Genomic DNA, 113963 nt, shown 5'->3' on the forward strand with positions numbered 1-113963 from the left:
GCGCTGGTCGACGGCCTGGGCTTCCCGCTCGACCGTTTCCAACGAGATGCAGCCGACGCCATCGACGGCGGTCGCTCGGTCCTCGTCGCGGCTCCCACCGGAGCCGGCAAGACCGTCGTCGCCGAGTACGCCGTCGCCGATGCGCTCGACCATGGCCAACGCGCCTTCTACACGACGCCGATCAAGGCGCTGTCGAACCAGAAGTTCGGTGAGCTCCGAGATCGCTACGGCACCGGCCGCGCCGGACTGCTGACCGGAGACAACTCGATCGACGGCGACGCCCCCGTGGTCGTGATGACCACCGAGGTCCTCCGCAACATGATCTACAGCGGGCGACCGCTCGACGATCTCGGCGTGGTGGTGCTCGACGAGGTGCACTATCTCCAGAACTCCTTCCGCGGTCCGGTGTGGGAGGAGGTCATCGTGCACCTCCCCGAACACGTCCGGCTGGTCTGTCTGTCGGCCACCGTCTCCAACGTCGACGACATCGGCGACTGGCTCACGACGGTTCGTGGACCGACCGACGTCGTGGTCGAGCACGAGCGGCCGGTCAGCCTCACCAACACGTACCTCGTCGGCGACAAGTCCGGTGGGCGACTCCGACTGGTCGACACGCTGGTCGACGGGCGCCCCAACCCCGAGGGCGCTCGCTTCGACGTCGACCGAGACCAGAGTTCGGGTCGTGACCGAAGCCGGGGACGGTCGCGCGGCGGGAACAACCGTCGCCGCTGGTTCACTCCCAACCGACTGGAGGTCCTCCAGGTCCTCGAGGACACCGACCTCCTCCCGGCGATCGCCTTCATCTTCAGCCGGGCAGCGTGCGACGACGCCGTCAAGGCCTGCCTCGACGCGGGGGTGCGACTCACCACCCGCGAGGATCGCCGGCGGATCCGCGAGATCGCCGACCGTCACCTCGCCGTGCTCGAGGACGCCGACTTCCGCGCCCTGGGCGGCGAACGATGGCTCCGTGGTCTCGAGGCCGGCGTGGCCTCCCATCACGCCGGCCACGTTCCGCCATTCAAGGAGGCGGTCGAGGCCTGCTTCGCCGAAGGCCTCGTCAAGCTCGTCTTCGCGACCGAGACGCTGGCGCTGGGCATCAACATGCCGGCGCGATCGGTCGTCATCGAGCGGATGACGAAGTTCAACGGTGAGTCCCGGGCGTTCCTGACGCCGGCCGAGTACACACAGCTGACCGGTCGAGCCGGACGTCGAGGCATCGACACCCACGGCACCGCCGTCGTGCTGTGGTCGCCCTTCGTCGCGTTCGCACAGATCGCCGGACTGGCGAGCAGCCGGAGCTTCGTCCTCCGCTCCGCGTTCCGGCCGACGTACAACATGGCGGTCAACCTGATCCGGCGTCACGACCGCGAGAGCGCTCGGCGACTGCTGAACCAGTCGCTCGCGCAGTACCAGGCCGACCGAGCCGTGGTCGTGACCGAACGACGGCTGGTCAAGCGGCGGGCCGCTCTCGACCAGTTGCTCGGGGAAGCGTCGTGCGAGCTCGGCGACGTGGCCGAGTACCGAGAACTGGCGCAGACCGATCTTCCCCGCCGCGAGCGGCGCCGCCGGCTCGAGGCACGCCTCGACGACCTCAGTCCAGGCGACGTCATCGCGCTCGACGATCAGCCGCGGGTCGCGGTCCTGTCGGTCGCGCATCGGTCGGGAGAGCGCATCAAGGTGAAGGTCGTCTCGCCCGACGGCGACGTGTTCACGGTGGGGATGCCGGACTTCGACCATCCTCCCGAGGTGTTGGCGACGCTGACGCTGCCGGAACCCTTCCAGCCCGCCGATCCCCGGTTCCAGGCGTCGGTCGCCGAAGACCTCCACGGTGCGACCGTGGCGACGCCGGCGAGGCGGGGGAGTGCCGTCGACCACCCCGTCGCCAGCTGTCCCGATGCCGACGAGCACCTCCGAGCGCTCGAACGCGCCGAGCGCGTCCGCCGGGAGGTGGACGAACTCACCGCGCGCATCGACCACCAGTCCGGAACGCTCGGCCTCGCGTTCGAGCGGGTCCTCGAGGTGCTCGGCGAATTCGGGTACGTCGACGGCTGGACGGTGACGGCACGGGGCGATCTCCTCGCCGGCGTCTACCACGAGTCCGATCTGGTCGTGGCCGAGGCCATCGCCGCCGGTTGCTTCGACGACCTCGATGCCCCGGAACTCGCTGCCGTTGCCTCTGCGCTCGTCTACGAGCACCGGGCTCCAGGGCCGCCACCCGAGGCGCGCTATCCGTCCGACCGCGTCGAGGACCGATGCCGTGACATCGACGCCATCGTCCGCAGCATCGTGGTCGTCGAGGAACGGGTCGGCCTGCCCACGTCGAGTGGCGGCGACCACAACTTCGCCCGACTGGCGCACGAGTGGTGCGCGGGAGAATCGCTCGGTTCGTTGCTCGACGACGGCGACATCGAGTTGACCGGTGGAGACTTCGTCCGGACCGTTCGCCAGCTCGTCGACCTCGTCCGCCAGATCGGTCAGCTCGCCGATGATCCCACCACCAGGACGACTGCTCGTCGCGCCGTCGGAGCGCTCGAACGAGGTGTCGTGGCGGCGACGGTCGAGGCCGAGGCCGAGAACGAGGATCAGGACGAAGCGAGCGGGGACGGCGACGGGGCCGAGGCGTGACGATCGAGAAGGGCGAGCCGTGGGGCGCACCCGGTCGGCTGCCCGCCGACGGTGTGGTCGTGCACAGCGACATCGAGGCTCGAGCCGTGATCACGGCGGCGCGACGCTCGTCGACCCCGATCCCCGCGCTGGGTCTCCTGGGTGGCGACCTCGCTCGCACCTGCGGGGCGATGGGCTCGTACGACCGGCTGCACAGCGATGACGCCCAGACACTTCCGGTCGACCTGTGCGAGGTGCTGATCGACGGCTCGCTCCAGTTCTTCGTCTCGCATCTCGTGGCCAGACGGTCGTGGATCCGTGGTCCGATCATCATGGTGATGAACGCCCAGTACCGCGGCGACTGGAACGTCGCCCCCCGGTCGCATCCGAACGACGGCAAGGTCGAGGTCTTCACCGCCGATCCGTCGCTTGGCGATCGCTGGAAGGCGCTCCCACGGCTCAAGACCGGCACGCACCTGCCGCACCCCGACATCTCGCTCGAGCGGACCTCGGGGACGCAGATCGACCTCGCACCCGGGACGAAGGTGTGGCTCGACGGCGAGATCGTCGGACCGGCGCGCACGCTGTCGATCCGTGTCGTGCCCGACGCGCTCACGGTCGTCGTCTAGATCGGGAAGGCCGGGCATCCGCTGCCAGACTCGGGCCATGGACGCCTGGATCCTCGACGCTTCCCCCGGTGACTATCGCTTCGGGGAGATCGACACCCCCGAACCCGGACCCGGCGAGGTCCGGGTGCGGCCCGTCACCTCCGCCCTCAACCACATGGACCTGTGGCTGACCCGCGGGCTTCCAAAGCCGCAGCTCCCACACATCCCGGGATGTGACGTCGCCGGCATCGTCGACGCGGTGGGCGACGGCGTGGCTGTCGCCGTGGGCGACGAGGTCGTCGTCAACCCAGCCGTCATGTCCCTCGACGCCGTCGTGCGACTCGGCAACGATGCACCACTCGGACGTGGCTTCCAGATCCTGGGGGAGCAGCGGTGGGGTGGACACGGAGACGGCGTCGTCGTTCCCGAGCGGAACGTCGTCGCGAAGCCCGCGGGGCGCTCGTGGGAGGAGTGTGCAGCGTTTCCGCTCGCCACGCTGACCGCATACCGGATGCTGCGTCGGGCACGCCTCACGGCGGGCGAGACGGTGCTGGTGGTCGGTGTCGGCGGCGGCGTGTCGATGGCTGCGCTCGCGCTCGCCGTGGCGATGGGGGCGAAGGTGTACGTGACCAGCCGCCAGCAGTCGAAGATCGACCAGGCGGTCGCACTCGGCGCGGTCGAGGGATTCGACTCGGCCGCCGACTCGTGGCCGGTCAAGGCCGATGTCGTCGTCGAGTCGGTGGGTCCGGCGACGTGGGACCAATCCGTGCGGTCCCTCGTCCCCGGTGGCCGCCTCGTCGTGTGCGGGGGCACGTCAGGCCAGAAGGTCGAGATCGACCTCCCGAAGCTCTTCTTCAAGCAGATCGAGATCATCGGCTCGACCATGGGCTCGTACGAGGAGTTCGACGCCGTCGTGCGCCTCGTGGAACAGGGGTTGCCCATCGCCGTCGACGAGGTGTTCGACCGCGCCGACTACCCGGCGGCCCTCGACCGCCTCCGCAGCGGCGACCAACTCGGCAAGGTCGTCCTCCGCCACCCCACCCCCTGAGACCCCCGCCCGATCGGTTCTGGGTGCGCGATCGGTACTCCTGACGTCCCGATCGCGCACCCAGAACCAGATTGGTGGGGGTGGGGGTGAGGGAGGTGCTCCTACGATGCCGGCGTGGAACTCGACGAGGTCAAGGAACGCGTAGCGGACGACATCGACCGGCGAGCCGACCGTCTGCTGGAGATCTCGCACGCCATCCATGACAAGCCCGAACTCAACTTCGAGGAACACTTCGCGCACGATCTGCTCTGCGACGAGATCGATGCCGCGGCGCTGGAAGCCGAACGCCATGCGTTCGGCCTCGACACGGCGTTCGTCGCCCGGGCGGGGTCGAAGGGCACCGACGTCGCCGTCTGCCTGGAGTACGACGCACTCCCCGGGATCGGCCACGCGTGCGGACACAACATCATCGCCGCGGCGGGCCTCGGCGCCGGCCTGGCGACCGCTGCGGTGGCCGACGAGTGCGGTGGCCGGCTCTCGATCCTCGGCACGCCCGCCGAGGAGGGGGGCGGAGGCAAGGTGTTCATGATCCGCGCTGGGGCCTTCGAGCAGATCGACGCTGCGGTGATGATCCATCCCGCCGGCGCAGAACTGCGGGACATGACCACGTTGGCGGTCCAGCAGTGTGTGGCGACCTACGACGGCGCCGCAGCCCATGCCGCCGCAGCACCGCACGAAGGCCGCAACGCCCTCGACGCAGCGGTCCTCGGCTACAACGGCGTGGCCGCTCTTCGCCAGCACATCCTCCCGTCCGAGCGGATCCACGGCGTGTTCACCGACGGAGGCGACAAGCCCAACATCGTTCCGGCACGGGCCCAGACGCACTGGTTCGTGCGGTCGCCGAGCGCTGCCGGCCTCGACTCGCTCAAGGAGCGGGTGGTCGCGTGCCTGAGAGCCGGGGCTACCGCGACCGGGTGCGAGGTGTCGATCGAATGGGTCGACCCGCCCTACGCGGACATGGTGGGGATCGGGACCCTCAACGACCTCTACGCCGCCAATGCCGCTCGCCTCGACCGGACCGTCCTCGATCCGGCGATGGCCGCCGACGCCGGCGTCGCCCCGGTGGTGGGTTCGACCGACATGGGGGACGTCTCCTACGTGGTCCCGTCGATCCACCCGATGATCCAGGCGGCCCCAGACGGCACGCCGATCCACACGCCGGCGTTCGCCGCGGCGGCCTGTGGACCCATGGGCGACCGCGCAGTGATCGACGGCGCCAAGATCCTCGCCTGGACCGTCGTCGACCTGTGGCTGGTCCCTGGGGCGATCGACGCCGCCCGGAGCGAGTTCGAAGCGCGACTCTCGCGCTGAACCGCGGCACATCAGGGCGTCGCAGCCCAGCGATCACGGGCCTCGCGACCGGTCACCGGTCGGAACCCCGCCAGGTCCTACCATCGCGGCGTGGCCGTCTACATCGGTGAAGATTTCACGAGCGACGAGGAGGACATCCTCCGCCGTTACTTCACCAACCTCGATGGACCGGTGTTCGCGCTGGTCAACCTCCCCGAGGTCGTGAAGGGGGCACTGTTCGCCCGCTACTCGCGCTCGCCGAAGTCGCTCCGGCGCCTGTTCCTCGACGAGTTCGTCGGAGATCTCGACATCACCGGCGACCTGTCGGTCGACGCCACCATCGGCCTCGAACGGGCCGAACAGCTCTACCAGCGCGTGTTCCTCGAGTACGGCGACGACTCCGTGGCCCAGCTCGGCGGCGTCCACCTCGCCTGCGAACAGGCGTCGAACATCCTCACCAAGATCCTCGAATGGGGACGCCTGGCCGCCTACCTCGAGCAGTCGACCCGCTACATCGCCTACGACTCGCGCCTGGGTGGCCGCTACCGGTACTACCGGGACCCCGAGGTCCTGACGTCGCCCCTGGGGCTCCGCTACGTCGCGGAGATGGACGGCATGTTCGACGCCTACGCCGAACTCGTGCCGGTCATGCAGGACTTCTTCCGCGAGCAGTTCCCCAAGACCGACGCCGACTCCGACTTCGTGTATCGGCAGGCCATCAAGGCCAAGGCGCTCGACTCCATCCGGGGCATGTTGCCGGCAGCGTCGTTGTCCAACGTCGGGATCTACGGCACCGGGCAGACCTACGAGATGCTGCTCTACCGCATGCGCAGCCATCCGCTGCCCGAGTCCCGTGCCTACGCCGACCTCATGTTGACCGAGCTCCGCAAGGTCATCCCGTCGTTCCTGCGCCGAGTCGACCTGCCCGACCGCGGCGAGGTCTGGCGCGACTACTTCGAGGACCGCGAGACGGCCATGGGGTCGATCGCCACCAAGCTCTTCCGTGGCGTCGAGCCCGAGGACGTCCCCGAGGTGACGCTCGTCGACTTCGATCCCGACGCCGAGATCAAGGCCGTCGCGTCGATGCTCTACGCCTACACCGACCTGCCCGAGACCCAACTCGAGACCCGGGTTCGGGCGATGTCGGTCGAGGATCGCATCGCCGTGATCCGTGCCTACGAGGGTGATCGCAAGAACCGTCGTCACAAGCCCGGTCGAGCACTCGAGCGGCCCCAGTACCGCTTCGATGTCCTCGCCGACTACGGCGCGTTCCGCGACCTGCAGCGTCATCGCATGCTCACGCTGGAGTGGCAGAAGCTGACCACGCGGCACGGCTACGTCCGGCCGCCCGCCGTCGACGCCGCCGGTCAGGCCGAGGCATTCGACGAGGCGCTCGAACGATCGGCCGACCTCCACGACGACCTCCTCGACGACTTCCCCGAGCAGGCCAGCTACGCGGTCTCGCTCGCCTACAAGGTGCGCTTCTACATGCACGTCAACGCCCGGGCAGCGACGCACATGCTCGAGCTCCGCTCGGGTCCCCAGGGACATCCCGCCTATCGCCGAGTCGCTCAGGAGATGCACCGCCTCATCGCCGAGAAGGCGGGACATCGTGCGATCGCCGAGGGCATGCGGTTCGTCGACCACTCGGCCGAGCCGGCGCTCGAGCGACTCGACGCCGAGCGGGCGGCCGAGCAGCGGCGCTCGGTCCAGCAGCCCTGATCACCCCTCGATGACCGGAGCGATCGTCCTCGAGGGCGGCCGGGTCCTGACCGAAGGCACGTGGACGGACCGCGACGTCGCGATCGTCGACGGGCGCATCGTCGACGAGGCACCGTCCGAGTCGGAGTCCATCGATGTCCGCGGTCTCCTCGTCGCGCCCGGCCTCGTCGACCTGCAGTGCAACGGTGCCGTCGGCATCGACCTCCGGAACGAGCCAGAACGTCTGTGGGATCTGGCCGCCGCCCTGCCACGTTGGGGCGTCACCTCCTGGCTGCCCACGATCGTGACCTCGACCCCCGACGTCATCGAACGCGCCAACGCCACGCTCACGAAGGGCCCGCCACCGGGTTGGCGTGGGGCGACCCCGCTCGGGCTCCATCTCGAAGGGCCGTTCCTCTCGCCTCGGGCCGCGGGTGCGCATCCGATCGACCTGCTCCGCCTCCCGACGGTGGACGCCGTCGACGGGTGGTCCGCGGCGACGGGAATGGCCATGGTGACCTTGGCGCCCGAACTCGAACGGGGCGCTCGACGTCATTCGCCACCTCACCGGGCGCGGTGTCGTCGTCGCCGTCGGCCACAGCCAGGCGACGGCGGACGAGGTCGACCGAGCGGTCACCGCCGGTGCTTCGTCGGTGACGCACCTGTTCAACGCCATGTCGCCGTTGCATCACCGGGAGCCCGGCGTGGCGGGGCGTGCACTGAGCGACGAGCGACTCGACGTCGGGCTCATCGTCGACGGGATCCACGTGGACCCGTCGGTCGTCGCTGTCGCCGAGCGGGCGCTGGGGGAGCGCCTGGTGCTCGTCAGCGACGCGGTGGCGCTCCTGGGAGTCGACGGCGTCGACACCAGTCGAGGCGTCCGCCTCCCCGATGGCACCCTCGCCGGCAGCGTGCTGCCACTCGTGTCCGCCGTCGCCAACCTCGTCGCGTTCTCCGACTGTTCGCCCGAGCGTGCGCTCCACGCGGCCAGCACACGACCCGCCGAGGTCCTCCACGATCGCGATCGGGGCACGTTGGCCTCCGGCGCACGTGCCGACCTCGTCGTCCTCACCCCCGATCTGGACCTCCGGACGACGATCGTCGGAGGCGCGGTGCTCCACCACGCTGTCTGAATGGGGGAGTTGGGGCTGTTGGGGAAATTGGGGGTTGAGTTCCTCCAGAGGGCTCGGTACCGTGCCGTCGCAACCGAGCGGGCGGAGCCGCAGGAGGCATGTTCATCCGCGTCCCCCTTCGTCCCCGAGACCTGATCGCTGTCGTCGCTCTGAGTGCATTCGCACTCGCCGCGTCCGGTACGCACACGGTTCGATCCGGCGAGACCCTCAGCGACATCGCAGCGAAGCACGGCACGTCTGTGCGCGCCATCGTCGAGGCCAACGGGATCAGCAATCCGAATCTCATCGTGGCCGGCCGGTCACTCGAGATTCCGACCGCAGGGGGAGGCTCGTCCTCCGGCACCACCTACACGGTCGAGAAGGGCGACACGCTCGGAGCGATCGCCCGGAAGTTCAACACCTCGGTGTCGGCGCTGGTGACGGCCAACGGGATCACAAACCCGAACGTCATCCAGGCCGGCAAGAAGCTGACCATCTCGGGCGGCGGGTCGTCCGGCGGCACCCCCTCGTCGTCCTCGGGCTCCACCTCGTCGGGCAAACAGCTCGCCGGTCAACGCCACCTGGTCCAGTCCGGCGACACGATCGCCGGCATCGCCCGCAAGTACGGGATCTCCCAGGCCGACTTCATCCGCTGGAACGGCCTGCAGGACGGCAAGATCTACGCGTCGACCCGGCTCCTCCTGTTCGATCCCGGCACCCTCCCCGGCACGGGCTCGACCGCGGCACAGAGCCACACCGTGAAGAACGGCGAGAACCTGGGCAGCATCGCCCGGCGCTACGGCACGTCGGCATCGGCGATCGCCAAGGCCTCGGGCCTCAGCGACGTGAACCACATCTACGTCGGGCAGAAGCTCACGATCCCCGGCAGCAGTGGGAGCGCGGGCGCTCGCTGCCCGGTCCCCGGCGCCAAGTTCATCAACGGTTGGGGCTTCGCTCGCAGCGGCGGACGTTCCCACGCGGGAATCGACCTGTTCGCTCCCACCGGCACGCCGGTCTACGCCCCGGCGAGTGGCTGGGTCGACATCGCGACCGGATCGATCGGCGGCCACCAGTTCCGACTGACCGACGCCAACGGCACGCTCTGGTTCGGCAGCCACATGTCGAAGTTCGGCAAGACCGGCCAGGTCAAGGCCGGCGACGTCATCGGCTACGTGGGCGACACGGGCAATGCCAAGGGCAGCAGTCCTCACCTGCACTTCGAGGTCCATCCGCAGGGCCAGGCGGTCAACCCGTACCCGTTCCTGCGCGCCGCCTGCTGACCCGGGTCGGAAGTTACCGGTCAGTACGTCCGGATTCCCCCGGTTTGGGGGTCCTTGGCACGCCTACCCGGGTTGCCCTACGGTGGCCGCTCGTTGGTGTCATCGGTCACTAGGGGACCCGCACCTTCGCGACGAAGTATCCGGCCGATGGACGAACACGACGAGGGACATTGATGGACGCGGCGATCTCGCTACGCAACGTGTCGAAGAGCTTCGGCTCGCACACGGTGCTCAAGGACGTGTCGTTCGACATCCCCCGCGGCAAGATCTCGGCGGTCATGGGGCCGTCGGGCACCGGCAAGTCGGTGCTGCTCAAGAACGTGATCGGCCTGCTCCGTCCCGACGGGGGCGAGATCTGGGTCGACGGTGAAGAGACCGTCGGCATGGGCGAGAAGGATCTCTACCGGATCCGCCGCAAGTTCGGGGTGCTCTTCCAGGACGGGGCGCTGTTCGGCTCGATGAACATGTTCGACAACATCGCCTTCCCGCTCCGTGAGCACACGAAGAAGACCGAGAAGGAGATCCGCGAGATCACCCTCGAGAAGGCCAGCCTCGTCGGCATGCTCGACCACATGAAGAAGTACCCCGGCGAGGTGTCGGGCGGCATGAAGAAGCGTGCCGGACTCGCCCGGGCCCTCTCCATGGACCCGGAGATCATCCTCTTCGACGAGCCGGACTCCGGCCTCGACCCGGTTCGTGTCTCGTACCTCGACGAGCTGGTCAAGAAGATCCAGGAGGAGACGGGCGCCACCTTCCTGATCATCACGCACAACATCGCCTCGGTCATGCGCACGTCCGACTACATCGCCGTGCTCTACCAGGCCGGTCTGGTGAAGTTCGCCTCCAAGGAGGAGATGCGGACCACCGACAACGAGCTGATCCGCCAGTTCCTCGCCGGCCGGGCCATGGGCCCCATCGGCATGGACGAACTCGCCGAGGAGCGGACCGAGATCGAGAAGGAACTCATGGGCCGGGAGCGGGCACGTATCGAAGCCGCCGGGCGCGACGTCAACGACTACGGCGTGATGACGGTCTGATCGTGACGCAGTCGATCTCGACACCGATCCGAGGGTTCGCCCCGTGATCGGCAAGGCACAGTTCGTCGTCCGCGAGACGGGCAACATGTTCGCGATCTCGCTCGAGGGCTTCCGTCGCACCTGGGACATCAAGTCCTGGTGGCGCGAGTACATCAGCCAGTGCTGGTTCATCGCCAAGGTCTGCTCGATCCCGGTCGTGCTCATCTCGATCCCGTTCGGGGCCGTGATCGCCCTCCACGTGGGCACCTTCTCCCGCCAGCTCGGGGCCGAGTCGACCACCGGTGCGGCGATGGTCCTCGCCATCGTCCGAGAAGCCGCCCCGATCGCCACGGCGTTGCTGATCGCGGGCGCCGGGGGATCGGCCATGACCGCCGACCTCGGGTCCCGCAAGATCCGAGACGAACTCGCGGCCATGGAGGTCATGGCGATCAACCCGGTGCACCGCCTCGTCACCCCGCGGCTGTGGGCCGCGGCCACCGTGGGCCTCTTCATGGTGTCGCTGGTGTCGGTCGCCGGCATCTCGGGCGGCTACTTCTTCAACGTCGTCATCCAGAAGGTCACCCCCGGGGCCTACTTCCAGGGCTTCACCTCCCTGGTGCAGTTGCCCGACCTCTACTCGTCCCTGTTCAAGGCCGTCATCTTCGGGTTCATCGCCGCCACGGTGTCCTGTTACAAGGGCATCTACGCCAAGGGCGGCCCGAAGGGCGTCGGCGACGCCGTGAACCAGGGCGTCGTCATCTCCTTCATCCTCATCTTCTTCTCGAACCTGATCATGACCTCGCTCTACTTCGCCCTCGTGCCCCCGAAGCTGTGATCCGCCGATGACCGCCGTACAACGACTCACCAAGCCCTTCTCGAGCGTCGGGACCTCCCTGGGCAACGGCCTCGAGGACGCCGGGAAGCAGATCAGCTTCTACTTCCAGGTCCTGTGGGACGTGCTCACCCACAACATCCTCCGCCTCAAGTACAAGAACGTGGTCTTCAGCCTCGTCTCCGACATCACCGTCGGTGCCGGTGCACTGATCGTCGGCGCCGGCATGGTGTTCGTGATCTTCTCCATGTCGTTCTTCACCGGAGCGAACGTGGGGCTCCAGGGCTACGCCGGCCTCGAGCAGATCGGCGCCGAGGCGTTCACCGGCCTGATCGGCAGCTTCGCCAACACCCGCGAGGTCACGCCACTGATCGCCGGTGTCGCGTTCGCCGCCCAGGTGGGTGCCGGATTCACCGCCGAACTCGGAGCGATGCGGATCTCCGAGGAGATCGATGCGCTCGAGGTCATGTCGGTCCGACCGATGACCTACCTCGTCGGCACCCGGGTGCTCGCCGCGCTGGTCGCGATCATCCCGCTCTACCTCATCAGCCTCTTCGCCAGCTTCTTCGCCACCAAGTTGGTGACGACCGAGTTCTTCGGCCTCTCGCCCGGTGTCTACGACTACTACTTCCGGCTCTACCTGCCGCCCATCGACATCCTGTTCAGCCTGATCAAGGCCGCCGTCTTCGCCGTGATCGTGGCCCTCATCCACTGCTACTACGGCTTCTACGCCTCCGGCGGCCCCGCCGGCGTGGGTGTCGCGGTGGGTCGGGCGATCCGCCTGTCGATCGTGGCCGTGGTCGTCTTCAACCTCGTGCTGTCGCTCATCTTCTGGGGTGGCGGCAACACCGTGAGTCTGACGGGATAGCAGATGGCGATCTCCACCGAACGCAACCGCAACATGATCTCCGGTGCCATCGGCATGGTGATCCTGCTCGCGCTCATCTCGGTCGGCATCAAGGCGTCGTTCGGCGCGTTCGACGGCGGCTACCGGATCCAGGGTTCCTTCGCCGCCGCCGGTCAGGGACTCCTCGCCGGCAGCGACGTGAAGGTGCGCGGCGTCAACATCGGTGAGGTCTCCAAGATCGAACTGGTCGACAACCGGGCGCTCGTCACCATGCGGATCAACGACGGCCGCGACATCCCCGTCGACGCCCAGGCGGTCATCCGGCCCAAGACCCTCTTCGGCGAGAAGTTCGTCGACGTGATCCCCGGCGACAGTGAGCTCTCCGGGCCCTATCTCGAGACGGCGGCGTCGGACGACTGCCCGACGGAGCTTCCCTGCATCACCGACACCCTCGGCGGGTTCGAGCTCGAGCGGGTCCTCGCCGACACCTATCCCGTCCTGAAGGCCATCGACCCGGCCGAGCTGGCCTTGATCCTCGATGAACTCGCCAACGCCGGCGACGGCCTGGGCGGCACGGTGAACCGCTCGATCGTCAACAGCGCCACGCTGTCGGAACTGGCGGCCAGCAACGACGCCGAGTTCCGCCAGTTCACCTCGGATCTGGCATTGCTCTCCGAGACGCTCGACGAGGTCGCCCCCGACCTCCTGCGTGGCGCCAGGGACCTCAACGTCGCACTCCCGTCGCTCAACGCTCGCGGCGACGAACTCAACACGGCGCTGGTCCAGCTGGGCCGCCTCTCCGGCGACCTCGCCGACCTGCTCGAGAACAACGTCGAGTTCACGACCAACGCGCTGACCAACGGATCGAAGAGCCTCGACCTGCTGTTCAACAAGCGCAACAAGATCCAGCCGCTGCTGCTCGGCCTCGAGCAGTACACCAGCACCTTGGCCGAGGCCATCCGCATCGAGGCCGAGGACGGTTCCATGATGGCCGCAGTCAAGAACCTCGTCAGCGTGTCCGAGATCCTCGCCGGCGCACTACCCGCTGAGGCAGCGGCCGCCGAGAGTCCGGCGCCGGCAGCGAGCACTCCCGCTCCGCTCGCCCCGCTCGACGAACTGCAGTCGGTGACCACGAAGTCGACGAGTGGCCTGCTCGATCTCCTGCTCGGAGGCGGCCGATGACCCGCACCGCGATCAAGTTCGGCATGTTCGTCGCGCTGTGCATGGTCTTCCTCGTGTACCTGGCGTCGACCATCGGCAACACCACGGCGTTGGGCCTCATCGGCCAGGGCCCCGACACGTACTCGGTCTCGGCCACGTTCGACGACGTGAGCGGCCTGCTCCTCGGCGACAACGTCAAGGTCGCGGGCGTGCCCATCGGCAAGGTCACCGACATCACGGTCGAGTCGGGTCGGGCCAACGTGAAGATGCAGATCGACGCCGACCGGAAGGTCCCGGCCGACTCGAGCGCCACCATCCGATGGCGCAACCTCATCGGCCAGCGCTACGTGTACCTCGTTCCCGGCGATGCACCGGCGGCCCTCGCCGACGGCGACGTCATCGAGGACACGACCAACGTGATCGACCTCGGCGAACTGTTCAACCGCCTCGGTCCGATCGTGGCCACCATCGACTCCAACCAGGTCAACGACTTCCTCGACACCGTGACCACGGCGCTCGAGGGCAACGAGATGAGCGTCAGCGAAGCACTCGACGACCTGGCCTTCGTCGTCCAGGGCCTGGGGGAGCGCGACGCCGCCATCGGCCGCCTCATCGAGAACCTCGAGGTGGTGGCCCGTACGGTCGCCGACCGCGACTCGCAGATCGAGACCATGCTCGACAACCTCGCGGCCCTCTCGCAGACCTTCAGCGACAACACGGCGCTGCTCGAGACCGCGATCCTCGAGATCGGTGCGTTCAACACCGACCTCTCGTCGGTGCTCGCCGCCAACCGCAGCGAGATCGACGGACTGCTGGCCAGCCTCGACGCCACGCTCAACACCGTCGAGGACCAGCTCGGCCCGCTCGACCTGGCGCTCGACCGTCTGGACGAGAACGCCTCGGCGACGTTCCGCAGCTCACGCGACGGCACCTTCCTGAACCAGGCGATCCTGTGTCTGACCGTCCTGCCGCCGCCATGCACGACGCCGACGTATCCCGGCCTCGACGCCCTCCTGGGCGATGTCGTGGGCACCAGCGGGGCCGATCCGGTGGTGTCCGGGTCGTCGAATCCGTCACGGATTCCCCGCCTGCAGGGCTCTGAAGCCGTCACGAGCCTCGTCGGAGGTGGAGCGCGATGAAGTCGTTCCGCGATCGCAATCCCTACCTCGTCGGCATCGTGTCGGTGCTCCTCATCGGCGGCGCCACCGGTTTCGCCTTCATGGTCGGACTGCTCAACCTGCTCGAGAACGCCTACGAGATGGAGGGCGTCTTCAGCGACGCCTCCGGTCTCCGTACGGGCGACGACGTGAAGGTGGCCGGCGTCAAGGTCGGCCGCGTGACCGACATCGAGGTCGACCGGCCGTCCGGCAACGTCCGGGTGTCATGGGTCGTCAATGACGGCATCGAGGTCGGCAGCGACACGGGCGCCGAGATCGCTCTCGCGTCGCTCCTCGGGGCCAAGCACATCCGTCTCATCGACCCCATGGCGGGGGACACGATGATGGACGAGCTCCCGCCGGAGCAGCGGGTCGTGCCGCTCGAACGCACGAAGGTCCCCTTCGACCTCTTCGAGCTGACGCGTGTCGCCACCGAAGGGATCAACGAACTCGAGACCGAGAAGCTCAACGACCTCCTGGTCGACCTCGCCGACATCACCGACGGCAAGGCCGCCACCGTCGAGGACCTCCTGACCGGTATCCGCGAGGTCGGCTCGGCGATCAACGAGCGCGATCAGGAGTTCGCCGACCTGCTCGACCAGGCCGATCGCCTCAGCGCGACACTGGCCGACAAGGACGACGAGATCATCAGCCTCCTCGACACCTCGCAGCAGATCCTCGACCTGATCGTCGAGCGGCGGAACGACCTCGCCATCGTGCTGGGCGAGAGTGCCGACGCCGTCCAGGAGCTCAATCGTGTGATCAGCGCCAACAAGGCACAGATCGACGGCGTCCTCGACTCCCTGAGCCCGACGCTCGACGTCGTGTCGGCGCAACAGGACGACATCGACCGGGCGCTCGCCTGGCTCGGCCCCGGCCTGCTCCAGCAGTCCAAGGGCGGGGCACAGGGCCCGTGGGCCGACATCTTCGTGCGCTCGGTGAGTCCCGACGTCCTGGGCATCCTCAACGACGTCTACACCGACATCCTCGGGCTGGAGGCACCGTGAACCGTCTCCGTCTCCTCGGCCTTGCGCTGATCGTGGCGATCGTCGCCAGCGGCTGCTCCGTGCTCCAGCGCGGGAACACCTACGACGTCGTCGCCTACTTCCCCCGTGCGGTCTCGGTGTACGAGTCCGGTGCGGTGCAGGTCCTCGGCCTCCCCGCCGGCGAGATCACCGATGTCGAGGTGGTCGGCGACCTCGTGAAGGTCACCATGGCCATCGACGACGACGTGCCGGTCCCTGTGGACGTCAAGGCGGCCATCGTTCCCCAGTCGCTCATCGGCGAACGACGGGTGCAGCTGTTCCCACCGTTCCAGGAGGGTGACCAGACCATCAGCGACGGCTACGAGATCGCCGCCGAGGACACGATCATCCCGATCGAGCCCGACGAGGCGCTCGCCGCCCTGAACGACTTCCTCGAGAACCTCGACCCGAACGGTCTCGGTCGCCTCATCGACAACGCCGCCACGGCGCTCGACGGCCAGGGCGAGAACCTCGGATCCGCCCTCGACGAACTGTCCGAGTTGGTCGGCAACATCGAGGAGAACGACGACGACATCATCGCCATCGCCGAACGCTTCGACGACTTCACGGCGACGCTCCTGACCCGCGAAGGCCAGTTGGCGCAGGCGCTCGACGACTTCGCCGTCGTCGCTGACGTGCTCGCCGACGAGCGCGACGACATCGAGCTGCTGGTGTCGAGCCTCGCAGACCTCTCGGGCGACGGTCTCGACCTCGTCTCGGAGCACGCAGTGCGGCTGCGCACCGACGTCGAGATCCTCACCCGTCTCACCCGCTCGATCGACGCGAACCTCGACGGCCTCCAGGACACCCTCGATGCCGGCCCAGCGCTGATCGACGGCTTCATCGGGGCCTACAACCCGCGCCTCAACGCGCTCGATCTCCGCAACAACTTCACCCCGCTCATCGCGGAGGCCCTGGCCCCGGTCTTCGGCGCCGTCGGCATCCCGCTCCCGTGCGTGAGCATCCTCGGCACCCAGTGCCCCGGTGGGGGACTGATCGAACTCGACGACGGGTCCGGCGCGGTCGACGCCGAGCTGACTCGCCCGACGAGCCCGGTCAACGACATCCTCGACGTCCTCGGTGCACCCACCGCTGCACCGGAGACCGCACCGTCCGCGACCGAGCGCGACAAGGACGGCAACATGCTCGCCGACCTCCTCGGCACCTTCCTCGGGGTGGGATCATGAGAACTGCCTCCGTCCGCATCATCGGCCTCCTCGCACTGGCGGTCTTCGCCGGCGCCTGCGCCCTGCCGGGCAACGTCACCGGCTCACGCGAGATCACGGCCATGTTCGACGACGTCGGCGACCTCGTGACCGGCCACAGCGTGCAGGTGGCCGACGTCCGGATCGGGTCGGTGACCGACATCGAACTGACCGAGGACTACCGAGCCAAGGTCACCATGTCGATCAAGGACGACGTGTTCGTCCCGGTCGAGTCGCGGGCCCTGCTGCGCACGACATCGCTGCTGGGCGAGAAGTTCATCGAGATCCGTCCGCTCGACGAGGACGACCCGCTGTCGGGAACCGATCTCGTCGACGGTGACGAGCTCACCGAGTCGACCGAAGCTCCCGAGCTCGAGTTCGTCACCGAACGAGCGGTCGAGATCCTCGGCTCCGTCGTGGCCAGCGACGTGGCCACGCTGGTCGAGACCGGCTCGCTCAGCTTCGCCGACCGCGGCCCCGAGCTGCGCTCGCTGGTCGAGAACCTCTCGACCATCTCCGGCACGCTGGCCGACCAGACCGACGAACTCGTCCGCATCATCGATTCGCTCGACGGCGCCACGGCGACGCTCGCCGGCGGCGCATCGGACATCGACGCCCTGCTCGTCAACCTGGCGGAGACCACAGGCGTCCTCGCCGACAACCGGGACGAGGCCATCGACGCGATCCGAGAGCTGACGCGACTCGCGCAGATCCAGAACGACACGGTCTTCGAGCCCTACCTCGACGTCGTCGACACGCAGATCAAGCAGCTCGACGCGATCCTGGGCGAGATCGATCGCGACCAGCAACAGGTCGCCGACACGCTCTTCTGGATCGCCCAGTTCGCCGACAAGCTCCCGCAGGCCGTTCCGGGCGACTTCGCCCAGGTCTACGGCCTCCTCGAAGTGGCGGATCTCTGACATGAGCAGACGCGTCCTCATCAACCTCGTCGCCTTCCTCGGCGTGTTCTTCCTCATGCTGTGGTGGGCGATCAACAACATCATCAACCCCACCCAGCTGCCTCTCATCGGTGGTGCGTCGTTCTTCGACCAGCCCTACGAGCTCCACGGCGAGTTCGCGGCGACTGCTGGTGTGACCGAGAACTCCGAGGTCGCCTACCTCGGCGTGAACTACGGCGCGGTGTCGGCGGTCGACATCGTCGACGGCGAGGTCATCGTCACCATGGAGATCGACTCGGGCAAGGAGATCCCTGCAGGGTCGACAGCGCGGATCTTCCGGAAGTCGGCCATCGGCGAGCCCTACGTCGATTTCAACCCTCCCGAGGACTTCACCGAGGGCGGCCCGACGCTGCAGCCGGGCGACGTCATCCCGATGGAGCGGACCACGGTCCCGCTCGAGTTCTCGGAGCTCCTGCGGACGGCATCGACGGTCTTGGCATCGGTCGACCCCGATCAGACCCGCATCCTGATCCACGAGCTCGCGGTGGCACTGAAGGGCCGTTCCGACTCGCTCCGCGACCTCACGGTCAGCTCGGACGCCTTGCTCCAGACCTTCGTCGACAAGGCCGACCTGCTCGATTCGCTCAGTGCGAACAGCACCCGGCTGACCCGTACGGTCACCGAGAAGCGTGGCTCGTTCTCCGCAGCGATCTCCGATCTCGCCGACGTCGCAGAGACGCTCCGGACCATCGAGCCGGACACCAACATCCTCCTCGACCGGGGGACCGCCCTGCTCGGTCAGACCGCTGACCTGGTCAGCGACATCAAGCAGAACGCCGACTGCATCCTCTCGGATCTCGACGACGTCATCGACCTGACGACCACGGACGCCAACCTCGCCAACCTCGAGCACGTGCTCGACTTCGCCGACGTGGGCCTGGGCTACGTGTTCATGACCCGCGACAGCGAGCCCGGCGGCGTGTGGGTCCGTGTGCACCTGATCGTCAACACCGAGAACCCGGCGACGCAGTACATCCCGCCGACGAACCTGCCGGCCGTCCCCGAAGTACCTGCGTGCGTCTCCACGCTCTCGTCCGGCAGCGTCCGGTTCGAGTCCGGCAGCAGCGTCGGCGCCGTCGCTGCCGGCTCCAACCTGCCGGCCACCGGCGGTGAGCCCATGTACGCTCTCGTGCTCCTCCTGCTCGGTGCCGGTCTCTTCGGCCTCGTCGCACGGCGTACGGTCGGAACGTGAGCGACGACGACACCGACATCGAAGAACCGTCGGCATCGGGCGCTGCGCCCGGTCGTACGGTCCCCGCAGGAGCATTCGTGGCGGCGGTGCTCGTCGCCGGCGTCCTCGGCATCCTGGCGATCGTGGCGCTGTCGAGCGGAAGCGGTGGCAACGACGCCTCCACCGAGGACGCACGATTCGCAGCGGGCAGGTTCGCCGAACGCTTCCTCACCTTCGAACACGACGCGCTCGACGACTGGAAGGCCGGCGTGTTGTCACTGTCGACCGGAGGGTTCACGAGTGAGGTCGAGAACGTCGAGGAGGGCCTCCGCCGGCTCATCGGCGAATCCGAACTCGACGCGTCGACCCAGGTCACGGAGATCTTCGTCGGCGACATCGACAGCGGAACGGTGTCGGTGGTCCTCACCTATGACCGTGACGTCACCGGGGCGTCCGGCACCCGATCGGAGACCGACCGGTACATGCAGCTCGAGATGAACCAGGTCGACGGCGAGTGGCTCGTCGACAACGTCATCGACATCTCGACCGCCGGTGGCCTCGACGAGCAGCCGGCAGCGAGCCCGGAGAGTTCTGACCCCACAGCGACCACGTCGACGACCTCGGGCGGCTGATCGGATTCATGGATGTGGAATCCCGCGGGTCCGGCGCTAGGTTCCCGCACTCCGGTCACCCCTACGAGGCCGATGTGTCTATGATCCGGCGCGACCGACGGAATCGGTTGGAGAACCATGGCTGACGAAGAAGAAGCGATCGAAGAAGACATCGACGAGGACCTCGAGGACGAGGATCTCGATGATGACGACATCGATGACGACATCGATGACGAGTTCGAGGACGACATCGACGACGTCGACGACGACGCGGTCGCTGACGACGAGGACGATGACGACGAGGACGATGACGCCCCTGCGGCGAAGTCGGCCAAGTCCGACGACGACGATGACGACGAGGAGGAGGCCGACCCCGACGACGTCGAGGCCGACCTCGACGCGATCCTGAAGGATCGCCTCGCCGCCGACGACGAGGACGACGAGGACGACGAAGAGATCGACGTGCAGGCCGCAGGACGCCCGGAGACACCCGGCAAGATCCAGCCACGCCGCTCCGACGAGTTCCTCTGCCAGTCGTGCTTCATCCTCAAGCCCCGGGCCCAGATGGCCGAGGGCGAGACCGATCTCTGTGTTGACTGCGTCTGAGCTGGGAGCCCACTGATGGCCTATCGAACGATCGTCGTCGGAACCGACGGCTCCGACACCGCTCGACGGGCGGTGGAACGGGCTGCGGAACTGGCAGCCGCCGACAACGCCCGCTTGGTGGTCACGACGGCCTTCGAGCGCCATGGAGACACCCCGGACGACGCAATTCCCTCCGACGTCCGCTGGATGCTGACCGACAGCAATGCTGCCGAGACGCACGCCCGTGAGGGACGCGAGGCCGCGCACGCCGCCGGGGTGACCGACGTCGTGGTCCAGGCCGTGGCGGGAGCCCCGGCCGAGATGCTCATCGAGACAGCCGAGACCTTCTCCGCCGACCTGATCGTGGTCGGCTCCGTCGGCCTCACCGCTTCGGCGCATTTCCTGCTCGGGAGCGTCGCCAGCACGGTCCTGCACCATGCTCCGGCCGACGTACTCGTCGTCCACACCGCCTCCTGACCCGAGATCTCACCCCAACCCGTTCTGGTGAACGGATGAGACCATCAGACGGCACGAACGTTCACCAGAACCGATGGTGTGAGGGTGTCGTAGGGCAGAACTGGTACGAACCGGTCGCTGTGCGCCATCATTCCGGACTGTGAGCGACGACAAGAACCCCCTCGAGCAGGCAGTCGACCAGGCGATGGACACCTTCGTCTACGCCCCGATCGGCCTGCTGTTCGACGGCCCGGCGCTGTTCCCGAAGCTCGTGGAGAAGGGCCGTACACAGGTCCAGGTCGCCCGCATGATGGGCCAGATGGCGGTCCAGGTCGGCCAGAGCGAAGCAGAGAAGCGCGTCGGCAAGGCCCAGGGCCAGGTCCGTGACTCACTCGTCGCCGTCGGACTGGTTCCGGCTCCGGCCAAGCCTGCAGCCGAGAAGGCGCCAGCGCCCGAGCCGGCCGTGGCCAAGTCGGCGGAGACGACGCCGGCCAAGAAGACCACGGCCAAGAAGTCGCCTGCCAAGAAGTCGCCTGCCAAGAAGTCCACGGCGAAGAAGACCACCGCCAAGAAGGCCCCGGCCAAGAAGAGCGCCGCGAGGAAGCCGGCCAAGAAGCTGTCGGCCTCGTCGCTGGGCATCCCCGACTACGACAGCCTCTCGGCCAGCCAGGTGGTCAGCCGGCTCCGTGGACTCGCAGCAGCGGACCTCGACGCCCTCAAGGCCTACGAGTCGGCGACCCGGGCCCGGAAGACGATCCTCAACCGCATCACGCAACTGCAGAGGGGCTGAGCGCCCATGGAGGTCTCGGCCCGCCCCGCGGACGCCTCCGACCTCGACGTCGTCGCCGACCTGGCCACACTGGCCATCGAGGAACTGACCCCGAACCGGGGCGGTGCACTGTGGCGGCGTGAGGCGGCACGACCGATCCCGACCGCGCCGTCAGTGCAAGCTGATCTCGAAGACGCCGACGTCCACGTGGTCGTCGGCACCATCGACGACGTGCCCGTGGGTTACGGCGTCGTGCGTCGACTGCCGATGCGCGACGGATCGACCCTCGGCCGAGTGACCGACATCTTCACGCTCGCCGGAGCGCGTGGCGTCGGCGTGGGCGAGGCGATGATGGACGCCATCATCGAGTGGGCCACGGACTCGGGCTGCTTCGGCATCGACTCGGTGGCGTTGCCGGGGGACCGGCACACCAAGAACTTCTTCGAGTCCTTCGGCCTCGTCGCCCGGGCGATCGTGGTGCACCGCCCACTGCCGTCATGACGTCGCGCCCCGAACTCGCCGTGGGCGCAATCGTCCTCCACGACGACCGGCTGCTCCTGATCCGTCGAGGGCGAGGGCCTGCGGCCGGCTCGTGGTCGGTGCCCGGGGGGCGTGTCGAACACGGAGAACTCCTCGCCGAGGCGACCGTGCGCGAGCTACGCGAGGAGACCGGCCTCGAGGGGATCTGTGGCTCGCTCGTCGGCGTGGTCGAGCGGTTCGATGGCGACGATCACTTCGTGGTCCTCGATCACTGGGTGACCCTGCTCGAACCCGATGCACCCGCGACCGCCGGCGACGATGCCGCCGAGGTCGCATGGGTGCCGGTTCACGAAGTGGCCGAGTGGCCCCTGATCGAGGGCCTGGCCGAGTTCCTCCACGACCACCAGATCATCGACACGATCACCTGACGGCCGCGGAGTGGGTCAGCGGCCCTTCCAGTTGGGCTTGCGCTTCTCGATGAAGGCGGTCAGGCCCTCGCCGGTGTCCTCGCTGGACATGACCTCGCCCATGGCGACCATCGAGTCCTGGAACGCGGCGTCGTCGTCGGCGTACGTCTTGAGCGCGATCTCGCGGCTCTTGCGGACGGCGAGGGGAGCGTTCTCGCTGATCTGGGCAGCGAACTCGAGGGCGACGTCGACGGCCTTGCCCGGCTCGGCGAGGCGGTTCACGAACCCGACCTCGTAGGCGCGCTGCGCGTCGATCGGGTCGCCGGTGAGGAGCATCTCCATGGCGAGGTTCTTCGGCATCGCCTTCGGGAGGCGGAAGAGGGCGCCGGCGGCGGCCACCAGGTTGCGCTTGACCTCCGGGACACCGAACTTGGCGTCGGTCGAGGCGACGACCAGGTCACACGCGAGGACGATCTCGCAGCCGCCGGCGTAGGCCGGGCCGTTCATGGCCACGATGATGGGCTTCGTGCGCTCCTTGGAGGTGATGCCACCGAAGCCGCCGGTCTTGGTCGACAGGCGGCCGGCATCGCCGGAGTTGATGGCCTTGAGGTCGGCGCCGGCACAGAAGACCGGACCCTCGTGGGTGAGGACGCCGAGCCAGATCTCGTCATCGGCCTCGAGCTTGTCGATGGCGGCTTCGATGCCCTCGGCGACGTCGCCGTTCACGGCGTTGCGCGCCTCGGGACGGTTGATGGTGATGAGGGCGACATTGCCCCGCTTCTCGTAGTCGATCATGCGCCGACCCTAGTGCTGGCAGTTGTGGCAACACCCATTGCCTGTCGCGTGTCACGAGGGGCGCGCTCGGACGGTATGGTGCCGCCGTGAGCGCCGAAACGGGTGACGAGGCGAGCCGGCTGCAGTGTCCATTCTGCGAGGCCTATGAGATCGATCGTCTCTACCTGGCTTCACTGCGGATCGACTCGTGTGTGTGCGCCTCGTGCGGTGCGCGCTGGGACGAGGACACCTCGACCGGCGAATACCGGGGACGTCAGAGCCACGCCCGCACGTCGCGGACGTCGTCGAGCTAGCTGGCGTCGCTCGCCGTGGTCTCTTCCGAGACCGAAGCGTCAGCAACCGGCGCCTCGTCGGCGACCGGAGCTTCTTCAGCGACCGGCGTCGTCTCGTCTGGCGTCGCGATCGCATCTGCTTCGGCGGCGTCCGCAGCCTCGGCTTCCGTCGCGGGTGCGTCGGTGGTCGGAGCCTCCGACGTCTCGGCCGGGGCCGGAGCTTCGTCGGTCGCGGTGGCGTCGTCGGCCTTGGTCTCCGGCGCGGGCGGACGCGGCTTCTTGCGCTTGCGCGGCTTCTTGTCGGCCTGGATGCCGAAGATCTCGGCGATCTCGGGCAGGCGAGCGGCGTGGCGCTTGATGATCGTCGTGAGCTCGTCGGTCACCTTGGTCGGCAGCGATGCAGGCACGACCTGGCGTCGCACCGGCGAGTGGGCGAGCGCATCGAGCATGTAGCCCCAACGATCGGGCGACACCTCGTTCGTCATCCCGGCGTTCGAGGCCTCGACCAGCCGCATGGCGACGGGCGCCGGCAGGGGAGCGCCGGCCTTCGGCGGACGGGACGAGAGGTGGAGCGCACGGACGACGCGGTCGTCGTCGAGAAGCTCGATGATCTCGTCGATCCATCCCTGATGGTCGGCGTCGAGGCGGGCAGCGAGTGCTTCGCGGAGTCGTGCAGCCAGGGCCCGGGTCTCTTCGTCCTTCGCCGCACCGTCGGCCGCGGTGACCACTGAACGGAGATCGCGGACGTCGACGGTCGTGGCCTGCTCGAGGGCGGCCTCGGCACGGTCGCGCCATTCGGCGGCGCGGACCTTGACGAGCAACTCCTCGGCCAGGGCCAGCATGCGCGTCTCGTCGATCTGGGGCTTGCCCTCGGTCTCGAGCTGCGTGTTCTGGGTCGCGATGGCCTGACGCACGGCCTGGAGACCACCCTTGATGACCTCCTGGGCCACCGGCTTCTGCTCTTCCGGCAGTCCCGCGACGACCTCGTCGCGATGGGCACGGCCGGCCTTCAGGCGCGGTGCCTTCGGCTTCGGGGGGAGCTTGGGCTTCGCCGGAGTGCGGGGACGATCGCCGCCGCGGTTGCCGCCGTCGCCTCGGCCCTCGCCGCCCTTGCCACCGGAGCGGGGCTTGCGGTCGCGCGAGCCTCGTCCCTTGCGGTCGCCGTCGCCGCGGCGGGTCTTCGGGGCGAGCTGCTGGGTCACGAGCGGCTCGTCGTCGCGCGCCAGGAGCTGCAGCGTCTCGACCGGCTTCTTCTTCGGCTCCTTGGGCGGGAGCACGCTGACGATGGTGATCCCGTCGAGTTCGACCTCGGCATCGACCCGGAACTTGGCCCCGACGACGGAGTCGGCGGGGAAGAGCGTGGCATCAGCCACGCCCTTGGGCTCACGCGCTCCTGCGGCCCTCCAGGTGAAGGTCGCATCATCGCGGCGACTGGTGAGCTCGATCTCGATGCGGGTGGCCATAGCGGCCCGCCAATGTACCGGACCGCCTGGGACCCGGACGATTGAGACGCCGAGAACGCCGCGATCGCGATCTGACGGTGTGTCAGAATCGCCGCATGGGACGAGGTACGGGCGTGGTGCAGTTGGTACGGGAGTACGACGAACCCGATGCGGTCCCTGGCCCGCCGCTGCCGCTGGGAGAGCGCATCGAACTCGAGGGTCGAGGCACGACGTTCGCCCGGTGCATCCCCGGACCGGCCGATGCACCGACGGTCCTGCTCATCCACGGGTGGCTCGCGAGCGGCGGTCTGAACTGGTTCCAGACCTTCGACGACCTGCGAGGCACCCATGGCGTGGTGGCCCCCGACCTCCGGGGCCACGGACGTGGAATCCGGTCACGGCGTCGATTCCGTCTGGCCGACTGCGCCGATGACCTCGCTGCGCTGATCGACCATCTCGACTGCGGCCCCGTGGTCGCCGTCGGGTACTCGATGGGCGGACCGGTGGCGCAGCTCCTCTGGAAGCGCCACCCCGAGAAGGTCGCCGGCCTCGTGTTCGCCGCGACCTCGTCCAGCTTCGTGGTCGGCACCCGTGAGCGATTCATCTTCACGTCGGCCATGGCCGCCGCTGCAGGAGGAACCCGGGCCGGGCAGCAGCTCACCCGCCTGCCGATCCGCGCACTCCGAGAGCGCATCCCCACCGATGCGCCCGGACGACCCGCATCCATGGGCCGCTGGGCCGCGGCGGAGATGCGCCGACACAACCCGCGCACGATCCTCGAGGCCGGCCAGGCCATCGGCAACTACAACGCTCGACGATGGGTGGGGTCGATCGACGTCCCGACCAGTTGCCTCGTCACGACGCGCGATCTCGCCATCAGACCCCCGGAGCAGGCGCGTCTTGCGTTCGCGATCTCCGGGGCATCGGTGCACCGGATCGAGGACGGGCATGCTGCGTGTGCCCGCCCGGGGTTCGGCAGCGCCGTGCGCACGGCCGTCGACGACGTCGTCAGCCGGATCTGACCGGGTGACCGCGTCCGGTCCGCTCGTCGGGACCCGCATCGTCGAGCTGAACGGTCTGGGTCCGGCACCCTTCGCGGCCATGGCCCTCGCCGACCTCGGCGCGGACGTGGTGCGGGTGACGCGTCCCGGCGAGGGCGGCGACGGCGCCATGGGCCGGTTCGACGTCCTCAACCGCAACCGGGACTGCATCGAGGTCGATCTGAAGGACCCAGCGGGCATCGAGACGGTGCTCGGATTGATCGATGCGGCCGACGGATTCATCGAAGGGTTCCGTCCTGGCGTGTGCGAGCGACTCGGCCTGGGCCCCGACGTGCTCCTCGAACGCAACCCCCGCCTCGTCTACGGCCGGATGACCGGTTGGGGACAGGACGGCCCGCTCGCGCAGAGCGCCGGCCACGACATCACCTACGCCGCGACCGCCGGGGCGCTGGCGCACATCGGCAGACGGGATCAGCCCCCGACCCCACCACTGAACCTCGTCGCAGACTTCGGCGGGGGTGGGATGCTCCTCGCCTTCGGCATGACCGCGGGCCTCCTCTCGGCCGCTCGTGGCGGAAGGGGCCAGGTCGTCGACGCGGCGATGGTCGACGGGGTGGCAATGCTCATGGGAGCGCTGATCGGTGCGAGCGAGAGCGGCTTCTGGTCCGACGAGCGCGGCACCAACCTCCTCGACTCCGGGGCGCCCTACTACGACTGCTACCGGTGCGCCGACGGCAGGTACGTCGCCGTCGGCGCGATCGAGGCGCCCTTCTTCGCCGCCCTGGTCGACGGGCTCGGGCTCGCCGACACCGACCTCCCGGAGCAGAACGACCAGGAGCGCTGGCCGGAGCTGAGGGCGGCGTTCGAAGACGTGTTCCTCACCCGGAGTCGCGATGCGTGGGCCGAGGCGTTCGAGGGCACCGATGCGTGGGTCGCCCCCGTGATCGCCATGGGCGAACTCGCCGGTCACCACCATCTCCGGAGCCGACGCACGGTGGTACACGTCGACGGTGCGGTCCAACCGGCGCCGGCGCCACGGTTCTCCGGTACGCCTGCTGGTGCTCCGAGACCGGCGACAGCGCCGGTGGCGGTCGACGCCGTCCGGCGACGGTGGAGCCGTCCCGCAGGCTGATCAGCCGGAGAACTCGTCCTCGTACGGCTCGCACATCTTGCACGGTGCCAGTGCATCGGCGGACGAGACCTGACGGAGATCGCTCTTGCCGGCGACGACCGGACACGCGGCCCGGTGCGCCATGGCGCCACGGGCGGTCGCGACGAGGACGTCGCCGTCCATGGGCGTGCCGTTCGCCGCGGACGGAGCCGGCGCGGTCGACCCGTCGACGATCGTCCGCTGGAGCGCAGCGATCGCCTCGAGCAGCGCAGCCGAGCCGGCTCGCGACTCCTTGACCAACTCGGTCAGCCAGTGGGCGAAGTAGAAGAAAGCACCGAGGAAGACCAGACCCAGGCCGAAGAGACCGCCCGAGATGAGATACGGGATCTGCTCGAACAGGTTCGAGGTGCGTGCCGCTCCGTACCAACCGAGCAGCACGAACACGAGCCCCAGAGGAGCGACGACTCCAGCGGCGACCATCAGCGTCCGCTCGGAAAGGTCGAGCGACTGACCGCCCGTACGAAGGCGTCGAACGGCGTCGGCGAACGCCCGGCGATCACCGTCGCTCTGGACCGGGAGGTCCGGGTGCTGGACGAACCCGTCGAATTCCGGAGCCGGTGGCGGCGGTGGAGTCGCGGGCGCATCCGGTGCCGCTGATGCGTCCGGCGCTCGCAGAGGACTCTGACGATGGGTGGTGCTCATGAGCCAGCCTCCTGGAGGGGCGGTTGGTCGAGGCCGTCGGGACACGACGCCAAGACCGGTGCGAGGGCGTTGTCGGCGAGTCTCGTGGACCCAGCGGCGAAGAACGGCGTGCCGAGAACGGCAGCGAAGATGAGGAGTGCGGGGATCGCGTCACCGAACGGGAAGGTGGCGGCGTTCGACACCGGGACCGGCGCCACGGTCTGTGGAGCGGACGGTGGTGGGAGTGCCGGCGTGGCGGATTCGAAGCCACCGGACGTGGTGGACCCGGGGGAGGTGCCGCCCGAGACGGGGGACGGCGTCGGTGTCGTGGGGGTGAAGGTGGGGTCCTCGAACACGAAGGCCTCGGTCGCGCTCGCCGACACGTCGGCGACACCGATGACGAAGCTCATGGTGTGCACCTTCTCGAGGAGCTTCACGAGCGCCTGGGGCGAGAACGGGATCGGCCCGAGGTTCTCCGACGGGAGGTCGGCCGTCGGCAGGAGGGCCAAGACGTCGGTGAGCACCGGAGTGTTCTGACCGTCGTAGTTCAACGTCACCGAGAGCCCGCTGGCGGAACGCGTCGCGAGACCACCCTCGCTGGTCGCCACCGGATCGAGGAGCTTGATCTCGATGCCCGACGCCTCGAACAGCTGTTGCAGCGCCTGGTCGCCCGCTCCACCGACCTGGTCGAGCAGGTCGTTGAGCGGGCCGGCGAGCGTCTCGTCGAGGGCGTCGCCCACGGGGCCGGTCACACCGCCGAGCAGCGGGTCGAGCGCGTCGCGCACCGGGTTCGCCGGATCGTCGGGACGGTCGGGTCGCTCGACGAAACGGACACCGTCGGCATCGACGGTCGCCGGGAGGCCGAGGATCTCGAGGCCGGTCACCGAGGTCCCGCCGCTCGATGCGGCCTCGGCGCCGTTGCTCGTCGCGACGAGGTCCGAGGTGACGCCGTCGATGGAGATCAGGCCGCCGGCGATGCTGATCCGGGAGACGTCGCTCCGTGCCCGGGAGACGAGCTGGTCGCCTTCGATCAGCGTCTGGGAGGCCGCCGTGATCCCACCGATGCTGGCGACCGGGTCGAGGGAGAGGCCGGCGTACGAGGCACGAGCCTGCGAGTCGGCGAACTCGGTCGTCGCCACCATCTCCGTGCCCTGTTCTCCCTGCGACGTCGACGTCGGGCCGGACGGGAAGAAGGCCTCGGAACGGACCGGGTAGGGCGGGATGCCGGTCGAGGTCCCACTGGCCGCGAGCGCCGCGTCGAGATCGGCGATGAGCGGACCGGGGAAGAGGAAGCTGGCGAGCGAGTAGCCGACGGGACCGGAGTTCAAGGTCGCGAGCGCCTCGGGGACCGAGAACTGCACGACCGGCGAACCCGTGGCGAGGAGGTTGGGGGAGTCGTACGTGATCTGGATGGCGTTGCCTCGGGCCGAGGCGATGTAGCCGCCGAACTGGCCGACGTCTGCCTGCCCCTCGGTCTGTGCGTCGGCGATCTGGGGGACCCCGGCGATGCCGAGCACGAACGCGACGGCGACGAGTCCGGCGAAACGGCGTCGTGAGCGGTCAGTGCGATGCATGCTGTGCCTCCGGGACGACAGACGGAGTGATCAGGGTGGCGTCGGGTTCTCCGAGCTCGGGGACCGCCGGACCGGCCTTCCATCGGGCGAGGCGTTCGTAGAGCAGACCCGCCATGCCGTTGGGCTGCTTTCCCAGGAGGACCGCAGCGATCGCCACGGCAGCGAAGACCACGCCGGCCAGTGATGGTGACTCGGACTGCACCAACGGGAGCAGCGCGAACAGGATGCCGCCGATGAGGGCTCCGGTGATCGTGGTGACGCCGCCGACGAACGCGAAGAGGAACAGCACGACGTTGTTGATCGATTCGAAGTCGATGGTGCCCACCGACGCGTTGACCCCGCCGAAGAGACCGCCGGCGAGGCCGGCGATCGCCGACGACGTGCAGAAGACGATGAGCTTGGTCCGGCGGATGTCGAGGCCGAGCGTGGCGCAGGCGGCGGGGGAGTCGCGCACCGCGGAGAGCCGTCGCCCGAAGGCCGAGCGACGGATGGCGAGCACGCCGACAGCCACGATGGCGAAGATCCCGGCGCACAGCACGATGAAGACGCGGTTGCCGCTGAAGTCGAGGCCCAAGAGGTTCAGACGCCCGACCACCTGGTTGTCGATGCCGTACACGCTGTCGTTCTGGAAGATCAGTTCTCGACTGGCGACGGCGATCGCGAAGGTCGACAGCGCCAGGTAGAGGCCCGTGAGCCGAAGCGCGGGCAGAGCAACGATGGCGCCGAGGGGAACCGCGACCGCAGCGGCGGCCACCAGTCCGAGGATGCTGTCGCCACCGCCGACGCTGCCCATGGCCCAGGCTCCGACGCCGAGGAACACGTACTGCGCAAGCGAGATCTGTCCGGAGAAGCCGGTCAGCACGACGAGCGAGAGCAGCAGGACGGCGTAGACCATCGAGCGGCCCGCGTCGAGCAGGTAGTCGGACGGCATCACGGCCGAGATGAGCGAGACCGCCCCGACGAAGACGACGGCGCCGACCGCCGACTCACGAAGCGACGGCGTGCGTGGTTCGTCACGACCGACGAGGCGGCCGACGGAGAGACGCTGCTCGGGCAGGAACAACAGCGCAGCGAGGAGGAAGAGCCCCGGCAGGGCAGTGCTCACCGAACTCCACGGGATCACCGTGAGGAAACGGTCGCCGATGATGCTGTCCTGCTTGACGAGCACGATGCCCGACATCCAGTTCTGCAGCACGCCGAGGCTGATGGCACCGGCGAAGGTCAGGGGCAGGCTGCGGAGCTTGCCGACCACCGCAGCACCGAAGGCGGTCACCACGGTGAAGGCGAACACTGCTGCCTGGAGCGCTCCCTGGCCGGGAGCGATGAGGACGCCGGCGAGCGCCGCGAGCGTCGAGCCCAGGATCCACGAGAAGCGGGCGATCATGACCGGGTTCGTGCCGTTGAGCGATGCGAGGTCCGGGTTGTCGACGACCGCGCGCATCGCGACGCCGGTGCGCGAGACGTACAGGAGATAGCGGAGCGCAACCGCGACCGCGAGGGCGATCGCCATCACGAACAGTCGATCCCACGGCAAGCGGGCGCCGAAGACCTCGATGGTCTTGTCGTTCCCGAAGAACGACGGCACCACACGAGCAGCCTGGTCGTCCGGGAAGATGGTCTGGATGAGACCGATCAACATGACGGTCAACGCGATCGTGACCGTCAGCGTGGTGCCGGCCGACGCTCCGGCGAACGAGCGCATGATCCGCTCGAGCACGAGACCGACGAGGGGACCGAGGACGACGATCACGACGACCATGGCGATCGGTGTGGGCCAACCCTGCTGCACCTTCAGCTGGAAGTAGAGATAGGCGGCCACCATCCCGACGGCGCCGTGGGCGAAGTTGAAGACGCCGGTCGTCGTGTACGTCAGGACCAACCCGGCGGCGCTGATGGCGTAGACCGACCCGACGGCGATCCCGATCATCGTGAACTGGAAGAAGTCCGATGCCGTGTTCGCCTGACTGAAGACGAAGAACGTCAGCAGCACGCCGAGGACGGGCCCCGCAAACCGCCGCGCCGATGCTGCGGGGTTCACGCGTACCCGCACTCGAAGCCGGAGCTGGGATGGGCACGGACCCACTTGCCGCCGCTGACCTTGGCGATCATGAAGCAACGCGGCCCCTGCTTCGCAGCCGGGGTGATCGGAGCGATGAAGCCGTTGGCGTCGTAGTCCTTGATGCCCTGGAGCTGCGCGAGGACCTTGTCCCGCGTCGGCTCTCCGGCGACCTGTCGGAGCGCCGTGACGTAGAGGTCGGCAGCCACCCAGGACTGGATGGCGAAGAAGTCGATGTCCGCACCCGGGTTGGTGTTCTGGTACCAGGTGAGGAAGTCGTTGATCGCGGGGACGCTGCCGGCGTCCTCGAGGATCGAGAACGCCAGCCCGAGCACGGTCGGCTCGGCCGCCTCGCCCGCACGGGAGAGGAAGTCCCGGCCGTAGGCCTGAGCGCCGTAGAAGGGGACCTTCGGGAAGTAGCCGACGGTCTGGAGGTCGCGGGCGAGGTTCGACATGCCGGTGATCTCGAGCGTGGTGACGAGCACGTCGACCTTGGCGTTCTTCACGTTCTGGGCGACACCGGCGTAGTTGGTCTCGGTCACGGCGACCTCGGCGTCGAGCACCACGGGGATCCCGGCGTTCTCGAAGTCGGCCCGGTAGTCGGCGGCTCGTGCCTTGGCTGCCGCCTGGGCCGGAGCGATCAGGCCGGCCTTCGACACCCCCTCCACGTCCTTCAGGTAGCGGAAGATGGCCGCGGCGTTGTTGCCCTTCGACGCCGGGTCGAGCGGTGTGGTCGGGAAGTTGTTGGCCGAACTGATCATCGCGTCGGTGATCGCCAGGCCGGTGTAGGCGATGTTGCTCCCGTTGATCGACTGCGCACCGCCGTCGTCGACCACCGTGGTGCCGCCGACGAAGCCCATGACCTGGTCGCTGAGCTTGTCGTGTTCGGACTTGTTGGTGCCGGACTGGAGTCGGTCGTCAGCAGTGACGAGGGTCAGCTTGCGGCCGCAGACGCCACCGGTGGCGTTCACGAAGTTCACATAGGCCTTGACCGCGTTGACGCCGGTCTGACCGAACCCGGGAATGGGACCGGAGATCGTCGAGACGTTGCCGATCTTGATCTCGGTCTCGCTCACGCCGACGTCGCTGTCGGCGCCGCCGCCACACGACGAGCCTCCGACCACGACCACGCCACCGCCGTCATCGTCGGGGCTGCCGTCGACCGGCCCAGAGGTGCCGTCGTCCGACGGTCCTGCCGTCTCGCTGCCACCGCCGGCGACCTTGGCCCTCGTGGTGGTCGTGGTGCCGTCAGGGTCGTTCGAGCCTCCCGGGCCGTCGAGGACGTCGGCGGTGTTCGATCCGCTGTCGGTCGCCAGCGCGGCTCGTTGCTCGTCGGTCAGACGAGAGCCGCAGGCGGCGATCAAGAAGACCCCCACGAAGAGTGCGATGGCGTTTCGGCGCATGGATCTGCAAATTCCCCTCATCAGACCGCTCGGGTCCCAGCATGCGAGCACGTCATGTCCGCCGAGGTGTCGCGACGAATCGGACTCCCCAGAGATCGCAACCATATCTGACGCGGTGTCAGATATGGTTGCGCCAGTTCACGATCCTCGGGACACCGACCCGCGAGAGGACCCCTGTGCAGATCGCCTACACCCCGGAGCAAGAAGCCCTTCGTCACGAGCTGCGCACCTACTTCGCTGCGCTCATGACGCCAGAGGTGGCGGCCGAGGTGGCCCAGGGTGAGACCGGCGGTCCGGCATGCCTCGCGGCCACCCGGAAGATGGGCGCCGACGGCTGGCTCGGGCTCGGCTGGCCGGTCGAGTACGGCGGCCAGGGCAAGGGCGAGGTCGAGCAGTTCATCTTCTTCGACGAGGCGTGGAGGTCCCAGGCCCCCATCCCGTTCCTGTCGATCAACACCGTCGGCCGCACGATCATGGAGTTCGGGACGGAGGCCCAGAAGACCTACTTCCTTCCCAGGATCCTTGCCGGCGAGCTGCACTTCTCGATCGGCTACACCGAGCCTTCAGCAGGCACCGATTTGGCGTCGTTGCGGACGACAGCCGTCAAGGACGGCGACGAATGGGTGATCAACGGGCAGAAGATCTACACCAGCCTCGCCAGCTACGCCGACTACGTCTGGCTGGCGGCCCGCACCGATCCTGACGCCTCGAAACATGCGGGAATCACCATCTTCGCAGTGCCCACCACCGACCCGGGCTTCTCCATGACGAAAATCGACACGATGGTCAACGCGTCGACGTTCAACACGTACTACGACGACGTTCGGGTCTCCGACGACGCCATCATCGGTGAACTGCACGGCGGCTGGACCCTGATCACGAACCAACTGAACTACGAGCGCGTCTCGCTCGGCCCGCCCGGAATGATCAGTCGGTCCATCGAGGACGTCGTCGACTGGGCCAAGGACACGAAGCTCCCCGATGGTCGCCGGGTGATCGACCAGGAGTGGGTCCAGGCCGACCTGGCCAAGGTCGTGTCCGGGCTCGACGCCGTGACGCTGATGAGTTGGAAGGTCGCCTCGTCCGAGGGCGCGAACCCTGCCGACGCGTCGGCGACGAAGTTCTACGCAACCGAGTTCTATCTCGAGGCCTATCGGCTGCTGATGGGGATCATCGGACCGGCTGCGGCGCTCGAGCGCGGGACACCGGAAGCGGAACTGGCCGGACGTCTCGAACGCGGGTGCCAGGGCTCGCTGATCCTGACGTTCGGCGGCGGCACGAACGAGATCCAACGGGATCTCGTCGCCCTGTTCGGGCTCGGGCTTCCCCGGGTCCCGCGGACCTGACGGACGAGGATCGAACGAGGAACCCATGGATCTCTCACCAACCGACGACCAGCAAGCCGTCATCGACCTCTCGATGCAGATCATCGGCGACCGGTCGACACCGGACGCACTCCGAACGCTCGAACGCGACGGCATCACGCACGATGCCTCGCTCTGGGATGCACTGCTCGCGGCCGATCTCGTGGCGCTCGCGCTACCCGAGGCGTGCGGCGGCGGGGGCTACGGACTCACCGAGGCGGCCATGGTGGCCGAAGCCGTCGGTGCCCACGCAGCGATGGTGCCCTACGTCGAGGTCGTCGCCAGCGGGCGAGCACTCGCTGCCGCCGGAGATCCGCTCGCAGCCGAGGTCGCCGGGGGAGCGATCGTGGTCCCCGCACTGCGCGAAGGCCCCGATGCTCGCGAGTCGGCCGATCCCTACGTCACCGCAGACCAGACCGACGACGGCTGGGTGCTCTCGGGCGACAAGCGACTCGCATCCGGAGCCACCGCGGCCACGTACCTCCTCGTCAGTGCCCGCACCTCCGACGGTGTCGCGCTCTTCGCCGTCGATCTGGGCGACGTGAGCACGGTCGACTCGACCACGCTCTCGGGTCAGGTCCTGCGCAGCGTGCACCTCGACCGCACGCCGGCGCGACGTCTGGACGCAGCCGACGGCCTGTCCGCGCTGTCGACCCTGAACCACGAGCTCCGCGTGCTCCGCTGCGCCCACCTCGGCGGCATCGCCTCCGGTGCACTCCGTCTGGCCGCCGACCACTGCAAGGAGCGCCACCAGTTCGGCTCGCCGATCGGTACCTTCCAGGCCGTGGCGCACCGCATGGCCGACGCCTGGCTCGACGTGAACCTCATCCAGGCGACGGCCCGGCAGGCCGCCTGGCGAACCGACAGCGACCTTCCGGCCGTCCAAGCCGCCGCCAGCGCTGCGATGTGGGCGTGCGAGGGGTCGCAGCGTGTCGTCCACGCTGCGCAGCACGTCCACGGCGGAATCGGCGTCGACATCGATTACCCGGTCCACCGCTACTTCCGGTGGGCCAAGGACCTCGAGCTCCAACTCGGAGGTGCGAGTGCGTGCACCCGCGACCTCGGAGCGGCCATCGCCGCGGAGCCACTCACCATCGGATAGGACATTCACTGCTCCCGTCGGGAGCTCCTCATCACAGCTGCAGTCACAACCGAACCACAGGGGGAACACCAGGATGCGCACTCGCGGATTGGCCGTGCTCATGGCCACCATCGCGCTCGTCGCCGCTGCATGCGGCGGTGACCGGACCGAAGATGCCGTGGACGATCCGTCGACGACCACGACGCCGACCGACGAGCCATCCGGCTCCGACGCAGGGCCGGGAGACTTCGGGACGCTGACCGATGTGTGCGGGGCCAACGAGGGCGGGGGAGCCCTCGCCGATGCCGACGCCGCCGACATCCAGGGCATCACCGAGGACAGCATCGAGCTCGGCACCGTGGCCGACCCGGGATTCACGGGCCGACAGGGACTGAACCAGGAGATCTTCGACGCCGCGACGGCCTTCGTCGAGTGGTGCAACGCTGCCGGGGGGATCAACGGCAAGCAGCTGAAGCTCAACCTCCACGACGCCGCGCTGAGCAACTACCAACCGGTGGTCGAGGAGGCGTGCAAGACCGACTTCGCACTCGTGGGCGCCGGTGCCGTGCAGGACAACCTCTGGCCCACCGTGGGTGCAGCGTGCGGTCTCATCGACATCGCCGGGTTCTCGGTCACGCCCGAGAAGTCCGGCAACGTGGGCGACGACCCGATCGCACGGCGGTCGGTCCAGGCGATCCCCAACGCCAGCGACCAGGTGCCGATCGGCGCACTGCATCTCGTCGCCGACGAGTTCCCGGACGCCGGGAAGCGGACGGGCTACGTGTACTCCGACTTCCAGACGCTCGTCGTCACCTACGAGCGGTACCGCTCGGCCTACGAGCAGGCTGGCAACGTCACCGTCGACACGCAGATCTACTCGATCGGTGGCGAGTCGAACTGGCAGCCTTTCGCCATCGCACTGCGCGATGCCGATGTCCAGTTCCTGACCTTCGTCGGTGAGGGCGAGAACTTCGCCAAGCTCCAGCGAGCCATGAAGGAGATCGACTTCGCACCGGCGGTCACGCTGCAGGAGACGAACTTCTACGACAAGGAGTACCTCGCCGCGGCGGGTGACGCCGCCGAGGGGACGTTCATCCGCACGGCACTCACGCCCTTCGAGGAGGCCGAGCCGGGCTCTGCGACACAGCAGTACCTCGACAACGTCGAAGCCACCGGCGGCAAGGTCGCCGTGCTCGGCGCCCAGTCGACGTCGGCCTGGCTGCTCTTCGCGACCGCAGCGAAGGAATGTGACGTCGCCGACAACCTCACACGGACGTGCGTGCTCGAGACCGCAGCCGGGATCGAGGACTGGGAGGCCGGCGGGCTCCATGCGCCCACCAACCCCGGACAGAACGCTGCGTCGTCGTGCGTGGCGGTCCTCCGGGTGCAGGACGGCGCCTTTGTCCGCTACGCCCCCGACTCGGGCTTCCGTTGTGACCCCGACGACATCGTCTCCGTCGAGGTCCCGGGCGCCTAGGGCGCACACGCGTTGGAGCAGTTCCTCACCTTCACCATCGCCGGACTGGTCACGGCGGCGTTGTACGCCGTGGCCGCGTCCGGCCTTGTCCTGACGTACACCACCTCCGGGGTGTTCAACTTCGCCCACGGTGCGTTCGGTATGTTCGCCGCGTTCGCCTACTGGCAGGTGCGGCATGAGTGGGGCGTCCCTGCGCCGATCGCGCTGGTGATCGTGCTGTTCATCGGCGCACCGATCTTCGGCGCAGTGGTCGAGCGCGTCATCCTGCGCGGACTACGGGGTACGTCAGAGGTCATCCGTCTGATCGTGTCGGTGAGTCTCCTCTTCGGCGTCTACCAGGCGGCGGTACTGCTCTTCCCTCCCGGCATCGGGCGTCGGATGCCGGGCTTCTTCGACGGCGAGTCGATCGACCTCGGCGTCGTCAACCTCACCTGGCACGACGCGACGACGGTCCTCGCTGCGGTGGTCACGGCGGTGGTGCTCCGCGTCATGCTCTTCCGGACACGACTCGGAGTGAGCATGCGAGGCGTCGTCGACGACCCGGACCTCCTGCGACTCACGGGCGGACGTCCGGATCGCGCCGCCATGTACTCGTGGTCGATCGGGACCTCGCTCGCTGCGCTGGCGGGCATCCTCCTCGCCGGCAGCCAGGGCTCGCTCTCGCACATCCCCCTCACGTTGCTCGTGGTCAACGCCTACGCAGCGGCGCTCTTCGGCCGACTCAAGAGCCTGACCCTGACGTTCGTCGGAGCGCTGGTCATCGGCCTCACCGAGTCGTACGCGATCGGGTACCTGGACCTGAGTCAGCCCTTCTCGTCGATCGGCGGCCTGACGATCTCGCCACCGCTCTCGCTCGCCGGACTCCGGCCGGCGATCCCCGTCATCCTGCTCTTCCTCGTCCTGCTGTTCCTGCCTCCGTTGCGACTCCGGGCCGGAGGACAGCAGCAGTCCCGTGAGGAGATCCCGGCTCCGCCCGTACGACGGTGGATCATCGCGGTCGTGCCGGTGGGGCTCCTCTGTGTCGCCGCCGGCGCGCTGCTTCCCTCGCTGCGGACGTTCCAACTCGGACAGGGTCTGGCGCTCTCGATCGTCATGCTCTCGTTGGTGCCCCTCATCGGGTACGCCGGCCAGATCTCCCTTGCTCCCATGGCCTTCGCGGGGATCGGCGCGGTGGCCATGGGCGCATGGGGCGGCGACGGCAATCCACTCGCACTGGTCGCTGTCGTGGCCGTCTCCGCCGCCGCCGGTGTCGCGGTGGCGCTCCCGGCGTTGCGTCTCCAAGGCCTCTACCTGGCCCTCGGGACCGCAGCGTTCGCAGTGGTCATGGACCAACTGTTCTTCAATCAGAACCTGTTCCTGCCCAACGGCAATCGTGCGGTGCCACGGGTCGACCTCGGGCCGGTCTCCACCGACAGCGACACCGCACATCTCGTCTTCCTCGGCATCGTGTTCTGCCTCGTGGCGACACTCGTCGTCGCGATCCGTGGCAGCGAATACGGTCGCAGGCTGCTCGCCATGAAGTCGTCGCCGTCGGCCTGCGCGACGCTCGGCGTCAACCTCACCAGCACCAAGCTCTCGGTGTTCGCGCTCTCGGCGGGGATCGCCGGCCTCGGCGGCGCGCTCTACGGCGCACAGTTGCGTTCCGTGGGACCGACCACGTTCCAGTTCCTCCAGTCGCTGCCCATCGTGCTGCTCGCCGTCATCGGTGGCATCGGCGGCGTCGGCGGCGCGCTGTTCGGCGGCATCGTCTACGCGCTCTCGTTCCTCATCCTCCCCGAACTCGTTCCCAGCCTCCGGACCGTGCTCACCCTCGGCCCGGCGCTCGCCGGCGTGAGCCTCGGACGGAACCCCAACGGCGCCGTGCACGAGACGGTGCGCAGCATCCGACAGAGGCGAAGTGCGGGAGACGGTGCACCTCCCGCCGACCCGCGCAGCTCGGTCGCGCTCGAGCGGATGGGTATCGACGGATTCAGCGAGGCGGACCGAGCGATGCTGGACCGCGCTCTCGGCGTGACGGTGCGGACATGAGCGGCGCCGGTCTCGAGGCGAGCGACATCACCGTCCGGTTCGGCGGTCACGAGGCGCTGCGCGGAGTCGATCTCGTCGCGCCGCCAGGCCAGGTGACGGGTCTCATCGGACCCAACGGCGCCGGGAAGACGACCCTCTTCAACGTGCTGTGCGGACTGCAGCGGACCGTCGACGGCGAAGTCGCTCTCGACGGGCGATCCCTGACGAAGCTGGCGCCGCACCAGCGGGCTCGCCGTGGCCTCGCCCGGACCTTCCAGCGACTCGAGACGTTCACGCTCCTGACCGTGCGTGAGAACGTGCTGGCCGGTGCAGAGTTCCGGCGTCGATGGGCAGCGTCCGACGATCCTCCCTCGACGATCGCCGACGAACTCCTGACCCGTCTCGAACTCGACGACGTGGCCGACGAGCGCGTCGACACGCTCCCCACCGGTCGAGCCCGCCTGGTCGAACTCGCCCGCGCCCTCGCTGCAGCACCGACGATGCTCCTTCTCGACGAGCCGTCGTCGGGCCTCGACGAACGAGAGACCGAGGCGCTCGGCTCCGTGCTCCGTGAGGTGGCGGACCGCGGTCCCGGCATCCTCCTGGTCGAGCACGACATGGCCCTCGTGATGTCGGTCTGCGACGACTTGACGGTTCTCGACTTCGGAGCGGTGATCGCCTCGGGAGCGCCCGACGTGGTCCAGTCCGACCCGATCGTCCAGCAGGCATACCTCGGGGCGTCGACCGCCGAACGCGCCCGTGTCCGTCCCAGCCGACACGACCATGCAGAGACCGACGTGGTCGTCGCGGTCGACGGACTCCGCGCCGGCTACGGGGGCATCGACGTACTCGAAGGCGTCGATCTCGACCTGCACGCCGGCGAGGTCTTCGCGGTCGTCGGCCCGAACGGTGCCGGGAAGACCACACTGCTCGGCGCCATCTCCGGACTGGTGCCGATGAGCGCCGGTTGCGTACGGATCCTCGGCCACGACGTCGAGTCCGCGTCAGCCGACGAACTGGCCCGAGCCGGCCTCTGCCTCATCCCCGAGGGACGCGGCGTGTTCCCGAACCTGACGGTGGCCGAGAACCTGTGGCTCTCCACCGGCACCGGTGTCGAGCGGCGAGCCATCGAGTCCGCTGCCTACGAGAACTTCCCCCGCCTCGCCGAGCGTCGCAACCAACTCGCCGGAACCATGTCCGGTGGCGAACAGCAGATGCTGGCGATGGCGCGCGCGCTCGGCTGCGATCCCGGTCTGCTGATCCTCGACGAGCTCTCGATGGGCCTGGCCCCGATCGTGGTGCAGTCGCTCTACGACGAGGTGCAACGTCTCGCGCAGTCGGGGCTGACGATCCTGGTGGTCGAGCAGTTCGCCCACGAGATCCTCGGCGTCGCCGACCGTGCAGCGATCATGCTCCACGGCCGCATGGGTACCCCGGCGCCGCCGGACCAGATCGCCGAACGCCTCGCCGATGCCTACCTCTCGGGCACGACCGCATGACGGTCCGCCACCCACCGACCCACCGGCCACCGTCGTGGCACCATGACCAACAGGGGAACGAAGACGAATGAGTGATCCGACGACGAAGACCGGCGACGACCGCCTCGACCGCTTCGATGCCGCGCTCGAACAGATCGGCCATCGTGCCAGCGGCAACGACCGGCGTTGGGCGCTCGCGGGACTCGGCGCCATGGCGTTGGGTGTGGTGGTGGCGGTCGCTGCCTACGTCACCTCGACGAACCAGACGGCGACCGGCGACGTGATCGAAGCCGTCGTGCTGGGCCTCGTCGGGGTCTGCCTCGTCGTGAGCGGTGCGGCCGTGTTCGTGCGGTTCTCGCTCACCGAGTTCCTCCGGTTCTGGATGCTGCGCATGCTGCTCCAGGAATCGGGGACCGACACGTCGAAGGATCGCTGATGTCACTCCTCGAGGTCCGCGGCGTCAACGTCCAGTTCGGCGGACATCGGGCCGTGCGCGATGTCGACCTCGACGTCGACGCCGGGATGGTCACCGGTCTCATCGGGCCCAACGGCGCCGGCAAGACCACCACCTTCAACGTCATCACCGGTCTGCAGGAGACGGTGTCCGGCGTGGTCCGCGTCGACGGACAGGACATCTCGAACAAGAAGGCCCATCAACGTGCGCAGCTCGGGATCGCGCGCACGTTCCAGCGGCTCGAGGTGTTCGGTTCGCTCACGGCGCGCGACAACATCCTCACGGCGGCCGAGATCCGCAAGTCGTGGTCACGCGACCGGTCGTTCGATCCGCGGGCCGAGACCGAGCTGCTCATCGACCGGGTCGGGATCCGCGCCGTCGCGGACGAGCGAGTCGACGCCATGCCCACCGGTCTCGCTCGCCTGGTCGAGCTCGGCCGTGCGCTGGCGACTCGACCTCGGGTCCTGCTGCTCGACGAACCCGCATCCGGACTGGACGAGAGCGAGTCCGAGTCGTTCGCACAACTCCTCCTCGACCTGGCCGCCGACGGCATGGCCGTCCTCATGGTCGAACACGACGTGCAGATGGTCATGCAGGTCTGCAGCCTCGTGCACGTGCTCGACTTCGGCGCCATCCTCGCCGTCGGCACGCCGAGCGAGATCCAGAACGATGCCGCCGTCCTCGACGCCTACCTCGGGTCGAGCACATGACCGCACTGCTCGAACTCAAGGGCGTCCGCGCTGCGTACGGCCGTATCGAGGTCCTGCACGGCGTCGACCTCGTGGTGCCCGAAGGCTCCGTCGTCGCCCTGCTCGGGCCGAATGGTGGTGGCAAGACCACGACCCTCAAGGTCGCCTCCGGGCAGATGCCGGCCACGGCAGGATGCGTCCACCTGGCGGGGCGCCACATCAACGGCGCCAGCCCTGACGCCCTTGCCCGACTCGGGGTGTGCACCATCCCCGAGGGACGCGGGGTCTTCCCGAACCTGACGGTGAAGGAGAACCTGCGGATGGTGACGTACTCCGGTGCACCGCTGGCCGACGTCGAGGCACGTGCCTACGAGACCTTCCCACGACTGGGCGAGCGACGGACCCAGCTGGCCGGCACCATGTCCGGTGGCGAGCAGCAGATGTTGGCGATGGCGCGTGGCATGGCCACCGATCCCAAGCTCCTGTTCCTCGACGAGCTGTCCATGGGTCTCGCCCCGCTCATCGTCGAGGAGCTCTATTCCATCGTCGCCGACATCGCGAAGACCGGCGTGTCGATCCTCGTGATCGAGCAGTTCGCCCGCACCGTGCTCGGCGTCGCCGACTATGCCGCCATCATGCTCCACGGGGCGATCGCCGCCGTGGGGGAGCCCGCCGACATCGTCGACGAGCTCGAAGCCGCCTACATGGGGGCCTGACGTGTCGGAGCCACACGCGCGGTATGACGTCGATGGCCACGTCGCCACCGTCACCCTGAACCGTCCCGAGGCCAAGAACGCACTGTCGGGCGAGATGCTCGTCCGGATGGCCGACGCCTGGGCGGAGGTCGACGCGAATCCCGACGTGCGCGTCGTCATCGTGACCGGTGCGGGTGGCGACTTCTGCGCCGGCGCCGACCTCAAGGAGATGGCGGGCGGCTACGGCGAGACCGAGTGGACGCAGCGGTTCCAGAGCGATCCCGACCTGCACTGGAAGGCGCTGCTTCGCCACGGGAAGCCGATGAAGCCGATCGTCGCCGCCGTCGAGGGCTACTGCGTCGCCGGCGGCACGGAGATCCTCCAGGCCATGGACATCCGAGTCGCGGGGGAGTCGGCCACGTTCGGCGTCGCCGAGGTCCGTCGTGGCATCTTCCCCCTCGGCGGGTCGACCGTTCGCCTCTCCCGCCAGATCCCGTACACGGTCGCCGCCGACATGTTGCTGACCGGGCGGATGGTCTCGGCCCAGGAGGCGAAGGACGTCGGTCTCATCGGCCACCTCGTCCCCGACGGCACGGCACTCGACAAGGCCCGAGAGCTCGCCGACCAGGTCGCAGCCAACGGTCCGTTGGCCGTGCAGGCCGTGCTCCGCTCTCTGCGGGAGTCTCGGGAGATGACCGAGGCCGACGGACTCGCCCACGAACTCGAGATCGGGATGCCGGTCTACGCGACCAACGACGCCCAAGAGGGCCCACGGGCATTCGCCGAGAAGCGCCCCGCGAACTTCACCGGCACCTGACCTCGGCCGCGGTTGTGACGATCGGGCGGCTCCATCGGCACGTCGGCTCGGTCTTGAAACATCCGGGTTGCGATTCCCCTCGACCGCGGGCGGATCCGCAACCCAGAACCAGATCGAGCGCCGCAGCGGGTGCTGAGCGTTCTCTGGTTGTCGCGTCACGCTGGCGTGACGCCACAGCCACAGAAAACACGACCACTCCTGAACGGCACCAACTGCCGGCTCCGCAGCGGCCACGCAAGCGTCCAACCGCACCCAATGCTCGACGCCGTCGTTCTGCCGCGAGGTCCTCGGCACCGCTCCGTCCGATCCCAGTACCCTGCCGATCGTGGGCGAGACCGTCACGGCGCATCGGACAGAGTCGAACGACTCGCAACGCCGGGTGCCGGCAAAGGCCTTGGCCATGGTCGCCGGATCTCTCGTGCTCGTCGTGTTCTGGATGGTTGCGGTGTTCCCGAGTGCTCTGGATGGCGTGATCTTTCCGGACGACAGGTTCCCCGCAGTCGGTTCATCGCTGGAGTTCGAGCCGATCTCGGTCGGCGATTCCGTGACCGTGGGGACCTCCCTGTTCCCGGACACCACGACAACGCTCGATGAGGTCCGACCCGTGCTGGGGGAGGGCTCGGCAGAGGTGAGCGTCAGGATCGTCGCGTGCAGCGGGGAGGAGGCGATGGCGATCGACGGTGGCGGATCCGCACTCGGGTCCTCGCTCGACCGATGCGACGACATCGCGCCGGTATCCGGTACGACGATCACAGCGAGCGGCGAGCGCCCGGGAATTCTCGCCGTGATCACCCCACTCGAGTCGGGACGCGTCGTGATCGAGGGATTCGAGGTCACGCACTCTCGTGGGCCGTTCGATCGAACCGAGACGTCGGGAGTGCGGGTCGAGCTACCCGTGCGTTGAACCGCCCGTCCGATCGGCGTCGGTGCCCAGTTCCGTCTCCCTGCGTTCCTCGGCGTCTGAGTTGCACTGGTGCAACCCAGACGCCGCAGAAACCTCAGGCCTCGCCGAGGGCGACCGCCTTCGCCCAGCGGTAGTTGGGCTTGCCGGCGGCCGAGCGATCGACGTGGTCGACCAGGTGCAGTTCGCGCGGGACCTTGTAGCCCGCCAGCGACGTGCGGCAGTGGGCGTCGATGTCGTCGAGCGACACGGTGAGCCCCGGTCGTGGCTGGACGACGGCGGCGACACGCTGGCCCCAGCGCTCGTCGGGGACCCCGACGATGATGGCGTCGTAGACATCGGGGTGCGCCTTGACCACGGCCTCGACCTCCTCGGTGAAGATCTTCTCGCCTCCGGAGTTGATGCAGACCGAGTCGCGACCGAGGAGCGTGATGTTGCCGTCGGCCTCGAGCAGGACGTTGTCGCCGGCCACGGCGTAGCGCTTCCCGTCGGCGGCGGTGACGAACGTGGCCGCAGTCTTCTCGGGGTCGTTGTGGTAGCGGAGCGGGATGTGGCCGCCCCGGGCGAGACGCCCCACGACGCCCGAGCCGGGCTCGACCAGGTTCAGGTCGGCGTCGAGGACCACGGCCTCCGGTGACGCCGCCACCGTCGGGCCACCTGCGGTCATCTTGGCGTCCTTGGTCACGGCGATCATGCCGTTCTGCCCGGTCTCGGTCGAGCCGATGGAGTCGAAGAGCATGACGTTCGGCAGGCGCTCGAGGAACTCGTCCTTCACCGACTGCGAGAACACGACGGCGGACGAGGCGATGACGAACAGCGAGCTGAGGTCGACCTCACGCTCGGCGTCGAGCTGGCGCAGCGCCTCGATGAGGGGCCGTCCCATGGCATCGCCCGTCATCATGATGTTGGTGAGCTTCTCGCGCTCGATCAGCTCCCACGCCTCGCGTGGATCGAACTTCTCCTGGAAGACCGCCGTGTTCCCCTCGAAGAAGAATCGCATCGACCCCCACTGGCCCGCACCGTGCATCAGGGGAGGGAGCGTCAGGCTCTTGAGTTCGATCGACTCGCCGTTGACGGCCTTCTCGGCCAGGTGGCGATCGTGCGGGACCGGCTCACCCGTGTAGGCGTCGAAGCCGCCTCCGAGTCCGAAGAACACGTCCTCCTGCCGCCACACCACACCCTTGGGCATGCCCGTCGTCCCGCCCGTGTAACAGACGTAGAGATCGTCGCCGCTGCGTTCACCGAAGTCCCGTGATCCATCCAGGCTCCCGACCTCCGAGTCATAGTCGACCGCGCCGTCCGAGGGACCGCGGAGCGACACACGGACCCGCATCGACGGGATGGCGTCGAGGACCGCATCGACGCGAGGAGCGAGGTCGGCATCGTGGATCAGCCCGGCCAGACCGGCGTCGTTGCACAGGTACTGGAGCTCGTCCTCGACGTAGCGGAAGTTGATGTTCACCGGGGTGGCCCGCAGCTTGTAACAACCGAGCATCAGTTCGACGTGCGCTGCCGAGTTGGTCGCGTAGATGCCGACGAAGTCCCCGGCCTCGATCCCGTGCGCTGCGAGCAGGTGGGCAGCCTGGTTCGAGCGGGTCTCGAGCTCGGCGTACGTGCGTCGATCCGGACCGCAGATCAGCGCCGTCCGGTCGGGTACCGCGTCGACTGCGTGCTCGAAGAGGTCGGCGAGATTGAAGGCCATGACCGGATGGTAGCGACATCTGACACCGCGTCAGATCGTCGCCGAACGGCGATCACGTCCGCTTCTTCGTCGCCGCCTTCTTCGCCGTGCGCTTCTTGGCCACGGCCTTCTTCTTCGGCGCGGCCCGCTTCTTCGCCGGCGCGGCCTTCTTCTTCGCCGACGTCAGCCCGGCATCGGCCTGCAGCTCGGCGAGCGCGGCACCGACGTGCGCCGGAAGATCCCAGACGTCGGGCACCAGCTCACGACAGGCCATGAATCCGATGTCGACACGGTCGCGATAGCTCATCACCGTGATGTTGAGCCCAGCGCCCTCCATGATCGGGCCCATCGGGTACGCGGCCACGAGCTCGGCACCGCCGTAGTACAGCGGCATCGGAGGACCGGGCACGTTGGAGATCACGACGTTGTGGATCGGACGATGCCGGTCGGCCAGGTTCAGCTGGCTGTACAGACGCGACGCCAGCGCGAAGGTCCGCGGCGCTGCGTACTCCGCCCAATCGGTGAGGAAGTTCGCCCCGACGGCGTGATGGTCGTCCTTGGCGCCCTTGGTCGTCTCGTGGATGCGGGCGACTCGAGCTGCAGGGGAGTCGAGGTGCGTCGCCAGGGTCGTGAACATCGCCGACACCCGGTTGTTCGTGGTGCCCGTCTCGTCGTCGGTCCGCACCGACACGGGGCACACGGCGATGAGCGGTTCGGGGGGCAGGGCGTCCTTCGACTCGAGGTACCGGCGAAGCGTGCCGCCCATCAGCGCGAGGACGATGTCGTTCACGGTCACGCCGTAGTGGTTCTTGAGCGCCTTCACGTCGTCCAGTTCCACCTTGGCGAACGACACCTTCCGATGCGGGGTGATGGCGGCGTTCCATGGCGTGGGCGGTGCGGTGAGTGGGACGGCGCCGACGATGGTGTCGGGATCACGGTGACGCTGCACGAGGTTGGCGGCGGTCGAGACCGTCTCACCGAGCAGCGGGAACAGCTTCATCGCACTCTTGGCCCTGCTGTTGAGGGCGTAGGCGATCAGCTCCCCGTCGCTCGGTACCCGTTCGGGCTCACGGTCGTCGGGTGGCTCGATGTCGCCGCCGTCCGGAGAGAGGTCGAAGAGACTGGCCATCAGCTCCGCGCCGGACACGCCGTCGACCGCACAGTGGTGCATCTTCGTGATGACACCGATCCAGCCGTTCTGCATGCCCTCGCAGACGTAGGCCTCCCAGAGCGGACGCGACCGGTCGAGCGGACGCGACGCGATGCGGCCCGCCAGTTCCGACAGATCCTCGAGGCCACCGGGTGCAGGAACGCCGACGCGGCGCACGTGGTAGTCGAGATCGAAGTCGGGATCCTCGACCCAGAGCGGATGATGCAGGTTGAGGGGCACCTCGACCACGCGTCGCCGGAACGGCGGGACCAGGTGCAGCCTGCTTCTGATGTGGTCCTTGATCTTGGAGAACTCGTAGCCACCCGGCACCGTCGACGTGTCGAAGATGGCCGTCTGCGCCACGTGCATGTGGACCGAAGGTGTCTCGAAGGTCAGGAAGGTGGTGTCGAGACCGGACAGACGTTCCATGGAGACCCCTTGGTGGCCGGACGGGAGAACCGCTGAACTAGAACACGTTCTAGTCTGGCTGTCTAGTGTGGTGCCGTGCACATCGGAGACACCGCCGACGAAGCCAGCTTCCGGGCCGAGGCCCACGCTTGGCTCCAAGCCAACGCGGTACCCAAGGGCCACCCCGACGACTTCTCGGTCGGATCGTTCGGCGATCTCGACGAGGGAGACTACGTGGAGCGCGCCAGGGCGTGGCAGCGAACACTGCACGACGCAGGCTGGGCAGCGCTCACGTGGCCGAAGGCCGCCGGGGGACAGGGTCGTCCGCCCATCTGCCAGTCGATCTTCAACCAGGAACAGGCCGCCTTCGGCGTGACGAGCGGACCGTTCGTCATCGCCATCGGCATGGTGGGCCCGACGCTGCTCCGCCACGGAAGCGAGGCCCAACAGTCACGCTTCCTCCCGTCGATGCTGCGGGGCGACGAGCTGTGGTGCCAGCTTTTCTCCGAGCCGGGCGCCGGGTCCGATCTGGCGTCGCTCTCGACCCGGGCCGAACGCGACGGCGACGAGTGGGTCGTGACCGGCCAGAAGGTGTGGACCTCAGCCGTCTCGCGTGCACGGTGGGGGATCCTCCTCGCCCGGACCGATCCCGACGTGCCCAAGCGTGCGGGCATCACCTACTTCCTCGTCGACATGGAGTCGGCCGGGATCGAGCCACGGCCGCTGCGGCAGATGACCGGCGACGCCCACTTCGCCGAGGTCTTCCTCGACGAGGTGCGTGTCCCGCACGAGAACATCGTCGGTGAGGTGAACGGAGGCTGGGGGCCGGCGAAGACCACGCTCACTGCCGAGCGGGGCGCCATCGCCGGCGGGTCCACCGGTGTCGATGCCGCGGCCTTGATCCGTCTCGCCCAGGAGCGCGGACGGGCAGGCGAGCCCGTGTTGCGTGAGGAGCTGGTGGCGGCCCACATCCGCCAGGAGATCCTGCGCTTCCTCCGCTACCGCACGCTCACCGCGGTCAGCCAAGGCACACGCCCGGGTGCCGAGGCGTCGATCATGAAGCTGGCCTACGCCGACCACCTCAGCGCGCTGACGGCCACGGCCCTCGCGATCCAAGGACCGCAGGCCACGCTCGACGGCGAGCACCTGCCGGCACGGGGCATGTGGTCGAAGCGATTCCTCCACAGCCCCTCGGTCCACATCGCCGGCGGCAGCGACGAGATCCAGCGCAACATCGTCGGCGAGCAGGTGCTCGGATTGCCCCAGGAACCCAGCGTCGACCGCGACGTGCCGTTCCGCGACCTCGCCCGAAGCCGGAACTAGGTTCCGACGATGGTCGTGGAATCCACCGAAGGACTCACCGACACCCAGCGCGAACGTCGCCTCCGTGTCATCGAGTCCGCACTGCGACTGGCCGCCGACGGCGGGTACGAGGCCGTGCAGATGCGCGACGTCAGCACGGCCGCCGACGTCGCCCTCGGGACCATCTATCGCTACTTCTCGTCGAAGGACCACCTGCTGGTGTCGGCGATGGTCGAGTGGATGCTCGAGCTCGAGACGGCGATGACCCGACGACCACCTCGCGGCGACGTCACGGTCGACCGGGTGCTCGACGTCCTGCATCGGGCGCTGCGTGCGGTCGAGCGCGAACCGGAGCGCGCTGCAGCCGTGGTCAAGGCCCAGACCTCCGACGACGGCGCCGCGGTCCGGGCCTCACGAGAGGTGACCGAGGTCCTGTATCGGATCATGGCGTCGGCGTTCCCCGAAGGCGACGACACCGAGCGCCAACACGACATCATCCGGGTGCTGGCCCATGTGTGGTTCTCGTGCCTCGTGTCGTGGACGTCGGGCGTCGGCGACATGGACTGGGTCCGAAGCGAGGTCGACACCGCCGCCCACCTCCTCCTCCCCACCCCCTGAAGACCGTTCTGGTGAACAGACGACACCACCAGGTGTCGCCGTCGTTCACCAGAACGCCGATGGGTGGTCAGATCTGGGCGCGGCCTTCCCAGTAGGGGTCGCGCAGCTTGCGCTTGAAGAGCTTGCCGGTCGACTCGCGGGGCATCTCGTCGGTGAAGTCGTAGGAGCGGGGCCGCTTGTACGAGGCGAGGTTCGCCTCGGCCCAGGTCCGTAGATCGGCCTCGTACTGCTCGTCGGCGACCACGCCTTCGGCAGGCTCGATGACCGCCTTGACCTCCTCACCCCAGTCGTCGTTGGGGATGCCGAAGACGGCGACGTCGCCGACCACGGGGTTCGACAGGAATGCTCCCTCGATCTCCGACGGATAGATGTTCACCCCTCCGCTGATGATCATGTCGATCTTGCGGTCTCGGAGGAACAAGTAGCCGTCGTCGTCGAGTTCACCGACGTCGCCGACGGTGAAGAACGCACCGTCGTCCTCGTAGATCCGGTTCTTCTTGGTCTTGCCCTCGTCGCCCTTGTACTCGAAGTCCGCCTGCGTCAGGCCCATGTAGATGGTGCCGACCTCGTTCGGGCCGAGTCGCTTGCCCTCGTCGTCGTAGATGCGGATCTCGGCGCCGGCCCATGCCTTGCCGACCGATCCCTCCTTCTCGAGCCACTCCTCGGCGGTGATGATCGTGCCGCCGCCCTCGGTCGCGGCGTAGTACTCCATGATCGAGTTGCCCCACCACGAGATCATCTGCTTCTTGACCTCGGGCGGACAGGGCGCGGCGGCATGGACCATGCAGCGCGTCGACGACACGTCGTACCGAGCGCGCACGTCCTCCGGGAGGCCGAGCATGCGGTGGAACTGCGTGGGAACCATGTGGCTGGTGGTGACCCGATGGCGGTCGATGAGGCGGAGGCAGTCCTCGGGAGTCCACTTCTCCATGAGGACGACGGTGTGGCCCAGATGCAGTGAGTTGGCCGTCCACATCAGCACGGCCGTGTGATAGAGCGGCGAGCCCGTCAGATGGACGTTGTCGTCGAAGGGTTCGACGCCGAAGAGCATCATGAACATCGCGTAGAGCGAGCCGAGGTCGGACGGATCCATCTCTGCCATCGCACGCCGGACGCCCTTGGGCCGTCCGGTCGTTCCCGACGTGTAGTGCATCGCCATTCCGGCGGTTCGGCCCGGAGGAGCGGTGGCGGGTTTACCGTCGGTCAGTTCGTCGAGGGGTCGGTACCCGGCGACGTCTCCGATGGCAAACCACCGGTCGGGTGCCAGGGTCAGCTCACCCGATGCAGCCTCGAGAGCAGCGGCGAAGTCGGCATGCCCCACGAGCACCGATGCCTCGGAGTCGTTGACGATGTAGGCGATCTCCGGTCCGACCAGGTGGTGGTTGATCGGCGTGAAGATCAACCCGACCTGGAGCGCGGCCAGGTACAGCTCGAGGAACTCCCGACAGTTCGGGAGGACCGCAGCGACGGTGTCACCGGGCTCGAGGCCCAGCGCCACCAGACCGTTGGCGAGTTGGTTGGCCCGCCCCACGAGCTGTCCGGCTGAGACCGGGCTCTCGTCGGTGTCGATGAGGGCGGTCCACGAACCGTCGGCCTCGGCCAGTCTCCAGAATCCGGTCTCGGTCATGGCGGAACGGTAGCGGAATCTGACACCGCGTCAGATTCATCGGGCTACGGTACGCGAGATGCGTGCTGCACTCCTACGGAACATCGGCGACGACGCACTCGAGGTGCGCGACGACATCGAGTTGGTCCCCGCCGGACCCGGCGAGGTCACCGTCGACATCAAGGCCACGGGTGTCTGCCACTCGGACCTGTCGGTCATCAACGGGACCATCCCGCAACCTGCTCCGGCGATTCTCGGCCATGAAGGCGCCGGCGTCATCAGTGCGGTCGGGGAGGGCGTCACGAGCGTTGCCGTCGGCGACCACGTGATCGTTGCGTGGAGCCCGCCGTGCTCCCACTGCAAGTTCTGCGTCGACCGACGCCAGCCGCACCTGTGCTCCGAGATCCAGATGGTCATGGGGGGCCAGGCGCACTTCAGCATCGACGGGACTCCCGTGTTCGGTATGGCAGGAACCGGCACATTCGCCGAGAAGATGACCGTGCCGCACCAGGCCGTCGTGAAGATCGACGATGACGTGCCGTTCGAGATCGCGTCGCTCGTCGGCTGTGGCGTCATGACCGGTGTCGGCGCCGCGTTGAACACCGCCAAGATCACACCGGGATCGTCGGTCGTCGTGTTCGGTTGCGGGGGAGTGGGCATCGCCTGCATCCAGGGCGCCCGGATCGCCGGCGCCGCGGAGATCGTGGCGGTCGACCTCGTCGACAGCAAGCTCGAGCAGGCACTCGGCTTCGGTGCCACCCACGCGGTCAAGCCCGATGAACTCGACGCGGTGAAGCGTCAGGTCACGGGTGGCGACGGGTTCGACTACGCGCTCGAGGCCATCGGCAACCCGATCACCATGCGCGCCAGCTACGACGCCATCCGTCGCGGCGGGACCGCGGCGATCGTCGGCGTCGGCAAGTTCGAGGAGCAGGTGACCTTCTCCGCCTTCGAGCTCTTCTACTCCGAGAAGACACTCGTCGGCAGCTACTACGGCTCGGCCGACGTCCGTTCCGACTTCCACCGCCTGCTCCGCCTCTGGAAGGCCGGCCGCCTCGACCTCGAAGGCATGATCAGCCGCCGCATCGGCCTCGACGACATCAACGACGCCATGCACCAGATGGAGAAGGGCCACGTCATCCGCCAGGTCATCTCGTTCTGAACGATTGGTTGTCGACGGTCTGCGAGAATCGGCGGTCGGAGGCCCACGGTGATCGCTGCTGCTCACGACTGGTTCGACGACCTGGATCTCGATCCCACGTCGTCGTGGCGGCACATGGGCACCCGATCGCTCGGGAGTCGACCCTGGCTCGTGGTCGACGGCCGGAGTGATCACGAACGGTCACTGCGCGCCCACCTGTTGGCCGAACGTCGCTCCGAGGTCTTCGCCGCACCGCCGGCGGAGATCGGTGACGAGGTCTGCGCTCTCGTCGCCACCGAGGTGGAGGTCCGCAGGGACGTCGATCCCGACTCGCTCGCCTGCGCCGGCCTGGCGATCCAGGAAGACCTGTGCCTGCTGCGGCGACACGACCGATCTTGGCACCTCGACGCGGCGATGCTCTGCTTTCCGTCACGATGGCGTCTGACCGACAAGATCGGACGGCCGCTGGTCGAGGTCCATGCACCGACGCCGGGGTACGCAGAACACCTCGCTCCGAGGGTCGACCGACTCCTCGACCGCCTGACCGACCGGCCGGTCGTCCGCCGCAACTGGTTCGTCCATCCCGACCCGTCGCTCCATCAGCCCGACGCCCTGGTCGTCGATCCGATCCTGCCGACCGGCGATGTCCTCGACGGCCTCCACATCCGCAGCGAGCGCCAGACGCTGAGGAAGCTCGACTCGGGATGGGTCCTGTTCACGATCCGTATCCAGCACGATCCGCTCGGGATCGCGCTCGACCGGCACGAGCGCTGGCACCGGTTCCGGCACTACGTCGAACACGCGCCCGACGACGATCTCGCGCACCGCGGCATGGCGCCTCAGCAGGTGACGGAGGTCCGTCGACGACTGGCGGAGGACGGGCCCTGGAGTCCGGACACCCGTACCCCAGGTGGCAGTAGTCTCCGAGGTACGGCAGACGGCACCGCCTTGCCGGGCTGACTCCAATCGATCCCCTCGAGCGAGGGGCTGATGTCGTGAGGTGGATGATGGGGCTGTTCCGTCGAGGACGGACGACCGGTGACGCCGAACGGGCGATCGCCGTGATCCGCGGAATCAAGATCCTGACACCGGGCGAAGACACACCGACGCGTCAACGACTGCGCATCGAGGTCGACGGCCCCATGCCCTCCGTCGACGGTGTCGAACTCACCGGCGCCCCCCGATGGATCCGGTTCGGACAGTCGCTGCCGGTGGTTCGCTGCGGCAAGGGCTGGGAGGTGGACTGGGACGAGGTCACAGAGCAGGGAGCACTCCCGACGAGCGTGGCACGCGTCAAACCGCCCGATGCCGGGATCGACGACAAGACGAGCAAGGCCGCGCGGGCACAGCGCAAGGGCGCACCGTGCATGGTCGAGATCCGGGAGGTCACCGGGACCACGCTGCTCGGGATGAGCACCGACCGCTACGACCTGGTCACGACCATCACCGCCGACGGGATGGAGGCGTACTCGCTCGACCTCAGACGCCAGGAGGTGCCGTTCTATGCAGCCCATCTGCTGCATCCGACGACGACCGTCCCCGGATGGGTGCGGGAGGGTCGCCCGGACAAGGTCGTCATCGACTGGCCTCAGGCTGCACTCGCCGAGCATGGGATCGGCGTGCGGGCATTCGAGGCCGATGAAGCACAGCAGTCGGACCTGGCTGCGCCCGCCGTGAACACCGCGATGGCCTTCGTCTCGCGGTTCGTCCCCGAAGGCGCTCCAGCCACCGCCGACGGTGACCCGTCGGAAGAGGCAGGCGCCGACGACATCGACTTCGACACCTGGGTAGCCGTCGAGGCTGGGCTCGTCCGAGATCGGGTCGCACCCGCCGACCACGCCGCCTACGCAGAGGAGCACGGTGTCGCGAGCGGACGGTGGGCCGAGGTGTCCGCGACGTGGCACGGACGGGTGCGCGCCGACTGGGAGCTCGGGGCACGGTTCGGCGCCGCCTATGCGGAGGCCTTGAAGCGACGATGAGCACGTCACCGCCGCCGACGCTCCGTGTGCGGACCGAACGTCGCAGACATCCTCTCCGAATCGGTATCGCGATCGGGGCGTTCGGTCTCTTCGGACTCGTGGCCGGCGCGGTGATCACCTGGACCAATCAGGCTCTCCAGGTCGCGGCTCCGGTCGCCCGAGTGGCGCTCCCGAGCTCGACCACGTTCGAGGCGGAGGATCGCGGCTACGTCATCGTGCTCGACCGGGTCTCGTCGGCGTCTCGCCTCGGCATCACGAAGGCGGATCCCGTCGTCGACGTGCGATGCAGTATTGCGAGAGCCGACGGATCCACCGTGGTCGTCGACGGGTCTCGATCGACGGTTCGTACCGACACCGACCTCGGCACCTCCGTGGGGAGGTTCGAGGCCTCGCAGGGCACGACGACGGTCGAATGCGACTGGGCTCGCCTGCCATCCGCCGCGTACCGGTTCGTCATCGCTCCGGAGCGGCAAGGCCTGGTCGTTGCCGGAATGGCGGGGGTGATCGGCGGGATCGCGATGTTGCTGCTGGCCATCCCCTTCTTGTGGATCGGTATCCGCGGGCGCGCCGTCGTCGAGCGAGAACCCAGTGTCGCGGGCAAAATCTGATACAACGTCAGATTTGTGAGCGAGACGCCTCCACTTCGAGCCCCACTGACCATCGAGTACCCGTTCACGCGGACGGTCGGACCGGTCCAATCGGCCTTCCTCACCGGCCTGCGCGAGCGCATCGTCCTCGGCATCCGACGCAGTGACGGGACCGTTCTCGTACCTCCGGTCGAGTACGACCCGGACACCGCCGACGAGTTGACCGAACTCGTCGAGGTGGCATCGACCGGCACCGTCACCACCTGGGCATGGGAGCCCTCGCCCGACGAACGTCAGCCGCTCGACGTGCCGTTCGCCTGGGCGCTCATCACACTTGACGGCGCCGACACCCCGATGCTGCACGTCGTCGACGCCGGCTCTCCTGATGCGATCCGCACCGGCACCCGGGTCCGCATTCGCTGGGCCGACGAGCGCGAGGGCGCCATCACCGACATCGCCTGTTTCGAACTCGAGGAGTCGTGAATGTCTGAGCTCACCCTTCCGGCGTCGATCGCCGACGCCGAACCGGTGCGTTCGATCCGGACGCCAGCCCGGCTCGACTACACGTTCACCGCTCCGCTCGCCACGACCGAGTTCCTCACCAACATCGAGCAGAAGCGGATCCTGGGGACCCGCTGCCCGGAGTGCGGCAAGGTCTACGTGCCCATCCGTGGAGTGTGCCCGACCGATGCCGTGCCGATGACCGAGCGCGTCGAGGTCGAGGACACCGGCGTCGTCACGACGTTCTGTGTCGTCAACGTCCAGTTCTACGGGCAGGCAGTCGAGGTGCCCTACGTGTGCGCCACCGTGCTGCTCGACGGCGCCGACATGGGCCTCTTCGGCATGGTCGCCGGCATGCCGGCGAACGAGGTGCGCATGGGTCTGCGTGTGAAGGCGAAGTGGGCGGACGAGCCCTCCAAGTCGCTCGAGTCGATCGAGTACTGGGAACCCACCGGCGAGCCCGACGCCGAGTACGACACCTACAAGCACCACCTGTAGAGGACGAGGATCCACCGATGAGAGATGTTGCGATCGTCGCGTTCGCGCAGTCCGACCAAGAACGCAGGGTCGAGGACCGCAGCGAGGTCGAGCTGCTGAGTCCCGTCATCCAGGACGTGTACGCCCAGACCGGAATGACCGCCTCGGACTTCGGGTTCACGTGCTCGGGCTCGACCGACTACCTGGCCGGCCAGGCATTCAGCTTCGTGCTGACGCTCGACTCGGTCGGTCCGTGGCCACCGATCAGCGAGAGCCACGTCGAGATGGACGGGGCCTGGGCGATGTACGAGGCCTGGATCAAGATCCAGACCGGCGCCATCGACTCCGCGCTGGTCTACGCCTACGGGAAGTCGTCACCCGGCGACCTGCGGGCGGTGATGAGCCGGCAGATGGATCCGTACTACGTCGCTCCGTTGTGGGCGGACTCCGTCGCCCTGGCGGCGCTCCAGGCACAGTCCATCCTCGACGCCGGCATCGAGACCGAACGCGACTGGGCCGAGGTCGCCGCCCGCAACCGCACCAACGCGGCGAGCAATCCCCGAGCACAACTCCGGAGCTCGCCCGACGCCGACGCACTCCTCGACGACGAGTTCGTGGTGGCACCGCTGCGCCGGCACGCATGCCCACCGATCACCGACGGTGCTGCGGCCATCGTGATCGCCGCCGGCGACAAGGCCCGTGAGCTGAGCGAGCGCCCGGCGTGGATCCGCGGCCTCGACCACCGCATCGACGCGCAGTCGCTCGGTGTGCGCGACCTCACCGTGTCGGCATCGACCGCCAAGGCGGCCGAGAAGGCTGGCGTGGGCGACAAGGCCGTCGACTTCGCCGAACTGCACGCACCTTTCGCCCACCAGGAGGGGATCGTGCGCCGGGCCATGGGGCTCGGCGACGACGTGACCATCAACCCCTCCGGCGGCGCCCTGGCGGCCAACGCGATGATGACCGCCGGCCTGATCCGACTCGGCGAAGCCGCGACGCGGATCACCGCCGGCGACGGCGACCGAGCAGTCGCCCATGCGACCTCGGGTGCATGCCTGCAACAGAACCTCGTCTGCGTCCTGGAGGGTGAGTGATGGGTGCTGCCGGGCAGCCTGCGGCCGTGGTCGGCATCGGCCAGACCAAGCACATGGCCACACGCGGCGACGTGTCGATGGCCGGGCTCGTACGCGAGGCCGCCCTCCGTGCGCTCGCCGATGCGCAGATGACCTGGGATGACATCGATGCCGTCGTCGTCGGAAAGGCGCCCGACTTCTTCGAGGGCGTGATGATGCCCGAGCTCTACCTGGCCGATGCGCTCGGTGCGGTCGGCAAGCCGCTCCTGCGCGTGCACACCGCGGGTTCGGTCGGCGGTTCGACGGCGATCGTGGCCGCCAGCCTCATCCAGTCGGGCGTACACCAGCGCGTCCTGACCGTGGCGTTCGAGAAGCAGTCCGAATCCGAGGCCATGTGGGCGCTGTCGCTCCCGATTCCGTTCCAGGCCCCGCTCGTCGCTGGCGCCGGCGGCTACTTCGCTCCGCACATCCGGGCCTACATGCGTCGCGCCGACGCTCCGGACCACATCGGGATCCTGGTGGCGCTGAAGGACCGACTCAACGCCTGCAAGAACCCCTACGCCCATCTCCATGAGCCAGAGACCACCTTCGAGTCGGTCAAGGACTCGATGATGCTGTGGGACCCGATCCGCTACAGCGAGACGTGCCCCAGTTCCGACGGCGCCTGCGCGATGGTCATCACCGATGCCGACACCGCCAAGGCCTGCGACAACCCGGCGTGGATCCACGGCACCGCGATGCGTTCCGAGCCGACGATGTTCTCCGGCCGCGACCAGGTTCTGCCCCAGGGCGGGCGTGACTGCGCTGCCGACGTCTACGCACAGGCCGGGATCACCAACCCGCGAGAGCAGATCGACGTCATCGAGATGTACGTGCCGTTCTCCTGGTACGAGCCGATGTGGCTCGAGAACCTCGGGTTCGCCGGCGAAGGCGAGGGCTGGAAGCTCACCGACGAGGGTGTGACCGAGATGACCGGCGACCTGCCGGTCAACCCGTCCGGTGGCGTCCTGTCCACCAACCCGATCGGGGCATCCGGGATGCTGCGGTTCGCCGAGGCGGCCATGCAGGTCCGTGGCATGGCAGGCGAGCACCAGATCGACGGGGCGAAGACCGCCCTCGGCCACGCCTACGGCGGGGGAGCGCAGTTCTTCGCCATGTGGGTAGTCAGTTCGGACCATCCGAGCGGTTGACGATCGCGTCATTTCACCACGTGGGGCGCCCGTTCCGGACGGTGTGGGCGAAACGTACGGATCGCTGCTTCGACACCCATGGGCTCCGTCCCTAGGGTCCCCGCATCCCATGATCGCTCTCGGCGCTGCAGACTTCGTCGTGATCGACGACGACCAAGACCTCCGGATGTTGGCCACGCTCACCTTCCGACTCCAGGGCTGGGACGCGCACGGGGCCGCCGACGCAGACGCCGGCATCCAGATCCTGCACGACCTCGTGCGGTCGGGGAGCAGTCCGGCAGTCCTCCTCGATGTCCAGATGCCCCTGGTGGACGGTTGGGAGACCCTGACCCGGATCCGGGCCGACCCGGAACTCGCCGACCTCGCCGTCCTGATGTGCACCGTCAGCGCGACCGAGGAGGAGCGCCTCCGCGGCTATGCGCTCGGGGCCGACGGATTCGTCGGCAAGCCCTTCGAGGCCGACGACGTCGTCGACGCCGTCCGGGCGGTCAGCCTGTTGTCGCCCGCGGAACGGCTGGCGCGGCGGGGCGGCCCACCGGTCATCCGGCCAAAGTCAGCTGTTGCGGACTGAGGCCGTTGCCTTCGCCGGCGCCTCGTCGACGCGGTCGGGCCAGAACGGCGGCTCGTAGACCGTCGAGGTCGCCTCGAAGTCCTCGGCGTAGAACTGCGCCGCCCACTTCCGGAACTTGATGAACGGCCCGTCGGTGTCGGCGAGCGCGGGGCGGGTCAGGTGCGCTTTGTGTTCCCAGATCGGCTTGTCCTCGAGCACCTGCTTGTCGACCTCGCGCACGAACGCATTGCCGACGTTGCGGGTGGTCTCCTCGTCACCCATGGTCTTGAAGCGGAAGTGGAACCACAGCTCGGTCCGACCGGCGTCGATCGGCGTCTGCACGGCCAGGTTGTAGGTGTCGATGATGCCGCTGAAGCTCACGAGCGACATCCCCGAGCCGTAGCTGTGCGAGTCGATCCGTCCTTCCATCACGCCACGTGGCGTCGGAAACTTCTGCGATGACTTCATGTCGGCGTCGGGGAATCCGCACTCGTAGCTCTGGAGCTCGGGGACCTCGGCGGTGTTGTGCACGTAGCGGAAGTGGGCCGAGTCGACGCCGTTCTCGGCCATCTCCTGCCAGCACGCGTCCACGACGTGGTTGGTCGAGATCATCGTGGAGTACTCGGTCGTGTCGCCGTCGAACTCCGGGATGACCGGGACCTCCCAGATCGGGTCGACCCCGTGTGGGTGGTACCAGGCCATGATCACGCCGTTGCGTTCGATGGCCGGGTAGGTGTGGAGCTTGGCCTTCTTGTTGGTCCGCTCCGAGTACGGGATCTCGGTGTTGGTGCCTTCGCCGTCGAACTTCCAGCCGTGGAACGGGCAGGTGATGCAGCCGTCGTCGACGGTGCCGCCGTGTCCCAGGTGTGCGCCCAGGTGGGGGCAGAAGGCGTCCTGGACGTGCACCCCGTGGTCCTGGTCACGCCAGATCACGAGGTGCTTGCCGAAGTAGAACCGGGCGATGGCCTCGCCGACCTCGACGTCCTCGGGATGGGCCACGCAGAACCAGCCGAAGGGGATGGGGAACGGGTAGTCCCGTGATGCGGTGGGGGTGCTGGTGTCAATCATCAGTCCTCGATCCCGAGTACTCGTGCGGCGTTGTGGCGGAGGAACTTCGGCCACACCTCGTCCTTGAACCCGACGTCGGGGAGCTCGCGGAAGATCCGCTCGAGCGACAGCCCCATCGGGAAGTAGCCGGCGTAGATGATCTTGTCGGCGCCCCGGCTGTTGGCGTAGTCGACGATGGCCTGCGGGTAGTGCTTCGGGGCGAACGCCGACGTCGAGTAGTAGAGGTTCGGCCACTTGAGCATCAGCTTCACGGCGAGGTCCTGCCACGGCTCACACCCGTGCCGGGTAACGAACTTCAACTCGGGGAAGTACCAGCACACCTCGTCGATGAGCGACACGTCCTGGCACATCGCAGGCACGCGGGGGCCGGGGATGCCGGCGCAGACGAAGATCGGGATGTCGAGTTCGACGCACTTGGCGTAGAAGGGGAAGACCTTCTTGTCGTTGATCGGGACCTGGGGGATCTTGCCGGCCGGGAAGAACGATGCGGCGATCGCCCCGTACTCCGTCACCGCACGCTCGAGATCGCGCACGCCGTCCATCGCGAGGTTGGGGTCGATCTCGTAACACGTGCGGAAGCGGGTCGGGTTGTCGGCGATCGCCTTGATCGACGTGTCACGGTCGAACGAGATGCCGACGAGGCCGATGTCGATGCCGTAGTGGTCCATCTCGGCCAGGATCGCCGTCGCGGGGTCCATGTCCTCGGGAAGGTCCTCGGGGACCTCCTTGAACATGTACTCGACCGGGAACTCGAAGTCTTCCTTCGACTGCTTGTCTCGCAGCTGCGGCTGGAGGAACTTGTACCAGTCCTTCTTCGAGCCGTGCGGGATGTTGATCATGGTGTCGATGACACCGACGTCCGGGAGGGCCATGCCCCCAGACTAGAACACGTTCCAGTTTTCGGCCCACATCCCGCTCCCGTCCCGGAATCCCAAGCCAATCGTTCTGGGAGCGCGATCGGGACGTCTCACCTCCCGATCGTGCACCCAGAACCACGAGGGGATCGTTCTGGGTGCGCAATCGGGACGTCAGGAGTACCGATCGCGCACCCAGAAGCTCGGCGGGGTGGGGGGCCGGGGGTCAGTCGAGGAGGACCCGGGCGGCGGGTTCGATGATCTCCCACGGGCCGCCGAGCAGGAGCGTGTCGACGATCGACGCCTCCCACCGCTGCGCCCGGTCGCGGATGCGGTCGGGGGAGCCGACGAGTGCCACGTCGTCGACGAGTTCGGCCGGGACCGCCGCGGCGGCTTCGTCCTTGCGACCCTCGAGGTACAGGTCCTGGATCTTGGCGCAGTCGCCCTCGTAGCGGCCGTCGTTCATCCGAGCGAAGACCTCGTAGTGGTAGTTCTCGTCCCGGGCGCCCATGCCGCCGATGTAGAGGGCGTAGTTGGGGCGCAACATGTCGATGGCCTGGTCGACGTCGTCATGGACGAACGTCGGCACGACGGCGGCGACACCGAAATCGTCCCACCCCTTGCCGGGGACCTTGTCCATGCCCGACTGGATGGTGGCCTTGTACCAGTCCGACTCGTCGGGGCTCATCCAGATCGGGAGCCAACCGTTGGCCATCTCGCCGGCCAGCGCCAGATTCTTCGGGCCCTCCGCGGCGAGGTAGATCGGGATGGGCGACGGGTGGGGATGCGTGATCGACTTGAGCGACTTGCCCTTGCCCACGGACCCGGGAGCGTCGGAGGGATAGGGGAGCGGGTAGTGCGGACCGTCACTCGTGACCGGTTCGTCGCGTGCCCAGACCTGCTTCATGATGTCGACGTATTCACGGGTGCGGGCCAGCGGCTTCGAGAACGGCTGGCCGTACCAACCCTCGACCACCTGCGGACCGCTGACGCCCAGGCCGCAGATGACCCGGCCGTCGGACAGGTGGTTCAGAGTGTTGAGCGCCATCGCCGTGGCAGTGGGCGTGCGGGCCGACATCTGGATGATGCTCTGCCCGAGCTTCAAGGTCGTGGTGTGCGAGCCGTACCAGGCCAGCGGCGTCAGGGCGTCGGAGCCCCAGGCCTCTGCTGTCCACAGCGAGTCGAAGCCCATGGCCTCGGCCTTGAGGACGGTGTCGAGCGTGTTGGGTACAGGACCGCGTCCCCAGTACCCGAGTTGGAGTCCGAGTTTCATGGTCGGGACCCTAGGCCGCGCGATGCCGTAGGTTGGAGGAATGGCAACGTCTGTTTCCACCGCTGGGGCGGAGTCGGATCGGATTCCCGCCGAGGTGCGGGAGTCGCTCTCCGGCGTCGCGATGGCCGCCGCCGGCGCCAACGTCATCATGCAGTTGGCGCTCCTCCCGGTCGGGCGTGGTGTCGCCGAGAGCCGTGTCGACAGCGGCCGGGTCGACAAGCACCCCATCAAGCGGGCGCGCACCACGCTGTCGTACCTGATGATCGCGTTGTTGGGCACTCCCGAGGAGCAGGAGGCCATGCGACGCGAGGTCGACCGCCAGCACCGCCAGGTCCGCTCGCTGCCCGACGACGACGTCTCCTACAACGCCTTCGACCGCGACCTGCAGCTCTGGGTCGCGGCGTGCCTCTACCGGGGGATCGAGGACGTCCACCGGATCCTGCACGGTGAACTCGAGGGTGAGCGCCGCGAGATCATCTACCGACACGCCGCCCGACTGGGCACCACGCTGCAGGTACGCGAAGAGCAGTGGCCGGCCGATCGTGACGCATTCCAGGAGTACTGGGACCAGATGGTCGCCACGATCGAGATGGACGACGTCACGCGCCGCTACCTCCTCGGCATCGCCGATGCGTCGTTCTTCGGTCCACCGTTCACCTGGGTCATCAGCCCGATGAACCGGTTCTTCACGGCAGGGTTCCTCCCGCCGGAGTTCCGTGACGAGCTCGGGCTGTCGTGGAGTCCCCGTGAACAACGACGTTTCGACCGGGTGATGGGTCTCGTGGCCGGCGTCGACCGGATGCTGCCGCGGCCCGTGCGTGAGTTCCCGTTGAACATCTATCTCTGGGACGTGCGACGTCGCATCCGCACCGGGAAGCCGATCGTCTGACTCAGCCGGCGAGGACGGCGGCGATCCGGTCTCGGTGGTCGTCCAGCGTCCGTGTCGCCGCTCCGGCGACCTTCGCCGCATCATCCCACCGACGGAGTTCGACGGCGTCTGCCCATCCACGGCGACGCCGGAACGCCGCGACTTCGTCGCCGGTCATCGCCCCGCCCTGCAGCGCCAGCGTGTGGACGGACGACGACGACAGTGACGAGGCGTACCCCTCGTCGACGCCGCAGAGATAGCGCTTGGCCTCGACATGCAACGCCACCGGCGCGGTGACGTCGGCGGTGAACCACCGGCGCAGCAGTCGGGAGCCGGCGCGCTCGTGTCGGTCGTCGACTTCCGGGAGATTGACGGCGCCTGTGGCCGCCGGAGTCGTCTCCAGCGCGGCGCCGCCGGGGACGAGGTGCCCGATGTCGTGGAAGAGCGCGGCGACCACCAACATGTCAGGAGCCCCGGCCTCGATCGCACGGTCGGCGCACTGGAGCGCGTGGTCGCACTCCGTCACCCGCTCGTCGTAGGGAGCGGCTGCCGGCGGCGATCGGTACAGCGCCAACAACTCGTCGACGGGGCCGTGCGTCACGGCCGGTGCACGGGGCGACCGAGGAAGTCGTCGGTGATCGACAGGCGCACCCGCTCACCGGAGAACGTGTCGCCGGCAGTGGCGAATTCGTTCCGCTTGTCCTCGTAGTAGCGATCGCGGTGGTCGCCGGCCGAGCGGGCGTTGTAGGTGAGGTACAAGGCCCGGCGGGCCGAGTCGCCGTTGTTCGAGCCACTGCGATGCGGGGTGTAGGAGTCGAACCAGAGGAGGTCGCCGGGTTCGACCGGGGCGAGTTCCCACTCGAGCGTGGCCGCTACGTCCTCGCGTACCCGTCCGCCCTCGTCTCGGGGGAGGAACCCGTGGTGCGCTCCGGAGACGACCGACAGACACCCGGTCGTGGCGTCGGCGACGTCGATCGGCAGCATGCACGACACGTGGTGGTCGGCGAATCGATAGGCCGAGGCGTCCTGGTGCGGAGCGAACCCCGCGCCACCGGGCTGCTTGTAGTTGACCTTCTCCTTGAAGAGCACCGCTTCCTCGCCCAGCAGCTGCGACGCGATGTCCAGGAGCGTCCCGGCGCAGAGGAGGGCACGAAGGCCGTCATGGTGGGGGATGAGGTCTTCGCTGCGGGCCAGGGCCGGACCGCTGTCGGTCATCTCCCAGTGGTGGAGGCCGGGCCCGTCGTCCTGGCCCGCCCACGCGGTCGCCGACTCGATCCCATGCCGGGCGACGGTCAACTGCTCGCCGTCGAGCGCTCCGGGCATCGACAACCACCCCGCCTCACGCCACTGCGCGATCTGGGCAGCCTCGAGGAGGTCCACCATGTCAGTACCGGAGATCGGCGACCACGCCGTAGTGATCGCTGGGCCACATGCCGTCCATCTGCTCGACCCCGAGCAACTCGGCGCCGACGGGGTTCCCGGCCCCACCTCGCTTGGGCCAACCGGCGAGGACGTAGTCGATGCGTCGGTTGAACTCGAGCTGTTCGGCGACGAAGGGATTCTCGTTGTTCCACGTGTAGCCGGGGTCGTCGGGATGGATCGAGCGCCAGCAGTCGACCAGGACGAGGTCGTTGGCGACCGGCCGCAGGCCCGTGAGGGTCCGCATCTCGTCCGACGTGGGCTCGGCGTTGAAGTCGCCACACACGATGGGCGGATACGAACGTGGGCGTGAGTCCGCGACGAACTGCGTCAGCTCGTCGGCCTGCTCCTGCCGGATCGCACTGTGGTCGAAGCGCCAGTTGAGGTGGGTGCTGAACACCTGGATCGGGCCGCGAGGTCCGTCCACGTCGGCCCGTAGGACCAGGCGCTGTTCGTCGTGGGCGTCGCCGGCCGGCAACCGACAGCTGGACTGCCCGGCGATCGGCCAGCGCGACAACACCGCATTCCCGAATCCGATGTCGGGTTCCATCGCGTTCGTCGTGGCCAGGCAGACCTCGAGACCGAGGGCTTCTGCGATGATCGACGCCGAACTCTCGTTACCGTCGCTCCAGACCTCCTGCAGCGCGACGACGTCGGCGTCGACCCGTCGGAGTTCCTCGATGATCCGCGGTAGACGCTCCTCCCATGGCCCGAACCGCCACCACAGGTTCCACGTCGCGACCCGGACACGGGTCTCGATCAGGTCCGTCGCGGTGGCGGGGTCGTCCACGAGTCAGGCCTCGGTCAGCTCTTCGAAGGCCTCGGGAGGCGGGCAGGCACAGACGAGGTTCCGGTCGCCGGCCGCACCGTCGATGCGGCTGACCGGCGGCCAGTACTTGTTGGTCCGCAGCCCACGGACCGGGTAGGCGGCCTGCTCACGGCTGTAGGGGCGATCCCACTCGGACACGAGGAGATCTTCCGCCGTGTGCGGTGCATGGGCAAGCGCGGAATCGGCGTGTGTCGCACCCGACTCGATCTCGGCGATCTCGTCGGCGATGGCGATCATGGCGTCGCAGAACCGGTCGATCTCCTCGAGCGACTCGGATTCCGTCGGCTCGATCATGAACGTGCCGGCGACCGGGAACGACATCGTCGGGGCGTGGAAGCCGTAGTCGATGAGCCGCTTCGCCACGTCGTCGACGGTCACGCCCGTGCGCTTGGTGATGTCGCGCAGGTCGACGATGCACTCGTGCGCCACCCGCCCGTGGGCGCCGGTGTAGAGGACGGGGTAACGAGCGGCCAACCGCACGGCGATGTAGTTGGCGTTGAGGATGGCGACCCGTGTCGCCTCGGTGAGGCCGTCACCGCCCATCATCCGGACGTAGGCCCACGAGATCGGCAGGATGCCGGCCGAGCCGTAGGGCGCAGCAGAGATCGGTCCGGGTCCGGTTGCCGGACCGCACTCGTCGTCGAGCGGGTGGCTCGGGAGATAGGCCGCGAGGTGCGCCCGCACGGCCACGGGTCCGACGCCTGGACCGCCGCCGCCGTGGGGGATGCAGAAGGTCTTGTGGAGGTTGAGGTGACTGACGTCCGCACCGAACGCACCCGGCTTCGCGACGCCGACGAGCGCATTCAGGTTGGCGCCGTCGAGGTACACCTGACCGCCGGCGCCGTGAACCATCTCGCAGATGTCGGTGATCGTCGTCTCGTAGACCCCGTGGGTCGACGGATACGTGACCATCAGCGCGGCGAGGTCGTCGGCGTGGGCGGCGATCTTGGCCTCGAGGTCTTCGAGGTCGACGTTCCCGTTCTCGTCGCACGCGACGACCACGACCCGCATGCCCGCCATGACGGCAGAGGCTGCGTTGGTTCCATGAGCCGACGAGGGGATCAGGCAGGTCGTGCGATGGTCGTCTCCGTTGGCCCGGTGGAATGCGCGGATCGCCAGCAGTCCGGCGAACTCACCCTGCGATCCGGCGTTGGGCTGGAACGAGATGGCGTCGTACCCGGTCACCTCGACCAACCACGCCTCGAGTTCCTCGATCAGCCGGCGGTAGCCGCGGGTCGACTCGGCGGGGGCGAAGGGATGGATGCCACCGAACTCCGGCCAGGTCACCGGCTCCATCTCCACGGTGGCGTTCAGCTTCATCGTGCACGAACCCAGCGGGATCATCGCCCGGTCGAGCGCGATGTCTCGGTCCGACAGCATCCGTAGGTAGCGGAGCAGATCGGTCTCGGAGCGGTAGGCGTGGAAGGTGGGGTGAGTGAGGTAGTCGCTGGACCGACGGAGTTCCTCCGGAACCGCCGCCCCTTCGACATCGGCATCGATCTCGATGTCGAAGGCCTCGCCGAGCAGAGCGAGCGTGCCGACGGTCGACGTCTCGTCGAATGCGACCGAGAGCGTGTCGGCGTCGATCAGGCGGAGGTCGATGCCAACCGACGCGGCACGGGCAACGAGCTCGGGCGCCCGGCCGGGGACGCCGACGGTCACCGTGTCGAAGATCACGTCGGCATCGACCGTCAGGCCGGCGGCCCGACACGCCGATGCGAAGGCGTCGGCCAACCGGTGGGTCCGCTCGGCGATGGCTCGGAGCCCTTCGGGACCGTGGTACACCGCGTACATCGACGCGATGACCGCGAGGAGGACCTGCGCAGTGCAGATGTTCGACGTCGCCTTCTCCCGCCGGATGTGCTGCTCGCGCGTCTGGAGCGCCAGCCGTGTGGCCGGGCGGCCGGCAGCGTCGACCGACACGCCGACGAGGCGGCCGGGCATCGTGCGCTTGTAGTCGTCGCGACAGCCCATGAACCCGGCATGGGGCCCACCGAAGCCGAGCGGCACACCGAATCGCTGTGATGACCCGACGACGATGTCGGCGCCGAGCTCGCCCGGCGGCGTGAGGATCGTGCACGCGAGCAGGTCGGTGGCGACGACGGCGACGGCGCCACCCTCGTGGGCGGCGTCGATCGCTGCCTTCGGCGACACCACGGCACCGGAACACGCCGGGTACTGGACGAGGACGCCGCACACATCCGACAGGGGCGTGGTGGACACGTCGTCGACGACGTCGACGATCACGCCGATCGCCTCGGCACGGGTCTCGATCACCGCGATCGTCTGAGGGAAGGTGTCGGCCTGGATCAGGAACCGGTTGCGGTCACCCTTGGCCAGGCGACGGCTCATCGCCATCGCCTCGGCGGCCGCCGTGCCCTCGTCGAGGAGTGACGAGTTGGCCAGTTCGGTGCCGGTCAAGTCGGTGATCATGGTCTGGAAGTTGAGGAGCGCCTCGAGACGACCCTGGGAGATCTCCGGCTGATACGGCGTGTACGCCGTGTACCAGGCCGGGCTCTCGAGCACGTTGCGGCGGATCACCGGTGGGGTGTGGGTGCCGGCGTAGCCGAGTCCGATCATCGGCGTCCGGACGATGTTCGTGGACGCGATCTCGCGCAGCTCGGCCAGCATCTCGGTCTCGTCGAGCGCCGACGGGAGGTCGAGGGGAGCGGACTGTCGGATCGACGACGGGACGGCCTGATCGATCAGTTCGTCGAGCGAGTCGACCCCGACGACGGACAGGAGGCGTTCGAGGTCGGCATGGCGAGGTCCGATGTGACGATCGGCGAAGGGCACGGGAAGGCTCCGAAGGGGTCGGGAAGAACGGGCGCCCCTTCTGTTCCACGACCTGAGAGATTCACGGGACCAGCGGGTACCGCTTGCTCCTTCGGTGAGTGCCCGCCGAGACGGACCCTGCTCTCCAGAGGTGCCTCGTCCCGACGGTCCGGTGGCCTGAGAGGTTCCGGGGCGGTTGCTCCTTCGGCGCCCGTCCCCACTGGCCGTGGGGCTGGGACTCTCCCGACGGGGATCGACAGCGGCAGGAATAGTAGCCCCGCGCGCAGAAGATCCTGGGCGATCGGGGCGCGCGCTCCGACGGAAGGATCTCCTCATGACGCTCCGAAGCCGAACCGCTGCCCTGCTCGCCGTCGTCGCCATGGCCGCCGTCGTCGCGCTGGCACCGACCGCGGACGCCGCGCCGACCTGGGCACCCGCGGCAACCGCCGCGATCCACCCCGGCACGCAGACCTTCACCGACGGCGCCCAGTGCACCGCCAACTTCGTGTTCACGGATGCCTCGGGCGCCGTCTACATCGGCCAGGCCGCGCACTGCAGCGGGACCGGCGGTCAGACCGAGACCGACGGTTGCGACGCCGGCACGCTCCCCGTGGGAACGCCCGTGGAGGTCGACGGCGCATCCCGACCCGGGACGATGGTCTACAACTCGTGGGCCACGATGCAGGCCAACGGTGAGACCGATGCCAACACCTGCGCCCACAACGACTTCGCGCTGATCAAGCTCCACCCCGCCGACCACGACAAGGTGAACCCCTCGATCCCCGTCTGGGGTGGCCCGGTCGGCCTGTCCGGTGGATCCGCCGCCGGCAGCGACGTCTACTCCTTCGGCAACTCCGGGATCCGCGCCGGCATCGAGCAGCTGTCGCCCAAGTACGGCATCAGCCTCGGCACCGACGCCGATGGATGGAACACGCCGCTCTACACCGTCACCCCGGGCATTCCGGGCGACTCGGGCTCGGCATTCCTCGACGCCGACGGCCGCGCACTCGGCGTCCTGTCGACCCTCGCGATCGCTCCGCTGCCCCTGTCGAACAACGTCAGCAGCATCGCCAATGCGCTCTCCTACATGCGGACCCACGACGGGCCGCAGGTCTCGCTCGCAAACGGCACCGAGCCGTTCCGCAGCGGACCCGGGGGACTGGTGACCGGCCTTCTCGGCGGCTGACCAGGCGCTCGCTAGCGTCGGGCGCCCGTGACCATCTGGCGCCTCGACAACGACCATCTGGACGACGCCGCACCCCATTGGGACGCGGCGGTCGACCGCACACCGGACGTCGATCCGTTCTGCGCGTCGAGCATCTGGTCGTTCAGCGCCGCCTCGTCGTTCCCGGACGCCGAGCCGCCCGTCGTCGTCACCGACGGTGCCGCCTTCTGCGGCATGCGAGCCCGAGACACCGAGGAGGGGCGGATCCTCGTCGGGATGGATCCGGTCTGGGGATTCGCGACGCCGTTCGTCGGCCCGCCGAGGCGCGCGGCCGAGATGCTGGCGTGCCGACTCGACCTCGAGGACGACTGGTCCTTCGCCGTCGTCGCCGGACAGCGTGAGGACTCGGCGCTCACCGCTGCGCTCGCCCAGGTCGCGAACGGCCGATGGAGGCTGTACCGAGGGCCGGAGGAGCAGCGGCTCCGAGCCGATCTGTCCGGCGGGGTGGACGCCTGGTTCTCTCGTCGCTCGTCCCGGTTCCGTCAGCGCATCCGCAGGCTCGAGCGGGATGCCGAGACCACCGGGATCGAGATCGTCGACGTTTCGGCCACCGCTCCCGACGAGGTCTTCGACCGACTCCTCGCCATCGAGCAGACCGGTTGGAAGGGCGGCGACGACACCGGACTGGCCAGCGACGACCTCGCGGACTTCTATCGGCGCATGTGCGTCCGACTCGCGGCCCGCGAGCACCTCCGCGTCTTGGTGGCTCGGCACGACGGAACGGACATCGGGTTCGTGCTCGGTGGTGTCCGGGGCGACACCTACCGAGGTCTCCAGCTGTCGTATCACCGCGAGCACGGTGATGCCGGCGTCGGGCACCTGCTCCAGATGGCGCAGATCCGCCTACTGGTCGACGAGTCGGTCGCGGTCTACGACATGGGCATGGAGATGCCCTACAAGACACGCTGGGCCGACCGGGTGGACGCGACCTTCGCCGTGATCGTCAGTCGCTGAGCCGCCGGTCGGGGCGGGGTTCACGCAGGTTGGAGCCGATACCGGTCTCGACGTCGAGTTCGGGACCGTCGTCGACCCCGGCGAACCACGGCTCGTCGTCCTCGCCCTTGCGACGCTCCTTGGCCAGCGCCTTGAAGTCGTCCTTCGGCTTCTTCTTGAACAGTCCCACGTCCCGGATCCTGCCAGAAATGGAAGACGCCCCGCCGGGTGACGAGAGCCGGAGCTCCGTCGCCCTGCGGGGCGTCGGTTCGGTCTGAGATCCACCACCATCGAATCGTGCGGGAGTACCGTACGGACCCGATGTTTCATACTCGCCCGTCGGCGTGGGATTTGACTCCCTCGCTGGCGGGCGAGTCCGTTTTTCGTCCGTCGGCCTCGGGTTGCCCCTGAGCCTCCAGGCGCCACGCTCGGATCAAACCGGGGGTTCTCACCTCACGTGGTTGGCACCGGACTCACGATCGAGATCGTTCCCCCGGGCCACAGCTCCAACCTCGCGGTTGTGGCCGTGGCATCTCATTCCTCGCCTGCCTTCTCGACGACGTTCCCCGGTCCTTCCGAGCCGCTTCGGCGTTGCCGCCTCCGATGCTCTTCCGGTGGTTCCTGCCGCCGTTCCGACCGGCGTGGATTCACTATGAACCCGTTGAAAACCCCTGGTCAACAGCTATTTTCCAAACGCAGTGGTTATCCACCACATTTCTCCAGATGTCCCCAGATCGCGGGCGTTCTCGACACGTTGTCCACCGGTTCATGCACAGTTCGGGGCACCATGAGCCCGTGTCCGAGACCGAACCCGCAGCGCCGTCGACCGACCGCCGGTGCCGATGGTGTGCTCGTCCCTTCACCGTCAAGGCCGGGCCCGGCCGACCCAAGGAGTTCTGCCGTCGATCGTGTCGCCAGCGGGACTACGAGGCACGCCAACGGGCGGCTGACGTCGGCCTGTCCGAGGACGAGCTCGTCCTGACCCGAGCGGCGATCGACAGCCTGCGTGACCGGCTCTACGTGCTCGAGGCCGCGGTCGAGGACGTGGGCCGAGACCTCGCCGGCAAGCCCACCAAGGACGACTACCGAGAGGCCGTGGAGTGGCTCCTCGACGCCGCTCGACCGTTGGCAGGGGAGTGGGACACGTCGAGCTGATCCTCGGGCGTGAACGTGATCGGTCCGACACCCGAAACGCCGCGGTTCACGGCACAATGGTGGGCATGGAATCCTTCTCTCCGGTCCAGCCGGTCGTGGCGCAGTCCGCCGAGGTACGGGGCGAGTTCGTCGTCCGGGTGTACCAGCACCTGCTCCTGGCCATCACCGCATTCGTCGGCTTCGAAGCCGTGCTCTTCAGCACCGGCGCAGCCGAGGGGCTCTACGACCTGCTCTTCACGAGCGGCGGCGCCACCTGGCTCCTGATCCTCGGCGCCTTCATGGTCATCCAGTGGATGGCCACGTCGGCCGCCCACAACATCGAGAACGTCGGCGTCCAGTACGCCGGCCTGTTCGGCCTGGCCGGGGGAGAGGCGCTCCTCTTCGCCCCGTTCCTCTATCTGGTGTTCAACAAGACCGACAACGGCGGCACCACCGTCGTGGCGGCCGCCGCCATCACGGCGTTCATGTTCGCCGGACTGACGGTCATCGCCTTCACCACCCGCAAGGACCTGTCGTTCCTGCGTCCGATGCTCATGTGGGGCGGCTTCGCCGCTCTCGGCCTGATCTTCGGCGCCGTGATCTTCGGCCTCAGCCTCGGCATCTGGTTCAGCGTGGGGATGATCGCCCTCGCCGGCGGCTCGATCCTCTACCAGACCCAGGCGATCATGGCCCGGTACCCCTCCGAGGCCTACGTCGGCGCCGCAGTCCAGCTCTTCGCCTCGGTGATGCTGCTGTTCTGGTACGTCCTGCGGCTCCTGACCTCCCTCCGCAACTAGGGGGACAGCCCGAAATCTCGTTTCTGGCTCACACCGGGTGTGAGCCAGAAACGAGATGTTTCGGTGGGAGGCCGTCGACTTTACAGAACGTGCATTCTCGGCGGTCCAGACGACAACCAGGGAGTACGGGGCGACGTCGAGATCACCCTCCGTCCCACCGCACCTGGCTGCTCCGCCGGGCCGTCGCCACCGACCAGCGCCGTCACGACAGACCGCGAGCGATCGAGCCGAACTTCCCGTTCGGCGGCAATCGCTTCACTTCCTGTCAGAAGTTGCCGAAGATCTTTCTGTCAGCGGCGGAATCCTTCGGGCGGTGGCGATCGGGCGGAATCGATCGTCACCCCCGAACGGAGTTCTACCTCCGCCGTTGATGGTTTCGTCACAGTGACGTAATCATCAGCCATGTCGGGTGTGGGAGGAATCGGGAATGCCGAGACGTGAGTGGACCATCGAGCAGCTGGTGACGCTGGTCGAGGGGTCAACGCTGGTGGGCCGTGATCGTCGCGCCCGTCCGGTTCGGCTTCCGGCTGCGCTGACCGACGTCGCAGAACACGACACCCGGCGTTGGGACACCCAGCTCGCGCAGGATCACCCGTCCGACTTCGGTGCAGCGGTCGACAGCTGGTGGCAGGCCGTGGCCCGGCCCGGCGAACCGCAGTCGGTCCGGCTGCGACGTGAGCAGGACGGTGTCTGGCGCGAGATCGAGGTCACATCGCTCAACCTGCTCCATCAGGAGTCGATCGGCTGCGTCCTGACGTTCTCCCGACAGCTCGGTGAGGTCGACACGCCGGCACCGCCGTCACGGCACGACGGAGCGATGTTCGAGGCTCCGCACTCGATCGTTCAACATCTGGACGAGATCGGCACGATCCTGCGCACCGAGGGCGACGTCGAGGAGGTCTTCGGCCTCGCTGCCAGTGCCCTCGACGGCCATCCGGTCCTCGATCACCTGCACCCCGAGGACCGCGACGCTGCGGTGGCCATGTGGGTCGAGATCCTGGCCTCCCCCGACCGGGCGCGCACCATTCAACAACGCATCGTGCGCCCGGACGGCTCGAGCCTCTGGATCCAGTCCACGGTGATGAACCGCATCGAGACCAGCGGGACGATCCTCTCGATGTCCCACGACATCAGCGCCGGCCGGGCCAAGGAGGCCGCCCTCGCTGCGAGCGAGCAGGAGCTGCGATTCCTCACCGAGGTCGTCCCCGTCGCCGTGTTCCGCTCCACGGCCTCGGGGAACATCGCCTTCGCCAACGCCCGTTGGGGCACCCTTCTCGATGACGCATCCACGCTCAGCGAGGTGTTCGCCCGAGTGGACGTGGACGACTGCGACCGGCTGCGTCGAGCGTTCGCCGATGCCAAGGAGACCGGCGGCACCGCCACCTGCCGTGTGCGCACTCGCGACGCAGAACGTCACCTCGAGTTCCGCCTCCAGGGTGTCGTGGACCACGCCGACGTCGAGGGCGAGGTCGACGTCATCGGGACGGTGGACGACGTGACCAGCGCAGTGATCCGCGCCTTCGAACTCCAGGCTTCGGCCGAGCGCGATCCCCTCACGGGCCTCGCCAATCGCCGCGCCCTCAGCCGCACTCTCGATGCCGCTGTGGCGGGTGCACGGCCGACGCTCGTGCTCTTCGGGGACCTCGACGACTTCAAACAGGTGAACGACCGTTGGGGTCACGAGGCCGGCGACCTCGTCCTGAGCGCCATCGGACACCGCCTGCGCGACGCCGTGCGACCAGACGACGTGGTCGGCCGTTGGGGTGGTGACGAGTTCGTGGTCGTCTGCCTCGACGTCGCCGTCGGACGTGAACCGGACGTGATCGAACGCCTGCACCTCGCCCTGGCCGACCCCATCGAGATCGGCGACGACACCTACATGGCCCAGGTGTCCATGGGCGCTGTGCGGCCGGCACCGGGCGAGGACGCGGAGGCGGTCCTGCGTCGGGCGGACACGGCGATGTACGAAGCGAAGCGCACCCGGCACCGCACCGTCGGGGCGGGAGCGTGACGTCAGTCCGCCGTCGCTGATCGCCGGCGGCCGCCACCGTCCGTGGCAACGTGGACGGATGCTCCAGGGACACGTACACCCCTCGTTCGGCGCGGTCACCCATCTCCTCGATCGCTACACGTCGGGTCCGAAGCGCTACGGCGGAGCGGTGTGCGTCTACTTCCAGGGCGAGAAGGTCGTCGACGCGTGGGGCGGCGCACGCGATCCGTCGGGGACGCCGTGGGACGAGGACACGATGTCGATCTCGTGGTCGACGACGAAAGGTGTCACGTCGACCGCGCTCCATGTCCTCGCCGATCGCGGCCTCGTCGACTACGACGAACCCGTCGCCACCTACTGGCCCGAGTTCGCCCAGGCCGACAAGGGACGAGTGACCATCCGCCAACTGGTCTCGCACCAGGCCGGTCTCCACAGGCTCGCTGGCGTCGTCGATCACGGGGACGACCTCCTCGACTGGGATCGCATGACATCGGCGCTCGCCGCCCAGCCGTCCGATCCTCCCGCCGGCACCGGGTCCGGCTATCACGCCATGAGCTACGGATGGCTGGTGGGTGAGGTCGTCCGACGGGTGTCGGGCAAGGGCCTCGGCCAGTTCGTCCAGGACGAGCTCGCCGAGCCGCTGGGACTCGACGGTCTGCACATCGGCCTCCCCGACGAGGACCGTCATCGTGTGGCGCCGCTCATGCCTCCGTACAAGGCCGTGAGCCCGCGCGCCGAGGCCGCGGTCACGGGGTTCCTCCTCCGCCACGGACCCTTCCGACGGCTGGTCGAGACCTCGGCCGTTCCCGGGATGATGGATCTGTTCCGTGACGTCTCGCTCCGCGTACTCGATGCCGAGATCGGCGCGGCCAACGGGACGTTCACCGCTCGCTCCCTGGCCCGGCTCTACGCGGCGATCGCGAACGACGGCGAGCACGACGGAGTCCGCATCCTCTCCCCCGGTCGCGTCGCGCTCATGTCCGAACAGCAGACGTTCGGGCGGGACTACTGCGTACCGATCAAGATGCGTTGGCGGCTCGGCTACCACCGGGCGTTCACCGCGTCGCTGCGGCAGCCGGAGCGAGCGTTCGGGCACTTCGGGCTCGGCGGATCGGGTGCCTGGGCCGACCCGGAGACGAACCTGTCGGTCGCCTACGTCACCAACGACATGCGTTCGGCGACGACACCGTTCGGCGATGCCCGCCTCGCACGCATCGGCGCAGCGGCGATGAAGGCCGCCCGTTCGGCCTAGCTCAGCCCTCGGTCAGGACCGACGTACGTCGGGTGGTGCCCTGTTGGGTCCCCGACTGGGTGAGGGTGACGTCGGAGCGCAGCACGAGCCCTCGTGCGGGGTCGACGAAGAAGGTCCCGACCTCTCGGACCACCTGTTCGACCGAGTCGGCTCCCACGGTCGCGGTGATGGTCGTCGTACGGTCGCGCTCGACCTGCCAGACGTGGACGGTCCGTCCCCCGTGGACCACCTCGGCTCGTCCCGCCACCCGGCCCGACCCGGTCACGACGAACTCCGTCGCGAGGCCCGCGACCTCGGTGGAGCAGGTCGATCCGAGCGTCCACGACGCATCGACAACGAGTCGACCGAACTCCGGGAACGACGGATCCCAGGTGCAGTCGCGCGTCGCCCCTTCGTCGGTCTCGATCCGCGTCGAACGGACGAGCACGCCCTCCGGTGACCAGTCCAGGACCGACACCTGTCGCTCACCTTCGGACCGGGCGACGATCTGCACGATCGACGATGCACCCTCCTCCCCCACCACCGTGATCTCGCGCTCCTCGGACCGAGACGACGGCTCACCATCGCGAACGGCGTCGACCTCGTACCGGTAGACACCGGGTTCCGGCACCGATGCCGGGCCCAGGACAGGAGGCTGTGTCGTGGACGTCGCGCTCGCCGACGACGAGTCCTCCGGCGCCACTGAGGGAACGCCATCGCCACCCGTCGCCGATGGCGGTGGCGCGGTCGACCCCTCTGGCGCTGCTTCCACGGACGAACGCCCCGCGGGATCGTCCGGCGCCCTGTGCGTCGCCGCGGCGATGACGCCAGCCCCGAGCAGGACGGCGATCACGGGGACCAGCGCTCGTCGGAATCGCTCCGTGTCCGTCGCCGCGTGCATCTGGAGACGAGCGTAGCCAGAGCGTTTCCCGCCCGGTCGATACCATTCGCCCCGATGGGTGTGAATCAGCGAGAGAACCGTCGACCGAGCCGCGCCGAGCGACGGGTGCAACTGCTCGATGCCGCCGTCGAGGCAATCCGCACCAAGGGCGCCGGGGCCTCGATGGAACAGCTCGCCAAGCAGGGCGGCGTGACCAAGCCGATCCTCTATCGCCACTTCGGTGATCGCGACGGACTCGTCGACGCCATCGGCGAGCGCTATGCGGCGCACCTGGTCGAGCGGCTGACGCCGAACCTCGAGTCGGACGAGCCGATCGAGCTGTTGCGCCAGACCGTCGACAGCTACCTGGCCTTCCTCGAGGACGATCCGGAGCTCTACACGTTTCTCATCCACCAGGGCCCTCGGACGGCCACGCGCAGCGAGGACCGGCCGATGAGCTCGCTCACCGATGTCATCGCTCGACAGGTGGCAGTCGTCATCGGCGACCAACTCCGCGCCAACGACCTCGATGCCGGCGGCTCCGAGCCCATGGCCTTCGGGATCGTCGGGATGGTGCACCATGCCGGCGACTGGTGGATCCGGAACCGGACGATGTCGCGCACTGCCGTCACCGACTACCTGACCACGATCCTGTGGAACGGGTTCAGCGGGCTCCGCGAGGCGACCACGGCGGCAACCGCCGCGGCTGGCACCCCCGGCGGCACCCCCGACGCCGCCCTACACTGACCCCGGATGCACCCACGCCGAGGAGACCGATCGTGACCGTCACCCCACCCCGCCCCGTTCCCCACACGCTGCCGGAGTTCGACTCCGTCGAGGACGAACGACTCCACCGCAAGCAGCGCCTGGCAGCCACGTTCCGCCTCTTCGGGCGATTCGGCTTCAACGAGGGTGTGGCCGGCCACGTCACCGCCCGAGACCCCGAGCATCCCGAACTCTTCTGGGTGAACCCGTTCGGGCTGAGCTTCGACCTGATCCGTGCGTCCGACCTGATCCTCGTCGACCACAACGGGGTCGTCGTCGAGGGTGACTGGCCGGTCAACCAGGCCGCCTTCGCCATCCACTCGCAGATCCACGCCGCGCGTCCCGACGCCGTGGCCGCCGCCCACACCCACTCGAAGAACGGACGGGCCTGGTCGACGCTCGGTCGCACGCTCGACCCGATCACCCAGGACGTGTGCGCCTTCTACGAGGACCACGCCCTCTTCGACGACTACACAGGTGTCGTGCTCGACGTCGAGGAGGGCAAGCGCATCGCGCACGCCCTCGGCGACAACAAGGCCGCGATCCTCCGCAACCACGGCCTCCTGACCGTCGGCGGATCGGTCGACGAGGCCGCATGGTGGTTCATCTCGATGGAGCGGTGCTGCGAGGTCCAGCTCCTCGCCGAGGCGGCCGGCACACCCGTCATGATCGACGAGGCCGGAGCGAAGCAGGCCGCCAGCCAGGTCGGGTCCAACTTCGCCGGCTGGTTCAGCTTCCAGCCGCTCTACGACAAGATCGTGGCCGACCAGCCCGACCTCCTCGACTGAGCGGTCCGTGGCCGACGTCATCCCGATCAGCGAGAAGCTCCGCGACACCCGCGAGGCTCTGCTCCAACGCCACCTCGTCGCACACAACGAGGGCGACGTCGACGGCGTGCTCGCCACGTTCACCCGACCCCGGATCGAACTCATCGCCTCGGGACGGGTGCTCGAGGGCACGACAGCCGTGCGGGCGTACCTCGAGGATCGCCGTCGCTCGTTCCCCGATCAGCGCTTCGAGGTCATCTGTCACCACCACAGCGATGATGTCGTGGTCTCGGAGCACTGGATGACCGGCACCCACCTGGGCGACCTCCACGGCGTCGAGCCGACCGGACGACGCTTCCGCGCACGCATGGCCGCCATCTTCGAGTTCGAGGGTCCCGATCTGGTCAACCAACGGCTGTACTACGACGCCGGCACCGTCGCCCGACAACTCGCCTGACCTCGGCTCCCATGGGGCAGGATGCGCCCATGCCCCGACTCCGAGAGATCCCGCGCGCCGAAGCCCACGAGAAGGTCGAGCCGTTCTACCGACTGCTCTTCGGTGATCGTGACCCGGTCGCCGAGCCCGGTACGGCGACGGGCACGCCCGGTGACTGGTGGACCGTCTTCGCCAACAGCCCCGACGTGTTCGAGCACGCCGTCGCCGGCTTCGGGCTCTACCAGAGCCCGAAGCGGAAGCTCGATCCCAAGCTCCGCGAGCTCGGACAGACGCGGGCCGGGTGGACGCGTGGCAGCCAGTTCGTGTTCTCGCAGCACTGCAAGTCGTGCCGGGCGGTCGGGCTGAGCGAGGAGCAGATCGCCGCCATCCCCGCGTGGCAGACCGCGGACTGCTTCTCCCCCGCCGAGCGAGCGGTCCTGGCCTGGACCGACGGACTCGTCTACGACGGTGGACGGGTGGCCGAGGGCGTGTTCGCGGCGCTCCGCGAGCATCTCGACGACGAGGAGATCCTCGAACTCACCTACATCACCTGCATGTACGAGATGCATGCGACCATGAGCCGCGCGCTCCGTGTCGAGTTCGACGACCGCGACGAGGCGATCGTCGAGGTCGCTCCCCCAGAGGGCTTCACGTCGATCTACGACGTGGGCGCAGCCACCACACTCGGCGACGACGCCTGACGCAGCGGCGCTCGTCGTCTGTCGTTCAGGGTCGTGTCCAGAACGGCATGGGAACGACCTCGGCCGCGACCGGCTTGCCGCGGACGTCGATCTCCACGGCCGTGCCGTCCGGCGTCTCGGGCGGGAGGAAGGCCATCGCGATGCCGGTCTCGAGCATCGGTGAGAAGTTCCCGCTCGTGACCACGCCCACGGTGGAGCCGTCGATCAGGACCGGGTTGCCATCGCGTGGCGGGCGACGACCCTCGCAACGAAGACCGCGGAGCTTGCGGGCGACGCCCGCCTCCTTCTCGGCCGCCAGGGCGCTCTTTCCTCGGAACTCCGTGTCCCAACGCACGACCCAGCCGAGGCCGGCCTGCAGTGAGGTGATCCCCGCACCGAGCTCGTGTCCGTGCAACGGCAGCCCAGCTTCGAGGCGCAACGTGTCTCGGGCACCGAGTCCGGCGGGCGTCGCTCCCGCCTCCAGGACCGCATCCCAGAACGACGGAGCGACCGCTGCCGGCACGGCGCACTCCACTCCGTCCTCCCCGGTGTACCCGGTCCCGGCGACGACGCAGAGCTCCCCCTGCCAGGTGAACTCGGCGACGGCGAAACGAGCGACGGCTGCCGCATCGGGGGCGATCTTCGCCAGCACGGTGCGAGCCTCGGGCCCCTGGATGGCGATGACCGCTCGGGTGGCCGTGACGTCGGTACCGCCGATCGCGGCCACGACACCGTCGGTGTTCGATGCGTTCGGCATGACGTCGAAACGCCCGTCGCTGACCCACCAGACGATGATGTCGTCGACGACCGAGGCGTCACGCTCGTCGAGCAGGTGCGTGTACTGGGCCCGCCCGGGCCCGATGCGGTGGAGGTCGTTGGTCAGTGTCGCCTGGAGGCGCTCGAACGCCTCCGGCCCTTCGACTCGGACCGTGCCCAGATGTGACACGTCGAAGGCAACGGCGCCGGTTCGACAGGCACGGTGCTCCGCCACCGTCCCGTCGGCGTACGACAGCGGCATGTCCCAGCCGCCGAAGGGGACCATCTTGGCCCCGAGAGAACGGTGAGCAGCGTCGAGGGGGGATTGCTTCATACGCCGAGCTTGGCACGCCCGGTCGGGGTGATCAGCGCTCTGCTGCTGCCGGTCCGGGGTCGACCGTCGCGGCCTCGTCGATCGCGGGCTGGAACAGCGCGACCGCGGCATCGAGCTCCTCGAGCACACCGTCCATGGGCAGGAGGTTCAGCACGCCTTGGCCCTGGTATCGGTTGACCACGTCGACCAACTCGCCTTCACGCACGAGCACGGCCGACGTCCCCGAGATCACCAGGTGGGCCGACGCCACGTCCTCGCCGAGCTGCTCACGCAGGTACTCGAAGGCGTCGCGGATCGATTCGAGCTTGATGCCGGCGTCGAGCAGACGCTTGATGACCTTGAGCTCGAGCAGGTCCTTGTAGCTGTAGCGGCGGCGGCTGCCGGAGCCGGAGGCATCGGCCAACGACGGCCGGATCAGGTCGGTGCGCGCCCAGTAGTCGAGCTGGCGGTAGGTGATGCCGACGACTTCCGCGGCCTTCTTGCCCGAGAATCCCTCGACGAATGCTGCACTCATGACCTTCGCTCCTCTGCCGGACGGACGTCCTGCGCCTCCGCTGTGCACGACAGCGGCGAAATTACGTGCCTGTGGTGCGACGAATGGTACGACCGACCCCCGCGATGGTCAATGGGCAGAGTCACTGCGCCAGACGGGCGACACCGACCTCTTCTCGCAGGGCCTCGAGTTGGCCGGCCGTGCCGATGGCGATCAGGACCTCGCCGGGGTGGATCGGTGTGTCCGGCGGCGGGTTCGTGCGGAAGTCACCCGCTGCGTTCCGCATCGCGAGCACGAGGGCACCGGTCCGGTCACGGAGGTGCGCATCTCGCAGACTCTGGCCGGCCACGGACGAGGCTTCGGGCACCAGGACCTCGGCGAGGCGGAACTCCAGACTCCCGTCGTGCATCACGACGTCGAGGAAGTCGGCGACCGAGGGTTGCAGGATCATCGCGGCGATGCGCTCGCCGCCGATGTACTGCGGGTTGACCACACGGTTCGCTCCCGCCTGCGCCAACTTCGGCTCGGCCGACTCGACACGGGCTCGAGCGACGATGAACAGGTCCGATCGGGCCGACCGCCCGGAGAGGGTCACGTAGAGGTTGGCGGCGTCGCTGTCGAGGGCGGCGACGAGTGCCCCGGCGGTCTCGAGCGACGCGGCAGACAGCACCGCGTCGTCGGTTGCATCCCCTTCGACGAAGGGAAGGTCGAGGTCGGCGAGGCGATCGCCGTCGATGTCGATGACGACGACGTCACGGCCTGCGGCGGCGATGTCGCGGGCGATCGTTCGCCCGACCCTCCCCCACCCGCAGACGATCACGTGGTCGGTCATCCCTGCGATCGTGCGTTCCATGCGTCGTCTCCAGAGTTGATCGGTGAGGCGGCCCTCGATGAGCGTCTCGAGCAGCACGCCGAGCGTGTAGAACGCGGTGCCGACGCCTCCGAGGATGACGAGGATCGTGAACAGACGGTAGGGCGCAGATTCTGCGTGCGGCCCCACCTCGCGGTAGCCCACGGTCGAGATCGTGATGACGGTCTGGTACAGCGCGTCGAGCGCTGACAGGCCCAACAGCAGATAGCCGACCCAGCCGACGAACGTGATCGTCAGGAGCAGCAGCAGGCCGCGACGGATCCGATTCGTGTGCTCGTCGAACGTCAGACGTCTCGCCTCGAGACGGGTCGGTGTACGGGCCACGGACGCGGCGCCTACGAGGCGAAGTCTTCCGGGTTCACCTGATCGATGAACTCGCGGAACTCCTCCACGACCTCGTCGGCGTCGACGGCGTCGTCGTCAGCCGGAGTCTCCTCCTCGACGTACCCGACCTCGGCCAGGACGGCCTCCTCGGCGTACACCGGGGTGCCGACCCGGACCGCGATCGCCATCGCGTCGCTGGGACGAGCGGACACCACATGGGTGTCCTCGTCGGCCCGCAACACCAGATCGGCATAGAAGATGTCGTCTCGGAGCGCCGAGATGACGATGCGTTCGATGTGCGCGCCCAACTCGTCGACGAGCGTGGTGATCAGATCGTGCGTCATCGGACGGCGCGTCTCGACGTTGTCGAGTGCGAAGGCGATCGCCTGCGCCTCGGGACCGCCGATCATGATGGCCAGCAGCCGTCGTTCGCCCTCGCGTTCCTGCAGGAGCAGGACGGGGGTGTTCGAGGGCATGTCCACACGGACTCCGACGAGCTCCATCTCCACGGTCATCGGGGCCACCCTACCGCCGGTCCGTCGGCGTCGTCCCCGCGAAGTGGTCAGGGCAGGGTGTCGCTGAGAGCCTTGCGCAGGAGCGAGGCGTGCAGCGCTTCACCGGCATCGGCCAACTCGGTGACCGTGTCGACAGCTCGTGCTCGCGCCTCGGGATTCCGCTGCTTGAGCAACGGCATGACCAACTGCTCGAACACGCCCGCTTCTCGTTCGGCGGCGATCTTGTACATCCGGAGATGCCGGACCTCGATGCCGTGTTCCAGGAAGCTCCGACAGGCATCGACCACCGAACGGGCCGAGGGCTCGAAGTACGAGTCGGCTCCGATCCGGCGTGACTCGATCATCGTGAAGCTCTCGAGCTCGTGGATGACCGAGACCGGGACGTCGGACTGGGCCGCGAGTTCTTCTGCAGTCAACGACGTCGACGTCGGCCCGACCCGGAGTTCCTCGTCCGGAGCAGAGGCTCGCGGCGCCGGGGGCGACTCGGGCTCGGGTTCGACGACGGGAGCGCGAGCGGCCGGTGGTTCGGGAGCGATGACCTCCATGGCCGAGGCGGCAGCGAGCGTCGCAGCAGCGGCACGCGCGTCGTCCGGCTCGGCCACGTCGACGTCGTCGTCGGCCGCGACAGGGTCGGTGTCGTCGGCAGGCTCCGATCGAGTACTCGACGTCGGCGATCTCGGCGACGGGCTCGTCGCCGGCAGTCCGGACGACGGGAGGTCGGCGACCGCCGGCGTCTGACGACTGCCTTCGGGATGGTTGCCGGTGGCGTCCCACTCGTCGAGACGGTCGCGGATCACCTTGAGCGGCAGGAAGTTGTCCCGTTGCTGGAGGAGGATCCACTGCAGACGCTCGATGTCGGCGTCGTAGAACTTGCGATAGCCCGATGGCGTCCGCTCCGGATCGAGCAGGCCTTGCGACTCGAGGAACCGGATCTTCGAGATCGTGACGTCGGGGAAGTCCTCCTGGACGAGCGACAGGACCTCGCCGATGGACAGATGCGCACGTTCGGGCATGCCGACTCAGCCGTCGCCGTGGACGAACAGGAGCTTGAACGAACCGATCTGGAGTTCGTCGCCGTCGCGCAGCGGCGATTCGTCGACGCGGTTGCGGTTGACATAGGTGCCGTTGAGGGAACCGGCATCGCGCATCGTGTAGTCGCTGCCGGACCGGGTGATGTCGACATGGCGGCGGGAGACGGTGACGTCGTCGAGGAAGATGTCGCTGTCGGGGTGACGGCCGGCCGTCGTCACGTCGCCGTCGAGCACGTAGCGACTTCCGGCATTGCGTCCGCGGCGGACGATCAGGGCTCCGACGCCCGCAGGGATCTCGTGGAGATCGATGCCCGAGTCCTCGGGTTCGTTGGTGTGATCCGGGTCGAACGTGATCGTGCTGTCGTCGCCCGCTTGATGTTCGAGCGCGCTGCCGCACGACGAACAGAAGTTCGCGCCCAGCGGGTTCGCGTGCCCGCAGCGATTGCAGAAGACGTTGTCCGCCACCAGACCTCAGCCGTCGATCAGTGCCCGGTAGCCGGCGGCGTCGAGGAGACCGGGCTCGTCTCCTCCGTCCGGTTCGACGACGAAGATCCATCCGTCGCCGTAGGGGTCTTCGTTGAGACGTTCCGGTGTGTCGGCGAGATCGGCGTTCACCTGGGTGATCGTCCCGCTCACCGGGGCGTAGATGTCGGAGACCGACTTGGTCGACTCGACCTCGGCGACAGCGTCGCCGGCCTTCACGGCCGTGCCCACGTCGGGGAGGTCGACGAAGACCACGTCGCCGAGGGCGTCCTGCGCATAGTCGGTGATGCCGACCCGAACCGAGGCACCGTCGGCTCGAAGCCACTCGTGGTCGGTCGAGTACCGGAGATCATCAGGCACGTTCATTGCGCGGAGGCTACCCGAAACACCCTCAACCGTCAGTTGACGGTGAGGTCTGGGCGGCGAGCGCCCGATCGGCCCGCCCCTCCGCCAGTGCCTTGCGCCCGAGCGGGAGGTACATGGCCAGCGAGTAGTAGCTCAGGAGGAGTCCGGGGATCGCCGCTGCCCACGCCATCGCGCCGTACACGTCGGCCAGCGTCGTGTCGGCGTTGCTCAGCAGGAAACCGGGGAACACGCCCATCAGCAGGAACGTCGCGCACTTCCCGATCCAGGTGACGTCGATGCGGCGGGCCCCCGCCGCCGCCAGGGCGACCGTGGCGATCGCGATCGCCACCTCGCGCACCAACACCAGGACCGCGATCCACACGGGAACGGAGCCGTCGATCAGGATCGAGCCGACCCCGACGAAGAACAGCAGACGGTCGGCGACGGGGTCGAGGATCTTTCCCACGTTGGACACCTGCTGGAGTCGACGCGCCAGGTAGCCGTCGACCCAGTCGGTGGCGCCGATACCGACGAGCAACCAGCCGGCGGCGAGTCGGTCGTCCCGGCCGAACAGGAGATACACGAAGACCGGCAACAGCAGCAGCCGCACCAGCGTCACCGCATTGGGGATCGTGAGGATCCTGTCCTCGGACGGCGCTGTCTGCACGCCGGATCCGTCGGTCACGTCACCACCAGCTTCGACCATGGGACGAGAGTGTCACACTGGCGGCCATGGCGACCGTCTTCACCAAGATCATCGACGGCGAGTTCCCGGGACGTTTCGTTTGGCGCGACGACCGGTGCGTGGCGTTCCTGTCGATCAACCCCCTGCAGCATGGGCACGCCCTCGTGGTCCCCATCGCCGAGGTGGACCACTGGCTCGATCTCGACCCGGAGCTGAACGCCCACCTGATGACCGTGAGCCAGTACATCGGCCAGGCACAGCAGGCGGCGTTCTCACCCGTTCGTGTGGGTCTGATGATCGCCGGACTCGAGGTTCCCCACGTCCACCTGCACGTCGTGCCGATCAACGGGGTGCACGACCTCGATTTCGCGAACACGGCACGCGACCCGGACCCCGCCGCCATGGACGACGCGCAGGCATCGCTCGTCGCGGCGCTCCGCGAACTCGGTCACGATCCGGGCGTCTGATCCGGGCGTCTGACCCGGCTCACGGGCCGTCGACGCGATGGCCTACACGCCGACGGGTTCGGCCTCCTCGATCAGCTCGGGCCCGTTGTTGCGGACGTTGTTGACCTGGGTCGACACCGGCGTGACGACGAGCAGGTCGTCGGGTGCCGGGACCAACAGCCCGCTCAGCGCGTCGAGGTCGTCGTTGTCCCGGTCGAGCCAGGTGGACCAGTCGTCGCGTCCGAGGATGACCGGCATCCGGTCGTGGATCGGCGCCATCGTGTGGTTCGGCGTGGTCGTGATGATCGTCACCGATCGGAGTGGTTCCTGGTCCTTGTCCGGACCGCGCCACACCGACCACAGGCCGGCGAAGGCCAGTGGTGATCCATCAGCAGCGCGCATGAACATCGGCTGCTTCCGGACCTTCGACTTCGCGGTCTTCTCCGGACTCGCGAGCTTCTGCCACTCGTAGAAGCCGTCTGCGGGGATGAGGCATCGGCGCTTCTGGAACGAGGGCTTGTAGGAGTTCTTCTCGGCCAGTGTCTCGGCTCGGGCGTTGATCATGCGTGAGCCGATCTTGGCCTCCTTGGCCCACGACGGGATCAGTCCCCAGAAGAAGGCGTCGAGGTGGCGTTGGTCCTCGTGTTCGATCACTGCGAAGACGTCCTGCGTCGGGGCGACGTTGAAGTTGGCCCGAGGGGCCGACGCCGCAGCCTCTCCCCCGTCGTCCGTCGACGCTGGCGCCAGGACCGACTCGGCCACCTGGTCGACGCCGAAGTAGGCCGCCAACTCGTCGGGGGTCGATGACGACACGAATCGTCCACACATGGTGACGACGGTAGCGCCACCCCCGCTCGCCCTGTCACGCTGCAGTCATGGCTGATCTCGACGTCGTCCTGTTCGGACCAACCGGCGTGACCGGACGTGAGGTCGCCAGACACCTCGCCCGCCGGGCGCCGACGCTCGGCCTGCGATGGGGAGTGGCCGGCCGCGATCGCGCCCGCATCGACCAGGTGCTCGAGGTCGTCGGTGCCGAACCCGATGCCGTGCTGATCGCCGACGTCGAGGACGCCGACTCGATCGACGCCATGACCGGCTCGGCCACGGTGATCGCGAACCTCGTGGGTCCGTATGCCCGCTACGGCGAACCGGTGTACGCGGCCTGCGCCCGCAACGGGACCCACGAACTCAACCTCACCGGCGAGACCGACTGGGTCAAGGCCATGATCGACGCCTACGACGACGAGGCGACGGCCAGCGGCGCCAAGATCGTGCCGACGTCCGGGTTCGAGGCCCTGCCCTTCGACCTCGGTGCGCTGCTCGCAGCCCAGACCCTCCACGAGCGGACCGGCGACGCCATCGTCGACGTCGATGTCGCAGTGTCGATGTCGTCGTCGAAGCCGATGGGAGCGATGACCGACGCCGTCTCCGGTGGCACGTTCATCAGCGGCGTCGAGGCCATCCAGCGTGGCCCGGGGTCGGACTTCACCGACCCGTACCTGCTCGACCCGCCGTCATCGACCGCCAGAGGCCGGTACGACCTCCGTCCGCGGAAGCACTCGGCGACCCGTCAGTGGTTGGCGCCGATGTTCCCCTCGCCGTTCCTCAACCCCGCCGTCGTCCACCGCACGGCGGCGCTTCTCCGCGACTCGGACGATCCGCTCTTCGCCGCAGACTTCCGCTACCGCGAAGGAACCGTGACCGAGGCGACGGTCCCCAAACCTGCGGCATCGGCCACGGCGGCCGCCCTCTCGGTCATGTCGGTGGGCATGGGTGCGGCCGGCCGACTCCCCGCAGAGATCCGTCGACCGATGGCCAAGTGGCTCCTGCGCGTCGGCCCGAAGGCGGGTACGGGTCCCAAGCCCGACGACCTCGATGCGTGGACGTACCGACTCGAACGTCCGGGCCACCGATGCGCGGGGCGCGACCCAGGACGTCGTGGTCGAAGCCGACGGACATCCCGGCTACAAGTCGACCGCCACCATGGTCGGCGAGGCCGCCTTGGCCCTCGCCGACTCGATGTCCGGCGTCCCCGACGGCGCCGGATTCCTGACACCGTCCACCGCTCTGGGGCTGGCCTCGATCGACCGGATGGAAGAGGCCGGCGTCCGGTTCACCGTCGTCTGAGTACGGTCTGGAGTGGTCGCGTTTCTACGGTTGAATGAATCAGCACCCGCTGCGGCGCTCGATCTGATTCTGGGTTGCGGATCCGCGCTCCGGTGAGGCGAATCGCAACCCGGAAGGTTCGGACCGAGCCGTCGTTCCGATGAGCGAGGGTGGTCAGTGGCGGCCGGCGAGCGTGAGGAGACGGCCTCGCACGAGCGAGCGGATGCGTTCGGTCGCTGCGTGATGCGACGGGATCTCGCTCTCGGTCGCGCTGCCCGCCAGCGCACGGACGCAGGCATTCGCCTCGAACAGGACGACGGCGCCGTCCTCGTCGAGGCCGAAGTCCGCACCGAAGTAGTCGAGGTCCAGTCGCTCGTCCATCGCACGGAAGACGGGTTCCATCGCCGCCGGGAGCCCGGAGACGAACACATCGTCCTCGGCTCGCAGGTCCGGGTGATCCACGACCGACGCGCGATCTCGGGCGTGGACGTTCCAGGCCTGGGATGCGATCAGATGTTTGGCCACCGGCTCACCGTCGACCACCAGCACTCGGTACTTCCGATGGAGGCCGTCGGGCGAGCGGGTGTCGACGAACTCGGTGGCGTAGAACCAGCGGCCGTCGAAGGCGAACTGCTCGAGCAGGTCGTTGTCCTCCTCGCCGCGGATGAGTGCGAGCTTGTGTCCGCCGTGGGTACCAGCCTCTCGCACCAGGATCGGCAGCGCCAGTCCCGCAGCGGTCGCCATCGAGACCACGTCTCGCACCCGGGACGGTTGGATCCGAGTGGTCCGGGGCACGACGAGGCCGTCGACCCCGTCCAGCGCCTCGGCGACCGCATCTCGGGTGAGTCCGGCCACCTTGCTCGGATCGTTGAAGACCGGAACGCCGAGAGCGTCGACGATCTTCGATGCGACCGACAGTGCGCCCAGGTTCGTGTCGGGATCGCACACGGCGTTGAGCACGACCGCGAACCCGTCGAGCCGCAGGGCCTCGCTCTCGACCTCGCCCACGAGGAGCGAGGCCACGTCGAACGTGTCGTCGTCCACGAGGGACCGGATCTCGACGTTTCCCATGCTCTGGAAACCCATCCGCGCCTGGTCACCCGACAGTCGAGTCACGCGAATCTGCTTGTCGTCGCTGACACCGAGGAGATGGAGGACCCGGACACGGGCGTTCACGAGTCGGCTCCACTCTCGGCCACCGGGGATCGAGCGAGTCGAGCGTCGACATCGGCGAGATCCCTCGCCGCGGCGCCTCCGGCGGCCAACTCGTCCATGCGCTCGACGGTGACCGGCGAACCCATCTGCAGCTGACGCATCTGGAGACGGAGCTGCGACTGCGCCACGGCCAACTCGATCACCAGGTCGACATCGACCGACGCGAGGTCGGCCACCAGATCGTCGAGTCCCGACCGGAGGTGCTCGACCTCGTCGTCGAGTACGGCACGACACGCCTGCGCGATGGCCTGGTCCCGGACGTCGTCGCTCGTCTCCAGTTCAACGCCCACGGCGAACAACGCCGAGCATCCACCCTCGGTCAGCGAGGTCGCCAACTCCCCGGCACGACCATGATCCCGGCAGTGCTCAGCCCGCAGGTCGGCCAGCGCAGCGTTGGCAGGCCACGCAACCACGGCACCCAGATCACTCGAGCCGAGCGGCGGGAGATCGGCGCTGGCGGCGAGGACGTCGTGCGCATCGGCGAACGCAGCGAAGTGCGCTGCCTCCTCGTGGAGTTCTGCCGTCTCTCGGACCAGCTCTGCCGGCGGCACGCTCCGCGTGGCCGCGTCGCGTACGCGCTCGATGCGCGGGACGACTCCGTCGATCAGTTCCTTCGCCGCCTGACGGGCGAGCCATCCGACGTCGACGTGCACGGACCGATCCGGCCGGGCCAGGTGGGCACGGCAGATCTCCGCTTCGGCGGCCCAGTACGGGCGGAGCGCGTGGACCACGCGCTCGAGCGGGCCGACCGTCATCGGCGAGTCGCCACGACTTCGGCGTAGCGAGCGGTCCGGGCTGACCATGGTCCCCCGGTCGAGGCGCCCATCGTCCCGGCGATCTCCTGCTCGTGGACGTCGACGTCGAAGCCGACGGCGGACAAGACGTCTGCGATCTCGTCGGTGGATCGGGTGGGGTGGGTGACCGCGTTGGTGGCCCACCGACGAGCGATCCGTTCCACGTCGCCGGCCGAGAGCTCGGCATCTGATCGATGCTCGGTGGCCTCGAACGCGCCGATGGCCCGATCCACGAAGGCGTCGACGGCTGCGGGATCGAAACGGAGATCGTCCGGCGCGTCGGGAGACGACAGGCTGGTCGTGGTCACGAGTCGCCCGCCCGGGACGAGCATCGACGCCCAGGCGGCAGCGAGCTCCTTTCGCTGGTCGACCGGGACCGTCGGGAACAATCCGTGGGTGCAGGCGAGGTCGAAGCGGCGCTCGTTCGCTGGCGCCAGGACATCAGCGACGAGGCCGGACACCTCGGGCATCGCCGCGCGGATGCGATCGATCGGCGTGGCACAGCGGTCGATGACGGTGATCGACGGCGTGACACTGCGCGCTCGGTACGCAGCGAGCACCGTGGACGGCATGGCGTCGTCGGCTGCTCCACTGACGACCACGTCGACGAGTCCCGCCTCCGCCGCCGAGCCCAGCGTCCGATGGAAGAACGCTGCATGGCGGTCGGGGGTTGCGACCAGTCCGAGCGACCGCAACAGCGGCCACGCGCCGTGATACCAGCCGCAACCGGTCGCTCCACATCCAGCGGGGTCGTCGATCGGGCTCAACGTGCCAACTCGGTCGCTCGATCCACGGCACGACACGGTACCGGGCCAGCGAACCACCCGATCACGTCGCGAACTCGGGGACGACCATGCTCGCGTCCACGGTGGCGGACGATCGCTCCGGAGCGCACTCGACGCGTTCCCCACGGCGAAGCCGGAGATTGCTGGACAAGAAGGCGGCCAAGGCGATCGGCGTGGCGACGACGATCATTCCGAACAGGAGACCAAGCGGCACTCCGAGGGTGCCCACTGCCTCGCGCCAGCCTGCGACGAGGCTGCCGTGCTTCCGTGTGTCCGTCTCCATGCGGTACACACCTGCGACGCCGTTGGCGATGAGCGCGGTCGACGCGAGGCAGTTGACGATTCCCACAGTCAGGGCGGCGGAGGCTACGCGCGTGGGGGAGCCAGCGGAGGCCGGCGGCGACGAGGAGCGCATACACGGGCCATGCCGGGAGCAGGTAGCGGGAGTGAGCGATGCCACCACCGGTCACGTGCTGAACGAATCCCCAGATGACCACCGCCACCACGACCGCCAACGCCCCTGCGACCACGAGCTCGTGCCGAGCCTCACCACGCCACCATCGGACCGTGCGGAGAGCGATCGCGATGACGCCGAGCGCCAAGCCGGCCCACAGGAGCGCGAAGCTCATCCGATCGACCATGTGCACCGGGCCGGTGTCGACGCGGAACGTCAGGTCGACCCACAGACCGCGATACCGCGCCGCCATGAACGGCGATTCGAACAGACCGTCCATCGGGCGGCTGTGTCGTCCCAGCAACTCGTAGAGCGCCTTCCCGCCCGTGACGTCGCCGTAGAGACGGAGGTTCCGGAGATAGATCGGGCCGGCGAAGACCGCGGTGACTGCTCCCGGCACGACGACCACGGCCGCCACTCTGCGCCACCGATCAGGCATCCCGCGCCGTCGAAGAGCTCCGGCGAGCGCGAGTCCGACCGCGACGACCGCGAACGGCGTGGCCGAGACACGCGTCAGCGCTGCTGCCGCGCTGAGGATCGCGAGTGCCAGCACCCTCCGGTTCGTGGGGCCGGCGGTGAGGATGCGTGCGCCTGCCCAGAGCACGCCGAGCGACATCGCAAGTCCGGCAGAGTCGTTGTAGGTGAAACCGGAGTTGACCGTGACATGCGGTAGGAGCATCCCGACCGCTCCGGCGGCCAACCACGCCGACGGCCGTTTCGGCATCAACTCCGACGCAAGCCCGACGAGCGAGACGAGCGCCATCACCCCGAAGGCGACCGACACCAGTCGACCGACATGGATCGCCGTCGACGGATCAGCGACGACGTTGACGCCGCGCACGACCGGTCCCAGGAGCGAGTAGTACAGCGGGGGATGATTGGCGGTGTAGACCGTCCGGTTCTCGCGGTAGGTGTAGGACCCACCGGTGAGCGGGTCGAACACCGTCGGTGGATCGAACGTGGTCAGGTAGTAGCCGTAGCTGACATGGGCGCCCTCGTCGACCGGCGTCAAGGCTGGATACAGAATCGACGTGCTCAGTGTCGCGGCGACGAACAGGACCACGAGCGCTGCGAGCCCGGTCCGCACCGTGCGCGCCGTCGACCGATCACGACCCTTCAGGTCGAGCAGCCCTCCGTCCGTGCGCGCAACATTCCCCGCCATCGACGGCACCCAGCCCATGGCGGGCGAACGTAACAGGCGAAATCGGAAGGGCTGGATTCCCCACGCGAGTCGCCCGAGGCGACGCCGCTAGTTGCAGGACCAGAGGTCGGGTTCACCCTGGGCAGCAACGATGCCGTCGCCGCCGGCGGCGATGCAGGCGTCGACCGCATCAGACTGCGTCGCCTCCCAGACCAGAGCGAATCCTGACCGAAGCGTCGTCCGGACGGTCGTGCACTCGGGGTCGCTGTAGAAGTCGACCAGGTCAGGCAGGTACTGCGGGCTCGTCCCGTCGGTGAGGAAGAAGTACCCGGCGGCACGCGCCTCGAAGCAACCCGCCCGCGCCAGATCCTCGTCGACCACCGGCGCACACGTCTCGTCGAAGGTGGCGTCCATCCCCGGAACCGGTCCCCCGGGCACGCCGTCACCGTGGTCTTCGTGGGCAGTCACCGCCGCGTCGGCGACGGTGAGGAGGCGGTAGTCGCCCGAGGATGCGTCCCGATGGCAGATCTCGACGCGCTCCCGGGGCGCCGCAGCCGCGGGACCGGCTGCGACCACCAACGCAGCGAGGGCTGCGACGAACGAAGCCACGACGGCCATGCCGCGCCGCCGCCACACGACGCCGGCCGCTCCCCTGCCTGACGCCCGGCGCCTCGTCCTCGACGTGCTCGATCCGGTCATGTCGCCCTCCACATGCCGCTCTGCTGGATTCCACCGTTGTGGGCCTTACCGGCATCTCTTGAAGGTTTCTTGAGAAGACTTTTCGTGTTCCCCACCAAGCTTGGTTCCCGGGAACGACCCCCGCCTGGAAACAGAAGAGCCGGTCCAGTGGACCGGCTCTGACCTGCAGTTCTTCCGTCGGGCTGGGGAGATTCGAACTCCCGACCTCTTGACCCCCAGTCAAGCGCGCTAACCAAGCTGCGCCACAGCCCGTGGGGCCGGTCAATCTAGCTGCGCCGACGAGGCCGATCGGAATCCGACGACCGACGTTCGTCCGACCGGGTCACAGGAGCCAGCTGATGAGCTGGACCAACCGCCAGCCGAGATACACGATCAGGAAGGCCAGCATCAGCTTGAAGTGCCAGGGAACGGTCGGCGGGTCGGGCACGGCTTCGGGGTCGGCCACGTGGTGCCCCTCTGGGCAGTCGCCGGCGCGATCGAGCGTGTTGGGGTTGTAGAAGCGCTCGCAGCCAGGACAGAACGGCACGTCAGGCTCCCAACGTGGCGGTCACGCGTGACGGCACGGGGCGGCCGATCAGGCCGGACACCGTCGTCGCCACGCCCACCATGGCCGAGAGGTCGATGCCGGTGTCGATCCCGAGACCGTCGCAGAGGTGCACGAGGTCCTCGGTGGCGAGGTTGCCACCCGCTCCGGCAGCGAAGGGCGAGCCGCCCAGTCCCCCGACTGCCGTGTCGAACGCCGTCACACCGAGGAGAAGCGCCGCGAACGCATTCGCGAGCGCCGTCCCTCGGGTGTCGTGCAGGTGCAGTCGCACGTCGGGGCCCACGGCGGTGACGACGTCGGCGATGCGCTCCGGGGTGGCGATGCCCGTGGTGTCGGCGAGCGTGACGTGAGTACTTCCGGCTTCCCGCACCTGCTCCACGATCGCGGCCACGTCGAAGGGGCCGATCTGCTCGTCGTAGGGAGACCCGAACGCACAGGAGATCACGGTGTCGACCTCGAGGTCGCCGGCGGCACGGACGATGTCGGCGACGCCCGCGACCGAATCCTCGGTCGATCGCTTCACGTTCGCCTGGGAGTAGGTCTCGGACGCAGAGACCGTGACGGTGATGGCGTCGACCCCGGCCGCCACGGCGTCGTTCGCGCCGCGGACGTTGGGGACCAACGCCCAGTGACGGACACCGGCGGAACGCTCGAGCGAGCGACAGACCTCTGCGGCACCGGCCATCGCCGGGACTGCGGCCGGCGAAACGAACGCGGCCACCTCGATGTCGACGACGCCGGCGGCTGCCAGCGAGGCCACGAGCGCGACCCGTTGCTCGACGGCCAGCGGCTCCTCCGGTTGGAGGCCGTCGCGGGGACCCACGTCACGGATCGAGATCGAATCCGGCAGATCCCAACTCACGCCGGGCACTCCACGTTGTCGACGGAGGACTTCACGGCCAACGATCTTGCTCCCTCGGTGGCGCTGCGACCCAACGGGCGAGCACCGACGTCGAGGGGACGAGCGACGTGCCTACGAGCGCCGGATGGCGAGGATGGCCGTGTCGTCGTCGACCGGCTCGGTCGCGAAGTCCTTGGCCGCCTCGAGCAGGCTCTTGCAGAGCACGTCGGGCGGGACGCCGGGATCACGTCGGAGCGTGTTGGCGATCCGCTCCTCACCGAAGAACTGGTCGCCGGCCCGTGCCTCGGCGAGACCGTCGGTGTACAGCAGCACGAGGTCGCCGGGATCGAGGTCGATCTCCTTCGAGTGGTAGCTCGCGTCGGGGTCGAGCATCAAGAGCGGCCCGGTCGCTCGCAGCGGACGCACCTCCTTCGCGTGCCACAGCCAGCCGGCCGGGTGACCGGCCGAGCACACGCGCAACGTGCCCGACTCGGTGTCGAACACGACGACACACAGCGAGATGAACTCCTCGACCCGTTCGAGGGCCGACATCTGTGAGTTGAGCTCCTCGAGCGCCTGGGCAGGATCCCGGTACTGACGGAGGAACACCCGGAGCAGGTACTTGGCCTGGAACGCAGTGATCGACGGTTCGATGCCGTGGCCGGTGACGTCGCCGATGACGGCAGCGATGCGGCTGGGCGACACCCGGAACACGTCGTAGAAGTCGCCGGCCATCAGACCGGTGCCGGCCTCGTAGACACGGCCGAGTTCGAAGCCCTGGAAGTCCGGGAGCTCCTCCGGAGCGAGGCGTGCCGCCCACTTGCGAGGAGCGAGCTCCTCCTGGGAGAGGACCTCCTGCGCCTTGCGCTCGATCTGGGTCCGGTCCTCGGCGATGCGGGCGACCTTGCGGAAGTCGCGGCTGTAGACGATCGACACGATCACCGGGATCAGGATGAAGCCGAAGAGCGCCTCGGACTCCGACGTCCCGACGATGGCGACGACGCCACAGGCGATGGCGAGCACGCCATAGAGGACGGCAGCGTGGAGTTCCTTGCGGAACGAGGCGCGTGCCAGGACGGACTGGTCGGATGTGGCGCCGTACTCCGACTCGATGCGCTGCCAGGAGATCTGGTGGCGCATCGCGGATCGGCCCCACACCACGGCGGCAGCCACGCAGGCAATCGCGACGAGCGCGAGGATCGGTTGCTCCATGGTGACCATCAGGGTAACGCTCGGAGCGTTGCCGGCCGTTGACGTCGCGTGTCAGGCCGATGAGTTCTCGCTGATTTTCAGCGAATCTCAGTCGCGCTTGCGGACTCGGAGCTTGAGCGGGGTCGCCTGGAGGTCGAACGCCTCACGCAGCGACCGTTCGAGGTAGCGCACGTAGGTCTTGGGGAGTTCCCGGTTGGCGAAGAGCGTGAACGTGGGCGGGTTGGCCGCGCCCTGGAGGGCGTAGAGCACCCGGGCACCGTGGGGAGCGGGCTGCGCCTGCTGCGCGGCACGGATCACGTCGTTGACCTTCTTGGTCGGCACACGGGTCTCGTAGGCGGCGATGGCGCTGCCCAGTGCGGGATAGAGGCGCTGCACGCCCTTGCCCGTGAGGGCCGACACCTGCAACACCGGCGACTCGCCGATGAAGTGGAGACGCTGACCGACCTGGTAGAGGATGTCTTCCCGCTGTTCGGCGCTGGTGATCTCCCACTTGTTGAGCAGGACGATGACCGGGCAACCGGAGAGGTCGACCCGCTCGGCCAGGCGGAGGTCCTGGCTCGTGATGCCCTCGCTCGCGTCGATGACGAGGATGGCGATGTTGGCCTTGTCGACGGCCTGGAGCGCACGGACGACCGAGTAGTACTCGGTGCCGTCGTCGACCTTGGATCGCCGACGCATGCCCGCCGTGTCGACGAAGCGGATCATCCCCTCGTCGGTGGAGACGACGGTGTCGATCGTGTCGCGGGTGGTGCCGGGCATGTCGTGCACGATCGACTGCTCCTCCCCCGCCAGGCGGTTGAACAGCGTCGACTTCCCGACGTTGGGGCGTCCGACGATCGCGACTGCGATCTCGTCACCCTCGCTCCAGTTGTCGTCGGACAGTTCGGGCTCGATCTCCTCGGGGATGAGGGCGAGCAGTTCGTCGAGGAGGTCGGCCGAACCCGGACCGTGCAACGCGCTCAGGGCACGCGGCTGGCCGAGGCCGAGCTCCATGAAGTCCCAGATCATGACCTCGCGGCGGGGATCGTCGATCTTGTTGACGACGAGGAGGACCGGCTTGTTCTTCCGACGGAGCACGGCGGCGGCCATGGCGTCTTCTTCGGTCACGCCTGTGGTGCCGTCGACGACGAAGATGACGATGTCGGACTCCTCCATCGCCTTCTCGGACTGGCGCGAGACCTTCTCGTCGAGCGCGCTCCCGCCGGGCATCCAGCCGCCGGTGTCGACGACCTCGAAGCTGCGGCCCGTCCACTCGACCGGGACGACCTTGCGGTCGCGGGTCACGCCGGCCTGCTCCTCGACGATCGCCGTTCGGCGTCCGGCCAGGCGGTTGACGAGAGTCGACTTGCCGACGTTGGGGCGGCCGACGATGGCGACACGTGCTGTCATGTTCGTTCCAGTGCGGATCGGAGGGCCAAGCCGTCGGTGGCGACGATCTCGACGGGGTGGGGCAGGTCTGCGACCGACATGCCGTCGAGGAAGCGATCCTCGGACAGGCAGACGTCGGGCAGGAGATAGCGGTGGCCGGCAGGCTCGGCGGCGAGGGTGCGGGCGATGTCCTCGCCGACCATGAGCCCCGAGACGGCGATGTTGCCGCCGAAGAACTGGTTCTCGACCACACACACACGGACGTCGTCGCGGCCGGCCTGCTCGAGGAGCGGACCGAGGATCCGTGCACCGTACGGGGCCGTCAGGATCGCGACCGGGGCGTTCTTCCGCGGACGTAGCCGAAGGTTGTCGGCGCTGTCGCCGAACGTGCGCACGGCCCGGTAGCCCTCGGCTGGCGCGCCGTCGACCCAGGAGAAGAACCCGGCCTTCGTGCCCGTCGCCTCGGACACCGCACCCGTGAACTCGGCCTCGAACGTCCGCGCCATGCCGATCCCGTCCTCGTGCATGGCGAAGTCGCCGTAGACCTCGGACGGTGGGAACGGACGGTCGGCCAGCAGGTAGTACTCGTCCGCTGCGTAGACGAGACGCGAGCCGAGGGTGGCGGCGAAGACGTCCTGCCAGTCCTCGACGCAGTCGACGACGGAGCGTGCCTCCTCGACCGTGTGGAACCGCATCCGGGGTTCGTCGGAATGGGCACTGATCCCGAGGGGCACGACGGCCACGGTCGCCAGTTCGGGGTACTCGTCGAGCACACCGGCGAGGGTGTCGTCGAGCACTCGGCCGTCGTTGACCCCCGGGCACACGACGATCTGTCCGTGGACGGTGACGCCGTGGTCGAGCAGCGCCCGCAGCCACCGCAGACTCGTGGCGCCCCGTCGGTTGCGGAGCATGTCGGCCCGGACCTCGGGGTCGGTCGCGTGGATGCTGACGTAGAGCGGGCTGAGACCCTCGGTCAGGACCCGTTCGAGGTCGCTCTCGGTGAAGCGGGTGAGGGTCGTGAAGTTCCCGTAGAGGAAGCTCAGTCGGTAGTCGTCGTCCTTGAGGTACAAGCTCCGGCGCATGCCTGGCGGGAGCTGGTAGATGAAGCAGAACTCGCAGTGGTTGTCGCAGGTCTGGACCTCGTCGAAGATCGCCGAGTCGACGTCGGCACCGAGCGGTGCACCGGCCGCCTTCGTGACCGTGACCTCGACCTCGAGGCCGCCACGGCGCACGTCGAAGCGCACCTCCGGCTCGTCGACCAGGAGGCGCCACTCGATCACGTCGCGCGGCATCACCCCGTCCAACGACAGGATCTCGTCCCCAGGGACGAGGCCGGCCGCCTCAGCAGGTGACCCGGGCGCGACAAGGGTCACGCGGGGCAGGCTCACAGTGGTCCAGGCTACCGGCGGTCGATACGCAAACCCCCATGTGACGAGGGGTGCGGACGCCTACGGTCCGGTACGTGCAGATCGAAGACGTCACCATCGAGTCGTTGCGCGACGGCGACCTGGCAGCCCGCTGGGACCTCGGACGACAGGCATTCGGCGCAACGGCCGAATTCGACGCCGATCTCCCGGGCGTCAGTCCCGAGCGAGCCGTCGCCGCCTACCGGGGCGATGCCTTGGCCGGGACGGTCGTGACCATCGGCTTCACGGCCCACTGGGGTGGCGCCCCGATTCCCTGCGGTGGCGTGTCGGGGGTCATCGTGCGCCCCGAGGACCGAGGGCTCGGGCTGGCGAAGGCGATGCTCGCCGAGACCTTCGATCGCATGCGTTCGCGGGGCGAGGTCATCGGGGCGCTCTTCCCCACGACCGCGACCCTGTACCGCGGCACCGGCTTCGAGATCGCCGGCTCGTACGAGACCCGCAAGATCCCGCTGGCGCTCATCCCGGCGACACCCTCGACGTCTCTGACCTGGAGGCGGGTGGCGTTCGGCGACCCTGCCGTCCGCGAGGTCTACGAGACCATGGCGCCCCAACTCGACGGATGGATGCTGCCCGGCGACGTGTGGTGGGACCGCCACACGCACATCGCCACGACCGAGAAGGGCAAGAACCGCTACGCCTACGTCGGATCGAGGAACGGCACCGACGTCGCCGCCGTCCACTACCACTACGACGAATCGACCGATCGTCTCTACGAACTCGGCCTCGACCTCCTCGCCGGCGTGGACCACGACGCCGTGGCGGCGGCGCTCGCCTTCCTGGCGGGCAACGCCACCACCGCGGGACATCTCCAGACCACGCTTCCGGGCGGCCTGCTCGCGCTCCACGTACCCCACGTCCAGCAGACCTCCATCGTCGACGACTGGCCGTGGATGCTCCGCCTGGTCGACGTCGCCGGCGCCTTCGCACAGCGACGGTGGCCCTCACCGGTGGCCGGGCGGGTCGAGATCGACGTCGTCGACGACACGATCGCCGCCAACGCCGGCCCGCACGTCATCGAGTTCGGCGACGGGGCTGCCTCGGTCGAACCGGGTGGGGCAGGCACCGTTCGCGTGAAGGTCACCGACCTCGCGGCGATCTACGCCGGCAACGACGTGGCCATGCGCCATCGGGCCGGTCGGCTTCCGGGTGCCAGCACCGACGACATCGACCTCCTCGCCGCCGCGTGCACGAGCAGCGCGTCGATGCCGTACTTCTTCTGAGTAGCGTGGCGCAGGTGCAGGTCGACACCGTTCTCCTCGCCGCTCCCCGGGGCTTCTGCGCCGGTGTCGAGATGGCGATCAAGGCCCTCACGTGGATGGTCCGGGCTTTCGAGTCGCCCGTGTACTGCTACCACGAGATCGTCCACAACCAGTTGGTGGTCGACCGGTTCCGCGACCTCGGGGTGATCTTCGTCGACTCGATCGACGAGGTACCCGAGGGGCGCCCGTTGATGCTCAGTGCCCACGGGTCGGCTCCCGAGGTGGTCGCCGCAGCCGAGGCCAACGGCGGCTACGTGGTGGACGCTGTCTGTCCCCTCGTCACCAAGGTGCACCACGAGGTCCGTACCCGGGCCGGCAAGGGCTACCAGATCGTCTACGTGGGCCATGACGGGCACGAGGAGGCCGTCGGCACGATGGCGGTGGCGCCCGACGCCATCCACCGTGTCGAGTCCACCGATGAGGTCGACGCCCTCCCCGACTTCGACCAGCCCGTCGCGCTGCTCGCCCAGACGACGCTGTCGCACCGTGACTGGCAGGGTGTTCTCGACCGCACCCAGGAGCGATTCCCCGAGCTGTGGACCCCGGGTCGCAGTGACCTGTGCTTCGCGACGACGAATCGACAGTCGGCCCTGAGCGCGTTGGCCGAGCGCTGCAATGCGATCGTGGTCATCGGCTCCGCGAACTCCTCCAACACGCGAGCGCTCGAGTCGTTGGCGCGAGACCTCGGATGCGAGGACGTCCACCGCGTCAACCGCGCAGACGAGCTGCCCGACGACCTCACCGGCGTGGTCGGCGTCACGGCCGGCGCGAGCGCGCCCGAGGAACTGGTCGACGACGTGATCGCACGGCTCGCCCCGGCGCACGGCGTCGAGGAGATCCGCATCACCGAGGAGGACGAGTACTTCCCTCCGCCGCGCAACCTGCGCGAACTCCTGGCGGCGCTCGACATCGTCGCCACGCTGGCGCTGGGCGGCACGCTCACCGATCGCCCGTCGGTCGCCGATCGCGATGTCCTGGCCAGCGACGCCCTCGCCGCACTGTCCTGACCGCGGGGTCAGTCGTCGCGTTACCATCGCGCCATGGCTTCCACCTTCACCGCGATGGACCACTCGACCGCCGAGCAGTGGGGCACGATCGTCGAGGAGACGTTCGCCAGCCAGCCACGGGTGGCCGAGACCGTCCTGCAGATGCTGCGCGAACTCGCCGACATCACCGACGGCTTCGCCACCGATCAGCTGACCCATTGCCTCCAGACGGCGACACGGGCCGAGCGCGACGGTGCCGACGACGAGGTCGTCGTCGCCAGCCTCTGCCACGACGTCGGCAAGCGGATCAGCGTGCACAACCACGCGCAGATCGCAGCCGAGATGCTCAAGCCCTACGTGCGTCCCGACGTGTACAACATGATCCGCACGCACCAGGACTTCCAGGGCCGTCACTACTACGAGCACCTGGGCCTCGACCCCAACGCCCGGGCGCAGTACGAGGGTGAGCCCTGGTACGAGCTGACGGCGAACTTCGCCGACAACTACGACCAGAACAGCTTCGATCCCGACTACGACACGCTCCCGCTCGAGCACTTCGAGGATCGCGTCCGGGCCGTGTTCGGCTCGCTCGGACCCACCCCTATCTGAGTACTACCTCGCCGCGCGGTCAGAGATGGCGCGGGGGGTTCGGCTTGCCCACGCGGAGCTGCGCCTCGTCGTAGAGCTCCTGGATCGCGATCCGGAGCGTCTCCGTCGTCTCGTGCACCTGGCGGCGTGACACACGCCCGCCGTCGACCCCCACAGGTGCAGGGATCGGTGCGCCGATCACCATGTTGACCTTGACCGGCTTGAGGAAACGCGCGCCCAACGGCATCGCGTCGGCGCTGCCGCCGATGCCCACCGGGAGGATCGGCACACCGGTGCGGGACGACACGAACGACGGTCCCTCATAGAGGTCCTCCACGATCGGTCCTTCACGCCGCTGTCCCTCGGGGAACATCACCAACGGCTCGCCGCCCTCGAGCACGGCGATGCAGGTCCGCAACGCCTCGCGGTCGGCCGTCTCTCGGTTCACGCCGAAGCCGCCCATCGCGGTGAAGAACCTGCCGGGCAGGTCGTACTTCCACATCGTGTGCTTGCCCATGAAGCGCAGACGCCGCTTCGTGACCGCGGCGACGATGGGCGAGTCGATGTTCGAGCGATGGACGCCGCAGAGGATGAACGGTCCGTCGGGGACGTTGTTGGTCCCGTGCACCTCGAGGCGCCAGAACAGGCGGCAGAAGCCGACGATGAGGTTGCGGAAGATCCGATAGGTCCAGCGTTCACCGGTCGTCGGCGGTCGGCCGACCTGGTCGGTGCGGTAGTCACCCATCGGCGACGGGGCTCCCCAGTTCGCGAGCGATGAGTTCGACGATCTCCTCGACACCGAGGTCGCTGGTGTCGACCTCGACGGCATCGCCGGCACGGGTGAGCGGTGAGGTCTCCCGCCCCTGGTCGAGCGCATCGCGACGGGCCAGGTCGGCGGCCACCGTCTCGTAGTCGAGGTCGGTGACCTCCTTCGACCGCCGGGCCGCTCGGACCTCGGGACGGGCGTCGAGGTACACCTTCAACTCGGCATCCGGGAACACGACCGAGCCGATGTCGCGCCCCTCGATGACCCCGCCGCCATGGCGGGTCACCCAGTCACGCTGGCGAGCGACGAGCTCGTCACGGACGCCGGCGTTCGCGGCCACGATGCTCACGGCACGGGTGACCTCGGGACCACGGATCTCGATCGTCGCATCGACGCCGTCGACCCGGACGTGTTCGAGCGTGACCTCGAGGTCGACACGGCGGGCGAGGGCCGCAACGGGATCGTCGTCGGCCGGGTCGATGTTGCGACGGAGTGCTGCGAAGGTGATCGCCCGGTACATGGCCCCGGTGTCGAGGTAACGGAGTCCGAGTCGCTCGGCAAGCAGCCTGGCGACCGTGGACTTCCCGGAACCGGCTGGGCCGTCGATGGCGATGACGCGCATGGCGTGACGCTAGACGGCGCGGGCCGACGGCTCGGACCCGACCCTCAGCCGGTCGAGCAGGTCCCAGTAGCCGGGAAAGGTCTTCGTCACGCAGTCCGGTCCCGCGATCTGGATCCCGTCGTTGACGAGCCCCAGGAGACTGAAGCCCATGGCCATCCGGTGGTCGTCGTAGGTCTCGACCACGGTCGGCGCGACCGGACCCGGGACGATGACCATGCCGTCGTCCGTCTCGCTGGCGTCGACACCGCAGCGACGGAGTTCGGTGACCGGTGCGGCGATCCGATCGGTCTCTTTGTTCCGGATGAAGCCGACCCCACGGATCGTCGTCGGGCCGTCGGCGAGTGCGGCGATGGCAGCGAGCGTCGGCACGGTGTCGGAGATCTGCGAGAGGTCCACGTCGACGCCGCGCAACGTCGGGCCAGCGGCCACCGTGACCGCGTCGTCGTCCCAGCGCACGCGTGCCCCCATCTGTTCGAGCACGTCGACGAAGGCCACGTCGCCCTGGAGCGACGATCGATGGAGACCGGGGACCGTCACCGCTCCCCCGGTGACGACGGCGGCGCCCCAGGCGTACGAGGCGGCTGACGCATCGGGTTCGACGGTGTACTCGGCACCCTCGTAGCGGAGCGCATCGACGACCCACTGGCGATCGTCCTCGACCGTCACCGACGCACCGAACGAACGCATGACCGCGACGGTCATGTCCACGTAGGGCCGGCTGATCAGCTCGGTCGAGATCCAGACACGGAGACCGCCGGGCATCTGGGGCGCGGCGAGCAGGAGCCCCGACACGAACTGACTCGACACGTCGCCGGCGAGCTCGACCTCACCCCCGCGCAGCGGACCCTCGACCACCGCGGGCAGGAACCCGGGGACGCCCTCCTCCGACACTCGGGCCCCCAACGCACGGAGGGCTTCGAACGCCTCTCCCATCGGGCGGACCTGGAGTTGCTCGTCGCCGGTGATGCGTCGGGGCGCGCCGTCGAGCGCCAGCACGGGCAGCAGGAAGCGACTGGTGGTCCCGCTCTGGCGGGCGTCGATCGACACCACCTCGGGACGCGGACCGTCGGAGCCGATCGACAGGTGCTCACCGACGCCGACCGCCACCCCGAGGGTCTCGAGGGCGGCGATCATCGCCCGGGTGTCGTCGGCGTCGAGCCAACCGTCGATCACCGACGGCGATCCCGCCAGTGCTGCGCAGACCAGCGCCCGGTTCGTGATGCTCTTCGACCCCGGGATGGTGACGGTCGCGTCGACGGGTCCAGAGCGTTCGATCGACTTCGGGTCCTGTGTCGTCATGCGAGGCGACGCAGGGCCGGTCGGTAGCCGCGAGCGAGGAGCCCGCCCCGGAACACGTCGGCGGTCGCCGCTTCGACGAGCAGGATCAGGACACCCTGCACGCCCTCGGACGAGTGGGCGATCTCGAGGTCGACGATGTTCACGTCGAGTTCGCTGGCGAGGGTCGTGACGTCGGCGAGGACACCGGGGCGGTCGGGCACGGGGACACGGACCTCGGTGAGCTCCGAAGGACGGGTGTAGCGACTGGGGAGGTTCACGCGGGCAGCACGTGCCCGCGTCAGGTCCCGCAACAGTCCCTCACGATCGTGTTCGGCCACCTGGTCGCGGGCATCGCCGAGCGCGTCGATCAGCCGGTCGAGCCCGGCCACGATCGCGATGCGGTTCTCCTCGCAGATGTCGGGCCAGATGCCCGGATGCCCCGAGGCGATGCGGGTCATGTCGCGGAAGCCGCCTGCGGCGAGGCGCAGCAGCGCCGCGTGCTCGTCGGCACGGTCGTCGGCGATGCGCATGAGGCTGGCGGCGGTCAGGTGGGGCACGTGGGAGACCACGGCGACGAACTCGTCGTGTCGGGCGGGCTCCAACGCCAGGATCTCGGCTCCCATCGCCGAGACGACCGAGCGGACGTGGGCGTAGGCACCGTCGTCCGTCGTCGGGGTGGGCGTCAGCACCCAGACGGCACCGGCGAAGAGGTCGGCGCTGGCGCCGTCGACGCCCTCCTGTTCCGACCCCGCCATCGGATGCCCGCCCACGAACCGGCGGTCCGAGACGGCATGCACGATCGGCGCCTTGACCGAGCCGACGTCCGTGACCAGGCCGACCGTGGCGGCGAGGGCCTTCCGGGAGGCCTCGACGACGGCACCCACGGGCGTTGCGATGAAGGTGATCTCGGCATCCGGATCCAGGCCGACGGCGTCGATGACGCCGATCTGGAGGGCTCGGTCGGTGTGACCTGCTTCCTCGTCGCTCCCGCTGACGTGCCAGCCGGCGCGACGAAGTGCGAGGCCGATCGACCCGCCGATCAAGCCGACGCCGACGACGTTGGCACGGCGCGACGACGTGTGGGGGGTGTCGGTACCAGGCACGGCGGATCAGCCTAGGTCGGTGGTTGGCGAGCGACTGCAGCGCGTTCGAGCGCCCGGACCTCGTCGACCTCGAGCCGTCGTGCCTCGCCGGGCGCCAATGATCGGTCGGTGATCGGGCCGATACGAACCCGTACGAGGCGGACCACGGGGTGCCCCACGGCCTCGCACATCCGGCGGACCTGGCGGTTCCGCCCTTCGTGGATCACGAGCTTGACCACGTCGGGCTCCACGAGCGCCACCTTGGCCGGAGCCGTCATGCCGTCGTCGAGTTCGACGCCTTCACGCAGGGACCGGAGTGCACCGCGGCTGGGCCGCCCGGACACGTGCGCCAGGTACTCCTTCTCGACTCCGTAGCTCGGGTGGGTGAGCCGATGCGTGACCTCGCCGTCGTTCGTCAGGAGCAGCAGACCCTCGGTCTCGAGGTTGAGTCGGCCGACCGGGAACACGCGGGGTTCGTCGGGCACCAGGTCGACCACCACGGGACGACCGTGGGTGTCGACGGCGCTGGTGACGACGCCATTGGGCTTGTTCAGCAGGTACCAGACGGTGTCGGGGCGGACGCCGACGAGCGCACCGTCGACCTCGATCTGATCGACATCGGCGTCGGCGCGTCGGCCGAGTTCAGCGACCTCGCCGTTGACCGACACCCGACCGGCAGCGATCAGGTCCTCGACCACGCGCCGGCTTCCGATGCCGACGCGCGCCAAGACCTTCTGGAGGCGCTCGGGTTCGCTCATGACCACATGGTGCCCGTCAGGGCGTCGGGTCGTCGGATTCCTCGGCGCCGACATCCCCGTCGGCGGGCGGTTCCACCGGCTCCACCGGTTCGACCGGTTCGACCAGCGCCTCGGGACGCAGGCCCCGTTCGAGCGCCTCGAAGACATCGGCACCCGGCACGAACTCGCCCAGCGGCGGCAGTTCGTCGAGGTCATTGAGCCCGAGCTTCTCGAGGAACGCCTGCGTCGTCCCGTAGAGGACGGCCTGGCCCGGACCGGGGTCTCGGGCGATCTCGTCGACGTAGCCCCGCTGCGTGAGCGTGCGCATCACGCCGTCGGCGTTGACGCCGCGGATGGCGGCGATCTGTGCCCGGGAGATCGGCTGCTTGTAGGCGACGATCGCCAGCGTCTCGAGCGCGGCGTTCGACAGTCGCCCTGACTGCCCCTCGAGAACGAACCGTTCGACGTACGGAGCGAGGTCGGGATGGGTCTGGAACCGCCAGCCGCCGGCGACCTTGACGAGTTGGAACCCACGATCGGTGGCGTCGTACTCCGCCGCCAACTCGGTGCAGAGCAACTCGATCCGCGCCGTGGGGATCTCGAGCAACTGCGCCATCAGCTCGGGGACGAGCGGTTCCTCGGTGACCAGGAGCAATGCCTCCGCGGCCCGTCGGAGGTCGCGTGCCCGATCGTCTTCGCCCACCGGGCCCGGATCAGTCATGTCCGAGAGCCAAGCAGCCCGCCATCGCCGGCGAACACTCAGCCGTCATAGGCGTCGACGAACGCGAGGTCCTCGGAGTCGACGTCGCCGTCGCCCAGCCAGACCACGTGGAGACCGCCGATGACCTCGGGTGCCTCGATGTCGATCCATCCCTGCTTGTACAGCTCGAGGACCGCCAGGAAGTGGACGATCACCTCGATGCGATCCACGAGGTCTGCGGTCAGGTCGGCGAACGACGCCCGCCCGAGCCCCGGGAGTTCGTGGAGCAGTTCGGCCACCGCGTCGGTGACCGTGACCCGGATCTGGTGGATGTGCGCGATGTCGACGTGCGGCACCGGCTTGGGAGCGATGGCCCGGAGGAACGCGCTGCGGATGTCGTCGGGCGTCGTGCGCTCGAGCAGATCGGGCAGCAGTCCGAGGAACCGCTCCTCGACGCCGACGGTGCGGGCGTAGGAACGTCCGGCCTCGTTGGCGATGCCGGCCATGGCGACGGCGGCGTCCTTGAACGTCTTGCACTCGACCAGCCGGGACAGGAGCAGGTCGCGCTCCTCCCACAAGGCCAGTTCGTCGTCGAGGTCGATGTCGCCCTCGTCGGGAAGCAGGCGCTTGGACTTCAGTTCGATCAGCGTCGCGGCGATCAGCAGGAAGTCGGTCGCCAGCTCGAGGTCCATCGACTCGAGGCGTTCGAGCTGTGCCAGATACGCATCGACGATGTCGGAGAGGCGGACCTCGTACAGGTCGACCTGGTCCTGGAGGATCAGGTGGAGCAGGAGGTCGAATGGACCCTGGAACACCGGGGTCTCGACAGCGACGGACATCCGGGAAAGCGTAGAGCAGGTCGCGACGCAGGTGGTGGACCATCGGTCGGCAATGGGGTCCGGGAAACGACCGCGTCGAACCTACGATGCGGACATGCGTGCATTCTCGGGCATCCAACCCACCGGCGACCTCCACCTGGGCAACTACCTGGGTGCCGTCCGGCGCTGGGTCCGTGACCAGCACGAGATGGACTCGGTGTTCTGCGTCGTCGACCTCCATGCGCTGACGATCCCCAAGGACCCCGAGATCCTCCGGGCCAAGACCCTCGAACTCGCCCAGCTGCTGGTGGCCTGTGGCCTCGACCCCGAGGTCTGCACCCTGTTCGTCCAGAGCCACGTCCCCGAACACTCCGGACTCGCCTGGCTGATGGAGTGCACGGCCAGCTTCGGTGAGCTGTCGAGGATGGTCCAGTTCAAGGACAAGTCGGGACGCGCCGACTTCGTCTCCGCCGGGCTTTTCACCTACCCGGCACTCCAGGCCGCCGACATCCTCCTCTACGACACCGATGTCGTGCCGGTCGGCGACGACCAGCGGCAACACATCGAGTTGGCGCGCGACGTCGCGAACCGGTTCAACAGCCGGTGTGGTGAGGACATCCTGGTGGTTCCCGAGCACGTCATCCCCCCGGTCGGCGCCCGGATCATGGACCTGCAACAGCCCGCCGACAAGATGTCGAAGTCCCTCGACTCGCCCCAGGGCACGATCCTCGTGCTCGACGACCCCAAGGCGATCGAGAAGAAGATCAAGCGTGCCGTGACCGACACCGACAACGAGGTCCGCTACGACGTCGAGGCCAAGCCCGGGGTCTCGAACCTGCTGTCGATCCTGGGTGCCGCCACCGACCGTGACCCCGCGGCCCTCGCCGACGAGTACGAGATGTACGGACCGCTCAAGGCCGACACGGCCGAGGCGGTCGTCGAACTCCTCCGACCGGTCCAGGAACGGTTCGCCGCGCTCGTCGACGACCCCGCCGCGACCCAGTCGATCCTCTCGACCGGTGCGAGCAAGGCCCGTGCCGTCGCGACGAAGACGCTCGAGCGCGCGCACCGAGCGGTGGGACTGCTCCCGCCTTCGTGACGGTCGGTGGGCGCGACCGACGGTGGCGACTGGCCGCCGGTGGACTGTTCGTCCTGCTCGCCTCGGGCTCGATCGCCTCCCGCCGCACGCTCTGGGGCGAGGTGGCCCTCACCGAAGCCGTCAACACACTCCCCCGCCTCGTCATCGACGCGCTGGCGGTCGTGATGCAGATCGGCACCCGCCCGGCGATCCTTCTCGTGGCGGTGACCATGGTCGTGGTGGCCCCGGGCGACTGGCGGCGCGCCGCAGTCGCCGTCATCGTCGCCGGCACGCTGTCCTGGTTCCTCGCGGATCTCGCGAAGGAGGTGGTCGGACGAGCGCGCCCCATCGGCTACTCGAGCGAGATCTCGCTCCACGACCAGGCGTCCGGGCCGGGCTTCCCGTCGGCGCACACGGCGATCGCTGCTGGCACCTTCACGGCGGCGGCGCTCATGGCTCGACGGCGTCCGACGGCCGCGGTTGTCCTGGCAGCCGTCGTGGGTGTGGCTCGGATGGCCGTCGGGGTCCATCTCCCGCTCGACGTGATCGGTGGGCTCGGCCTCGGCGTGGCCGTGGCCGCCGTCGTCACCGCCTTGGTCGACCGCTGAACTCAGTCGTCCGACGGGCTCCGCGGCGTGCGCCGGGCATTGAAGCGGACATAGGTGACGGCAGCCATTCCGACCGCGAGGACGAAGTACCCGATCGCCATCGCTCCGCCGGTGGCGATGGCGGCGATGAGGAATCCCAGCGTCAACAGCGCGGAGAGCGCCCAGGCGGCTTCACCCACGTCAGACGATCCTCGTGACTTCACGGATCGGGTCGACGAAGTCCTCGCTCGGCATCGGCTCGCTGGCGGCGATCCGCTCAGCCGCCACGACGGCCCTGCGGCCCTGTCGAGCGACCCACCAGTAGCGGGCCATGATCACCGAGACTCCGGCGCCTTCGGCGAGAACGTTGCATCCACCGCACATTGCGTACTCCTCAGGTCGTGACGTCGAGCCGATCCTACGGCTACCAGGGCTGGTACGGGACAACCCAGAACGGCGAGCCCCAACTGAGGTCGAAGGGCCACCCCTCGATGGCGTGCACGATGATCGACCACGACACGAAGCGACAGAACCCGTAGAAGAAGAAGCCGCGGTAGAAGGCGAGCAACGCCCGGTCGGGCATGGCGAACTTCGTCTGGATCCAGTCCCACGCCCCGTCGACGGGGCGGACCATGGTCTCGAACCAGTCGCGAGACAGCGTCCGCCACGCGAAGACCAGGAGGAGGACCAGCGCGAGCAGGTCCATCGCGAATCCGAGCGACGAGTAGTACGCGATGGCATCGCCGAACTTGCCCTGGCCGGCGCCATACTTCCACGCCCCGAAGCTGATGTTCTTCCACCAGAACGGCCAGAAGACCATCGCTCCAGCGGTGTCGAACGTGTCGGTGAGGACGTGCGCCGTCCAGCCGATGAAGACGCCCCACGTCCACGCCTTGTGCCCCTTGGAGACCACGTGGGTGATCAGCGCTGCGATGACCGCCATCCCCAACGACGTGGTGAAACCCAGGCCCGGCCAACCGCGATGGAACTGCGCCGGGTTGTCAGCGACGTAGTACGTCCACGCCTTGGTCAAGAAGTCGGGGCCCAGGGCACCGACGAGGAGTCCGAGGTAGCTGGTGCGGACCCCGAACTTCTTGAGGAGGGCGAAGTTCTCGAATTCGTGGGCGGCCCAACTCATCCGCGCCCCTTCCGTCCGCGCCACTTCTCCTGGAACACGGGGACGTACCAGGCCCAGACGGTGATGAACAGCGGCCCGATGATCCAGTTGAGGACGACGTCGTGCGTGAGGAGGGCCAACGCGCAGTAGACGATGGTGCCGCTCGCGTAGAGCCGGAGCTCGGCGGCCGGGAACAACTCGCGGAACGAGGCGGTCTTGGCCCGTTCGACGGAGGGTTCTGGAGGGAGTTCGCTCACGGCCGATCGACGCTACCCGTGGCCACCCGACGACACGCGACTTCTCGCCTCGACGAACCGCAGTTGGTCGCGGAGCGCGGCGACCCTGGGCATGGAGCCGTCGGCAGCCGCCGCGAGCGGAGCGTCGTAGATCGCTTCGAGTTCCATCGACCGGCCGGCGTCGTGATCGAGCTTCATCGACGGCGCATACGGCGTCATGGCATCGGTCGTGGCCAGCATCTCGTCGCGGAACACCGCAGGGACGTCGTGTCCTGCAGAGCGGGCGCCGGCGATGACCTCGTCCATCAGGTCGGAGACGAGGCGTCGACTGGCGGCCGTCGAGAGCAGGGCGTCGGTCGGGGCGTCGAGCACCACCGACAACCCGTTGAAGGGGATGTTCCACACCAGCTTGCGCCAACGTGCGACACCGAGGTCGTCGACCACGGTCGCCTCACCGCCCGCACCCTCGAGGTCGTGGACCATCGCCATGGCGGCCATCGAGTCCACTCCGAGTTGCCCCACGGTCACCGCGCCGTAGTCCAGGTGGTCGACGACACCCGGACGACGTCGATGAGCACAGACGAAGCACATGGCTCCGATGATCGAGCCGGCGTTCGGCGCCGCTCGCTGCATGCGTTCCTCGACCCCGAGCCCGTTCTGGAACATCGCGATCGTGGCGCCGTCTGCGACCGCAGGCGCGACCAGCGACTCGAGCCGGTCGTTGGCCGTGGTCTTGAGGGCCACGATCACCACGTCGCTCGGTGGCACGTCCCGTGGCTCGCCGTACGACTCGACGTCAGCCGGGGCGAGATCGATGTCGCCGTCGGGACTCCGCACCTGGATGCCGTCACGGCGGATGTCGTCGAGGCCGGTGCGGACCACCCACCGGACGCGATGACCTGCCTCGGCCAGTCGGGCGCCGTAGAGCAGGCCCACGGCGCCGGCACCGATCACGGTGTAGCTCGTCATCAGTCGTCGTCGGCGGCGGCGAGCGCCGTCGCCACCACCGGATCGAGGGTCCAGCGACCAGGATCGAGATGGTGTTCCCTGGCCCAGGTCACCGTCACCGGCTCGCTCCCTGCGGCGGCCAGGAGGTCGGCGCCGATCTCGTCATGGCGCAGATACCCCGACACTCGACCTCGCAGGCCGTCGCCGCCCCACCCCGTCGCACGTCCACGGCCGACCACGGCGGCGACCACCGTCGCAACGGCGCGGGCGACGGTGCCCAGCCGGGACTCGACCTTGCCGACGTCGTGCAGCAACGCAGCAGCGAGGACCCCCGGCCCGGGATCCTCCAGCGTCGCCGCCACCTCTCGGGCGACGCCGGCAGCGTGCTTGCGGTCGGCCAGCGACATCCGCTCCCACAGCCCGGCTTCTCCGGGGTTCAGGATCCCGTGGACCCATGCATCGTCGGCAGGGTCGAGCGGCCGCGGCGACAACGCTCCGAAGAACCGGCGCGCGAGATGGATCGGGCCGCTCACGACCGCGTCAAGCGTGCGCGATGCAGACCCGGGTGGACGGCATGACCTCGAGGCGGTCGGCGCCGATCTCGGTTCCGCACACCTCGCAGGTGCCGTAGGTGCCGTCGTCCATGCGGGCGAGTGCCTTCTCGATGTCGTCGAGGTCACGACGGAGCTGGTCGTACAGCACCCGGTTCTCGCCCATTTCGGCAGCGACCTGCGCAGAGTCGGCGAAGTTGCCGTCGTACTCGAGGTCGTCCTCCTTGGCATCGAGTTCGTGGACCTTGCCCGCCAGGAGCTCGCGCTCCTTCTCCAGTTCGTCCCGAACTGGATTCTGTTGTGGAGAGGCCTCGGACATGGCCGCAGCGTAGACGAGCATCGAACGGCGGGGCTCCGATGTTGTGGCCTCCGGTCACCCTGCCCGTGGATGGGCCTGACGCCAGGCCGTGACCAGCCGCTCGTCCGAGACCCGCGTGTAGACCTGGGTCGTGCCGATCGAGGCGTGACCGAGGAGTTCCTGTACGGCACGGATGTCGGCACCGTGGTCGAGCAGGTGCGTCGCACACGAGTGTCGCAGCACATGTGGGGTGAGCAGCCCGTCGAGGCCTGCGGCGGAGCCATGGGCTCGCACCATCAGCCACACCCCCTGTCGGCCCAGGCGCCCACCGCGCTGGTTCAGGAAGACGGCCTCCTCGTCGTCGCGACGTCGCCACTGCCGCGGCATCAGCGCACCACGGCCGTCGACGTCGAGCCATCGGGCCAGGGCGTCGTTGGCGAGTCCGAGCACCGGGACGACCCGCTCCTTGTCGCCCTTGCCGACGACGCGGAGGTAGCCGTCATGGAGATCCAGGTCGCGGAGCGACATGCCGACCAGCTCCGAGATCCGGATACCGGTGCCGTAGAGCGTCTCGAGGATGGCGCGATCGCGACGGGCAACCGGGTCGTCACCGACGACCGTCGACAGCAGCCGCTCGACCTGGTCCTCGCTGAGCGCCTTGGGCAGGCCCCGTTCGACCGGCGGCGGGAGCACGTCGGCGCCGGGGTCCACGCTGACGATCTCCTCCTCGGCCAGGTAGCGATGGAGGCTGCGGACGGCGACGATGCGCCGCTTCACCGTCGACGCTGCCAGGTCGCCGGAGCGCAGATCGTGCACCCAGTCGACGATGTCGTCCTCGGTGACGTCCACGATCGGTCGCTCCAACTCGGCGAGGCGGGCGACCCACGCCCGCAGATCCCGGCGGTACGCCTCGATCGTCGACGCGGCGCGACCCCGCTCGAGACGCAACCAGGTCAGGAACTCCTCGATCTCGATCGGCGCCGGAGGACGGTCGTCCTCCGTTCCCCTCACCGACCGGCCACCAGGAGGACACCGATGATCGTCTTGGCATCGGTGATCCGGCCGTCGCCGATCATGGCCACCAGCTCCGTCAGCGGGAGACGCTCGACCGACATGTCCTGCTCCTCCGGGCCCTGGAGGTCGGCGGCGACCTCGCGGAGGCCGGTACCCAGGAACACCTGGACCACCTCGTCGGAGAAGCCCGCGGCGTTGTGGAACGCGCACAGGAACTCGAGGTGATCGGCGGCCAAGCCGACCTCTTCGGCCAGTTCGCGAGCTGCGGTCTCCTCCGCCGGCTCCCCCGCCACGTCGCGGAGTCCCGCAGGGATCTCGAGCAGCCGTTGCTCGATCGGCGCTCGGTACTGACGGACGAGCGTCACGGTGCCGTCGTCATGCAACGGCACCACGGCCACCGCGCCGACGTGGCGGACCACGTCACGGGTGAACTCGGACCCGTCCGGCCCCTGATATCGGGCGACCGCGACGTCCATCGCGTAACCCTCGTGGACGACGTCCTCGCCCAGATGTCGGAACCCCGCGTCACCCATCAGCGAGTTGCGAGTCGTGCGATCGTCACTCGGCGACGATGCGCTCGGGCTCGTCGAGCTCGAAGAGGTGCGGTCGTCGGCCCTCGGCACGCGACAGCGCCGCGGCGATGAACGCACGGAACAGCGGCGCAGCGCGCGTCGGCCTGCTCTTCAGTTCCGGATGCGCCTGGGTGCCGACCCAGAACGGGTGGTTCCGGAGTTCGATGAACTCGACGAGACGACCGTCGGGCGACTCGCCACAGAGCCACAGATCGCTCTCCTCGAACCGGGAGCGGTACTTCGGGTTGAACTCGTAGCGGTGGCGATGGCGTTCCGAGACCACGGTCGAGCCGTAGGCCTCGGCCACCTTCGATCCGGGAGCGAGCTGGGCCACGTAGGCACCGAGGCGCATCGTGCCGCCCATGTCGGTGACGTCGTGCTGGCTCGGCATGATCGTGATGACCGGGTCCGCCGCTGACGGTTCCATCTCGGTGGAGTTGGCGCCGGGGAGTCCGAGCACGTTGCGGGCGTAGTCGACCACCATCATCTGGAGCCCGAGGCACAGTCCGAGGCACGGGATCTCTTCTTCGCGTGCGTAGGCCGCTGCCGCGATCTTGCCCTCGGTCCCCCGCTCGCCGAAGCCGCCGGGGATGACGATGCCGTCGAGGTCCCGCAGGCGGCCGTCGGCCATGAGGCCTTCGACCTCCTCGGCCTGGATCCACTCGATCTCGACCTTGGCGCCGAGCTCGAAGCCGCCGTGCTTGGCAGCCTCGACCACCGACAGGTAGGCGTCCTGCAAGGCCACGTACTTGCCGATCAATCCGATGCGGACCGGCTTCACGGCGGCCTCGACCTTGGTGACGAGCGCTTCCCACTCGGTGAGATCGGGGTCGGGCACGTCAGTGAGCTGCAAGACGTCGCAGACGACCGCGTCGAGACCCTCTTCGTGCAACACGAGCGGGATCTCGTAGATGTTGCCGGCATCGGCGGCGTTCACGACGCCGTCCTGGTGCACGTCACACAGTCGACTGATCTTGTTCTTGAGGTCCTCGGGGATCGGGTCCTCGGAGCGGACGACGATCGCGTCTGGCTGGATGCCGCGGCTGCGCAACTCGGTGACCGAGTGCTGCGTGGGCTTGGTCTTCTGCTCGCCGGACGGGCCGATGAAGGGAACGAGCGTCACGTGGACGTAGCAGACGTTGCCGCGACCGACGTCGAGACGGAACTGGCGGATGGCCTCGAGGAACGGGAGGATCTCGATGTCACCGACCGTGCCACCGACCTCGGTGATCACCACGTCGACGTCGTCGCCGGCAACGTTGGTGATGCGCCGCTTGATCTCGTCGGTGATGTGCGGGATGACCTGGACGGTCTTGCCCAGGTAGTCGCCGCGACGTTCCGCCGCGAGCACCGCCGAGTAGATCGAACCGGTGGTGGCGTTCGACTCCTGGGTCAGGCTCTCGTCGATGAACCGCTCGTAGTGGCCGAGATCGAGGTCGGTCTCACCACCGTCGTCGGTGACGAACACCTCGCCGTGCTCGAACGGGTTCATCGTGCCGGGATCGACGTTGATGTACGGATCGAGCTTCTGGAGCGTGACCCGGAGGCCACGCGCCTTGAGGAGGCGACCGAGGGAGGAAGCAGTGAGACCCTTGCCGAGGGAACTGGTCACTCCACCCGTCACGAAGATGTGTTTCGTCACGGGAGGACAACATACCGCGAGGGGGTGCACCCACCGCGCATCCGCGCCGGGGAACCGCTCTCGCGACGTCCCGATCCGGTGCCAGACTCTCCGCTCGGACCATGGGACACCGGAGGCAACAGCACCGCGCAGCAGGTGCCCTGGCGGCGACGATCGTCCTCGTGGTCGTGGCGCGTCTCTGGGGCCTCGAACTCCTCGCCGACGGCGTCGGGCTCAAGCTCAACGCCGTTCCCTGGTTCGGGCGTTGGGAGACGACCATGCGGCCGGTCTCGCTCGTGTGGCCGGTGGCCTTCGCCGCACTGGTCGTCGCCGTCGGGCCACCCATCGCCCGGCGCACTCGCCTCGCCGTCCTCCTGGCGCTGACGGGGGCCGCCTCTGCGGTGTGGGCGTCGCTGCTGTATCTCGC

The 113963-nt window shown here is 68.4% G+C and carries 116 protein-coding genes, 1 tRNA gene, 1 pseudogene and 1 riboswitch (2 of these 119 cut by a window edge); of the genes and pseudogenes, 63 read left to right on the top strand and 55 right to left on the bottom strand.

All coding sequences use genetic code 11. The annotated features are described in order from the left end of the window. The 22 genes from AB8619_RS08350 to AB8619_RS08455 form a co-directional block, all read left to right on the top strand. On the top strand, positions 1–2625 hold the 3' portion of the coding sequence (locus AB8619_RS08350) for a DEAD/DEAH box helicase (RefSeq protein WP_436796007.1). The gene continues 33 nt to the left of window position 1, outside the view; only the last 2625 of its 2658 coding nucleotides appear in the window; its start codon lies off the left edge, out of view; its stop codon occupies positions 2623–2625. After that, positions 2622–3233, top strand: a complete 612-nt coding sequence (locus AB8619_RS08355) for a diacylglycerol/lipid kinase family protein (protein WP_436796008.1) — start codon at positions 2622–2624, stop codon at positions 3231–3233. The genes AB8619_RS08350 and AB8619_RS08355 overlap by 4 nt, the downstream gene beginning before the upstream one ends. Before the next feature lie 37 nt (positions 3234–3270). Beyond that, the gene (locus AB8619_RS08360) at positions 3271–4260 is read left to right on the top strand and encodes a zinc-binding dehydrogenase (protein ID WP_436796009.1); all 990 of its coding nucleotides are present in this window, start codon (positions 3271–3273) and stop codon (positions 4258–4260) included. 114 nt (positions 4261–4374) lie between these two features. After that, entirely contained in the window at positions 4375–5571 is a 1197-nt protein-coding gene (locus AB8619_RS08365; protein WP_436796010.1) for a M20 family metallopeptidase, read from the top strand. A 90-nt stretch (positions 5572–5661) separates the two neighbouring features. Continuing rightward, positions 5662–7272, top strand: a complete 1611-nt coding sequence (locus AB8619_RS08370) for an FAD-dependent thymidylate synthase (RefSeq protein ID WP_436796011.1) — start codon at positions 5662–5664, stop codon at positions 7270–7272. Between the two features lie 533 nt (positions 7273–7805). Further along, the gene (locus tag AB8619_RS08375; protein ID WP_436796361.1) at positions 7806–8384 is read left to right on the top strand and encodes an amidohydrolase family protein; all 579 of its coding nucleotides are present in this window, start codon (positions 7806–7808) and stop codon (positions 8382–8384) included. 98 nt (positions 8385–8482) lie between these two features. Further along, a complete protein-coding gene (locus tag AB8619_RS08380) occupies positions 8483–9643 on the top strand; it encodes a LysM peptidoglycan-binding domain-containing protein (protein ID WP_436796012.1) in 1161 nt (386 codons plus the stop codon). A gap of 173 nt (positions 9644–9816) precedes the next feature. After that, positions 9817–10680, top strand: a complete 864-nt coding sequence (locus tag AB8619_RS08385; RefSeq protein WP_436796013.1) for an ABC transporter ATP-binding protein — start codon at positions 9817–9819, stop codon at positions 10678–10680. A gap of 43 nt (positions 10681–10723) precedes the next feature. Then, positions 10724–11494 (top strand): MlaE family ABC transporter permease, encoded by a 771-nt coding sequence (locus AB8619_RS08390; RefSeq protein WP_436796014.1) that lies wholly within the window; start codon positions 10724–10726, stop codon positions 11492–11494. Positions 11495–11501: 7 nt separating this feature from the next. After that, complete coding sequence (locus tag AB8619_RS08395) at positions 11502–12359, top strand: ABC transporter permease (protein WP_436796015.1); 858 nt, start codon at positions 11502–11504, stop codon at positions 12357–12359. Between the two features lie 3 nt (positions 12360–12362). After that, positions 12363–13520: an MCE family protein gene (locus tag AB8619_RS08400; RefSeq protein ID WP_436796016.1), complete on the top strand. Its 1158-nt coding sequence runs from the start codon at positions 12363–12365 to the stop codon at positions 13518–13520. Beyond that, on the top strand, positions 13517–14638 hold the full coding sequence (locus AB8619_RS08405) for an MCE family protein (protein WP_436796017.1): 1122 nt from the start codon (positions 13517–13519) through the stop codon (positions 14636–14638). The genes AB8619_RS08400 and AB8619_RS08405 overlap by 4 nt, the downstream gene beginning before the upstream one ends. Further along, complete coding sequence (locus AB8619_RS08410; RefSeq protein ID WP_436796018.1) at positions 14635–15663, top strand: MCE family protein; 1029 nt, start codon at positions 14635–14637, stop codon at positions 15661–15663. Before AB8619_RS08405 ends, AB8619_RS08410 begins: the two co-directional genes overlap by 4 nt. After that, on the top strand, positions 15660–16868 hold the full coding sequence (locus tag AB8619_RS08415) for an MCE family protein (protein ID WP_436796019.1): 1209 nt from the start codon (positions 15660–15662) through the stop codon (positions 16866–16868). Before AB8619_RS08410 ends, AB8619_RS08415 begins: the two co-directional genes overlap by 4 nt. After that, entirely contained in the window at positions 16865–17806 is a 942-nt protein-coding gene (locus AB8619_RS08420; RefSeq protein ID WP_436796020.1) for an MlaD family protein, read from the top strand. The genes AB8619_RS08415 and AB8619_RS08420 overlap by 4 nt, the downstream gene beginning before the upstream one ends. A 1-nt stretch (position 17807) precedes the next feature. Then, entirely contained in the window at positions 17808–19037 is a 1230-nt protein-coding gene (locus AB8619_RS08425; protein WP_436796021.1) for an MCE family protein, read from the top strand. Then, positions 19034–19648 (top strand): hypothetical protein, encoded by a 615-nt coding sequence (locus AB8619_RS08430; RefSeq protein ID WP_436796022.1) that lies wholly within the window; start codon positions 19034–19036, stop codon positions 19646–19648. The genes AB8619_RS08425 and AB8619_RS08430 overlap by 4 nt, the downstream gene beginning before the upstream one ends. A 117-nt stretch (positions 19649–19765) precedes the next feature. After that, positions 19766–20233, top strand: coding sequence for a DUF4193 family protein (locus AB8619_RS08435; RefSeq protein ID WP_436796023.1), 468 nt, complete (start codon positions 19766–19768; stop codon positions 20231–20233). Between the two features lie 15 nt (positions 20234–20248). After that, complete coding sequence (locus AB8619_RS08440) at positions 20249–20689, top strand: universal stress protein (RefSeq protein WP_436796024.1); 441 nt, start codon at positions 20249–20251, stop codon at positions 20687–20689. Positions 20690–20828: 139 nt separating this feature from the next. Further along, positions 20829–21458 carry a hypothetical protein gene (locus AB8619_RS08445; RefSeq protein WP_436796025.1) on the top strand — a complete coding sequence of 210 codons (630 nt, stop codon included), beginning with the start codon at positions 20829–20831 and terminating at the stop codon, positions 21456–21458. A 6-nt stretch (positions 21459–21464) separates the two neighbouring features. Continuing rightward, complete coding sequence (locus AB8619_RS08450; protein WP_436796026.1) at positions 21465–21938, top strand: N-acetyltransferase family protein; 474 nt, start codon at positions 21465–21467, stop codon at positions 21936–21938. Beyond that, positions 21935–22345, top strand: coding sequence for an NUDIX hydrolase (locus tag AB8619_RS08455; RefSeq protein WP_436796027.1), 411 nt, complete (start codon positions 21935–21937; stop codon positions 22343–22345). Before AB8619_RS08450 ends, AB8619_RS08455 begins: the two co-directional genes overlap by 4 nt. A 15-nt stretch (positions 22346–22360) precedes the next feature. On the opposite strand, the gene AB8619_RS08460 is transcribed toward AB8619_RS08455, so the two are convergent. Next, on the bottom strand, positions 22361–23119 hold the full coding sequence (locus AB8619_RS08460) for a crotonase/enoyl-CoA hydratase family protein (RefSeq protein WP_436796028.1): 759 nt from the start codon (positions 23117–23119) through the stop codon (positions 22361–22363). Positions 23120–23408: 289 nt separating this feature from the next. Further along, positions 23409–24854: a hypothetical protein gene (locus AB8619_RS08465; RefSeq protein WP_436796029.1), complete on the bottom strand. Its 1446-nt coding sequence runs from the start codon at positions 24852–24854 to the stop codon at positions 23409–23411. Positions 24855–24949: 95 nt separating this feature from the next. Between AB8619_RS08465 and AB8619_RS08470 the strand changes: the two genes are divergently transcribed. Both AB8619_RS08470 and AB8619_RS08475 read left to right on the top strand, forming a co-directional pair. Continuing rightward, positions 24950–25855: an alpha/beta fold hydrolase gene (locus AB8619_RS08470; protein WP_436796030.1), complete on the top strand. Its 906-nt coding sequence runs from the start codon at positions 24950–24952 to the stop codon at positions 25853–25855. Between the two features lie 4 nt (positions 25856–25859). Continuing rightward, the gene (locus tag AB8619_RS08475; RefSeq protein ID WP_436796031.1) at positions 25860–26966 is read left to right on the top strand and encodes a CaiB/BaiF CoA transferase family protein; all 1107 of its coding nucleotides are present in this window, start codon (positions 25860–25862) and stop codon (positions 26964–26966) included. On the opposite strand, the gene AB8619_RS08480 is transcribed toward AB8619_RS08475, so the two are convergent. From AB8619_RS08480 to AB8619_RS08495, 4 genes are read right to left on the bottom strand one after another with little or no spacing between them, the layout of a single operon-like run. Continuing rightward, positions 26967–27647 (bottom strand): hypothetical protein, encoded by a 681-nt coding sequence (locus tag AB8619_RS08480; RefSeq protein ID WP_436796032.1) that lies wholly within the window; start codon positions 27645–27647, stop codon positions 26967–26969. Further along, the gene (locus AB8619_RS08485) at positions 27644–29200 is read right to left on the bottom strand and encodes a choice-of-anchor P family protein (RefSeq protein WP_436796033.1); all 1557 of its coding nucleotides are present in this window, start codon (positions 29198–29200) and stop codon (positions 27644–27646) included. Before AB8619_RS08485 ends, AB8619_RS08480 begins: the two co-directional genes overlap by 4 nt. Beyond that, positions 29187–31238, bottom strand: a complete 2052-nt coding sequence (locus tag AB8619_RS08490) for an ABC transporter permease (RefSeq protein ID WP_436796034.1) — start codon at positions 31236–31238, stop codon at positions 29187–29189. The genes AB8619_RS08485 and AB8619_RS08490 overlap by 14 nt, the downstream gene beginning before the upstream one ends. Beyond that, complete coding sequence (locus tag AB8619_RS08495; protein WP_436796035.1) at positions 31235–32659, bottom strand: ABC transporter substrate-binding protein; 1425 nt, start codon at positions 32657–32659, stop codon at positions 31235–31237. The genes AB8619_RS08490 and AB8619_RS08495 overlap by 4 nt, the downstream gene beginning before the upstream one ends. A gap of 176 nt (positions 32660–32835) precedes the next feature. Between AB8619_RS08495 and AB8619_RS08500 the strand changes: the two genes are divergently transcribed. The 10 genes from AB8619_RS08500 to AB8619_RS08545 all read left to right on the top strand — a co-directional run bounded on the left by AB8619_RS08500 (position 32836) and on the right by AB8619_RS08545 (position 43625). Then, positions 32836–34005, top strand: coding sequence for an acyl-CoA dehydrogenase family protein (locus AB8619_RS08500; RefSeq protein ID WP_436796036.1), 1170 nt, complete (start codon positions 32836–32838; stop codon positions 34003–34005). A gap of 25 nt (positions 34006–34030) precedes the next feature. Then, positions 34031–35125, top strand: coding sequence for an acyl-CoA dehydrogenase family protein (locus AB8619_RS08505; RefSeq protein WP_436796037.1), 1095 nt, complete (start codon positions 34031–34033; stop codon positions 35123–35125). Positions 35126–35198: 73 nt separating this feature from the next. Further along, the gene (locus tag AB8619_RS08510; protein WP_436796038.1) at positions 35199–36581 is read left to right on the top strand and encodes an ABC transporter substrate-binding protein; all 1383 of its coding nucleotides are present in this window, start codon (positions 35199–35201) and stop codon (positions 36579–36581) included. 12 nt (positions 36582–36593) lie between these two features. Next, positions 36594–38609, top strand: coding sequence for a branched-chain amino acid ABC transporter permease (locus AB8619_RS08515; protein ID WP_436796039.1), 2016 nt, complete (start codon positions 36594–36596; stop codon positions 38607–38609). Next, positions 38606–40087 (top strand): ATP-binding cassette domain-containing protein, encoded by a 1482-nt coding sequence (locus AB8619_RS08520; protein WP_436796040.1) that lies wholly within the window; start codon positions 38606–38608, stop codon positions 40085–40087. The genes AB8619_RS08515 and AB8619_RS08520 overlap by 4 nt, the downstream gene beginning before the upstream one ends. Before the next feature lie 67 nt (positions 40088–40154). Continuing rightward, positions 40155–40502, top strand: coding sequence for a hypothetical protein (locus AB8619_RS08525; RefSeq protein ID WP_436796041.1), 348 nt, complete (start codon positions 40155–40157; stop codon positions 40500–40502). Beyond that, on the top strand, positions 40502–41230 hold the full coding sequence (locus AB8619_RS08530; protein ID WP_436796042.1) for an ABC transporter ATP-binding protein: 729 nt from the start codon (positions 40502–40504) through the stop codon (positions 41228–41230). Before AB8619_RS08525 ends, AB8619_RS08530 begins: the two co-directional genes overlap by 1 nt. Continuing rightward, positions 41227–41925, top strand: coding sequence for an ABC transporter ATP-binding protein (locus AB8619_RS08535; protein WP_436796043.1), 699 nt, complete (start codon positions 41227–41229; stop codon positions 41923–41925). Before AB8619_RS08530 ends, AB8619_RS08535 begins: the two co-directional genes overlap by 4 nt. Position 41926: 1 nt before the next feature. After that, positions 41927–42721 carry a crotonase/enoyl-CoA hydratase family protein gene (locus AB8619_RS08540; protein WP_436796044.1) on the top strand — a complete coding sequence of 265 codons (795 nt, stop codon included), beginning with the start codon at positions 41927–41929 and terminating at the stop codon, positions 42719–42721. Between the two features lie 325 nt (positions 42722–43046). Beyond that, positions 43047–43625: a hypothetical protein gene (locus AB8619_RS08545; protein ID WP_436796045.1), complete on the top strand. Its 579-nt coding sequence runs from the start codon at positions 43047–43049 to the stop codon at positions 43623–43625. Between the two features lie 94 nt (positions 43626–43719). On the opposite strand, the gene AB8619_RS08550 is transcribed toward AB8619_RS08545, so the two are convergent. Next, positions 43720–45324: an acyl-CoA synthetase gene (locus tag AB8619_RS08550; protein ID WP_436796046.1), complete on the bottom strand. Its 1605-nt coding sequence runs from the start codon at positions 45322–45324 to the stop codon at positions 43720–43722. Between the two features lie 52 nt (positions 45325–45376). Next, positions 45377–46882 (bottom strand): WS/DGAT/MGAT family O-acyltransferase, encoded by a 1506-nt coding sequence (locus AB8619_RS08555; RefSeq protein ID WP_436796047.1) that lies wholly within the window; start codon positions 46880–46882, stop codon positions 45377–45379. 75 nt (positions 46883–46957) lie between these two features. On the opposite strand from AB8619_RS08555, the gene AB8619_RS08560 reads away from it, so the two are divergent. Further along, complete coding sequence (locus tag AB8619_RS08560) at positions 46958–48184, top strand: acyl-CoA dehydrogenase family protein (protein ID WP_436796048.1); 1227 nt, start codon at positions 46958–46960, stop codon at positions 48182–48184. A gap of 9 nt (positions 48185–48193) precedes the next feature. Next, on the top strand, positions 48194–48781 hold the full coding sequence (locus AB8619_RS08565) for a TetR family transcriptional regulator (RefSeq protein ID WP_436796049.1): 588 nt from the start codon (positions 48194–48196) through the stop codon (positions 48779–48781). Between the two features lie 67 nt (positions 48782–48848). On the opposite strand, the gene AB8619_RS08570 is transcribed toward AB8619_RS08565, so the two are convergent. Further along, positions 48849–50408, bottom strand: coding sequence for an acyl-CoA synthetase (locus AB8619_RS08570; protein WP_436796050.1), 1560 nt, complete (start codon positions 50406–50408; stop codon positions 48849–48851). Between the two features lie 58 nt (positions 50409–50466). Here AB8619_RS08570 and AB8619_RS08575 point away from each other — a divergent pair, with 58 nt between their 5' ends. The 8 genes and pseudogenes from AB8619_RS08575 (at position 50467) to AB8619_RS08610 (ending at position 57906) form a co-directional block, all read left to right on the top strand. Beyond that, positions 50467–51549, top strand: a complete 1083-nt coding sequence (locus AB8619_RS08575) for a Zn-dependent alcohol dehydrogenase (protein ID WP_436796051.1) — start codon at positions 50467–50469, stop codon at positions 51547–51549. A gap of 48 nt (positions 51550–51597) precedes the next feature. Beyond that, positions 51598–52488, top strand: a complete 891-nt coding sequence (locus tag AB8619_RS08580; protein WP_436796052.1) for a heme-dependent oxidative N-demethylase family protein — start codon at positions 51598–51600, stop codon at positions 52486–52488. Between the two features lie 35 nt (positions 52489–52523). Next, the gene (locus tag AB8619_RS08585; protein WP_436796053.1) at positions 52524–53507 is read left to right on the top strand and encodes a hypothetical protein; all 984 of its coding nucleotides are present in this window, start codon (positions 52524–52526) and stop codon (positions 53505–53507) included. After that, a complete protein-coding gene (locus AB8619_RS08590) occupies positions 53504–54115 on the top strand; it encodes a hypothetical protein (RefSeq protein WP_436796054.1) in 612 nt (203 codons plus the stop codon). The genes AB8619_RS08585 and AB8619_RS08590 overlap by 4 nt, the downstream gene beginning before the upstream one ends. 15 nt (positions 54116–54130) lie before the next feature. Beyond that, positions 54131–55093 (top strand): annotated as a pseudogene (locus AB8619_RS08595) (Zn-ribbon domain-containing OB-fold protein). Between the two features lie 17 nt (positions 55094–55110). Continuing rightward, a complete protein-coding gene (locus tag AB8619_RS08600) occupies positions 55111–56166 on the top strand; it encodes a thiolase domain-containing protein (protein WP_436796055.1) in 1056 nt (351 codons plus the stop codon). Further along, positions 56166–57335, top strand: coding sequence for a thiolase domain-containing protein (locus tag AB8619_RS08605; protein WP_436796056.1), 1170 nt, complete (start codon positions 56166–56168; stop codon positions 57333–57335). Before AB8619_RS08600 ends, AB8619_RS08605 begins: the two co-directional genes overlap by 1 nt. Before the next feature lie 109 nt (positions 57336–57444). Further along, on the top strand, positions 57445–57906 hold the full coding sequence (locus tag AB8619_RS08610; RefSeq protein ID WP_436796057.1) for a response regulator: 462 nt from the start codon (positions 57445–57447) through the stop codon (positions 57904–57906). On the opposite strand, the gene AB8619_RS08615 is transcribed toward AB8619_RS08610, so the two are convergent. From AB8619_RS08615 to AB8619_RS08625, 3 genes are all read right to left on the bottom strand, one after another. Further along, positions 57889–58953 (bottom strand): Rieske 2Fe-2S domain-containing protein, encoded by a 1065-nt coding sequence (locus AB8619_RS08615; protein ID WP_436796058.1) that lies wholly within the window; start codon positions 58951–58953, stop codon positions 57889–57891. The genes AB8619_RS08610 and AB8619_RS08615 overlap by 18 nt on opposite strands. After that, a complete protein-coding gene (locus AB8619_RS08620) occupies positions 58953–59825 on the bottom strand; it encodes an amidohydrolase family protein (protein WP_436796059.1) in 873 nt (290 codons plus the stop codon). Before AB8619_RS08620 ends, AB8619_RS08615 begins: the two co-directional genes overlap by 1 nt. A 208-nt stretch (positions 59826–60033) precedes the next feature. Beyond that, complete coding sequence (locus AB8619_RS08625; RefSeq protein WP_436796060.1) at positions 60034–61080, bottom strand: LLM class F420-dependent oxidoreductase; 1047 nt, start codon at positions 61078–61080, stop codon at positions 60034–60036. Between the two features lie 40 nt (positions 61081–61120). Here AB8619_RS08625 and AB8619_RS08630 point away from each other — a divergent pair, with 40 nt between their 5' ends. Next, positions 61121–61969 (top strand): oxygenase MpaB family protein, encoded by an 849-nt coding sequence (locus AB8619_RS08630; RefSeq protein ID WP_436796061.1) that lies wholly within the window; start codon positions 61121–61123, stop codon positions 61967–61969. Position 61970: 1 nt separating this feature from the next. Here the strand turns inward: AB8619_RS08630 and AB8619_RS08635 are convergent, their stop codons facing one another. The 4 genes from AB8619_RS08635 to gcvP are packed head-to-tail and all read right to left on the bottom strand — an operon-like array spanning position 61971 to position 66992. After that, a complete protein-coding gene (locus AB8619_RS08635; protein ID WP_436796062.1) occupies positions 61971–62549 on the bottom strand; it encodes an HD domain-containing protein in 579 nt (192 codons plus the stop codon). Continuing rightward, positions 62546–63331: a phytanoyl-CoA dioxygenase family protein gene (locus tag AB8619_RS08640; protein ID WP_436796063.1), complete on the bottom strand. Its 786-nt coding sequence runs from the start codon at positions 63329–63331 to the stop codon at positions 62546–62548. The genes AB8619_RS08635 and AB8619_RS08640 overlap by 4 nt, the downstream gene beginning before the upstream one ends. A gap of 1 nt (position 63332) precedes the next feature. Then, the gene (locus tag AB8619_RS08645) at positions 63333–64157 is read right to left on the bottom strand and encodes an endonuclease/exonuclease/phosphatase family protein (RefSeq protein ID WP_436796064.1); all 825 of its coding nucleotides are present in this window, start codon (positions 64155–64157) and stop codon (positions 63333–63335) included. Between the two features lie 3 nt (positions 64158–64160). Continuing rightward, positions 64161–66992 carry an aminomethyl-transferring glycine dehydrogenase gene (gene gcvP, locus AB8619_RS08650; RefSeq protein ID WP_436796065.1) on the bottom strand — a complete coding sequence of 944 codons (2832 nt, stop codon included), beginning with the start codon at positions 66990–66992 and terminating at the stop codon, positions 64161–64163. Between the two features lie 134 nt (positions 66993–67126). Continuing rightward, positions 67127–67227: riboswitch (glycine riboswitch) on the bottom strand. Between the two features lie 78 nt (positions 67228–67305). On the opposite strand from gcvP, the gene AB8619_RS08655 reads away from it, so the two are divergent. Next, the gene (locus tag AB8619_RS08655; RefSeq protein WP_436796066.1) at positions 67306–68157 is read left to right on the top strand and encodes a trypsin-like peptidase domain-containing protein; all 852 of its coding nucleotides are present in this window, start codon (positions 67306–67308) and stop codon (positions 68155–68157) included. 27 nt (positions 68158–68184) lie between these two features. Next, positions 68185–69150, top strand: coding sequence for a GNAT family N-acetyltransferase (locus tag AB8619_RS08660; RefSeq protein WP_436796067.1), 966 nt, complete (start codon positions 68185–68187; stop codon positions 69148–69150). Here AB8619_RS08660 and AB8619_RS08665 read toward each other — a convergent pair. Beyond that, positions 69140–69319, bottom strand: a complete 180-nt coding sequence (locus AB8619_RS08665; protein WP_436796068.1) for a hypothetical protein — start codon at positions 69317–69319, stop codon at positions 69140–69142. The two genes, AB8619_RS08660 and AB8619_RS08665, sit on opposite strands and share 11 nt — an antisense overlap. A 605-nt stretch (positions 69320–69924) precedes the next feature. Between AB8619_RS08665 and AB8619_RS08670 the strand changes: the two genes are divergently transcribed. From AB8619_RS08670 to AB8619_RS08685, 4 genes are all read left to right on the top strand, one after another. Continuing rightward, a complete protein-coding gene (locus tag AB8619_RS08670) occupies positions 69925–70284 on the top strand; it encodes a hypothetical protein (protein WP_436796069.1) in 360 nt (119 codons plus the stop codon). Positions 70285–70349: 65 nt separating this feature from the next. After that, positions 70350–71060, top strand: a complete 711-nt coding sequence (locus tag AB8619_RS08675; protein WP_436796070.1) for a Bax inhibitor-1/YccA family protein — start codon at positions 70350–70352, stop codon at positions 71058–71060. A 427-nt stretch (positions 71061–71487) separates the two neighbouring features. Beyond that, positions 71488–73071, top strand: coding sequence for a diguanylate cyclase domain-containing protein (locus tag AB8619_RS08680; protein WP_436796071.1), 1584 nt, complete (start codon positions 71488–71490; stop codon positions 73069–73071). A gap of 58 nt (positions 73072–73129) precedes the next feature. Beyond that, positions 73130–74302 carry a serine hydrolase domain-containing protein gene (locus tag AB8619_RS08685; RefSeq protein WP_436796072.1) on the top strand — a complete coding sequence of 391 codons (1173 nt, stop codon included), beginning with the start codon at positions 73130–73132 and terminating at the stop codon, positions 74300–74302. 1 nt (position 74303) lies between these two features. Here the strand turns inward: AB8619_RS08685 and AB8619_RS08690 are convergent, their stop codons facing one another. Continuing rightward, on the bottom strand, positions 74304–75182 hold the full coding sequence (locus tag AB8619_RS08690) for a hypothetical protein (protein WP_436796073.1): 879 nt from the start codon (positions 75180–75182) through the stop codon (positions 74304–74306). A 54-nt stretch (positions 75183–75236) separates the two neighbouring features. On the opposite strand from AB8619_RS08690, the gene AB8619_RS08695 reads away from it, so the two are divergent. The 4 genes from AB8619_RS08695 to AB8619_RS08710 are packed head-to-tail and all read left to right on the top strand — an operon-like array spanning position 75237 to position 77830. Then, positions 75237–75908 carry a TetR/AcrR family transcriptional regulator gene (locus tag AB8619_RS08695; RefSeq protein ID WP_436796074.1) on the top strand — a complete coding sequence of 224 codons (672 nt, stop codon included), beginning with the start codon at positions 75237–75239 and terminating at the stop codon, positions 75906–75908. A gap of 29 nt (positions 75909–75937) precedes the next feature. Next, positions 75938–76714 carry a class II aldolase/adducin family protein gene (locus AB8619_RS08700; RefSeq protein ID WP_436796362.1) on the top strand — a complete coding sequence of 259 codons (777 nt, stop codon included), beginning with the start codon at positions 75938–75940 and terminating at the stop codon, positions 76712–76714. 7 nt (positions 76715–76721) lie between these two features. Next, entirely contained in the window at positions 76722–77150 is a 429-nt protein-coding gene (locus tag AB8619_RS08705; RefSeq protein WP_436796075.1) for an ester cyclase, read from the top strand. A gap of 29 nt (positions 77151–77179) precedes the next feature. Then, a complete protein-coding gene (locus AB8619_RS08710) occupies positions 77180–77830 on the top strand; it encodes a carboxymuconolactone decarboxylase family protein (protein WP_436796076.1) in 651 nt (216 codons plus the stop codon). A 25-nt stretch (positions 77831–77855) separates the two neighbouring features. Here the strand turns inward: AB8619_RS08710 and gcvT are convergent, their stop codons facing one another. The 8 genes from gcvT to AB8619_RS08750 form a co-directional block, all read right to left on the bottom strand. Next, entirely contained in the window at positions 77856–78899 is a 1044-nt protein-coding gene (gene gcvT, locus AB8619_RS08715; protein WP_436796077.1) for a glycine cleavage system aminomethyltransferase GcvT, read from the bottom strand. Between the two features lie 31 nt (positions 78900–78930). Next, the gene (locus AB8619_RS08720) at positions 78931–79413 is read right to left on the bottom strand and encodes a MerR family transcriptional regulator (protein ID WP_436796078.1); all 483 of its coding nucleotides are present in this window, start codon (positions 79411–79413) and stop codon (positions 78931–78933) included. Positions 79414–79534: 121 nt separating this feature from the next. Then, positions 79535–80587, bottom strand: coding sequence for a potassium channel family protein (locus AB8619_RS08725; RefSeq protein ID WP_436796079.1), 1053 nt, complete (start codon positions 80585–80587; stop codon positions 79535–79537). A gap of 11 nt (positions 80588–80598) precedes the next feature. Further along, a complete protein-coding gene (locus tag AB8619_RS08730) occupies positions 80599–81102 on the bottom strand; it encodes a bifunctional nuclease family protein (RefSeq protein ID WP_436796080.1) in 504 nt (167 codons plus the stop codon). A 47-nt stretch (positions 81103–81149) separates the two neighbouring features. After that, positions 81150–82115 (bottom strand): MerR family transcriptional regulator, encoded by a 966-nt coding sequence (locus AB8619_RS08735; RefSeq protein ID WP_436796081.1) that lies wholly within the window; start codon positions 82113–82115, stop codon positions 81150–81152. A 6-nt stretch (positions 82116–82121) separates the two neighbouring features. Continuing rightward, positions 82122–82598, bottom strand: coding sequence for an FHA domain-containing protein (locus AB8619_RS08740; protein WP_436796082.1), 477 nt, complete (start codon positions 82596–82598; stop codon positions 82122–82124). Positions 82599–82604: 6 nt separating this feature from the next. Beyond that, positions 82605–82982: a glycine cleavage system protein GcvH gene (gcvH, locus tag AB8619_RS08745; protein ID WP_436796083.1), complete on the bottom strand. Its 378-nt coding sequence runs from the start codon at positions 82980–82982 to the stop codon at positions 82605–82607. A gap of 25 nt (positions 82983–83007) precedes the next feature. Next, a complete protein-coding gene (locus AB8619_RS08750) occupies positions 83008–83667 on the bottom strand; it encodes a CDP-alcohol phosphatidyltransferase family protein (protein ID WP_436796084.1) in 660 nt (219 codons plus the stop codon). A gap of 26 nt (positions 83668–83693) precedes the next feature. Between AB8619_RS08750 and AB8619_RS08755 the strand changes: the two genes are divergently transcribed. Continuing rightward, complete coding sequence (locus tag AB8619_RS08755) at positions 83694–84113, top strand: HIT family protein (protein ID WP_436796085.1); 420 nt, start codon at positions 83694–83696, stop codon at positions 84111–84113. A 42-nt stretch (positions 84114–84155) separates the two neighbouring features. Here AB8619_RS08755 and AB8619_RS08760 read toward each other — a convergent pair whose 3' ends face one another. Next, positions 84156–84920 (bottom strand): SOS response-associated peptidase, encoded by a 765-nt coding sequence (locus AB8619_RS08760; protein WP_436796086.1) that lies wholly within the window; start codon positions 84918–84920, stop codon positions 84156–84158. A gap of 47 nt (positions 84921–84967) precedes the next feature. Between AB8619_RS08760 and AB8619_RS08765 the strand changes: the two genes are divergently transcribed. Further along, positions 84968–86257, top strand: a complete 1290-nt coding sequence (locus AB8619_RS08765) for a saccharopine dehydrogenase family protein (protein WP_436796087.1) — start codon at positions 84968–84970, stop codon at positions 86255–86257. Positions 86258–86372: 115 nt separating this feature from the next. Here AB8619_RS08765 and AB8619_RS08770 read toward each other — a convergent pair whose 3' ends face one another. The 11 genes from AB8619_RS08770 to AB8619_RS08820 all read right to left on the bottom strand — a co-directional run bounded on the left by AB8619_RS08770 (position 86373) and on the right by AB8619_RS08820 (position 96639). After that, complete coding sequence (locus AB8619_RS08770; RefSeq protein WP_436796088.1) at positions 86373–87374, bottom strand: ATP-grasp domain-containing protein; 1002 nt, start codon at positions 87372–87374, stop codon at positions 86373–86375. Then, entirely contained in the window at positions 87371–88168 is a 798-nt protein-coding gene (locus tag AB8619_RS08775; RefSeq protein WP_436796089.1) for a hypothetical protein, read from the bottom strand. The genes AB8619_RS08770 and AB8619_RS08775 overlap by 4 nt, the downstream gene beginning before the upstream one ends. Beyond that, the gene (locus tag AB8619_RS08780; protein WP_436796090.1) at positions 88165–88974 is read right to left on the bottom strand and encodes a hypothetical protein; all 810 of its coding nucleotides are present in this window, start codon (positions 88972–88974) and stop codon (positions 88165–88167) included. The genes AB8619_RS08775 and AB8619_RS08780 overlap by 4 nt, the downstream gene beginning before the upstream one ends. After that, positions 88971–90626, bottom strand: a complete 1656-nt coding sequence (locus tag AB8619_RS08785) for a hypothetical protein (RefSeq protein ID WP_436796091.1) — start codon at positions 90624–90626, stop codon at positions 88971–88973. The genes AB8619_RS08780 and AB8619_RS08785 overlap by 4 nt, the downstream gene beginning before the upstream one ends. Positions 90627–90695: 69 nt before the next feature. Further along, complete coding sequence (locus AB8619_RS08790) at positions 90696–91205, bottom strand: hypothetical protein (protein ID WP_436796092.1); 510 nt, start codon at positions 91203–91205, stop codon at positions 90696–90698. A 258-nt stretch (positions 91206–91463) separates the two neighbouring features. Beyond that, a tRNA-Pro gene (locus AB8619_RS08795) sits at positions 91464–91538 on the bottom strand. A gap of 70 nt (positions 91539–91608) precedes the next feature. Next, complete coding sequence (locus AB8619_RS08800; protein WP_436796093.1) at positions 91609–91812, bottom strand: hypothetical protein; 204 nt, start codon at positions 91810–91812, stop codon at positions 91609–91611. Between the two features lies 1 nt (position 91813). Beyond that, complete coding sequence (locus tag AB8619_RS08805) at positions 91814–92680, bottom strand: hydroxymethylglutaryl-CoA lyase (protein ID WP_436796363.1); 867 nt, start codon at positions 92678–92680, stop codon at positions 91814–91816. Positions 92681–92803: 123 nt separating this feature from the next. Continuing rightward, positions 92804–93883, bottom strand: coding sequence for a PP2C family protein-serine/threonine phosphatase (locus tag AB8619_RS08810; protein ID WP_436796094.1), 1080 nt, complete (start codon positions 93881–93883; stop codon positions 92804–92806). Positions 93884–93970: 87 nt separating this feature from the next. Continuing rightward, on the bottom strand, positions 93971–95272 hold the full coding sequence (gene der, locus AB8619_RS08815; protein ID WP_436796095.1) for a ribosome biogenesis GTPase Der: 1302 nt from the start codon (positions 95270–95272) through the stop codon (positions 93971–93973). Then, positions 95269–96639 (bottom strand): DUF512 domain-containing protein, encoded by a 1371-nt coding sequence (locus tag AB8619_RS08820; protein ID WP_436796096.1) that lies wholly within the window; start codon positions 96637–96639, stop codon positions 95269–95271. Before AB8619_RS08820 ends, der begins: the two co-directional genes overlap by 4 nt. Positions 96640–96713: 74 nt before the next feature. Between AB8619_RS08820 and AB8619_RS08825 the strand changes: the two genes are divergently transcribed. The 3 genes from AB8619_RS08825 to AB8619_RS08835 are packed head-to-tail and all read left to right on the top strand — an operon-like array spanning position 96714 to position 99532. After that, complete coding sequence (locus tag AB8619_RS08825; RefSeq protein WP_436796097.1) at positions 96714–97898, top strand: GNAT family N-acetyltransferase; 1185 nt, start codon at positions 96714–96716, stop codon at positions 97896–97898. Positions 97899–97912: 14 nt separating this feature from the next. Further along, positions 97913–98944 carry a 4-hydroxy-3-methylbut-2-enyl diphosphate reductase gene (ispH, locus tag AB8619_RS08830; RefSeq protein ID WP_436796098.1) on the top strand — a complete coding sequence of 344 codons (1032 nt, stop codon included), beginning with the start codon at positions 97913–97915 and terminating at the stop codon, positions 98942–98944. A gap of 33 nt (positions 98945–98977) precedes the next feature. Then, a complete protein-coding gene (locus tag AB8619_RS08835) occupies positions 98978–99532 on the top strand; it encodes an HD domain-containing protein (RefSeq protein WP_436796099.1) in 555 nt (184 codons plus the stop codon). A gap of 19 nt (positions 99533–99551) precedes the next feature. On the opposite strand, the gene AB8619_RS08840 is transcribed toward AB8619_RS08835, so the two are convergent. Genes AB8619_RS08840 through AB8619_RS08870 form a run of 7 tightly spaced genes read right to left on the bottom strand, consistent with a single transcriptional unit; the run spans position 99552 to position 105535 of the window. Next, complete coding sequence (locus AB8619_RS08840; protein ID WP_436796100.1) at positions 99552–100256, bottom strand: lysophospholipid acyltransferase family protein; 705 nt, start codon at positions 100254–100256, stop codon at positions 99552–99554. Next, complete coding sequence (gene cmk / locus AB8619_RS08845) at positions 100249–100899, bottom strand: (d)CMP kinase (protein WP_436796101.1); 651 nt, start codon at positions 100897–100899, stop codon at positions 100249–100251. The genes AB8619_RS08840 and cmk overlap by 8 nt, the downstream gene beginning before the upstream one ends. 9 nt (positions 100900–100908) lie before the next feature. After that, positions 100909–102198 (bottom strand): 3-phosphoshikimate 1-carboxyvinyltransferase, encoded by a 1290-nt coding sequence (gene aroA / locus AB8619_RS08850; RefSeq protein WP_436796102.1) that lies wholly within the window; start codon positions 102196–102198, stop codon positions 100909–100911. After that, positions 102195–103280 (bottom strand): prephenate dehydrogenase/arogenate dehydrogenase family protein, encoded by a 1086-nt coding sequence (locus AB8619_RS08855; RefSeq protein ID WP_436796103.1) that lies wholly within the window; start codon positions 103278–103280, stop codon positions 102195–102197. The genes aroA and AB8619_RS08855 overlap by 4 nt, the downstream gene beginning before the upstream one ends. Positions 103281–103291: 11 nt before the next feature. Continuing rightward, positions 103292–104017: a pseudouridine synthase gene (locus tag AB8619_RS08860; RefSeq protein ID WP_436796104.1), complete on the bottom strand. Its 726-nt coding sequence runs from the start codon at positions 104015–104017 to the stop codon at positions 103292–103294. A gap of 16 nt (positions 104018–104033) precedes the next feature. Next, on the bottom strand, positions 104034–104717 hold the full coding sequence (scpB, locus tag AB8619_RS08865) for an SMC-Scp complex subunit ScpB (protein ID WP_436796105.1): 684 nt from the start codon (positions 104715–104717) through the stop codon (positions 104034–104036). Positions 104718–104755: 38 nt separating this feature from the next. Further along, positions 104756–105535, bottom strand: a complete 780-nt coding sequence (locus AB8619_RS08870) for a segregation and condensation protein A (RefSeq protein ID WP_436796106.1) — start codon at positions 105533–105535, stop codon at positions 104756–104758. A 94-nt stretch (positions 105536–105629) separates the two neighbouring features. Between AB8619_RS08870 and trpS the strand changes: the two genes are divergently transcribed. Further along, positions 105630–106613: a tryptophan--tRNA ligase gene (gene trpS / locus AB8619_RS08875; RefSeq protein ID WP_436796107.1), complete on the top strand. Its 984-nt coding sequence runs from the start codon at positions 105630–105632 to the stop codon at positions 106611–106613. Continuing rightward, the gene (locus tag AB8619_RS08880; RefSeq protein ID WP_436796108.1) at positions 106610–107200 is read left to right on the top strand and encodes a phosphatase PAP2 family protein; all 591 of its coding nucleotides are present in this window, start codon (positions 106610–106612) and stop codon (positions 107198–107200) included. The genes trpS and AB8619_RS08880 overlap by 4 nt, the downstream gene beginning before the upstream one ends. A gap of 2 nt (positions 107201–107202) precedes the next feature. Here AB8619_RS08880 and AB8619_RS08885 read toward each other — a convergent pair whose 3' ends face one another. From AB8619_RS08885 to AB8619_RS08930, 10 genes are read right to left on the bottom strand one after another with little or no spacing between them, the layout of a single operon-like run. Continuing rightward, complete coding sequence (locus tag AB8619_RS08885) at positions 107203–107379, bottom strand: hypothetical protein (protein WP_436796109.1); 177 nt, start codon at positions 107377–107379, stop codon at positions 107203–107205. A gap of 1 nt (position 107380) precedes the next feature. Then, positions 107381–107563, bottom strand: coding sequence for a hypothetical protein (locus AB8619_RS08890; protein WP_436796110.1), 183 nt, complete (start codon positions 107561–107563; stop codon positions 107381–107383). Positions 107564–107603: 40 nt separating this feature from the next. Next, a complete protein-coding gene (locus AB8619_RS08895) occupies positions 107604–108317 on the bottom strand; it encodes a metal-dependent hydrolase (RefSeq protein ID WP_436796111.1) in 714 nt (237 codons plus the stop codon). Continuing rightward, positions 108314–108553 carry a hypothetical protein gene (locus AB8619_RS08900; protein ID WP_436796112.1) on the bottom strand — a complete coding sequence of 80 codons (240 nt, stop codon included), beginning with the start codon at positions 108551–108553 and terminating at the stop codon, positions 108314–108316. The genes AB8619_RS08895 and AB8619_RS08900 overlap by 4 nt, the downstream gene beginning before the upstream one ends. 12 nt (positions 108554–108565) lie before the next feature. Continuing rightward, the gene (locus AB8619_RS08905) at positions 108566–109501 is read right to left on the bottom strand and encodes a 2-dehydropantoate 2-reductase (protein WP_436796113.1); all 936 of its coding nucleotides are present in this window, start codon (positions 109499–109501) and stop codon (positions 108566–108568) included. Further along, a complete protein-coding gene (locus AB8619_RS08910) occupies positions 109501–110013 on the bottom strand; it encodes a hypothetical protein (RefSeq protein ID WP_436796114.1) in 513 nt (170 codons plus the stop codon). Before AB8619_RS08910 ends, AB8619_RS08905 begins: the two co-directional genes overlap by 1 nt. A gap of 7 nt (positions 110014–110020) precedes the next feature. Beyond that, positions 110021–110350 (bottom strand): TraR/DksA family transcriptional regulator, encoded by a 330-nt coding sequence (locus AB8619_RS08915; RefSeq protein WP_436796115.1) that lies wholly within the window; start codon positions 110348–110350, stop codon positions 110021–110023. Positions 110351–110404: 54 nt separating this feature from the next. Next, entirely contained in the window at positions 110405–111340 is a 936-nt protein-coding gene (locus AB8619_RS08920) for a tyrosine recombinase XerC (protein ID WP_436796116.1), read from the bottom strand. Beyond that, complete coding sequence (locus tag AB8619_RS08925) at positions 111337–111876, bottom strand: NUDIX domain-containing protein (protein WP_436796117.1); 540 nt, start codon at positions 111874–111876, stop codon at positions 111337–111339. The genes AB8619_RS08920 and AB8619_RS08925 overlap by 4 nt, the downstream gene beginning before the upstream one ends. A 25-nt stretch (positions 111877–111901) precedes the next feature. Further along, positions 111902–113557, bottom strand: coding sequence for a CTP synthase (locus AB8619_RS08930; RefSeq protein ID WP_436796118.1), 1656 nt, complete (start codon positions 113555–113557; stop codon positions 111902–111904). A 101-nt stretch (positions 113558–113658) separates the two neighbouring features. Here AB8619_RS08930 and AB8619_RS08935 point away from each other — a divergent pair, with 101 nt between their 5' ends. Continuing rightward, positions 113659–113963, top strand: the 5' portion of a protein-coding gene (locus tag AB8619_RS08935; RefSeq protein ID WP_436796119.1) for a hypothetical protein. Its footprint extends 1018 nt past the window's final position; only the first 305 of its 1323 coding nucleotides appear in the window; it begins with the start codon at positions 113659–113661; the stop codon falls past the right edge of the window.

Source organism: Actinospongiicola halichondriae (genome assembly GCF_049103745.1).
Taxonomy (GTDB): Bacteria; Actinomycetota; Acidimicrobiia; order Acidimicrobiales; family Salinilacustritrichaceae; genus Salinilacustrithrix; species Salinilacustrithrix halichondriae.

Excerpts from the sequence above, each read along its gene's own strand:
- AB8619_RS08425 (WP_436796021.1), top strand. The coding sequence starts at position 17,808 with ATGAGCAGACGCGTCCTCATCAACCTCGTCGCCTTCCTCGGCGTGTTC.
- AB8619_RS08655 (WP_436796066.1), top strand. The coding sequence starts at position 67,306 with ATGACGCTCCGAAGCCGAACCGCTGCCCTGCTCGCCGTCGTCGCCATG.
- AB8619_RS08690 (WP_436796073.1), bottom strand. The coding sequence starts at position 75,182 with ATGCACGCGGCGACGGACACGGAGCGATTCCGACGAGCGCTGGTCCCC.
- AB8619_RS08905 (WP_436796113.1), bottom strand. The coding sequence starts at position 109,501 with ATGACGAGCTACACCGTGATCGGTGCCGGCGCCGTGGGCCTGCTCTAC.
- AB8619_RS08790 (WP_436796092.1), bottom strand. The coding sequence starts at position 91,205 with ATGGCCGTCGTGGCTTCGTTCGTCGCAGCCCTCGCTGCGTTGGTGGTC.
- AB8619_RS08730 (WP_436796080.1), bottom strand. The coding sequence starts at position 81,102 with ATGACCGTGGAGATGGAGCTCGTCGGAGTCCGTGTGGACATGCCCTCG.
- AB8619_RS08380 (WP_436796012.1), top strand. The coding sequence starts at position 8,483 with ATGTTCATCCGCGTCCCCCTTCGTCCCCGAGACCTGATCGCTGTCGTC.
- AB8619_RS08485 (WP_436796033.1), bottom strand. The coding sequence starts at position 29,200 with ATGCATCGCACTGACCGCTCACGACGCCGTTTCGCCGGACTCGTCGCC.
- AB8619_RS08440 (WP_436796024.1), top strand. The coding sequence starts at position 20,249 with ATGGCCTATCGAACGATCGTCGTCGGAACCGACGGCTCCGACACCGCT.
- AB8619_RS08620 (WP_436796059.1), bottom strand. The coding sequence starts at position 59,825 with ATGGCCCTCCCGGACGTCGGTGTCATCGACACCATGATCAACATCCCG.
- gcvH (WP_436796083.1), bottom strand. The coding sequence starts at position 82,982 with ATGAACGTGCCTGATGATCTCCGGTACTCGACCGACCACGAGTGGCTT.
- AB8619_RS08610 (WP_436796057.1), top strand. The coding sequence starts at position 57,445 with ATGATCGCTCTCGGCGCTGCAGACTTCGTCGTGATCGACGACGACCAA.
- AB8619_RS08785 (WP_436796091.1), bottom strand. The coding sequence starts at position 90,626 with ATGGGCTGGGTGCCGTCGATGGCGGGGAATGTTGCGCGCACGGACGGA.
- AB8619_RS08675 (WP_436796070.1), top strand. The coding sequence starts at position 70,350 with ATGGAATCCTTCTCTCCGGTCCAGCCGGTCGTGGCGCAGTCCGCCGAG.
- AB8619_RS08695 (WP_436796074.1), top strand. The coding sequence starts at position 75,237 with ATGGGTGTGAATCAGCGAGAGAACCGTCGACCGAGCCGCGCCGAGCGA.
- AB8619_RS08630 (WP_436796061.1), top strand. The coding sequence starts at position 61,121 with ATGGCAACGTCTGTTTCCACCGCTGGGGCGGAGTCGGATCGGATTCCC.
- AB8619_RS08510 (WP_436796038.1), top strand. The coding sequence starts at position 35,199 with ATGCGCACTCGCGGATTGGCCGTGCTCATGGCCACCATCGCGCTCGTC.
- AB8619_RS08550 (WP_436796046.1), bottom strand. The coding sequence starts at position 45,324 with ATGGCCTTCAATCTCGCCGACCTCTTCGAGCACGCAGTCGACGCGGTA.
- cmk (WP_436796101.1), bottom strand. The coding sequence starts at position 100,899 with ATGCGCGTCATCGCCATCGACGGCCCAGCCGGTTCCGGGAAGTCCACG.
- AB8619_RS08685 (WP_436796072.1), top strand. The coding sequence starts at position 73,130 with ATGCTCCAGGGACACGTACACCCCTCGTTCGGCGCGGTCACCCATCTC.
- AB8619_RS08405 (WP_436796017.1), top strand. The coding sequence starts at position 13,517 with ATGACCCGCACCGCGATCAAGTTCGGCATGTTCGTCGCGCTGTGCATG.
- AB8619_RS08525 (WP_436796041.1), top strand. The coding sequence starts at position 40,155 with ATGAGTGATCCGACGACGAAGACCGGCGACGACCGCCTCGACCGCTTC.
- AB8619_RS08915 (WP_436796115.1), bottom strand. The coding sequence starts at position 110,350 with ATGTCCGAGGCCTCTCCACAACAGAATCCAGTTCGGGACGAACTGGAG.
- AB8619_RS08870 (WP_436796106.1), bottom strand. The coding sequence starts at position 105,535 with ATGTCCGTCGCTGTCGAGACCCCGGTGTTCCAGGGTCCATTCGACCTC.
- AB8619_RS08755 (WP_436796085.1), top strand. The coding sequence starts at position 83,694 with ATGGCGACCGTCTTCACCAAGATCATCGACGGCGAGTTCCCGGGACGT.
- AB8619_RS08710 (WP_436796076.1), top strand. The coding sequence starts at position 77,180 with ATGCCCCGACTCCGAGAGATCCCGCGCGCCGAAGCCCACGAGAAGGTC.
- AB8619_RS08460 (WP_436796028.1), bottom strand. The coding sequence starts at position 23,119 with ATGATCGACTACGAGAAGCGGGGCAATGTCGCCCTCATCACCATCAAC.
- AB8619_RS08810 (WP_436796094.1), bottom strand. The coding sequence starts at position 93,883 with ATGGAGCAACCGATCCTCGCGCTCGTCGCGATTGCCTGCGTGGCTGCC.
- AB8619_RS08860 (WP_436796104.1), bottom strand. The coding sequence starts at position 104,017 with ATGAGCGAACCCGAGCGCCTCCAGAAGGTCTTGGCGCGCGTCGGCATC.
- AB8619_RS08455 (WP_436796027.1), top strand. The coding sequence starts at position 21,935 with ATGACGTCGCGCCCCGAACTCGCCGTGGGCGCAATCGTCCTCCACGAC.
- AB8619_RS08890 (WP_436796110.1), bottom strand. The coding sequence starts at position 107,563 with ATGTGCGGTGGATGCAACGTTCTCGCCGAAGGCGCCGGAGTCTCGGTG.
- AB8619_RS08395 (WP_436796015.1), top strand. The coding sequence starts at position 11,502 with ATGACCGCCGTACAACGACTCACCAAGCCCTTCTCGAGCGTCGGGACC.
- AB8619_RS08450 (WP_436796026.1), top strand. The coding sequence starts at position 21,465 with ATGGAGGTCTCGGCCCGCCCCGCGGACGCCTCCGACCTCGACGTCGTC.
- AB8619_RS08435 (WP_436796023.1), top strand. The coding sequence starts at position 19,766 with ATGGCTGACGAAGAAGAAGCGATCGAAGAAGACATCGACGAGGACCTC.
- AB8619_RS08840 (WP_436796100.1), bottom strand. The coding sequence starts at position 100,256 with ATGGGTGACTACCGCACCGACCAGGTCGGCCGACCGCCGACGACCGGT.
- AB8619_RS08835 (WP_436796099.1), top strand. The coding sequence starts at position 98,978 with ATGGCTTCCACCTTCACCGCGATGGACCACTCGACCGCCGAGCAGTGG.
- AB8619_RS08570 (WP_436796050.1), bottom strand. The coding sequence starts at position 50,408 with ATGACCGAGACCGGATTCTGGAGACTGGCCGAGGCCGACGGTTCGTGG.
- AB8619_RS08925 (WP_436796117.1), bottom strand. The coding sequence starts at position 111,876 with ATGGGTGACGCGGGGTTCCGACATCTGGGCGAGGACGTCGTCCACGAG.
- AB8619_RS08575 (WP_436796051.1), top strand. The coding sequence starts at position 50,467 with ATGCGTGCTGCACTCCTACGGAACATCGGCGACGACGCACTCGAGGTG.
- AB8619_RS08605 (WP_436796056.1), top strand. The coding sequence starts at position 56,166 with ATGGGTGCTGCCGGGCAGCCTGCGGCCGTGGTCGGCATCGGCCAGACC.
- AB8619_RS08760 (WP_436796086.1), bottom strand. The coding sequence starts at position 84,920 with ATGTGTGGACGATTCGTGTCGTCATCGACCCCCGACGAGTTGGCGGCC.
- AB8619_RS08420 (WP_436796020.1), top strand. The coding sequence starts at position 16,865 with ATGAGAACTGCCTCCGTCCGCATCATCGGCCTCCTCGCACTGGCGGTC.
- AB8619_RS08565 (WP_436796049.1), top strand. The coding sequence starts at position 48,194 with ATGGTCGTGGAATCCACCGAAGGACTCACCGACACCCAGCGCGAACGT.
- aroA (WP_436796102.1), bottom strand. The coding sequence starts at position 102,198 with ATGACGACACAGGACCCGAAGTCGATCGAACGCTCTGGACCCGTCGAC.
- AB8619_RS08505 (WP_436796037.1), top strand. The coding sequence starts at position 34,031 with ATGGATCTCTCACCAACCGACGACCAGCAAGCCGTCATCGACCTCTCG.
- AB8619_RS08400 (WP_436796016.1), top strand. The coding sequence starts at position 12,363 with ATGGCGATCTCCACCGAACGCAACCGCAACATGATCTCCGGTGCCATC.
- AB8619_RS08470 (WP_436796030.1), top strand. The coding sequence starts at position 24,950 with ATGGGACGAGGTACGGGCGTGGTGCAGTTGGTACGGGAGTACGACGAA.
- AB8619_RS08640 (WP_436796063.1), bottom strand. The coding sequence starts at position 63,331 with ATGGTGGACCTCCTCGAGGCTGCCCAGATCGCGCAGTGGCGTGAGGCG.
- AB8619_RS08590 (WP_436796054.1), top strand. The coding sequence starts at position 53,504 with ATGAGCACGTCACCGCCGCCGACGCTCCGTGTGCGGACCGAACGTCGC.
- AB8619_RS08520 (WP_436796040.1), top strand. The coding sequence starts at position 38,606 with ATGAGCGGCGCCGGTCTCGAGGCGAGCGACATCACCGTCCGGTTCGGC.
- AB8619_RS08625 (WP_436796060.1), bottom strand. The coding sequence starts at position 61,080 with ATGAAACTCGGACTCCAACTCGGGTACTGGGGACGCGGTCCTGTACCC.
- AB8619_RS08465 (WP_436796029.1), bottom strand. The coding sequence starts at position 24,854 with ATGGCCACCCGCATCGAGATCGAGCTCACCAGTCGCCGCGATGATGCG.
- AB8619_RS08750 (WP_436796084.1), bottom strand. The coding sequence starts at position 83,667 with ATGGTCGAAGCTGGTGGTGACGTGACCGACGGATCCGGCGTGCAGACA.
- AB8619_RS08600 (WP_436796055.1), top strand. The coding sequence starts at position 55,111 with ATGAGAGATGTTGCGATCGTCGCGTTCGCGCAGTCCGACCAAGAACGC.
- AB8619_RS08895 (WP_436796111.1), bottom strand. The coding sequence starts at position 108,317 with ATGAGTTGGGCCGCCCACGAATTCGAGAACTTCGCCCTCCTCAAGAAG.
- gcvT (WP_436796077.1), bottom strand. The coding sequence starts at position 78,899 with ATGAAGCAATCCCCCCTCGACGCTGCTCACCGTTCTCTCGGGGCCAAG.
- AB8619_RS08680 (WP_436796071.1), top strand. The coding sequence starts at position 71,488 with ATGCCGAGACGTGAGTGGACCATCGAGCAGCTGGTGACGCTGGTCGAG.
- AB8619_RS08360 (WP_436796009.1), top strand. The coding sequence starts at position 3,271 with ATGGACGCCTGGATCCTCGACGCTTCCCCCGGTGACTATCGCTTCGGG.
- AB8619_RS08615 (WP_436796058.1), bottom strand. The coding sequence starts at position 58,953 with ATGATTGACACCAGCACCCCCACCGCATCACGGGACTACCCGTTCCCC.
- trpS (WP_436796107.1), top strand. The coding sequence starts at position 105,630 with ATGCGTGCATTCTCGGGCATCCAACCCACCGGCGACCTCCACCTGGGC.
- der (WP_436796095.1), bottom strand. The coding sequence starts at position 95,272 with ATGACAGCACGTGTCGCCATCGTCGGCCGCCCCAACGTCGGCAAGTCG.
- AB8619_RS08535 (WP_436796043.1), top strand. The coding sequence starts at position 41,227 with ATGACCGCACTGCTCGAACTCAAGGGCGTCCGCGCTGCGTACGGCCGT.
- AB8619_RS08530 (WP_436796042.1), top strand. The coding sequence starts at position 40,502 with ATGTCACTCCTCGAGGTCCGCGGCGTCAACGTCCAGTTCGGCGGACAT.
- AB8619_RS08720 (WP_436796078.1), bottom strand. The coding sequence starts at position 79,413 with ATGAGTGCAGCATTCGTCGAGGGATTCTCGGGCAAGAAGGCCGCGGAA.
- AB8619_RS08410 (WP_436796018.1), top strand. The coding sequence starts at position 14,635 with ATGAAGTCGTTCCGCGATCGCAATCCCTACCTCGTCGGCATCGTGTCG.
- AB8619_RS08775 (WP_436796089.1), bottom strand. The coding sequence starts at position 88,168 with ATGACGGTCGGCCCGCTCGAGCGCGTGGTCCACGCGCTCCGCCCGTAC.
- AB8619_RS08385 (WP_436796013.1), top strand. The coding sequence starts at position 9,817 with ATGGACGCGGCGATCTCGCTACGCAACGTGTCGAAGAGCTTCGGCTCG.
- AB8619_RS08495 (WP_436796035.1), bottom strand. The coding sequence starts at position 32,659 with ATGCGCCGAAACGCCATCGCACTCTTCGTGGGGGTCTTCTTGATCGCC.
- AB8619_RS08555 (WP_436796047.1), bottom strand. The coding sequence starts at position 46,882 with ATGGAACGTCTGTCCGGTCTCGACACCACCTTCCTGACCTTCGAGACA.
- AB8619_RS08765 (WP_436796087.1), top strand. The coding sequence starts at position 84,968 with ATGGCTGATCTCGACGTCGTCCTGTTCGGACCAACCGGCGTGACCGGA.
- AB8619_RS08480 (WP_436796032.1), bottom strand. The coding sequence starts at position 27,647 with ATGAGCACCACCCATCGTCAGAGTCCTCTGCGAGCGCCGGACGCATCA.
- AB8619_RS08735 (WP_436796081.1), bottom strand. The coding sequence starts at position 82,115 with ATGCCCGAACGTGCGCATCTGTCCATCGGCGAGGTCCTGTCGCTCGTC.
- scpB (WP_436796105.1), bottom strand. The coding sequence starts at position 104,717 with ATGACTGATCCGGGCCCGGTGGGCGAAGACGATCGGGCACGCGACCTC.